The sequence below is a fragment of the Pseudogracilibacillus sp. SE30717A genome (assembly GCF_037071985.1).
Lineage (GTDB): Bacteria > Bacillota > Bacilli > Bacillales > Amphibacillaceae > Pseudogracilibacillus.
In genome coordinates this window covers 115,343-230,685 of sequence record NZ_JAXHDF010000004.1, presented here as the reverse complement: position 1 = coordinate 230,685, position 115,343 = coordinate 115,343, and the positions used below count along the sequence as shown (strand labels likewise).

The following is a 115,343-nucleotide window of genomic DNA, read 5'->3' as shown; positions in this document are numbered from 1 at the left end:
TTTGATTGGTGGAGTGCTTGTTTTTATTTCGCTTACTCTTTTTCCATTTTGGAAGGCACTCTCGTTCTGGTTTATTTTACGCATGCTGGTTGGAATAGGGGATCAAATGATTCATTTTGGTACACAAACATGGATTACGACAACAGTTTCAGCTGCCTCACGTGGAAGAAGAATTGCATTTTATGGTTTATCATTTGCATTAGGTTTTTCAATTGGGCCTTTAATGACGAGGTTGCTCACTGTTAATGAAGCACTTCCTTTTTTATTATCTGCCTTTTTAAGTTTTCTTGTCTGGGCATTGATGTTCTTCGTTAAAAATGAATGGCCTGATCAAAAAGATACTACGATTCAATCAGTAAGCTCTCTAGGCAGATTTGTAACTACGTTAAAAATTTCGTGGGTGGCAATGTTGCCTGGGTTTGGATATGGATTTTTAGAATCAACATTGAATGGTGTGTTTCCGATTTATGGGTTGAGGATTGGTCATGATGTAGGTATGTTATCATTAATTATTCCTTGTTTTGCATTCGGTAGTGTAATTTTACAGTTCCCTTTAGGAGCGCTAAGTGATCGGTTCGGTAGAAAAAATGTACTCCTTATTTCTCTACTGGCTGGAGTTCTAAGTTTTACTGGAGCAGCTCTTCTTGAGGAATCTGTTTTATCCTTATTTGTATTTTTTACACTTTCGGGCATGTTTGTCGGTTCTCTCTTTTCACTTGGCATGTCTTATATGACGGATCTTTTGCCAACCTCATTACTTCCAGCCGGCAATATCATGTATGGGATTTGTTTCAGTATCGGGAGTATATCCGGACCGTTTCTAGGAGGAATTTTTGTTCAACTGTTCCCAAATGTTTCGTTTTTTTACTTTATTCTCATTGTAATATTTGTGATTTTCGGTGCGCTTTATTTTAAAAAAGATGTTGCATTACAGGAGGGGTAGCACTATTTTCATAGTTGTTATGCAAATTGTGTGGTTAACTCCTCCTCCTTGTAGTTATTTCCGGTTTCTTGTGGTTAATTTAGATTTCTCGAAGTCCGGTATGAACTTTAGTAATAAATGCCTATGTAAATCCTGGAATATATAGTACCTAGCAATCACTTTTCAAAAAGACCTTTATTATCAAGCTTTCTTGTTGTAAAATAAGAGTAATATTTTTGCTGGAAATGCAATAGTTTAAGTAATTTTACATAAGGATTTCTATCCTAAAAGGAGGATACATAGTGAGTATATTAAGAAGATTTAGAGATATAATGGCTAGCAATATTAATGCGTTACTTGACAAAGCGGAAGATCCGGAAAAAATGATTGATCAATATTTACGCAATTTACAACGAGACCTTGGTCAAGTGAAAGCTGAAACAGCATCTATTATGGCAGAAGAACAGCGTGCGAAGCGTGAACTTAATGAATGTAAAGCAGATGTTGAAAAAATGCAAAATTATGCAGTAAAAGCATTAGAAGCAGGAAATGAAGATGATGCGCGTAAATTCTTAGAAAGAAAAGCTACTCTTTCTGAAAAAGAAACGCAGTTGCAAACGTCACTTGATCTTGCTGAAGCAAACAGTGTTCAGATGAGACAGATGCATGACAAACTTGTCGGAGATATAAATGAATTAAATGCAAGAAGAACGATGTTAAAAGGAAAAGCGGCAGTTGCCAAAACGCAAAAACGAATGAATGAAGTTAGTTCAACGGTAACAGGTGCAAATGAATCACTATCTAATTTTGATCGACTAGAAGATAAAATCAACAAATCATTAGACGAAGCAAATGCTTTGCGTGAATTAAACCGTGGCGCCGATGATGATATTAAGGATTTGACGGCAAAATATGAAACGAAAGTCGATGTAGAAGATGAATTAGCAGCTCTTAAAGCGCAAATAAATAACAAAGAAGCAGAATAAGCATAGACATATACCGTAGCTTAGGTTACGGTTTTTTCATTTACAAAAGTATTGCTAATTAAAGGGGTGGATACGTATGTTAATTCAGTATAAATGCCCAAGTTGTGGGGCAGATATGGCGTTTGATAGTGACTCCGGAACGCTTGCTTGTGATAGTTGTGGTCGTCAGGAAAATATCGCAGAGTTTCCTAATGATAATATCGTAAATGAATTTTCAGAAGATGAGGCCCAGGAGTATGAATGTGAGAACTGTGGTGCGGTCGTTATTACAGATCAAGATACAACTGCAACATCCTGTAGTTTTTGTGGTTCGGCAGTCGTTCTTGCAGATCGTCTTAGTGGAAAACTTGCTCCTGGAAAGGTTATTCCTTTTAAAATCAGTAAAGACGAAGCGAGAACAGCGTTTAAAAAATGGTGTAAAAATGGTCGCCTAACCCCAGCTGGATTTATGACTGCAGACCGAATTAAGAATATTACAGGAATGTATATTCCCTTTTGGATTTATGATTTAAATACAAGAGTGAAGGTAGAAGCGAGAGGGAAAAAGGTACGTACATATACTAGGGGTGACTATATCTATACAGAGACAAAACATTATGATGTATACCGTGATATTGATCTCTATCATACCCGGGTTCCGGCGGATGCTTCAGCAAAAATGAATGATGAAATTATGGATAAACTGGAACCATATCATTATCAGGATTTAAAAGAATTTAACCCCCCATATTTAGCCGGTTATCTAGCGGAGAAATATAATTACGATGAGAAAGAATTGTATCCAAGGGTGGAAACGAAAATTTCTCCATTCGTACGGTCATATGTAAATTCAACAATTTCCGGTTATTCATCTGTGGAAGGACGAAATGATCAAATTCAAAATAAAAAGTTAAACAGTACATACGTATTATTTCCGGTTTGGATGGTGTATTATGATTTTGAACGTCAAGAACATACATTTGCGATGAATGGACAGACAGGTAAAGTAGTCGGAAAACCTCCAGTTTCTAAGCAAAAGGCAGCTATTTGGTTCGGTGGAATTGCTGCCTCGTCATTTGTAGTAATGAAACTGGCTTCCTTCCTGATTGGAGGCGTGTTATGGTGAAGAAACAGCTTGGTAAAATATTTATTTTATTTCTAATTGCTTTTATCTTCCTATCCACTTTTTTATCTATGGAAGCACAAGCCGACTCTAGCAAACAACGAGTCTTTGACGAAGCAAATCTATTATCGGATACTGAAATTGAAAAAGTAGAAAAATTAGCTGCAAAATATAGCAATAAACGAAATACAGAGTTTATTATCGTAACAGTTGAAGACTCGGAGAAAGATTTGCAAATCTATATGGATGATTTTTATGATGAGCAATATGGAGAAATGGATGAAAATGTAGTGTTGCTTGGACTAAATATGACGGAACGTGATGTCATACTCTCCAGTTATAGCGACATACGTAGAAAGTTAGATCCCGATCGATTAACAATAATCCGAGAAAAAATTACTCCTTCTCTCTCTAATGGCGATTATTTTAATGCCTTTGAATCATTTATTACGCTTTCCGCAAAATATATGCAGTATCGGGAAGGCGTTAATCCAGCTAATCCACTTTTTAATACATGGGTACAACTGGCTATTGGGGTGGGAATTGCTGCTGCAATTGTGTGGGCGATGGCCAGAAGTGTTGAACCTAGAATGACAACGACATCTACAACATATCGAGATATGGATCGGACAAAAATTCTTGGAAAACGTGACCAATATATCCGTACAACAGTAACAAAGCGTCGTAAACCGAAACAGTCCAGTAGTGGTGGTGGAGGTCGTGGCGGCGGAGGTAGCATCGGTCGCACAAGTGGTGGTACGATGAGAAGTAGCAGTAGAGGGAAATTTTAAAATTCTGAATGAAGCAAGGACATTCAATCTGTGAGATATGTAATTTAATAGATGGAGCGTTTTTTGTCAGAACGTACGAAAAAAGAAGGGAGTATTGCAAATGAGTTTTTTTAGAAGTCAGTTAGCGAATGTCATTGAATGGGATGAGTTCCGAGAAGATATGATTTTTTGGAAATGGCCGAATAATGAAATCAAAAAGGGTAGTAAATTGATTATTCGTCCGGGGCAGGATGCGATATTTTTCAATCATGGAAGAATTGAGGGAATTTTTGAAGAAGCAGGAGATTATGAGGTCGATTCAGATATTATTCCGTTTCTTTCAACATTAAAAGGATATAAATTTGGTTTTGCTAGCGGGATGCGGTGCGAAGTTCTATTTGTAAATACGAAACAATTCACGGTGAAATGGGGAACGAAAGGTGCGATTCATTTGCCGACACCCCAGTTACCTGGTGGGATTCCAGTTCGTGCAAATGGAACATTTAATTTTAAGGTGAATGATTATGTTACTTTGATTGATAGTATTGCTGGAATGCGTGACCGATATTTAGTAGAGGATGTAAAAATTAGAATTACTTCTGTGCTTGATCAGTTATTGATGAAATGGATTGGTAGAGAAGGAAAAGACATGTTCAATTTGCAAAACAATGCGAGTGAAATTGCAGATGGAATTAAAGAAGATTTAGATATGCAAATTATTAATGATGGGATGACGATTACAAATTTCTATATAATGGATTTTAATTATCCGAAAGAAATTAGGGAAATGATTAAAAAATCTGCATCTCATCATATGGTTGGCGATGTAAATAAATATCAGACAATTGAGATGACAGATGGGATTAGTTCTGGAAAAATTAAAGGTGGAAGTACGGCTTCTGATATGACTGGTATGATGATGGGAATGAATGTTGCAAATGAAATGATGCGTAATATGAGAGAGTCCACACAAGCCGGACAACAGCCGTCTAATCAGCAACATACTCAACAAAACCAAACGAATGATGCCTCATCTGAAAATAAAAATATCCCTAATTTTTGTCCGAATTGTGGTACGAAAACTAGTGGAGGAAATTTCTGTAGTAATTGTGGGCATAAATTGGTTTAAAATAAATTTAGAATATAGTGAAGGACGTCAACAAGGTAGGAATTAATTAGATCCCTTGTAAGCGTCCTTTGTTTTTATTAGGTGGATGTTAATCATACTCTACTATATGTTTTTTGTTTTTAGGGGAACGAATAATAGTGAAATATTCCCTGATCTATGAAATGACCTTTCTATAGAGAGTGGGCTACATTTTCCCAGATCGTATGATTGTGTAGATCATAAATAAGAACATTAACGTAGCAATCACAAATCCAAATTCTATGACAGGTAATCTAAATAACAAGGTAGTTTGCCCTAAGATGGAAGCGCCAATAATCAGTCCTCCCATTAAGATGCTAAATGAAAGTAAAATGATACTAAAAGATAATCGATTACTAACTCGATCAAGACGCTTTAAAAAGTTGTGTAGTTCATTCATATTAATATCTAAACGAAGTTTACCTTTTTTAATCGTATTCGTAATCTCTTGTATATCTTTCGGTAATTCAGATAAATATTCAATGTTTTCAATAAGTTGGTCCCATGAATGTTGGGCAATATTTTTAGGGTTGAATCGTTTCAAAAGAAGTCTTTTACCGTAAGGTTCGATAGCCTTCATAATACTGAATGTAGGATCTAATTTTTCTATAATACTTTCGAGGGTTAAAATTACTTTACCAAGTATCGTAATATCCGTTGGTATTTCAATTTTATGTTTGTATGCAATAGTAAACACGTCAATAATCACTTTGCCTAGACTAATTTCTTTAAATGGAACATCATAATATTTTGTCTGTAACATGTCGATGTCCCGTTGAAGCGTGGTCATATTGGTGTCCTCATTCAAAACACCCCATTTTGTAAATGTTTTAATTATTCCATTGGTATCTCCTTTTTGAAGATTTATAATAAGGGAAGTAAAATGATATTTTAAGTCATCACTAAGTCGACCAACCATGCCAAAGTCGAGATAAGCAATTCGATTATTTGGCATTATATAAATATTACCTGAATGAGGATCACCATGGAAGAGCCCTTCCTCAAGTATTTGATGAAGCATTGATTGGGCAATACGTTCAGCAAGAAGGGAGAGATCGTATCCATCTTCCTTAAGCTTATCAAAATGATTTACTTTTATCCCGACAATTCGTTCCATTGTAAGTACTTTATTTGTTGTATAATCCCAATATACGGTAGGAATATGAATGGCTTTTGTTTCTCTAAATTGTTTTGCAATCCTTTCGCTGTTTCGACCTTCCATTCTGTAATTAAGTTCGTTATGTAAGGAGTTTGAAAATTCCTCAATCATCTCTTTTAAGTGGTATGTTTTGGCCCATTCCCATCTAGATTCGATCATATTAGCTAAACTTTGTAAAATGTCCAAGTCGATCTCAATGCTTGGCACAATGTCAGGTCGCTGAACTTTAATTGCTACTTCTTTACCAGATAATAGCTTAGCCACATGTACTTGACCAATTGAAGCGGTGGCTAATGGTGTTGTTTCGAATTCTTTGAATAAATGATCCAAGGAGTCTTTCAATTCGTGTTCAATAATATCTTTTACTATTTCAAAGGGAAATGATTGAACATCATCTTGCAGTTTTTCTAGTTCATCTGCTATCTCATCTGGTATGATGTCGCGACGTGTACTCGCAATTTGTCCAAGTTTAATAAAAGTTGGACCGAGTTTTTGCATAGTCTCTCGGAGTTTTATTCCAATATCTTGTAAGTTCATACTACCTTTTTCAGATGAATTAGTGGAAGAAGGACTATTTATTAATCCAATCCGAAACAAAAAATGACTAAATCCATTTTTTAAAAAAGCATTCATAATTTCTTGATATCGCTGTGTGTGTTTTATCTTTTCTTTCAACATATAAAACAACTCCTCTCATAACCCTGCTAAGCATATTCTTACAGATTCCCTTTTTATCAAAAATCAATCATTACTTATTTCGTTTTTAGGAAATATTAGTATAATGAGAGGAGATATGTACGGGAAATGAGGGAAAAAGAGATGAGATACGGGTATATTGGAATCATATGTTTATTATTAATTTTTTCTTTGGGATGTTCGTCAAAAAATGAAAGAAACGAATATACAGAAAAGATAGGAAAGAATTTAAAAGAACCGCCAAGTTTAACAATTGCTATAGGTGAACAAACAATTCGTACAGTTTCTGGAGGCTTTAGTTGGGAGTATGTTTCTGAAAATGGGGAAACAGTACATACGCAGACTGACATTGCAGCCCCACCTGAATTAGTTGATTTTAATGAAGCAACATCCGTCCATGCTGATGCAGAAGTGGGATTATTATTTGACTATCCACCTAATGAATATTCTGTTAAGGTTTGGGATGATGAAAGAGTGATTGCTACTTACGAAGACATAGATTTGTCATTGTTTAAAGGAAACGTCCTTTATGAACTAGAGGGAAAGTGGGAACAAGGTACAGCAAATTACGTATTTGCTTTATTTATTGATTGACATAATGTTATACATAGAAAAAGTTTTTAGATGGATTGATGGAAGCGATTTAATAATTTAAAGGAGTGTTTTCTTTGAATCATGTTTATCAAGCTGGTACCGTTCCTTCTAGACCGACTTTATTAATGTTACATGGTACTGGTGGGACGGAAAAGGATTTAATCCCATTAACAAAAAAGATTGACCCAGAAGCATCTGTACTAAGTGTGCGCGGCAATGTTTCAGAGAACGGCATGTCTCGTTTTTTTAAGCGCATTTCAGAAGGAGTATTTGATGAAGAAGATCTGATCTTTCGCACAAAAGAACTTTATGAATTTTTAGACCAAGCAGCCGAACAATATCATTTTGAGCGGGATAAGATTGTCGCTATCGGATATTCAAATGGAGCGAACATCGCGGCAAGTTTATTATTTCACTATAAGGATGCATTAAAAGGTGCAATTCTTTATCATCCGATGGTGCCAAGACGAGGGATTGATCTTCCTGATTTAACTAGTAAGCAAGTTTTTATTGGGGCTGGAAAAAATGATCCACTTTGTCCACCTGAGGAATCTACAGAATTATTTTCTTTACTAAAGGCTGCAGGTGCTTCGGTTGAATTGCATTGGGAAAACAGCGGACATTATTTAACAGGCGAAGAATTTGGGGCTTCCCGAAGCTGGTATGAGACTAATTTCTAAATAAACGATCCCTACCTTTGTGTAGGGATTCTTGCTTAACGGTTATCATTCCCTAACTAAGTTCAACGTCTTACTCTCTAGGCCCAGTCCAACTTCTTCATCTATTCTTCAATTCTGATTGAAAGCATGAGTGATTATTTCTCCGTTCAAAAATGAACAGATTTTTCATTACCTATCCTCGTTGCGAGTTTGTGCTGCAATCACGATATCTTCAGCCACTGAATCCAACATTTCAATCATTTTTTCCTCTGTAACATATTCAGGAAGTAAACCGTTTGCTACTTGAACCGCGAGACCTGTATGGAATATATCCATTTTTAATATAATATCTTTTAATTCCTCATCGGTAAATCCGTGTAAATTTGGGTCTTGCTTCATTTGCTTGATGGCAAACTCAAAACTTTCTTCATTGTGCTGCATGTGAGGGTTGTTTTTCATAAATAAATCTCGATATAAAACACTATACTCTCTCGCAAATTTTATCCCGCCGATTCCTATATCGCGGAATGGATGTCCTGAATTTTGTTCTAAAACTAACCGCTTCGCAACCTCATTTGTATGATGAATAACTTCTTGAATAAGTTCATCTACTTCATCAAAATTAACATAGATTGGTGCAATTGAGCTGCCAAGTTGTTTTGCTACTTTTCTTATTGTTATTGCATCTAATCCTTCTTTTCTAGCAATTTCAAAAGCAGCATTTATTATATCTTGTTTAGAAAACTTTTTTCGTGGGGCCATCGCGAATTATTCTCCTTTTTTCTGATATATATCAGTAGATACATATTCTATTTCTAGTTAATACGATTGTCAAATTTGAAAAAAATAGTTTACAAACAAAAGTATACCATTTATAATAAATCTATTGATATATATCAAGTGATATACAAAAGGAGAATATGATGAAAAAATTTAAAAGGTTTTGGTTGTTAGTTGTTTTTGTATTATTTATGAATACGAATTCTACAGTAAGTGCGCTTGAACAGAAGGATATGGAGAAAACGATTGATGAATTTATAGAAGAAAAAGTTAACAAAGGAAACATTCCAAATGCAGCGGTTAGTATTGTTTATGATGGAGAAATAATTTTTGAAAAAGGATATGGGTTTGCAGATATAGAATCGGAGATTCCTGTAGATCCCGAAACTTCTCTTTTTAGAATTGGTTCCATTTCTAAATTAATGACATGGACGGCTGTCATGCAATTAGTGGAACAAGGAAAATTAGATTTGGATACGGATGTAAATGAATACATAGATTTTAATATCCCATTATATGGCTCAACTCCAATAACGCTTCGCCATTTATTAACACATACGCCTGGATTTGAAGATTATTCAACCGAAATATTTACATTAAAAGAAAATAATTTGCCCCCACTTACTGAGTATGTTCGTGAATCATTGCCTGAACGTATATTTCCAGCAGGTGAAGTACTTGCCTATTCGAATTATGGAACGGCGCTTGCTGGGTATATTGTGGAACAAGTAAGTGGAATGCCTTATGCAACATATATAGAAGAGAATATTTATAAAAAGTTAGCAATGAATAATAGTACGTTTGACCAGCCTTTACCACAATCATTATCTGAGTATTCAGTAACTCCTTATCGCTTTGTAGATGGAAAATTTAGAGAAGCTGATTTTGAATTTCTCCCTGTACCAGCTGGGGCAATGAGCAGTTCTGCATCAGATATGGCTCACTTTATGATAGCTTATCTTCAAAATGGATACTTTAAAGATGAAAAGATCCTCGAAGAAAAAACGGTTCAAGAAATGTTCAACCAGCAATTCACTCATCACCCCGCTTTGGATGGAATGGCTTTAGGATTTATAGAAGGAACATTTAACGAAAAAAAGGTCTTGTTTCATCATGGAGGCACAATGATGTTTAACTCCTCTCTTTATTTGTTACCAGAGGAGGGTGTAGGAATTTTTATGTCTTATAGTGGTGGAAACCACTTAGTGCATAATGAAGTTTTTCAAGGGTTTATGGATCAGTATTTTCCTATGGAAGAAGAAGTGTTTGCTCCGTCGGAAGAGGGAACAAATGGTAGTTCCGAAAAATTTGCAGGTGAATACCATCAAAACAGGAGAAGTTTAACAACTGTGGATAAATTTATTAGTTTAGTAACAGGAATCATTCAGGTGGAAACGGATAAAGATGGGTATCTATATGCTACACATGCTGGAGAAACGAATCAGTTTTATGAAATTGAGCCAGGAGTTTTTAAGAATAAACGAACGGAGCGCACTCCGGATGCTTACGGAAATTTTAAAACTATTGTTTTTGAGAAGGATAAAAATGGAAATATGATGTTAATGACAGATGGTCCAATGACTTATGCAAAAGCACCTTGGTATGCTAGTAGTGGGTTTACATTTGTAGCGCTTGCTTTAAGTATATTATTGCTAATTGGAACACTTTTAAGTTGGACAATTGTTGCTGTGATTCGAATTCTTCGGAAAAAACAAAAAGAAAAAGACAAAATTACTAAGTCAGCAAAGTTATTAGCAATTGGATATGGAGCACTTAGCCTTCTCTTTTTTGGAAGTATTGCGATAAATGGTGAGATTGATCCAGTTTATCAAATGCCCAAAGATGCTTTCAGTGAATTACCTGAATGGAGTATAATTTTTGATTTTATTCCATACTTAATCATTGCGTTTAGTATTGCATTAACAGTGTTTACAATTATCATTTGGAAAAGAAGATCGTGGCGAGTTTTTGGTCGAATTCATTACTCACTTTATACGAGTACAACATTGTTTTTTGTTTGGTTATTTAGTTACTGGAATCTTTTCTAAGAAAAACTTCTTTTTCCGTTTGTGCGTATAAAAAGGGTGAAATACGAACGTTGAAAAATTAATAGGAAATTAGACGTCAGTCAATCATACGGGGAATGAATAAAAGAAAGGTGCGTTAGTTACTGCGCTTAAATATACATACTCTGAATGAATACGCTTAAGACGAGTTCTTCGCTAGGAAGAATTCGTCTTTTTTATAGAAATGAAAATGTGATAAGACCCTAATAGAATTACTCCGCTTTTAGTACCCCATACATAATAAGACAAACTCCTAAAAGAATGAAAACAAATTTTTGAATGGAGATCTTATCAGCAATTCCAAACAAACCGACAATTGTCGTGAGAATGAAAATAAATGGACCAATTAAAGCCAAGGAACTATTAATAATAATTGCTTTTTCTAGGTCATTAAAGTGAAACATTAAATAAGCCGCAAAAACTTCAATAGAACCTGACAAAACACGGAAAAAAATCATTACAAAAAGAGCCTTTTCTAAGAAAAATAACATGTGAGGTCCTCCTAGTTATTTCTTCTATATACATATGCGTAAAAATGGACAAGTAAGACTAAACATTATCTTTTATAAAACTAGAAATTGCATGAAATTTATGTGAATAGGCAAACTAATAGTGTTTTGAAGAACGAACGATGAAGGGAGAAAGCGCAATGAAGGCTGTCACATATCAAGGAAAACAAAGATTAATCGTTAAAAAAGTAGATTATCCTAAGATTCAAGATTCAGAGGACATTATTGTGAAAATTACATCGACTGCAATTTGTGGATCAGATTTACATTTATATTTAGGGAACTTTCCACTACCAATTGATTACATTATTGGGCATGAGCCGATGGGGATAGTAGAAGAAGTTGGAAAGGACGTAACCCGTGTTAAAAAAGGAGACCGGGTCGTAATTCCGTTTACTGTCGCATGTGGAAGTTGTTTTTATTGTGACAACCAAATGCAAAGTCAATGTGACAATTCAAACCCACACTACGACACGGGAGGATATTTCGGATACTCTGAGAAGTTTGGGGATTTTCCCGGAGGCCAAGCTGAGTATTTACGTGTTCCATTTGGTAATTATACTCCGTTTGTTGTACCAGATGATTGTGAACTTGATGATGAACATTTATTGTTTTTATCAGATGTTTTACCAACAGCATATTGGAGTGTGGAGCATGCAGAGGTAAAGGCAGGAGATACGGTTATTGTGCTTGGTTGTGGCCCGATAGGTCTAATGGTACAAAAATTTGCTTGGCAAAAAGGGGCGGAACGTGTAATTGCTATTGATTATATTGATTATAGATTGAATCATGCCCGAAAAGTGAATAAAACAGAGGTATTTGATTTTACACAAGATAAAGATATGGGAGAAACGTTAAAGGAATTAACGAAAGGCGGGGCAGATGTTGTGATTGATTGTGTCGGGATGGACGGAAAAAAATCTCCACTTGAATTTGTAGAACAAAAATTAAAACTTCAAGGTGGAACCCTTGGTCCAATTCAAATAGCGACAAAAGCAATAAGGAAGTGCGGAATCCTTCAGTTGACAGGGGTTTATGGCGGACTTTATAATATGTTTCCTCTCGGTCCATTTTTTTCAAGAAATATTACGGTTAAAATGGGGCAGGCTCCTGCAAGGGCGTATATGAAAACCCTGTACAATAAAATTGTAAAAGGGGAAATTGATCCGACAGACATCATAACGCACGAACTTCCATTAGTAGAAGCGGAACATGCATATGACATTTTCCATAATAAAAAAGAAAATTGTATAAAAGTTGTGTTAAAACCATAACGTGATGTAGAAAAACTGAATCAAAATGAGGCTAAAGCCTTTTGTCAAGATCCTTCACTCTAGTATACTTAAAATTACTTAAGCAAACATTTCTAGTGGAGGTGACATAAATGGAAGTATTTGCTGCTCTTATACCTATGGTAATTATTTTTGGAATTTATATAGTTATCTTAGGTCTTTGCGCTTGGGTAGTGATCCTATTTTACAAAAAACAAAAAGAACGTAATGAAATTTTAAGTAAAATTGCAGCTGAATTAAAAGCACAGCGTATCGATAGAAAAGTGGAATAAGAGCTATACTCCACACCGGGTACTTTGCATTTATTCGATAAAATTATTACTTTTATAGCATTTGATTGATTTCGATTGGTAGGTTTCTTCCTCTGGGCTAAGTTATGATTTATCATCTGTTATAATGGATTTAATATTTATTCCGGAGGTTTTGAAAAATGTATGAATTAAAAACGAAAGAAACCGATAATAGTATTATTGAATTTATAGAAAATGTTCCAAGTATTAAGAAACGAGAAGATGCTTACAAACTTTTAGATATTTTTACAGAGGTGACAGGTTACGAAGCTAAATTATGGGGACCAAGTATTATTGGATTTGGCAAGTATCATTATAAATATAAATCCGGTCATGAAGGTAATGCACCTCTCGTGGGCTTCTCACCGAGAAAAGCTAAAATAAGTCTATACTTTGCAACATATCCAGAACGAGATAGAGAACTTGAAAAATTCGGTAAACACAGTTCAGGTAAGGCTTGTGTCTATGTTAATAAACTTGAGGATATCGATATAGAGATCTTGAAAGAAATGATTAAACATTCCATAACATTTTTACAAAAACTTTATCCTGAGCAAGAAAAATAAAACGAACCCTGTATTTAATGCAGTGCAAGAAACGAGTGAAAGTGCTGCAAAATGATGAAACGGTTGGGATATAAGTTAGAAAGAGTTATTTAAACATGTATGATTCAAATTATAATAGTCGCTATAGAAATATACTCCGCTTTCACCACTGGCATAAGAGCGACATCTATTCAAGCCGCACTATCGCTTGCTTTCACAGTGTCTCCTTTACCGCCAGCGCTGACAAGCCCCCTGCCCCGGCAAGGGGTATGCAGACGTTGCCCGCAAAGGGCGGTTTTAGTCTGTAATCTTTCGATATTTGTCGCCTTTCAGTGTCTTATCGAGGCTTTTCATCTGGCAGGAGTCTCCGTATATTTCTTTCGCTAACTTGAAAAATTATTTGTGTTTCATATCTACTATTTTGTATTGTCCCAACCTCTTTCTCATTATTATTACTGTCTGTTGGCAACTAGAGGGTAACTTTTCCTTCAGTTTCTTGAGGACTCGAATTAAAAAATTCGTCTCTTAAAATAGAATAGAGGGTGATATCCCAGTGCCTGCCTTTCTTGAAAACTCCTTTACGAATCGTTCCTTCTAAGGACATTCCGCACTTTTCCATCACACGTTGCGAACCGACATTTTCTTTATAACATTTTGCTTCAACACGGATAAGATTCATGTTATTAAATCCGAACGAAATGATTTTTTGTGCTGCTTCTGTTGTAATCCCTTTTCCCCAATAAGCTGGAGCAATAACATACCCAATTTCTGCTAGACGGTCTTCCGGAATCCAGCGCACAAAATCGATCGTCCCAATTAATTTATTATCTTGCTTATGATGTATTCCCCATGGTGCTACATCATAATTTGTATATTGATGGAGAGCAAAGTTAATATAATCCATCGTATCATCCAGTGTTTGATGTGAATTCCAAAAGAGATATTTCGTTACTACAGGATCCGACGCATAAGAAAAAATATCTGGTGCATCTTCTTTTGTGAGCTTTCTTAGAAAGAGTCTATTTGTTTCAAGATTAGGCAGTTCTTTATAAATTTCTTCTACTTTCACATAATCCCCACCTTTAAATAGTTATTCCTATATTACATCATTTCACAAATTATGGAAGGTGTTTTTAACTTTTTAGTAAATTGATTTTACTAAGTAATGAATGTATCATAATTGATAGAAAAGTTTGTCGACTAGAGGAGTTGTCGGAGGATGTTTGATGAAAAATCAAAGGAATTATTGCAAGGCTTACGAGTTTTAGAGTTAGGGACATTAATTGCAGGGCCGTTTGCGGGAAGAATATTTTCTGATTTTGGAGCGGAGGTTATAAAGGTTGAGACACCGAAATCGGGAGATCCAATTAGGCAATGGCGTATGATGCATGAAGATACATCTTTATGGTGGTATGTACAAGCGAGAAATAAAAAATCGATTACGCTAAATTTAAAGGCCGAAGAAGGACAACACATAATTAAGGAACTTGCAAAAGAAACAGATATTATAATTGAAAATTTTCGTCCAGGAAAACTAGAAGAATGGGGGATCGGCTATAAAGATTTAAAAGCGATTAACCCTAAGATAATTATGGTGCGTATTTCTGGTTATGGACAAGATGGACCCTATAGTAAGAAACCGGGATTTGGAAGTGTTGGAGAATCTATTGGCGGAATTCGGTATTTGACAGGATATCCAGATCGGCCGCCAACTCGAGTTGGTATTAGTTTAGGAGATTCGTTGGCTTCATTATATGCTGTTATCAGTTCCATGATGGCAATTTATAATCGGGATGTAGTAGGAACGAATGAAGGACAGTATATTGACGTAGCACTTTACGAAGCTGTTTTCAGTTTAATGGAAAGTATGGTTCCTGAATATGATTATTATAAATTTATCCGTGAACGCTCAGGAAGTTCACTCCCAGGAATTGTTCCGTCGAATACGTATAAATGTAAAGATGGAAAATATATTGTTATTGGCGGAAATGGGGACAGTATTTTTAAGCGATTAATGAAAGCGATCGGCCGTGAAGACGTTGGCGAAGATTCTAATTTTTCCTCAAATGACTTACGAGCAAAACAAGCGGACTTTTTAGACGGTATTATTACAGAATGGACGTTAAAACATCCAATGAAAGGAGCACAAGAAATATTAGATCGTTATGACGTACCGAATGGGCCAATATACAGTATTGAAGACATTATGCAAGATGTTCATTATCAGGCACGTGAAATGATAGAAGAAGTAGAAGTAGAGAATTTAGGCAAACTGAAGATGCCTGGAATTATTCCTAAGTTTTCAGAAACACCTGGAAAAATTAAATGGCCTGGACCAAAGTTGGGTGAGCACAACGATGAAGTTTATAAAGAACTATTGGGCTTTTCAGAAGAAAAGATTGCAGCGCTAAAAAATAAAGAAATTATTTAATTGGGAGGGATAACGGATGAGTTTTATCCATATTCAAGAAGTCATCCCTCGAGATGGTTTCCAAATAGAGAGAAATTTTGTGCCTACTGACAAGAAAATTAACCTAATAAATGAGTTGAGTGATTGCGGCTTATCTAAGATCGAAGTTACATCGTTTGTTTCACCTAAAGCAGTACCTAATTTAAAGGATGCAGAAGAAGTGGTTACATCGATAAAAAGGAATCCTGACGTCACCAATGTAGCATTGATTGCAAATGTAAGAGGGGCCGAGCGGGCAATTGCTGCCCATATTGATGAGATCAATCTCGTTATGTCAGCAAGTGCAACACATAATAAGAAAAATGTAAACAGGACACATGAAGAATCACTTGCTGGATTTAACGAAATAATGAGCAGGGTCCATGGTACTGGAATTAAGGTAAACGGTTCAGTAGCAACAAGTTTTGGATGTCCATTTGAGGGAGAAATAGCGGAAAATGCTGTGCAACATTTTATAGATAAATATATTTCAATGGGGATGGACAGCATTACATTAGCAGATACAACAGGAATGGCGAATCCTGTACAAGTTAAACGGCTTGTCGAAAAAGTCATTGATCAAATTGGAGATGTACCATTAACTCTTCATTTTCATAATACAAGGGGAATGGGGTTAGCAAATGTTGTTGCTGCGATTGAAGCAGGAGCAACCCGATTTGATTCATCATTAGGCGGAATTGGCGGCTGTCCATTTGCACCTGGAGCAACAGGGAATCTTTGTACAGAGGACCTTGTCCATATGTTGCATGAAATGGGCTTAGAGACGAAAGTAAACCTTGATAAATTAATTGAATTATCGAAAGGCTTACCTGAACTCTTAGGAAGAAATGATATACCAGGGCAAATTGTGAAAGCTGGTAAAGTAACTGATCTGCATAAAACATAAAAATTCTATGAATATTTTATGTACTTTCCTTGCGTAATCATTGAACAGGCAGGTCAATGATTACTTTTGGGATAGTTTAATATTTGAGTAAAAAGTAATTACTGTTTAATTGTTGTTTTGGCGGTATTTCAACTGGTTAAATTGTTTCTGCAATTGATCAATTTCAAGTTGCATTTGCTTTAATTCTTGGTTTTGTTTATTGGAATCTTGCTGCTCGTTTGCCATTTGTAAAAGCTGGAGCTCAATGGATGCCGATACTGTTTGCAATGCATCTCCAAATGTAGATAATGCCGAACCTATTAAGGCTAGTTTAGCCGCTAAAACTTCAAGATTTTTTACTTCTTGATTTGAATCATCTTGTTTACTTTCCCTGCTATCCATTTTCATTACTCCTTTTAATTAGATAATGAAATATGTAACTTTCGTAGGGGGCAGATGGTATTTGGTGAAGCAGGATGTACGAATGAATGCTTATCATTATTTTTATAAGATTGACTGAATTCATATTTACCCTTCTTTATCAATGTATTATGGAGATTATCAAAATGAATCTTGTCTTAGAGTAAATAATGGGAAAACAGGTGTGTAAAAGGAGGAATAAATATTGGTTCGCTGGGTTATTTTTTCTGGAGTGGCCTCAGGATTGTTTCTAGGATTGTTCTTTAAAGGGATCGAAATGACTAGCGGTATAAAATTATATACATTGTTATTAAATATTGACTTTTTAACTGAAAGAGTATTCCCAGAGTTGATTGAATTTATTTTTCATTGCTTCGTATCCATTATTCTAGTAGCAGTAGTATTTTTTGTAGTAAAAAGAAAAAAATGGAGAAATATTCAAATTATCTATTTTACTACTGGCATAAACCTGCTTATTGGTGGAATGATTTATCCAATCACCATATTATCAGATCGAACACCAGAATTAACATCTTTTATAGCTATAATTTTATGGTTGATTGGGCATGGACTATATGGGTTTATCTTAGGAGTATTTTTTATCTTTTACAGAAAGAAAACATTAGTTAATGTTTAATGCCTTCTTTTTGCTCTTGCGTCGGTTTTTAAAAGCTATCCAACTCGTTTTTAAGGATGAATATAATCCGACAGCTGCAGCACTATAAAAACCACCCATGAAAATACCTGCCCACAAGTTATGAGGATGACCATAAAAAATGGAAATGCTAAAGCCGAAAATAGATGCTATTGTTGGAAAGTATTGTCTAGGTATAGGGAAAAACTTAAATAATTGTGTTAATATAACGATTAAAGGAACGGCAATGAGACCATCCCAAATATTTGTATGAATTACTGGGAATTCCACCTAAATCATCCTTTCAGTAGCTAATTATTATTATTATTTCCTGGAATTGTTTTATTTATTAACCATTCATATTATGTGTGAAAGAATTCAATTTTTTTAACTTTAAGGTTTACTCGAATGAAATTACTAGTGAGAATGGATACTAGGATCTAAGAAAAGCGTGGGTAAACTCATTTATAGTAGAGCGTAAGGATTTAGTGAAGGACGTAGGAAATTACTGACAGACTACTTTAGATCGATACCTTTCAATACTTCATTTAAATGAAGTATTAATTATAAATACGATCAGGATGAATGGATTATAATCGTATTAGAAATTTATTAAGTGAATAAAAATAAAACAAAGCCCTTTATAAATATAGGGCCTCATTGCATGACATTTAGCTTTTATGTGAAAAAAGTAATTCTCCATCTAACTTTTCATATTTATTCCACGTAACAAGCATAATCACTCCAGTTATAACGAGAAGTGCACTCGTTACGAAAAAGACAGATGAAAAACCGAAATAACCTGCAAGAACACCTCCGAGTACTGGTCCGATTATATTACCGAGAAATCGCAGGCTCGTATTATAGCCAAGTACTTCTCCTTGCATGGAGAGTGGTGCTTCTTGACGGATATAAGCAATTCGAGTCGGGACTATCCCACCAATCGCTATACCTAGTAAGAAACGCAATAGGACAAGCTGCCAAATATTTGTTACAAAAGCTCCAGGAAAATAGACGATACCTGCCATAAATAAGAGAACAATCAATATTTTAATATGGCCGATTTTATCACCATAAATTCCCCAGCGTCTTGCGAATAATAAATTACCGAGTCCTGCAGCTGAAAAAGCAAGCCCAGAAAAGAAGGCAATACTAGTAAGTCCATGGATCTCAGCTACATATAAAGACAGTATCGGCTGTATACTGAAATGTGCTATTTGCACTAATGTTGAAGTTAGCATAACGATGAGCAATACTGGATGCTGAATAATATGCATCATCACTTCTTTACTTGAATATATCTTTTTCTCTACCATATTTGTCACGGTCATTTTCATTTCCTTAATGCCGAATTTTACAATAAAGGCAGAAATAAAAATAGTGACAGATACCCATTTAAACGTTGCACTATAGCCAAATGTGTCGGCTAAAATGCCACCCAATAAAGGACCCATTAAGGTACCGGTAACACTTCCAGTCTGTAGTGTACCTAGTACCTTCCCTGCCATTTCTTTAGGAGTTTGGGTTGAGATAAGAGCTTGTGACATTGGGATAAATCCGGTAAATATACCCGTCACTAATCGCAATAAAAAAAGCTGCCATACCGTTGTGGCAAACCCCATTAATAATACAGAAACCGCAAGAGCAGAAGCTGACATAATTAAAATGTTTTTTCTACCATATTTATCCCCGATTCGTCCCCAAATCGGCGAAAATATAAAAGCAGATACAAATGTAACTGCAAAAATCCAACCTGACCAGCTTTTCACATATGCTGGCGAAAAGTTTCCAAGGGACTCAATATAAAGTGAGATAAAAGGTAGTACCATTGTCATGCTTCCAGCAATGAAAAAGTTCGCAAACCACATAATGACGACATTTCGCTTAACAAGTGATTTTTGATAACTAATTCTATAACACGCTTCTTTCTATCATATTCTTTAACTCTATTATACTTAAAAATGGAAGATAACGACATTTATCTGCTCGGGAGCCTATAGACGGGCGAGATGTAAAATGGAAAATTATCATGGGTAAATCTAATTGTATAAAAAAAGATGGGCTTGAACGATTATATAATTAAAGGTTAAACTACTAATCCTGTGATCGTTTATCTAGTTTGACTGTTTAAGGTTCTTTAAATCCTTTGAGCTTTAACGTTTACTTTTTATATTCTTTAATAATAAGACCATACTGTTTCGACCATTCTGCATAAAAAATGTTTTTAATAGTAGAGTACCCCGCTTTTCTTATTTCCTCTTTCACCCATTTTTCATCTATATTGAGTAAAGATAAACTATTCTTTTCAATTTTTCCTTCATCAACAAGTAAGTATGAGAATGAATCACTATTTGAAGACTCCATAACACTTATTTGTCCGCCAGGTTCTAAAATAGCATATTTGACATCATGGAGAGAAAATATTCCCTGTTGACGTAACATGGATCGCAGTTGTTCTGACTCTATTTTATTTTTCTTTAACTCGTTTATATCCAATTCACCGTTCCGTATAATTATTGAAGGTCTGCCTTTTAATAATGGACGTAATAGATCAACTTTACGTATGCACAAGTCAAATAAGAAGACTAAAATTGCCCATAAAAATGCGGTGTAGAGTACTTCCCAAAATGGAACTTTATCATCATAGATCGATTCCTCTAAAAGTCCTCCTAAGACTAGTAAATAGACAAGATCAATTGGAGTTAATTGCGATAATTCTTTTTTTCCTAGTAAACGTACAACGATTAGTAGAGTAATAAATCCAATAATAATCTTTATAGTAATTGAACTTTCCATTTCTGAGCCTCCTGATAATTAAACTGATTAACTTGTAATTACCCTTTTTAAGCAATAGTTATACTTTTATATATAAAAAAACTTCTACATAAGAAGAGAACTCATGCAGAAGTACAGTTTATTTTCCATGTATTGGCGTATCATTATGATAAAGATTCAGTACGTATCCAGCTGTATTCGAATAGGAATAGCTTTTACGATGTGATTTAAACGGTGTATAATCAAACTCAAAATATTCTTTTTTTCCATTCCCAAACAGGACGTCTTTTTCTTTCTTGTAAATTTCCATATATATTTCCTGGACTCCAAATTCATTTGTTAAATATTTATATGGAAGATTTGGATCGTACACATAAAAGCGAATCAGGTCGGGATCATATTTATCATATTCCATTTTATAAATGGATACGGTATGGCCACCAGACCCATTATTCATACTAGCATAGATAATTTGACCATTTGCAAGTAACTCCTCTACTTGATCAAGGATGCTAATATTCGTTGGGTCATTTGGTTCTGAGCTATGCTTTACTTCATTGGAATAAATCCATTGTGTTTCAAGCATTTTAATAATTGATTGATCGGGTTCGGTAATTTCTCCAGGTTTGATAACGAGATCTGCATCTACAAACTTATCTTTCGCTAGATAGGAAATTTTTTCATCCGAAAAACGATAGGTAAATAGTTCACCAGATTGCAAGAACGGTAAGTGATCTTTTTGATCAGAAAGATCATATTGTAATGCTTCTAAATTCCGGTCATTTAACCAGTTTAGGACAATCGTGCGCCATAGTTCTGGTTTGAACTTGAATGAATCCTCAATTCCTTCTCCATTAAATATATGTTCTGTCACTCTTGAAAAACCTGCACAAACTCCTCCATCTGCAGTTGTTGTTCTCAAATTTCCAAATGGAAAAGCATGAACCTTTAATCGAAAACCAGAATCAATTACTTTATTTGACCATTCGTTTTCTGTTTCAATTTCTTCGTGTTCATAGAGCCATGGCATGGCATATCTTTTTGCAAATTCTGGTGTCCCTTCGACTTTTCCGTAATCAATTATTGCCCGAGCAAACTTCGTAGCTTCCTCATAACCCTCAGGCTTAAAAATTAAATCTAAAGCTGCATACATTTTATCAAGAAAAAATGCATAAAATCTGCTTACTTCTGCATGGGATAATTCAATGATTCCATAATCTGCATCCTCAATCACTTCATCCTCGAAGAATTCATCCGTGAAAAGTCCCACTCTAAACAGGAAAAATTTATGATCGAATCCTAATAATTCACGTGTAAAATCAAATCCCGATAATCTGAAATAATAGTATGTATTTAGCTGTTTAAATGTATCATTTTCAATTATGTAAACGGGATAATTAGAATCGACAGGGACAAAAATAGCATTATCTGTTGCACGCTGTTTTTTTATTTTCTCAAATTTTTCTTTTTCAAAATTAAATTGATAAGCATTGACCTCATCTTTATTAATATCTTCTGGAATTGAAATTTCAACTTCTCCATTATAGTCTTTGATTTGCACCGGCTCGCGGACAGGTTTGTAAAGTTCATCTAGTTCAGAATGATGGAAGGGTTCTATATGTGTATGATATTTGGCATTCAAATCATTTGTATGTAGTGCAATGTCCAATTCCTCGTTTTCAATTGTAAATTCATCAATCGTCTTTGGGTCAAGAGGTTTCGTAGGATCGAGTCCTTCTTGTATTTTTGCATAATCACTAATTCCATCATCGGCTGTTGAAAATTTCTTTGGATCGGTCTGATACGTATGGATTGCATCCCAATCTGAAATACCGTTATTAGATGTGTCTGGAACATAAGGATTCAACCCTGCCTCTAACTTCTCTTCGACGGTCATTTTATCGTCGCTGATCTTCGTATCTAAATGATCTGCTAACATGTGTTCAAAGGTTAATGTTTCATCTTTAGGAAGTTCTTCTAGCAATTTAGCTTGCTGATGATGTTTATATTTTTGATACCCCCAAATACCTCCAACTACAAGCAAGATACAGGAGATAAAAATAATGAAGGTTATAAGAAAGATTTTCCATAAGATTTGTAATGTTTTTTTCAATGTTCTACCTCCTATTAAAAATTATAATTCTACAAAGGACAGTATAAAGTATAAGAAAAAATATATCGACAAGATTTATAAAGATAGTAATTGATCACTATATTCGTGTGAAATTAACATTTATTTTATAGGTATAAAATCCTATTTTTATTAATCTATCTAGTAAATGAGAGCAGGTTTTGGTAAGCTTTTCAAAAAGGAACTATTTACTGTTCGACTTATAGAACAGATTGGTACACCAATGAATGGATATTAATTATATAAGGAGTGAAACATAATGGATGAAAAGAACAACGAAGAAGAAGTGACTACTGAGATTATAGATAGTAGAAATAATGAAGGCGGAAAGAAGTCAACTACTGGATTAGAAGAAAATATTGCGGCAGTTATTTGTTATTTAGGTGCTTTTATCACAGGAATTATCTTTCTATTTCTCGAGCAAAGCAGTAAATTTGTACGCTTCCATGCGATGCAGTCGACGGTTCTATTTTTAGGACTTTGGATAATACAGTTTATTTTAGGATTTATTCCGTTTTTCGGATGGTTCCTAAGCGGACTTATATACTTGGCAGGTATTATTTTATGGGTTGTATTAATGGTTAAATCTTATCAGAAAGAATATTATAAATTACCAGTCGTTGGCGATTTATCGGAGGACTTTTTAGCGAAGTTAAATCCAAAAGATAATGTATAAAATGAAATAAGATTCTGGTCTAAAAAACCGGAATCTTATTGTTTATTTCAATCAAACGCCAATGAGGTATAGGCAGCATTGGTGCCTGCTAACCTTCCAGTTACAAGAGCAGCAGTAATATTATATCCTCCTGTATAACCGTGGATATCTAATATTTCACCACAAAAAAAGACTCTTTTAGTTTGTTTAGATTCCATTGTGTTTGGTACTATTTCCTTCGTAGATACTCCACCACCTGTAACAAATGCTTTTTCAATTGGTAAAGAGCCGTTTACATAGAAGGTAAATCCTTTGATGTTTTCAACAATTAAGGTGATCGTTTCTTTAGATGTGTTACCAGCTTTTAATTCTTCGTCAATACCATTTATTTGATAAATCAGTTGTAGAAACCGTTCTGGTATTACAGTTTCTTCTTTAATGATGTTTTTCAGGGATTTACGTGGTTGTTTATCTTTTATGACCAAGATATTTTGGATTAGTTTTTCTTTTGGTATCCTTGGTAAGATATCTAAACACATTTTCACTTTGGAATGTCCCTTCATTAGTTCCTTTACAACAAATTGTGAACATCTTAATACAGCTGGTCCAGATATCCCAAAGTGTGTAAACACCATATCCATTTGATGAGTAATAATTGTTTTTCCTTTTTGGTTTAGTACGGATAAAGACACATCCCGTAAAGATAAGCCTTGTAATAATTTGTTTTTGATAAAATTTTCCGCAGATGTTAAGGCAACTTCTGTTGGATATAGTTCGGTAATTGTATGTCCCGCTTTTTTCGCCCAAGCATACCCGTCTCCAGTTGACCCCGTATGAGGAACCGATTTACCACCAACTGCAATAACAACCGATTTAGTCGTAATTTTTGTGCCGTTTTTCAATAAGACATCATGTACGTCTTCTGTAAAATGAATAGCGTTTACAGGGGTATTAAGTTTGATCTCTACGTTTAATTCATCAAGTTTACGGATGAGTGTGTCTACAACCGATTTTGCGGAATTTGAGACAGGAAACATGCGACCATGATCTTCCTCTTTAAGTGACACGCCGATCCCTTCAAAATAGTCAATAATATCATAATTATTGAAAACGGAAAATGCACTATAGAGAAACTTTCCATTACCGGGGATGTTTTTAATTACTTCTTCTTGAGGTAGCCGATTTGTCACATTGCAACGTCCGCCACCCGAAATAGCTAATTTTGTACCAAGTTTTTTTCCTTTTTCGATCAGTAATGTTTTTGCTCCATTTTCTGCTGCTGATATGGCAGCCATCAGACCGGATGGACCTCCACCAATTACAACTACGTCATATATCATCTGTGAGTCAGCCTTTCCTTGTTTACTACTTTTCCATTAACATCGTATCATGCAAAATAATATTTTTTTACTTATTTGTTTAGCATTGAATAAAATTCTCTTTTTACGTGGAAAAATAAAGAAAAAAGAAGAAGGAAGCGGAAGATGAACAGAGTGATAAGTATCTTTCTTTGTATCTCGTTATTGAATTTCTCTTTCATTATCGTTGCTGCTGAGGAACAGGAAGAGAAAATAGATGTACAAAACCCTCCAACAATAATGGAATTAGCCTTTTTAAGATCTTTGGGAAATACAATTTTAGAAATTATGGAGAACAATGGAGATAATCAATTATATACAGCTGAAAGAATTGAGAAAATTACAAGAAATGTAAAAAATGATACGTATGATATTCGTTTGCGTGTTGTTGGTTTTCACGGTCCACATAACCCGCCATATAAATTAATCCAGATGACCATTCGAATCCCCGGTAAATATTCAGATTATGACGTAATTTCGTATAAGAAAAAGATTATTTCTCTAGATGAATTTTCTCGTTTAAAATGAAAAATCCGAACTATTAAAAAATAAAGATCTATAGTTCGGATATTTCGATTTTTCCTTTTATTTTTGTCTGGTTGTGTTTATTTACTCGTAACTTTTTTCCAGTTCGTCAATTAATGAGCCAACATAGGCAACTGCTTCTTTAATTGAGTCTGGTCTCGACATATCGACACCAGCTTCTTTAATTAAATCGAGCGGACGTAATGTACCACCTGCTTTTAATACTTCAAGCCAACGCTCGACTATTGGTTGACCTTCTGCTTTAATCTTTTGAGAAACAATCGTAGAAACGGTAAGTCCGGCTGAATACGTGTATGGATAGAGACCCATATAATAATGTGGTTGTCTCATCCACAAAAGTCCGGCACCTTCATCGATATCAGCAGCATCTCCCCAAAAACTTTTAATCGTCGCTTGTTTTTGATCACAAAGTACATCAGCTGTGAGGGGGACACCGGACTCCGCTAAAGAATAAACGCGATTCTGGAATTCTGCTTCAAGCAAATGTGTAATAAAATTATGATAATATGTGCCTAATAATTGATTGATGACCCATCGTTTCATTCGCTTATCTTCCGTTTTTTGCATTAAATACTCTGCAAGTAAAAGCTCATTCATCGTAGATGGCGCTTCAACAAAGTATGTAGATGGATCTGTGTTTACTAAGTTTTGATATTTATTTGCTAAATAAAAATGTCCGGCATGACCAAGCTCATGTGCTAATGTGAATGCACCGCGCATCTTATCTGTCCATGTGAGCAAAATGTATGGGTGAGCTCCATAAGGACTTGCACAAAACGCTCCGGATTGCTTTCCGACATTGTCAGCATAATCAATCCACCGATTTTCAAAAGCACCTCTCATTGCCTCATTATATTCTGGGCCTAAAACTTTCAGTGCTTCTAAAATCATTTCTTTTGCTTCTTCGTATGTTGTTTCGGGATTAAATTCCGGATCAAGTGGAGCTTTTAGATCGGCGAAGCGGACGCGATCTAGTCCGTAATCTTTTTTGAGCAGCTGTGCATATTTGTGCATATGTGGAGCCAGCTCTTTCTGAATGACCTTTAATTGGTTTTCATACATTACTTTTGTTACTTGCTGGGGATGAAGCAACATATCAATAACAGAATCAAAGCCTCTTATTTCTGCCATTTTAACCTGCTTCGTTACTTCGGTTGCATACGTTGCCGCGAACGTGTTTTTATACTTATTCAACGTGCTGACATATGAATCATACGCATTTCTTCTTAACGTCGTATCCGCTGATATTTCGTAGCGATCTTCATATAGTGCTTCAGACATCGGTAGAACATTTCCCTGGTTATCGGTGATCGAATCAAACTCCATATCAGAAGCTTTGCTACGCTCGTAAATCATAAAGGGGGCTTCGTGTACTTCTCCTAATGCAGCTAATGTTTCCTCCGTCTCAGGGTGAAGGGTATAAGGCTTCTTTTCCAGTATATCCGATAGCTTCTTTTTATACGGCAGCAATTCTTTTTCTTTTTCAATATACTGTTCAATAGTGCTAGCTGGTACAGTTAATAATTCTGATTCAAAAAAAGATAATTTCGCATTAATGGTTGCCATAGCAGCGGCATTTTTTGCTGCTCCTGCTTGGGTTTCGGGATTTGCGCCATCAACACTGATTCGAAGGAATGCATACGTTCCTACTTGTATTAAACGTTCTTCGAAAGTCTCAAGTTCTTTTAAAGCGGCAAGAAGTGTAGCGGAACTTTCTCCTAACTTTCCTTTATAAGCAACAATTTTGTCAACATCTTGCAGGATAGATTGGAGTTCATTTTCCCAATTTTCAGGTGACTCAAAAAGATCTTCTAAGTTCCATGTTTGTTCTACTGGTACTTCTTTTCTCTCTTGTCTCATGAAAATCCCCTTTCTATAAATTGTTATTTATTAACAGTGTAAACGAATAGAAACAAAAATAATACTAAACTGTCTATAAAAATGCACACACAACTATAGGCTTCTTCATAAAGTGTACTAATCAAAAGATAGGGGTGAAAGTAGATGGTATTAACACTGGCTCATTGGATTTATTTATTCGGAACTATCTTAATAATTCTTACTATGCTCTTTAAGAAAAATGTAGTCGTTCCAGCAATCAGTGTTACTTTTTTTGTTGCTTTAGCTTACACCGGATCATTTGGAATCGCTTTGCAATCGACCTTCCGTGCAAGTCTCGTTGCGGCAGGTTCGTTATTTGATATATTTCTAATTATCGCAGTGATGACTGCGCTTTTACGTTCATTGAAAGAACTTGGGGCAGATCAAAAAATGATTGTTCCATTTCAAAAGGTAATGGTAAATGGTCATATATCTTTTCTTATATTAGCCGTTATTACGTATGCAATTTCATTATTTTTCTGGCCGACGCCAGCGGTTCCATTAGTAGGTGCTATCCTTATTCCAGCAGCTATAAGAGCAGGGTTACCTTCAGTAGGTGCAGGAGTTGCAATTGCTTTAGCAGGTCAAGGAATGGCTCTTTCATCTGATTATATTATTCAGATTGCACCAACATTAAGTGCAAGTGCTTCTAATTTAAGTGTGAATGTCGTAGCGGATCGAGCATTAGTTTTATCAGTTATTACTGGTGTAATAGCGCTTGTTTTAGCATATATAACTATTCGTAAATTGATTCAATCTCCCGCTGAATCACATTTACATGCTTGGGAAAAAGACAGCACGAATGATTCAAGCAATGTAGAGAAAGAGGAAAATCTACAAACTTCGAAAAGTAATGCAAAAAAAGGAAATTTCTTCGCATTTTTAGTTCCAATTTCATTCTTATTTCTAGTTGGCTTTATGATCTATTCCAAAATAAGTGGTTCCATAGAAATGGAGGGTGGAGAAGGGGCAGCACTTATAGGGGGAGCTGCAATGCTATTGTTAATTGCCGCTTCCATGACAAGCAATATAAAAAACTCATTGGAGCAAGTAAGTAAACATATTATTGGAGGCTTAATTTTTGCTTTTAAAGCAATGGGAATTGTATTGCCGATCGCTGGATTTTTCTTTTTAGGAAATGATGAGACAGCATCTCAAATTCTCAGTGTTTCAGAAAATGCACCTGCATTTCTTTTTGAATTAATTTTAGCTAGTGAACATTTAATTCCTAATAATGGATTTTTAGCGGCATTTGGAATGCTGCTTATTGGGATGATAACTGGATTAGATGGATCCGGTTTTTCTGGATTACCACTGACAGGAGCCCTCGCAGGTCCTCTTGGAACGACAATGGGAGTTGACCCGGCTACCCTTGCTGCAATTGGGCAAATGGGAGCAATCTGGGTTGGTGGCGGAACATTAATTGCTTGGTCTTCCTTAGTTGCAGTGGCTGGATTTGCCAGAGTTCCGGTGATGGATCTAGTCAGAAAATGTTTTTTACCAGTCGTGATTGGCTTGATTGTTTCAACCTTTGTTGCCATTTTATTTTTTTAACATGGAAAATCACTCCGCTTTTGGAGCTCGCTATAAATTGCGGGCTTTTTTTAATTCCTACGTTAAAATATGGTTAATAGTTTTAATCAACTATAGAGAATGGCTACGCTTTCCTTTATAATAAAAATCAACAATTTTATATATAAAATGTGGTGAAAGATAATTGAAAAAAAGATATCTATTATTATTTGTGTGTAGTTATATTCTATTATTCTCGGCATCTATCTTCACTTATAATATAAAACTCTCTCATCCGACTGCAAGCGATTCAGGTCAACTTTTACCTGTTGCAGTAAAAAGTATTTATCCGGCAAAGGGAGAACAGGAACTAAAAATGATAATTAAGAAAGCGAATATTAACGAAGATACTCTTTCTATAGCTGGTATGCAACATAGTCAAGGTGGTCATACCATGTATCCTAATGGAATATTGATTGATATGAAAAGCTTTAATAAAATCTTGAAATTTGACCTACAAAAGAAATTAATTACGGTTCAAAGTGGAGCTACGTGGGAGGATATTCAAGAATATATAAATCCGTATGGTTTATCTTTGAAGGTAGGACAATCTCAAAATATATTCACTGTTGGTGGTTCTATAAGCGTCATCGGACATGGGAGAGATATACGGAACGGTTCCCTAACAGATACGGTTATTTCTTTACGTCTGTTGACACCAGAAGGAGAAGTGATTGAAGTAAGCCGTACAGAAAACGAAGAGTTATTTCCTTATGTAATTGGTGGGTACGGCTTATTCGGTGTGATTGTAGATGTGACTTTACAATTAACAGAGGATGAACTATACGTTCATAATAATGAACAATTAAACTATCAGGAATATGCTACCTACTTTAAAAACGAAGTGTTAGGTAATGAATCAGTAAAAATGCATGTGGGAAGAATTTCTGTCGCACCGGAAACGTTTTTAAGCGAAATGTACATTACTAATTATACACTTGCTCCAAATCAGGCTGATCTTGATCAATATAATACATTAAAGGGGGAGCCAATTATTGCTATACCTAAATTTTTTCTGGGACTTGCTCGATATAGTGAATGGGGAAAAAATATCTTTTGGGATATTCAAAAACAATATAATGAAAAAACAGATCAAAAATTGGAATCTAGAAATAATGTGATGCGTTCGGATTCTGAATTTATGGAATATAATAGTGTTTCTAAGACGGAAATACTTCAAGAATATTTTGTGCCAATTGATAATTTTGAACCCTATATTGACTCACTAAAACGATTACTTGAAGATGAAAAAGATTTTAATTTATTAAATATAACAATACGGTATGTTGGAAAAGATGATCAGGTAGTGATGAACTATGCAACGGATGACATGTTTTCACTCGTTTTACTTATTAATCAAGGAACCACGAAAAAAGATATTGAAGAGACGGGGCAAATTGTTCGGAAAATGATTGATTTGACTTTAGCTCACGATGGTACATACTATTTACCTTATTATCCATATGCAACAAAAGAACAATTATATGCAGCGTACCCGCAAGTAGAAGATTTTTTTCTTAAAAAGAAAATTTTCGATTCAAATGAAAGATTTAGCAATATGTTTTACAAGGAGTATAGTCAATGACATTTAGAACATTTCTTTATTATCAAAGCACAATTGTTATGGCAAGTAGTATGATATTTCCATTTTACATTCTTTTATTAAAAAATGTAGGAAATAACTATGCCCAGTTCGGATGGGCTTACGGAATTTTCGCCTTAACTGCAGCTTTTTGCTACCCTATGATTGGAAAATTGTCTGATAAAATAGGGGACAGGATATTGTTTTTAATTTATTCGTGGTCAATGGCAGTCCTTTTACTGTTGTTTCCACTTGTGTCCACAGTATGGCAAATATATGGATTACAAATATGTATGGGAATTCTTAGCGCTGTACAAAAAAATACTGAAAAGACAGCTCTTGCTCGACAGGTGAAGAAGGAAACAGCGGGTGGAGAGATTGGTAAGTATCATATAAGAATTTCTGTTGCTGCTGCCATTGCTATTATTCTTACAGGATACATTGTAGATTTCTTAACGATTGCAAGTATTTTTTACATAGGTTCATTGATTTATATGGTAAGTTCGGTGATGTTAATGACAAAGAGAGGGGGAAAGGTAAAAGATGTTACAAACAATTAAAGAGCGACGTTCTATTCATTTATTTAAGGAAAAGGAAGTAGAAGAGACCATTCTACGAGAGATTTTTACGTATGCTTCATGGGCGCCGACACATTATATGAAAGAACCTTGGAATATTAAATTATATCAAGAGGAAGGAAAGAAGCCTTTTGTAGAAGCAATTATTCGTAGTTATCAACGACTCGGTATGATAAAATCGTCAGAAGATGAAAAAACAATCAAATCCATTCGATCAATTGAAAATTTTTTACTTCAAATTCCTCATCATGCGTTAATCTATTTACCAATTGAAGAAGATCCTGTTCGTTCTGAAGAGGAATATGCAGCAGTCTGTGCATTTATCCAAAATGCTCAATTAGCAGCATGGGAATTTAAAGTAGGTATGTTATGGACAATCACGCCTTATATGCATGATCCCGAATTTGCACGAGACATAGGGCTCGATTATTATAGAGAAAAAATTGCAGCAGTGTTACAAATCGGGTATCCGGAAAAAATCCCGAAACCTAAAAAAAGAACTGCAATCGCAGAAATGCTGGAAATAATAAAGAATTAAATAAATGCATTAGAAGTTGATTCTCACAATCATTTCCGCTTTTCATGCTTTTATAGTATCATAAAATTAATTAGGGAGAATTTAACAAGAGAGGAGGAGGTGTAGGATGAGTCAAATTGTTAAACCTGAGTCACTCCATATACAAGCATATAATATTTTGAAACAGTCAATTTTAGACGGAGAACGTCAGCCTTCTGAACGTATTGTCGAAGCGAAAGTAGCTGGAATATTAGGGATAAGTAGAGGGCCAGTAAGAGAAGCAATTCGTATGCTCATCCAAGACGGACTCCTCGTATATAATGACGGATTTGTAAAAGTATATGAGCCTACAATTGACGATATTAGGGAAATTTTTCAATGTCGGGAAAGTTTAGAAAGCCTCGCTGTGAAACTAGCTATTAGTAATCTATCTGAAAATGTGATGATTGCATTAGAGGAAAACCTAGCAAAAACGAAGGACGTAGTTGACCAAGGAAAAGCACTAAAGCAACTCGATCAACAGTTTCATACGATTATTATTGAAGCTTCACAGAATAATCATTTAATTCAAATGCTCAATATGATTAAAACAAAAATTCATTATATGAGAAATAGTATGATTGGGGCTACGTTTTATCCTACGTTACTTGAAGAGCATGAACGAATTTATGAGGCGATTGTAAATAGAGACGTAAAAGCAGCAACTAATATGATGAGTGAGCATATACACAGAGGATTAGAAGGAGTTCTTGAGCAAATTAAATAATTATATGATAAAAAAAGCTGGGACATAAATAAAACCATCAATTGAAAGGACGAACAATATGTTAGTTAAACTTCGGAAATATACGTAGACTCCGCGTCGGCTATATTTCCAAAGTTGTAATACATCTAGCATCGTTCGTCTTTTCTTTGATAAAAATACTTTTGTCTCAGTTTCTTTTTTTGATATTCGGTTGACAGTTAACCGTCAACCGAATATACTAAGAGTAAATTCATGGAAATGGATCAAATTTACATATCTTACATAAAAACCATCCATACACACTTATTAATAGTATCCCCATGACACCACTTCAAGATAAAATGTATACGCTTTCATAAAATCTAATTCGCTTACTTTTTCAGGAGGGAAATAAAATGATGGAACAGTTAGAGAAGTCTAAGCTAAGTGAGAAGGGTATTTTTCAGAAGATTGCAAATCATGAGCAGGTTTTATTTTGTAATGATCCGCAGACCGGCTTAAAGGCAATTATTGCAATACATGATACGACATTAGGTCCTGCCCTTGGCGGAACACGGATGTATCCATATGAAACGGTAGATGATGCACTAGATGATGTTTTGAAATTGTCGGAAGGAATGACATACAAATGTGCTGCTGCTGATTTAGATTTTGGTGGTGGAAAAGCAGTAATTATTGGAGATCCGGCTACAGATAAATCTCCAGCATTATTTCGTGCATTTGGTCAATATGTTGACTCTCTTAATGGACGTTTTTATACCGGTACCGATATGGGAACAACAATGGATGATTTTGTGCACGCAATGAAAGAAACAAATTTTATTAATGGAATTCCCGAGGCATATGGTGGTGGGGGTGACACATCTATCCCTACTTCTAAAGGGGTTATTTATGCTCTTGAAGCTACGAATGAATTCTTATTTAACAGTAGAGTATTGTATGGAAAAACGTATGCGATCCAAGGTCTCGGTAAAGTTGGATTTAAAATATGTGAATATTTATTGAAAGAAGGAGCAAATGTCTATGTCACAGATATAAATCCTAATGCTCTAGAGGAAATCCAACTGGTTGGAAAGCAATTACGTAATCAAGTGAAAGTTGTTAGCTCTGATGAGATATATCGTGTAGAAGCAGATATATTTATACCTTGTGCAATGGGAGGAATTATTAACGAAAGAACAGTCCCTCAATTAAAAGTAAAAGCAATTGTTGGCTCTGCAAATAATCAATTAACAGATGAAAATATAATAAATCTGTTAAATGAAAAAGGAATTGTCTATGCACCTGATTATATTGTTAATGCCGGGGGATTAATCTCTGTTGCCGATGAATTGTATGGTTCAAACAAAGAACGAGTATTGTTAAAAACGAAATCTATCTATACTTCTGTATTTGAAATTTATAAACAAGCGGCAGCTGAAAAAATAACGACATTAGAAGCAGCTGCTCGAAAATGTCGACTTATCATGGAAGAACAGCAAAGTCGTAATAATTTTTTCAGTCGGTCCCGTCGTCCAAAATGGAATATTAATTAATAATTTTTTGAAAGGATGAATATGAAGATGAAGGAAAAGTATCCATTAATGCAGATAGTTGATTCATCAGGAAATCTTGTATCCGGACAATATGAGTCTCAACTATCGGAAGAAAAGATAAAAAACTTCTTTTATCATATGACTCGTTTGCGAACGTATGATAGACGTGGAAAAGCATTGCAACGTCAAGGGAGGATTGGGACCTATGTGCCATTTGAAGGACAGGAGGCAGCTCAAGTTGGAAGTGCATTGGCCTTAGATGACAATGATTGGATGTTTCCAACATATCGGGATCATGGTGCTGCATTAGCATTCGGAGGAGATCTTGATCGTCTATTACTCTATTGGAATGGCCGAGTAGAAGGTGCTCTACCTTCACAGACAAAACGAATTTTACCAGCAGCTGTACCAATTGCTACACAACTTCCTCATGCAACTGGAGCGGCTATGGCGGAACAGTATAAAGGATCGAATCAAGCAGCGATAGCCTATTTTGGTGATGGGGCAACATCAGAAGGTGATTTTCATGAAGGGATCAATATTGCGAGTGTTTTTAAAGCCCCAGTTGTCTTTTTTAATCAAAATAATGGGTATGCAATATCGGTTCCAATTGAAAAACAAATGAATTCAGAAACAATTGCGCAAAAAGCAGTTGCATATGGAATTCCAGGCATTCGAGTGGATGGAATGGATGTTTTTGCAGTACATCTAGCTGTGCAAGAAGCACTTGAACGAGCACGTCGAGGAGAGGGGCCAACATTAATTGAAGCAGTGGTCTGCAGATTTGGGCCTCATACAACAGCTGATGATCCGACAAAGTATCGAGACCAAGAAAAAGTTGAAAAAATGCGTGAAGAAATAGATCCAATAGTACGATTAGAAAGGTTAATGAAAAATAAAAACATATGGGATGAGAATTGGGTTAGTCAAATGCAACATGAAGTGGAAGTGGAAGTAAATGACGCGGTCGAGCGCATGGAAAATCATGAAAAGCCTGATCCATCCGTAATGTTTGATTATGTCTTTGAAGATCCAACTTGGTCCATACAGGAACAAAAGGAAGATTTACTCGAAAGGAGTAGATTTTAAATGGTAATGACAGATAATCGGATAAGGGAACAAGAAATGTTCACGACAAATTCTTATACAGTTATTCAAGCTATTAACGATGGGTTAAAAACGATGCTGGCGACTAACAAGAAAGTATTATTACTCGGAGAAGATATAGGAGTAAATGGAGGCGTATTTAGAGCGACGGAAGGATTACAAAATGAATTTGGAGACCATCGGGTAATCGATACGCCTTTAAGTGAAGCAGGATTTGTCGGAACCGCAGTTGGCATGGCGTTAAATGGATTAAGTCCTATTGTGGAAATTCAATTTTTGGGATTTATTTATCCAGCATATGAACAAATTGCCACTCATGTATCACGTATGCGTTCTAGAACGTTAGGAAAGTATCATTTGCCGATGGTAATTCGTGCACCTTATGGAGCAGGAGTTGGTGCGCCGGAAATACATTCGGATAGCGCAGAAGCGTTGTTTACACATATGCCAGGAATAAAAGTAGTTTGTCCATCCAATGCTTACGATGCGAAAGGGTTATTAATTGCGTCAGTCGAAGATCCGGATCCTGTATTGTTTCTTGAGCCAATGCGTTTATATCGGGGGACTCGCCAAGAGGTACCAGCTAATAAATATTCGGTTGAATTAGGCAAGGGAACGTACATTAAAAAGGGAGATGATGTCTCCATTTTTGCTTGGGGAGCAATGGTTCCTGTTGCCGAAAAAGCAGCAATAGACATGAAAAAAGAGGGATACACATGTGAAGTTATCGATTTAAGAACATTATACCCACTCGATAAAGAGATCATTGCAGAATCTGTTCAAAAAACTGGCCGTGCTATTATCGTTCATGAAGCACATGGAACAGGGGGCGTCGGTAGCGAAATAACTTCTATCATTAATGACACCTCTTTTCTCTATTTAAAATCACCAGTTGAACGTGTAACCGGATTTGATGTACCTGTACCTTATTTTGCGATTGAACACGAGTATTTACCAACGCCTGAGCGGGTAAAAAAAGCGATTAAAAAATCTATTGAGTTTTAGGGGGTGAGTGTATTGGAAGTTAAATTTCATGATATTGGAGAAGGAATGACAGAAGGTGAAATAGTAAATTATTTTGTAAAAGTTGGAGATGAAATCGGTATAGATGAACCTTTACTAGAAGTACAGACAGATAAAATGGTTGCTGAAATCCCATCTCCAGTTGCAGGGAAGATTACTGCAATCCACTTTCAGCCAGGAGATACGATTACCGTTGGGGAAACTATTATAGAAATTGATAATGGTAAAAAGAAGACCACAAAAATGCAAAGTGAATCAGAAGGTGAAAAAGCACGCACTGAAAAGCACCCCCCCTTGCCAAAACGATATAATGGGATTTTAGCAGCACCATATACACGTAAACTAGCTCGTGAATTAGGTGTTGAGATTGAAAAGATATCAGGAACAGGGCGAGCAGGGAGAGTGACCGAAGAAGATATATATGCATTTTTAAATAATACGAATCAACGATCAGAAACAGATAGCCAACTATTAGAAGGAAAAGAGAGCGTAAAAAAGGATACCAATACAGAGATACCAATTAAAGTAGATGATGAATCGATTCCATTCCAAGGGATTCGGAAACAAATTGCAAATAATTTAACCCACTCAGTTCGAACAATTCCTCATGTAACTCATTTTGATGAAGCAGATGTAACCAATTTACTGGAATATCGTAAAGAATTAACAAGTATTGGAGAAAATATTTCGATCGTGGCATTCTTCCTAAAGGGATTAGCTATTGCCCTTAAAGAACATCCAGTATTTAACGCGCAACTAAATGAAGAAAAAGAGATTATTAGATTGAATAGATCGTATCATATAGGGCTTGCAACGGATACAAAAGCAGGATTGCTTGTACCTGTTTTACGAAACATCGATTCAAAATCATTACGTCAAATTCATCAAGAAATGAAACAATTAACAGAAAAAGCACAACAAGGAAAATTAACAGCAAAAGAGATGCAAGGTGGAACATTTACAATTAGCAATGTAGGACCATTGGGAGGTACGTTTGCTACCCCAATAATTAACCATCCACAAACAGGTATAATGGCTTTTCATAAAACAAAACGTATACCAGTTGTTCTAGAAGAGGATAGTATTGTAATCCGTTCTATAATGACTATTTCTTTCTCCTTTGATCATCGGGTAGCTGATGGAGCGGATGCTGTACGATTTGTTAATCGTTTTATCGAATTACTAGAGGAGCCCAAAAAACTGTTTCTTGAATTAACGTAGGGATAAAGGGTATATTTGCTACATTTATGAAGTATTTTTATTTATTAATAGTTCTTAATCCATGATATTGAATGAAAATGCTGGCATAATAGAAGGGATATGTACAAAAAAGAAAAAGGAAGTTGAGAATGTTTCGGATTAAAACAGTACAAAACCCTTCATTTACAGAAGCAATAGGCGTCACCGTAGGTATTATTTTCATCATGAGTATAAGCATTATTTTTTTTGAGGCGCCCCCTCATATTCCATTGTTAATTTCGTTACTATTTTTGATTGTATATGGTCTAATAAAAGGTGTTTCCTATAGACAATTAGAAAACGGAATTTCAGAAGGAGCGAGAGCTGGTATAGCTGCAGCACTTCTGTTTTTTTTCATCGGTATTTTAATTGCTTCTTGGATGCTAGGCGGTACCATTCCTACCTTAATTTATGTAGGATTTACATTTGTTACTCCAAAGTTTTATTTGGCAGTTATTTTTTTAGTAACTGCAATTGTTGGAATAAGTGTAGGCAGTTCTCTTACAACGGTAGGAACGATTGGAGTTGCTTTTATAAGCATTTCCAGTGCAATTGATGTGTCACTTGCAATGACTGCTGGAGCTATTGTTTCAGGGGCTTTTTTCGGGGATAAAATGTCTCCGTTATCTGACACAACAAATATGGCATCATCCATTTTACAAGTTGATCTCTTTGATCATATTAAAAATATGGCATGGACGACAGTTCCGGCATTCCTTATAACTATCTTATTATTTGCTGTATTTTCTCCGGATGTATCAGCAAACAGCTTTGCAAATATTGAAAAATTCCAACAAGGGTTACTAGAAACAGGACTTGTAAACTGGTACAGTGGCATCATACCTATCTTCATATTAGTTGTCTTATCTGTAAAAAAAGCGCCTGCCTTATTAGCCTTAGCAGCTGGCTCTGTTAGCGCGATTTTTGTTTCGTTTTTTCATCAAAAATCAACTATTGGAGAAGTAATGGGAATTTTATTTGGTGGCTATCGTTCTCAAACTGGGATTGAAGAAATTGATTCTCTTTTAACACGCGGCGGAATCGAGAGTATGTTTTTTACTATTGGGATTGTATTATTAGCCCTTAGTTTAGGAGGATTATTATTTACTCTTGGAATTGTTCCCCGGTTGTTATCGGCAATCGAACAATCCTTACGTAAAGTCAGTTCTGTTATTTTTGCTTCAGCTTTGACAGCTATCGGTATTAACGTATTGATTGGAGAACAGTATCTTTCCATTTTATTAACTGGTGAGGCATATGTAGGCCAGTATGAAAAAGTAGGTTTGCAACCAATTAATCTAGCGCGTGTCGCCGAAGATGCGGGAACGGTTGTAAATCCGCTCGTTCCTTGGAGTGTATGTGGAGTTTTTATTGCAAGCGTGCTTGACGTATCCGTTTTAGCATATTTACCATTTGCATTTTTTTGCTTATTAAGTCCAATTCTCACTATCTTATTTGGAATGACAGGGAAAACATTAACGTATAAATAAACTCCCAAATCCAATTAATGACTTCGATAAGTACGCAGTTTTAGTCCTAAATATTGCGGGCTAAACTCGAGTTTACATGAATTGTAAATAATAAATCTCCCCTGAAGATTGTGATGTATACTTCAGGGGAGATTTTTATTTTAAATAAACTTTTGGTTTTATTGTAGTCTAACAGGCTTATGCTCACATATTAATACATCGCTCTATGTTCAGGCGGAGGAGTACCATTGTTGTTGATCAGAAGTAATACTTTACCTTGGTCTAATTTTTCTTCGAGTTCTTCCGATTCAAATTGAGAGTATCCCATCTGTTGTAATTTTTCGCGGAGTTCGTCTCCTTTATCACGGAACATATTTCCTACAGCTGTACCTAACCCCTCTTCTTCAATACCAATTGTATTTACATCAGCATTATCAGCCAGACGATTTGTACGATCATCATCATGTGTAAGAACATAGAGGTCTTCTCTATCAATTCCTTGAGCAGTAAGCTCCTGTACTTCTGTCACTAACGCAGTATCATCCATAAATTCTTTAACAGTAGGTTTCAATGAAATTTCCTCCTTCAAGAATTGAACACTCAAAATTCATTAGTTGCAGAATTCTGCTTTTGTAATCAAAAGTCGACTTATGTAAGAAGTACCCCGCTTGTTTAAAATTTAAACAATAAAAATATAAAAAATTTTCCTGTTTTTTTGTGTCCTACTTTATATGAACTTAGTTAATTATTTTTAAGTTTTACAGTTTTCGTTTTACCTTTTCCATGTAAGGCTATACAACAAGTAAAGAAGAAAGGGGATGAAAAACAATGACTGCAGAAATTGTCATTATGAACAAACATGGACTCTCATTAGCGGCAGACAGTGCCATAACAAGTGGACAAGAAGGGGTTAGAAAAGTATATAATTCAGCAAATAAGCTTTTTGCGTTATCGGAACAACATCCAGTAGGTTTGATGGTTTATGGTTCCGCTTCTTTTATGGAGATTCCCTGGGACATTATTCTTAAAACATTCAGTAATGAGTTAGGAAATAAAAAATTCAAGTACTTATCTGATTATATGGATCATTTTTTAGATTTTCTTCAAAAAGAAAAGCGTTTTTACCATGAAGAAGTAGAAGAAATCATTGTATATCGAACGTTTACAACGATTATTAAAGAAATTGTTAAAGAAGTAGAATCTACAATAGAAGAAGATGCAGATGCGAAAATGGAGCAAGAGTACGTTACGAATTGCTTAATAAAATGTGTAAAGAAAAATATTTCTTATTATAAGAAAAAAGACGTTTATCTTCAAATGAACTATGATTCTTTTTTAATGAAGTTTAATAGTACCGTAGAAGAAATTTGTAAAGAGGTAATCCCACATGAAACACCAGAAGAGCTGATGGAAAATTTGTATCGTCTAGCCTATGAAGTGGTAAAGCGAGATTTTTTCAGTGTAGGTAGCAGTGGGTTTGTAATTACTGGGTATGGCGAAAAAGAAATTTTTCCTCGTTTATTGAATTATCGACTTGAAGGATTTGTTTTTGAACAATTAAAATATAAAAAATTAAAAGAGAAAAGAATCAGTTACACGTATGATCAATATGATGGAACTGCATCTATTTCAGCATTTGGGCAAAGTGAAATGGTCGATTCTTTTATTGAAGGAATTGAACCAGATATGGAAGAGGCAATGTTCGGAATATTGGATAAAGTGTTAAAAAGTTATTATGATCAAATGCAACAATTATTAAATATTACCTTAACAAAAGATCAAGTTCAAAAGTTGGAAAAAATGGGTAATACAATATATGAATCAATTTCTGATGCTGTAGAAGAGTACAAAGAAAATAATTACTTACAACCTTTATTAGGAGTTGTTAGATCGCTTCCCGTTCGAGAACTGGCAGAAATGACAGAAACATTAATTAACTTAACATCTTTTAAAAGACGTGTTACACGAGTCACAGAGTCAGTAGGCCCACCTATTGATGTGGCAGTGATTACAAAAGGAGATGGATTTGTTTGGGTAAGACGTAAACAGGTTGTCGATCCAAAATAATTAGGATGAGAGGAGAAAACAAAATGATTAAAGAAAATAACGGTGTAAACAATACAAGTTATTTTAATCTGCCAGAAGAAGAACGTCTAGAGTTAGAATTAGAAAAGAAAGATAAAGAAGAAAAGAGAAAAACAGCAGAGAAAGTAATAAAAAAAGTTAAAGATAAATTTACACAAGAATAACTTTCAAAAACTTGGTGAGAATCAATTGCCAAGTTTTTTTAATTTTTACTCGTAAAACTACTCCAATTAGATAGCTAAATAAAGATAAAAGAAAAATCCAATCGTTTTAGTGTGTTCTTAAAATAGTGTGGAAGAGAGTGACAACCACCAACTTGTTCGATCTAATTTCTATTGGATAATAAAAATATGCACTCAGCTCAAGCCGATTTTCTCCCAGCAGCTAACTAAGTTTTTGTCCTTAGGATTTTTAAAGCAATATTGAAGTGAAGGTATAGAAGTATAGAGGGCTTTCTACGCGAAAATTCCAAATGCTTTTTTATAAAAATATAAAAAAAATGTTTATCTTGTCCTAAACGTGGAATACAACAACTGAAGGCGAAGACATGACGCCTAAATCTTTAAAAAAAGGAGCTGTGTTATATATGGCTAAAAAGAACAGAGGCAAGATGTCAGTCGAAGAAGCAGGTCAAAAAGGTGGAGAAGCAACTGCTCGAAACCATGACCGCGAATTTTATGAAGAAATAGGTAAAAAAGGTGGAGAAGCCACTTCCAAAAATCATGATCGTGAATTCTATGAAGAGATCGGTCAAAAAGGTGGAGAAGCAACTGCTCGAAACCATGACCGCGAATTTTATGAAGAGATTGGTCAAAAAGGTGGGGAAGCCACTTCCAAAAATCATGACCGCGAATTTTATGAAGATATCGGGGAAAAAGGTGGAAATAGAAGAGCTAAACAACGTAAAAATAAATAACTTCCCCAAAGATAGAGACCGAAAGACTTGGTCTCTATCTTTTTTATTTTATTTTCCCAACAGTGCTTTTACCCCAAGAAAGATTAATGCAACTGCAAATACGACCATGACTAGACTGCCGATAATTGTAAAAACACTTGCAATTTCAGCGGTAATTAAAGCAGAAGTTGGTAGATTTGCAAGTGCATAACCAGCTAAAATACATGCCAGATAAAGCAATGCAAGTGGGTTCATTTTCTCCACCTCCTTCTATATTATTATATGAAAATAGGTAATACAAGATTGGATTATTATTATGTAAAGGTAAAAAATAAATCTATACGTATTAAGCAGACAAGATAGGTATATCTTCCACACAAAATAAAAGAATTGGGTGTTCGGTTCTCCTTAATAAAGGGATTGTTACTTAACAGAATGTAAATAGCCAAAGGAATGGCTATTTCTATGTACGAAGAAATATATTTAGTAACATTTATCATAATAGACAAGAAGTTTGCGTATACATTAAATGATTTAATAAGTATGTAAACTTAACGAATATCAATGAGAATTGAACAATTAGTTCAGAATGATTTATTGATCACGGTAAAATTAGTTATGTTATAAAAACCTTATTTTTATATGTTCATACTGGCAATGGGAATCACTTTACTGCAAGATGTGCAATCGAGACAAGAAATGTAAAAACTACAATCATGGAAATAGCCAAAATTGGTTATTTCCATTTTATATATAAAATAAAAAGAGGGGTGTGTTGTCTTGAAAAATCTATTAGAAGGAAAGTATGGTAGGTACGTACTTCCAGCAGTAATTTTACAGTCAGTATTAATGGGAGGTGGTTTTGCTACTGGACGAGAAATTGTAGAGTTTGGAGCAAAGTATGGGGCATTGGGATGGCTTGGCGGTATTGGTATTTTTATAGGTTTTACAATTATGGCTATTCTTATGTTTGAATTTTCAAGAAAATTTCAATTATTCAATTATAGAACTTTATTAAGAGAATTAATTGGACCATTTTGGTTTTTGTTTGATATTGTTTATTTACTCTTAGCCATCTTAATTATTGCTATTATGGCTTCAGCTACCGGAGAAATTCTAAATAGTACGCTCGGTATGAATTACTGGGTAGGAGTTATATTAATCATAGTTATTGTTGGTATACTTAATTTTTACGGAAAAGGACTCATTGAACGCTTTAAAACATTAGGTACATTGTCTTTAATGATTGGTTATGTTATTTTCGCAACGCTAGTTATTGGGACGACGTGGGAAAGTGCACTCGAGGTTCTTCGTTCAGGTGACACAAGCTTTGTGACGGGGAAAGTATCTGTTTTTGCAGTGCTTTGGAGTGGTATTTTATATGTCGGATACAATTTAGCTGTTTATCCAGCCGCCTTATTTAGTATTAAACGTCAACAGTCAATTAAAGATTCAATTATTGCTGGAATTGTAGGCGGGATTTTAATGACTTTCCCGTGGTTCTTAACCTATTTTAGTCTGCTTGGACACTACCCAAAGGAAGAAGTGCTTGGTGCAACTGTGCCTTGGCTCGTTATGTTGGATGGGTTTCCGCTAATTGTAATTATAATATTTGGTGTTGTTGTCGGTTGGACTTTAATCGAAACAGCCTCAGGGATGATTCATGCTTTTGTTGACCGATTAGATTCACAAATTAAGGACATTGCTAATCAAGAGTTAACGGACCTTCAAAAAGGTGGTATCGCTGTAGGAACTTTAATTTTAGCCGTTATTTTAGCACAGGTTGGAATTATAGATTTAATATCAAAAGGATACACAGCAATGGCTTATGCAATGATTGTAGTATTTGCGGTGCCGTTATTAACGATTGGTGTTTATAAAATTTTCTTTAAGAAATAATGAAAATTAGAAATATATTTAGATCGGTGATTGAAGAAGTTCAATTATAAAAAGTATTAAAAAAGGTAGGGAGAAACTGTATAAACAGGATCCCTACCTTCATTATATTTTAGAATTTGAGTGTACTAATTCCAATACTTCGTAAGCGTTTCTCATCTCTCATCAAAAGAGCTTTGTCCACGAGTGTTTCCATTTCTAGCTTGTGTTGTTATTCACTTCTGGCAGATTAGGTAGAAGGGTCCTCATTGAAAACTCGTCTAATCTTAGACCTAATAGAAGAGGAATAGGAAGTGACTCACCAGAAATTTCTCCGTACATCCTTATTTAGCTGTATCAATAATTAATTTGTAAGCTTTACGAATGCAATACCGCGTAAAGCAGCAATGCCTAAGGCATCAGTCAGCAATCCCTTCCTTTTTTAATAATTCTTCAATACTATTCATCGCATCTTCTTCATCATGTCCGTCTGTAATAATAGTAAAAGTTGCGCCTTGGGGAATACCTAAAGACATCACACCCATTATTGACTTAACATTGACTTTTTTGTTTTTGTATTCTAGTTCCACATCGGAGGAAAATCTGCTTGCAACTTGGACTAATTGTGTTGCGGGTCTTGCATGTAACCCTGTTTCTCCTGTAACTGTAAATTGTTTGTTTATCATCTAACATGTTCCTTTCTTATTTTTAATGTATATACGCTATGTATTTAATATTAGTATAACACTATACGTTCTATATTTTTAAGATTACCATATATAAAGTAGGTTATGTAAGTTTTCGCTCTAGGTAGATCACATATCGCGTTAATAAATTAAAAAATAGGATAATTTGTTAATTTGCCCCAAAGAAAAGGAATGAAATTAGATATGCCAGTAAAACGTCTTATCGTACGCTTAACCTTATTTTTGATTCCAGCAATATGTATTATGTTTTGGATTTATGAATTAAAACAAGGAAAAATGCCATATATCGATCAAGTTACAAGAGAGTTTGTCTCTATGGTCGCGAACACTCCGGTTTATACACTTTTCAGATGGGTAACCGAATTAGGATCTAGAACATTTGTGCTTCCTTTTACGTTGATTATGATGGTAGTACTAGGATGGTTAACGAAAAGTGGTATTGTTCCGCTTATTTTTGGTTCTGGAACACTCGGTGCCCAATTATTAAATCGGATGATTAAACAGCTTATTGAAAGAGAACGTCCTAGTATATCAGCAGCATTGAATGCTCAAGGATACAGCTTTCCTTCAGGCCATGCGATGACTTCGATCGTCTGTTATGGATTGCTCGCTTATTTTTTAAGTCAAAGCTATCCAGAAAGGAAAAAAATTATCGTAATCTCATTTGGAATACTAATATTTTTAATTGGGATGAGCCGGTATTTTATTAACGTCCATTATATTACTGATATACTAACAGGATTTTTCTTCGGATATGTTTGGTTACTTTTTGTAATATTTTTGTATAGGAAACTAAAAAATTCTCCTAATTAGTGCTTTTGACCCCGATGAAAAAAAGACTTAAATGCTTTATAATTATATTAATTATTTTGCAATGAAGAGGTGGAGCTACTAATGGCAGAAAAATATACTTTTGCAACGAGGCTTGCTCACTATTTAAGAGCAAGATTTTCTTTTTTATCAATAACAACATGGGAAGAAGATCGCTTGATCAGAGATATTAAACGAATTTGCTCAGACGTTCAGCAAATTAAGACAATCAGAAATGTATATACATGGAGTATAACAGAAGGACTAATTTCAGATAAAGACACATCTCTGAGTAAATATAAACAGCCTATGCAAGCCCTTGAGCAGATCGAGAAAATAAATGAACCTTCTGTCATTATTTTAAAAGATTTTCATGTATTTTTGGGAGGAAACAGTCGACAAACGGACCATGCGATTGTTCGTCGAATCAGAGATTTGGTGTCAATAATTGAAAATGATCCAAATCCGAAGAATATTATCTTTGTTTCCCCACATTTCGAGATTCCTATGGAACTTGAGAAAGACATAATGGTTGTAGAATATGGACTTCCTACGTATAAAGAAATTGAAAAAGTGTTACAACAAATGATTAAATTAAATAAGAACAATCCGCGAATTACGGTTGATTTAACGAAAGAGGAAGAAGAACTTGTGATTAAAGCAGCGCTTGGACTCACAATTCAAGAAGCGGAAAATGCTTTTGCACTCTCCATGGTAATGGATGGCAGGCTTGATATTAACACAGTGGATCATGTATTAAGTGAAAAGCAGCAGATTATTAAGAAAAATGAGCTTTTAGAATATATACCTCAAGATCCTAGTTTAAATGATGTTGGTGGACTGGAAAATATTAAACGATGGCTCCGGAAAAGAAATAATACGTGGATGGGAATGGCAAGTGAGTATGGGCTGCCTGCGCCGAAAGGGTTATTAATTACTGGTGTTCCAGGTTGCGGTAAAAGTCTAATTGCAAAATCAGTTAGTTCTCTTTGGAAATTACCATTGTTAAAACTTGATATGGGAAAAATTTTTAGCGGAATTATTGGTAGTAGTGAAGAGAATATGCGTAAAGCTATTGAAACAGCTGAAGCGATTTCTCCTTCAATTTTATGGATCGATGAAATAGAAAAAGGATTTGCAGGTACAAGCGGAACAGGTGACAGCGGAACTGCTTCACGTATTTTTGCAACGTTTTTAAATTGGATGCAAGATAAAACTGCTCCAGTATTTTTAGTAGCAACAGCGAATGATATTAAGAGACTACCGCCTGAGTTTTTAAGAAAAGGCCGTTTTAATGAAATATTTTTTGTAGATCTTCCAACAGCTTCGGAAAGAAAAGCGATCTTTAAAATACATATTGAAAAACGTCTCGTTTCAGAAAAGGCGAAAAGTGAGTTTCCATTAAATGAAGAAACATATGAACACTTAGCAACCCTTACAGAAGGGTTTATCGGGGCTGAAATAGAACAAGTCGTGATTATAGGTCTTTTTGAAGCATTCGCTGAAGAACGTAGCCTGCAAATAAAAGATCTTGAAAAAGCAATTGAAGAAATGATTCCATTATCGATTACACAAGCAGAAGAAATAAAGAAATTACGTGAATGGGCTAGTGTGAGAGCTGTTACGGCAACTCTTCGAGAAGACCGAAAAGATTACGAGGAAGTATCTGAACAGGATAGAAAACCTATGCCGGCTGATCATGATCTACATGCAGTGCGTGGAGGAAGAATGTTAGATTTCTAGTTTAAGGGAGGATAATTAAGTGAGTTTATCATTAACATTAATACCAATTGCTATAGCTACCACATCCATTGTTTCTTATGCGTTGCAAGGTAAAGTTGAAGAGGGAGCTTATTATAAACTTGATACGAAAATTAAAGATGAAAATATACTTAAAGAAGCTCTTGAAAATCGTGGTAATGTAGTATCTCTTGATGAAAAACAGATTGAATCATCAATTGGTAACGTAGAAATTGTTTTTCAACGCCAAGAAGATGAAACGATTAGTGCCATCTTTCATGAAGATGTAAGTCTAGAAGATGCCGAAGCTTTTTTAAAAAATACGTATGAGGAATATACACGGATTGTACAGCATAATACATATGAAAAATTAATCGAACGTGCCAAAAATGAAGGATTATTACTTGAATCAGAAACCAGGAATGAAGATGATACGCTCGTATTAACGTTTCAAGTAAAGGAGTAAGAAGATGAAGAAAAAAATACGTTTAGAAATAACAGCTGCTGGTGAAATTCGTGCGAAAACAATTGGAATGAATGATGAGGAATGCTTAGATTATGTTGAAATTTTAGAGGAGTTATTAGATGCTGAAACGATTGATTCGACATTTACAGAAGAATTTTTGAGAGCTCAGCAGCATCAGTATCAAGAAGAACAGACAGAAGTGAAACAGCAAACAGAAGTTAAAGGAGAATAAGCTATGAATTCAATTACTCCTTTCGGAAAAAAGTGGGAATGGCGACATTCGCTATGGCTCATTTGGTTATTATTCCCATTCGGATTTTTATCCTATATTAGTATGTTTTATATTGGTGTTCGAGCACGAAAAATGAAATGGATTATTGCGGGATTTATTTATTTGCTTATAGTTGTTCAAGCATTCATTGTAATGGAAGTTTTTCCTGAGGAACATGTAATATATGACTTATCTTTAGGGTTATTAATCTTTGGTTGGATTTCGAATTGTGTACATGCATTTTTAGCTAGAATTGAATATTTAACCTTTCTTGCAAGGCAAATTGCCCCCGATAAAATTAATAAATTACATGGGAAATCGAGGTATAACGATAATATTGCATCACACCAAAAAGTCATAGGTAAGCAAAAGCCGGCACCTTCAAAACACACAATGAAACGAAAAAATACAAATAAGAAACCTAGAAAACAGCCTACATTGATTAATATTAATACAGCAAGTGAATCAAAACTGAAACAATTGCCTTCTGTAGGCCCATTTTTAGCTAAGGAAATTATTATTGTTAGGGAAAAAGTGTTTACATTTACGTCATATACACATTTAATTACTGCGTTAAATGTAAAACCTCACGTCCTTGCAAAAGCAAAACCATATATTGTCTTTTCGGATCAAGAGTTAAGACAAAGATCGAAGGAAAATAACAGTAATAATAAAAATACAACTAGTACAAAGAGTCCACCTACGAAAAAGCAAACTGGAAGAGTTGTTGACTATTAAAGATCGCATTTTTTACGTTTACAGTAAATGAACATGAGTTTACTAAATATAGTTATTCCTAGGGAGAAAACTAAGTCTTGGTATTTCGCACGAAGGGGTCCTCATCCGCAAAGGTAGAGCTATACTCATGGTGTGTCTGCCCAATATAAAGTAGTATTTAAAGAAGTAGAAATTATATGGATTATTAAAAAAACGGTGGAGAAAGAATACCTAAACATACCATATGAGGAGGAATGATATGAAACCAATAACTCCATTCGGAAAGAAATGGGAATTCCGTCATTCCATCTGGTTGATTTGGTTATTGTTTCCATTTGGAATAGCAGCTTACTTTAGTTTTTTTTATATCGCGATACGTACTGGTAAAAAGAAATGGTTGAACGCCGGCATTATTTATTTAATTATCTTCATTCAATTAATTCATATAAGTGCTGAATTTTCAGAAGAGCACTGGATGTTTAGTATTTCGGTAGCTGCTGCATTAATTGGTTGGATTAGCGCAAGTGTCCATGGGTTTTTAGCACGACGAGAATATTTATCCATTATTTCAACGCGGATATTAGAGAAGGAACAGATGAGGGAGATAAAAGAGGCTGAAGCTCAATCAAATGAACATCGGCCAACTGAACATGATTTAGATAAAGAGGAAAATACTACGGTTGAAAAGCAAGATCGTCCTGGAAGGGTTGTTGATTACTAGTGTTCGTTCAATTGCATCGATTTTTACCACTTACTACAGTGGAAGGTCCTGGACGCCGTGCATGTGTCTGGGTGCAGGGTTGTCCAATTCATTGTAAAGGATGTGGCGTTCCATGGACGTGGAATCCGAAAAAAGGTACGAAAGTTTCTGTTGAAACATTATGGAATCAAATATTAGAAAGTAAACAAAAAGAAAATATAGAAGGAATTACATTTCTTGGTGGAGAGCCATTCGAACAAGCGGAGGCATTATCAGAACTTGGCAGGCGTGCTCAACGTGAAGGATTAAGTGTTATGACATTCAGTGGCTATTATAAAGAGCAACTAGAGGAGCTGCAAAAGCCTTTTTGGCAGGAACTTTATCATGTTACAGACTTGTTTATTGATGGACCATTTGAGCAAGATAGATTAGATCATAAACGTCCTTGGGTCGGCTCCACTAATCAACGGTTTCATTTTTTGTCTGACCGGTATAAAGAGTTAGAATCAGAGTTATCAACGGTTCCAGACCGTCTGGAAATTTATTTTAAAAAGGATGGGACAGTTGAAGCTAATGGTATGGTACCGTCCGAAGTTTGGAACAGATTATTTAAAAATATTTAATATATAATGTCAAAAAATCCAATTGAATTGCCACACATAGAAAGTCGTGTCCTGACACCGCCTGCAGCGAATCCACTTAGCGAAAGTAGCGCCTGACTCAGCGAGCGCCGAGTTTACTTAGCGAAAGTCTCTCCTTACTCAGCATGCGGTAAACTCACTCAGTAAAAGTATCGCCTAACTTTGCATGTGACTAATTCACTCAACGATGATAGTTTCATCTATTGTACACTCATTGTTTAGGTTAGGGATGAGTTTATTTTTTTTGGATTTGCGATTTTTTAAAAAATTATACTCCTCTCATAATTTCCATTTCAATCATCCATACTATAAGAACTATACAATAAAAGGTGATGAATGATGGAACAATTTCAAGCTGGTGAAATCGTTTATATGATAATACGGAATCCTCATGCTCAAGATGTGGCACAAGTACAGCAAGCAGCAATCGTAGAAAATCCAGATAATCCAAATGAATTAGCCTTATTCGCTCATGATAATTATTATCCGTTAAGTAATGAATTTGCTTTATTTAAATCTGAGGATGAGGCTGAACAAGCATATAAGGATGCATTCGGTTCCCCAGAAATAGAGGGATTCAATGGTTAAACCGTTTGTTCCTCAACTTGTTTATGTTGAACCAAGAGCGATGGAATATCCGCTTGCTCAAAAATTAGTCTCGAAATTTAAAGATATGGATATTGAGATTCGGGAAACAACTTCTCATAATCAAATTCGAAATTTGCCTGGAGAAAATCATTTTCAAAAGTATCGAATCGCCAAATCCACCTTAGTTATAGGAATTCGAAAAACATTAACATTCGATACGTCTAAACCTTCTGCAGAATATGCAATCCCTTTAGCAACAGGATGCATGGGACACTGTCATTATTGTTATTTACAAACAACGATGGGTTCAAAACCATATATTCGAACGTATGTAAATGTGGATGAAATATTTGAGGCAGCAGAAGGATATATGGAAGAGCGTGCACCAGATACAACCCGATTTGAAGCTTCTTGTACATCAGATATCGTAGGTGTCGATCACTTGACACATAATTTAAAACGAGCAATAGAGTTTTTTGGAAAATCTAAACATGGAAAGCTACGATTTGTAACAAAATTTGCTCATGTTGATCATTTGCTTGACGCGGACCACAAGGGCAAAACTCGATTCCGATTTAGTGTTAACGATGATTATATGATTAAATATTTTGAACCCGGAACCTCAAGACTGAATGAAAGGATTGAAGCAGCGGTCAAAGTTGCAGAAGCAGATTATCCGTTAGGTTTTATTGTGGCTCCAATTTATTTGCATGAAGGGTGGAAAGAAGGTTATAAGGAAATGTTTGAAAAATTAGATGTTTCCTTACCAGCCCATGCGCGTAAAGACTTAACCTTTGAAATGATTCAACATCGATTTACTAAACCAGCAAAGCGAGTTATCCAGGAAAATTATCCAATGACAAAATTGGAACTAGACGAATCCAAACGAAAATGGAAATGGGGCAGGTACGGCATAGGTAAGTATGTATATCATGACGACGAACAAGAGGATATTAAAGATACATTAGGTGGATATATTCATCGTATGTTTCCTGAAGCAAAAATTGAGTATTTTACGTAAAGGCCGTTATGTTCAAATAACGGTTTTTTGCTTTTTATACACCAGATAATCGCATAGGAAATTTTCATTGACTTTTTCTTTATTGCCCTGTAACATAGTACATAATTCATATAAAACAAAGTAGTTAAGTGTGAATTAATTAACTATGATAAAGGGGAAGCATAATGAAAGGCTTTAGGTTATTTTTTATTTTTACACTTTTAACAACATTGTTCCTTACTGCTTGTGGTTCTGATTCTTCAACTAGTGGAGAAGACAAGACGACAATTAAAGTTGGAACTTCACCTGGTCCATATAGCGAATTGTTTATTGATGCAATTGTACCGATCTTAGAAGAAGAAGGATATGAAGTCGAAACAACTGACTTTACGGAACTGCTACAAGCTGACATAGCACTTTCAGAAGGTTCTATTGATTTAAACGTTGATCAGCATACTGCTTACTATACAAATTTTAATGAGGAAAAAGGTGCGAGCTTAACGAAAATCACACCAATACCTACTGTACCTGCAGGTATTTTCCCAGGAAGAAAAGATTCACTAGATGACATTGAAGAAGGCGATGTTATTGGAATTCCAAAAGATCCTTCCAATGCAGCGAGAGCATATGCGGTATTACAAAAAGCGGGTTTAATTACATTGGATGATGATGTGGAATTAGTTAAAGTTACGCAAAATGATATTAAAGAAAATGAATTAAATCTTGATATTCAAGAAATGGATTCAGCGCAAATTCCACGTGCATTAGATGATATTGATTACGGGGTCATCCCGGGAAGTATTGTTTATTCTTCTGGATTAGATGCTTCTTTAAGTTTACTACATGAAGACATTTTAAAAGACTTAGAACTTGTTGCAGTAGTAGATGAAAAAAACAAAGATACCAAATGGGCTCAGGCTGTAAAAGAAGCGTATGAATCAGATGAATTTAAAGCGTATATGGAAGAGCATAATCAGGACGGATACTGGTTTATCCCGGAAGAAATTAGATAATTAAAAAGTAAATTGTCATGGTAAAACAAACATATATAAAACACGGATACAAATCTTTATTGATTTTGTATCCTTTTTTTGTTTTATAGATGTATTGAAACAATCAGAAGTCGTTTTTAGTTTATAAGATGTTTTTGAAAATAGTGAATAATGATGTTAGAATACAAAACAACGTATAGAAAAAATGTGAGCAGATGGCATTATGAGCTTATTCTTCATATGTGTAGGAAAAAACCCATGGAGATCAATATGTTTATTGTAAATGTAAAAATAGTATCTCACTATAATTCATCGTCATTCTTAAAGGAAAGCACTCTTCATGCCGAGGAATTTATTTCGAACTAAAGTTGCTTTAACAGATTTGTAATCGTATTAATGTATGAAAGGAGCGGTTTGACAGGATGGAAAAAAAGATATTCATTGTGAGACATTGTAGAGCACAAGGTCAATCTCCTAAAGCGCAGCTCACTGAAGAAGGTCTCGACCAAGCTATATTATTATCTAGGTTTTTCTTAAATACGAACATTGATCGAATTATTTCTAGCCCTTTTTTACGTGCAATTCAGTCAGTTGAGCCACTAAGTGATGAAAGAAATATAAAAATAGAAATAGAAGAGCGTTTAGCAGAACGTACACTTAGCACAAGGTATTTAACTGATTGGATTGAAAAGCTTGAAGCGACGTTTACTGATCTAGAATTGAAATATGAAGGAGGAGAGTCGAGTAAAGAAGCAATGAGTCGAATAGTAAGTGTTGTAGATGAAGTGTTTAAAAGCACATCTGAAAATACTATCTTAGTTACTCATGGAAATATCATGTCATTATTGCTAAAAAACTATGATAACAATTTTGGTTTTGACTGCTGGAAAAGACTTAGTAATCCTGATGTGTATGTATTAAGTTATTCAAATAATCAAGTTACAATGGAGCGCAAATGGTCTGAAGAATTATAAAAAAGGATTTAAATCGTGCTTGTTGTTAAAAATGATTTCTTTACGATACATATAGCTAGTAAGAAAGAGGCAGGGATAAAAATATTTCACCTAAAAAATTCGAATAATATTTCTGAAGCGGTGGTATATCCGACAGACATTGTTCGTCTTTTAAGTCAATTATTCGGGCTGTATCCCAGACTCTTTCCAATGATAGCTAACCTTCTCTTCTTACTTTACGTGCTAACCAATTACCTAACGATTGAAGTAGTTGCACGAAAATTATTAGTACAACAACGGTAACGAGCATAATAAATGAATCAAATCGTTCGTATCCATAACTGATCGCCAAGTCTCCGATACCTCCGCCGCCGACAGCTCCAGCCATTGCAGTTGCACTAAGTAAACTAATGGTCGCTGTAGTTAAGCTTAATATTAAAGAGCCAAGTGCTTCTGGTAAAAGAAAGTACCATATTGTCTGCATCGGAGTGGCACCCATTGATTCAGCTGCTTCAATAATTCCATCATCCACTTCTAAGATTGAATTCTCCACCAAGCGAGCAATAAAAGGTGCAACATAAATAATTAATGGAACAATTGCTGCCGGGGTACCTATCGAAGTTTGAACAATTAATCGAGTAAAAGGAATAATTGCGACAAGTAAAATAATGAACGGTAAGGATCTGACCATATTAATAACTGGATTCAACATATTAAAGATAAACTTATTTTCTATAATCCCGCCGGGACGTGAGACAACAAGTAAAATCCCCAAAGGAATTCCGACTATTGAACCGATGATTAATGAAAATCCAACCATATAGAATGTATCGACCATCGCTTGTAGGAATTGGTCTAGGGTAACGGTAGTAGAGAACATATTTATACCAACTCCTTCGCGTTAATGTCCATTGATTGTAAAAATGATATAGCTTCATTAATAGAATTGCCGGCTAATTGGATAATCATATGGCCGACTGTATCGTCTTTAATTTCATTCATAGTTGCATAAATGATATTCACTCTCACACCAAACTTCAGAATTAAATCATTGATCACTGTATTTGTCTTATCTGTAAAGTCAATTTTAAATAATTTGCTTCCAGGAATCTCTGGTATTTTTTGTCGGATAGTTTCAGGAAGTTCATCTTGAATGATTGTTCGTACAAAGTTTTTAGTCGAAGCATGCTTAGGATTTCCAAACACATCCAAGACATTTCCTTCTTCGATTACTTTGCCATTTTCCATGACAGCAACTCGATTACATATTTTTTGTATAATGCTCATCTCATGAGTAATGATCATAATTGTTATATTATATTCTTCATTTATCTTCTGCAGTAACTGTAAGATCGAATTGGTTGTTTGTGGATCAAGAGCAGATGTCGCTTCATCACATAAAAGAATAGAGGGATTTGTAGCTAAAGCCCTTGCAATCCCTATCCGCTGTTTCTGTCCACCTGAAAGTTCATTCGGATAACTATCAGCTTTATCCTCTAACCCTACGAACCGAAGAAGTTCCATTACACGTTCCTTAATGACTTTCTTATTTTCCTTAGCTAGAATCAGAGGAATTGCGATATTTTGATAAATTGTTTTGGAGTTTAGTAGATTGAAATGTTGAAAAATCATCCCAATGTTTTTTCTGAGAACTCGTAATTCACTCATTGGATACGTGTTTAAATCATTCCCATCAATAAAAACTTCCCCGGCAGTTGGTTTTTCTAAGAAATTAACAACCCGAATTAATGTACTTTTTCCAGCACCGCTAAAACCGATTACTCCAAAGATATCCCCTTTATTAACTTGTAAACTAACATTGCTTAATGCTTCTGTTTCGGTACCATTTCGTTTATATATTTTTGAAACATTTTTTAATTGAATCACGAAACTTCTCCACACTTTCAAGTAAATTAAACCTATAAAATTACTATACATTGATGAGTAGGGGATTGCAAGAATGAGATTTTGCAGGCAAAATAAAAAATACGAATGAATTAAATCATCAGTATTTTTCTTCAGTACCTATTTGGCTATGAATATCGGCTAATATTTTTTCTAAAGGATGAACGACTCCAAGATCATCTTTATACATAATATGTTTCGGTTCAAAATGTACGGGTGAACTTAATCCTGCAGCAGCTGATACACGAAATAGACCTTTTCGTAATGTGGTGATATAGTTAGCGACGCGATGTTTCTTTTCTTCGACGACAAGAGCTTTTTGTAAATGCGGATCGGTTGTCGCAACACCATTGAACAGCCTCCTAGAAATGATACTGAGTAGAAAAATTTGAATATCTTTTACTATTTTGCCTTGTTAAGTAGTGTTTAAACCATCTAATAAATTCTATTATAAAATAACAGGAAAAAAAGCAGTCTATAAGTACTCGACTGCTTCTCCATTATTTTAATTTAGCCATTCAGCAATAATATCTTCATTTTCTTCTACCCATTGTTTTGCGCCATCAAGTGGGTTCTCGGCATCTGCTACATAACTCATTAATGTTCCGATTTGGTCATCATCCATTTTCCAGTTTTTAAACCATTGATCAACTTCAGTAAAATCTTCTTCAAAACCGATCCGTGTAGCATGGTGAATTTTTTCAGCACCACCGTACACTAATTTTGGATCATCTAAATATTTTAAATCTACCTCTGAAAAAATACGATGAGGACTCCATAACGGTGCTACAATTGGTTCCTGTTTTTCAATTGCTTCTTTAATTTCTGTAATCATTGCAGGCTCAGAACTAGGGAGCAATTCATAATCTAAGTCATATTCGACTAGCAGATCTTCGGTTACTTCCATTGTTCCTGCTCCTGGATCGAATCCAACAATTACACTTTCAAATAAATTGCTGTTTTCATTAAGATCCTCTATACTGTCTACTTCATCTACATATTCAGGAACAACTAGTCCGACTTTTGCTTGATCATACCATGTCTCTTCAGAAAAATGTACCTCATCTTTATACTGTTCAAGATAATTTGCATCCTGTACAGGTAACCATACTTCTAGTCCAACATCTAATTCATCATTTGCTAGCGCTGCCATAATTGTTCCCATATCTAATAAATGGAAGTTAACTTCATAACCTTTTTCTTCTAAAATTACTTTCCACATATTGGTCACAGCGATATTTTCCGCCCAATTGATTTGTCCCATTTCAATCGTCTCTGAATCTGAACTGCTGCTTTCTGCTTTGTCACCGCTGTCTCCACATGCTGTAAGTACAGCTAGTAACATAATAGTTAGAAAAATGGTAATGTTTTTTTTGACAGATAAAAATCTCATAACATCCTCCAATTAGTTATCAACTTCTGAATCTTTAGGTAAGAACTCATAGATTTCACCACTGCGAATACTTTTTACAAGTCGTTTAAGCCAACGATAATATTTTTTAGAATCCTCAAGCAGACGTGCTTTTTTTTCAGCGTCTTCTCGAATAATCGTAGAAATCGTTTGATCTTCGATAACTTGGTTTAATAATAGTTGAGCTTGTTGGATAGCCGCCATATTTGTGTTGGACTCACGTTCCCACATTTGACAGAAATAAGAAATAAATGAATTAAAAAAATCTTTTTCAGCTACATATAAATGTTTTCGAGTTCCGCGCTGAAATACTTTTTTTACCATTTCAATTTCCTGTAGTTTTCTTACACCTGTACTCATACTCGGTTTACTCATACCTAGTTCATCACGCATTTCATCTAGCGTCATTTGTTCTTTAAAATACATCGTGGCATATAATTGACCTGTTGAAGGAGTCACACCATAAAGATCCATCGTTTCTGAAATCGCGCTGATGATTATATTTTCAGCTTCTTCAATAGTCATTATTGCTTCATCATTATGTGAAAGGTTCATTTGTACACCTCAATTGATCGTTTAGTAAATTAAATTTTTTCTTAACATGTTTAATCTTACCTCATATAAGAAAGATGTCAAATGAATTATTTATCTCTTTTGACTTTAATTTTTTTATATGTTAAATTTATTTTGTTCAGAACGTTAAATTTTTTCTTAACAAACTTAACTGAATAAATTAGCAGTATGGGAGAGGAATCATTTGAACATCAAAAAACAATTGATCGATGGTAAATGGCTCTACGCACAATCTGAGCAAACGAGAGAGATTATTAACCCTTTTAATAGAGAGGTGATTGCCAAGGTTACAGAAAGTGGCAAAGCAGATGCAAAGCTAGCAATTGAAGCAGCTAGAAAAGCGTTTGATGATGGAATTTGGCCAACTTTAAGTACGGCAGAACGTGGGGCAATCGTTCGAAAAATTGCAGATTTAATTGAACGTGACCAAGAAGAACTCGCAACATTGGAATCATTGGATACAGGTAAGACATTGGAAGAAAGTCTCTGGGATATGGAAGATATTGCTGGGGTTTTCAGATATTATGCAGATATTGCAGATAAAAATGCTGGAGTAATGATCGATTCTCCGATTCAAAATTCTATCAGTAGAGTAGTGTACGAACCTGTTGGTGTTTGTGCTCAAATTACACCATGGAATTATCCGCTATTGCAGGCATCTTGGAAACTTGCTCCCGCACTTGTTGCCGGAAACACATTAATAATGAAGCCGAGTGAGATCACGCCTCTTACAACAATAAAAGCCTTTGAATTAATGGAAGAGGCCGGTGTGCCAGACGGAGTTGCTAACCTAGTACTTGGACCAGGAAATACGGTAGGAACAGAACTATCAGAGAATGTCTTGGTTGATCTTGTGTCATTTACAGGTGGTCTAGAGACCGGGAAAAAAATAATGCAAGCAGCGAGTAAAAATGTGAAGAAAGTAGCTCTTGAGCTTGGCGGTAAAAATCCCAATATTATTTTTGCAGATGCCGACTTTGATATAGCTGTTGATCAAGCAATGAATGCTGTATTTTTCCATGCAGGACAAATCTGTTCGGCAGGAACAAGAATTATTGTAGAAGATAGCATCCATGATGAATTTGTAGAGGCACTTGTAAAACGAGTCAATAAAATCAAACTCGGTAATGGATTTGATGAAGGAACTGAAATGGGACCATTAATTTCAGAAGAGCATTTACATAAAGTAATTCAGTATGTTGAAAAAGGAATTGAGGAAGGGGCCGTTGTTGTAACAGGGGCGAAACAGCCAAATGATGAATCATTAAAAGACGGTTTTTTCTACTTACCTACTATACTAACAGAATGCACGACTGAGATGTCGGTCGTACAAAATGAAGGATTCGGCCCTGTCATTACAATTGAAAAATTCGCGACAGAAGAAGAAGCCGTAACATTGGCCAATGATTCCATTTATGGTCTATCTGGCGGTGTTTGGACGAATGATCTAGCAAAAGCAGAACGTTGTGTCTCAAAAATGCGTATGGGTACCGTCTGGATAAATGATTTTAATATTTATTTCCCGCATGCACCATGGGGTGGATATAAGCAATCGGGCTTCGGCCGTGAATTAGGACAAACTGGTCTCGAAGAATACCAAGAACAAAAACATATATTTCATAATTTGCAACCTGAAGCAATCAATTGGTTTGGAAAGTAATAGTGAAAATGGGAGGAATAAAAAATGGGCCTAAATATGAAAGTTGAACATATGTATACATTTCAGCAGTTTGAGGTTCCTACTGCAATCAAACATGGAATTGGGGCAATAAAGCATATTGGCGAAGAAGTGAAAAACTTAGGAGTAACAAAAGCATTGCTCGTGACAGATCCGGGAATTTATAATGCAGGAGTCACAAAACCTGTAGAGGATTCTTTAAAAGAAGCCGGGATTGAAGTAGTGCTCTTTAATAAAGTTGAACCAAATCCACCGGTACGTTCTGTTGCAGAAGGTTCGGCATTATATAGAGAAGCAGGGTGTGATGGACTTGTCGCTGTTGGTGGAGGCAGCTCTATGGATACAGCAAAAGCTATTGGTGTTGAGATCGCACACAATGCATCCGTATTGGAGTACGAGGCTGCTGAAGGGAAAAAGCCTCTTGAGCATCGGATTCCACCATTAACTACAATTCCTACAACAGCAGGAACAGGATCTGAAGTGACACAATGGGCCGTTATTACAGATGAAGAGCGAGAATATAAATTTAATACCGGGGGACCATTAATTGCTGCACATCTAACAATTATTGATCCGGAATTGCATATTTCGATGCCACCGCATGTAACAGCAATGACCGGAGTTGATGCGCTTGCTCATGCAATAGAATGTTATACAATGCATTACGCTCAACCAATTACAGATGCAGTAGCTCTACTTGCTATTGAATATGTGGCAAAATACATCCGTCGTGCCTATGCAGATGGTGGTGACGTTGAAGCTCGCTATGGAATGGCACAAGCTGCAATGCTAGCAGGCCTTTCATATGGCAGTGAATCAGCAGGGGCTGCCCATGCTATGTCACAAACACTTGGAGGAATTATCCCTGTAGCTCATGGTCAGTGTGTTGCTGCAATGATGGGACCAGTAATGGAATATAACTGGAAAGGGCATCCGACAAAATTTGCTCGAATTGCTGAAGCGTTAGGTATAAATACATTTGGAATGACTACAGAAGAAGCGGCAAAAGCTGCAGTGAATGAAGTCTATCAACTAGTAGAAGATTTAGATATCCCTAGTCTTGAGGAGCAAGGTGTTTCTCCTGATATGATTGAAAGATTAGCGAAAGAAGCAATGAACGATCCACAAACGGTTGGAAATCCTCGTGATCTAACAGTTAAAGATTATGAGTGGATTTATAAGAGATGCTTTAATTTAGTTCCTAAAACTGTATAAGATTAAAAGAAAGAGAGATTTACTCTGAAAGTTAAGGGCAAGTAACTGTATTTTGAGATTCTTGAAAAATTACTTGCCTTTAATCTCATACATTAAATAATAATCAATTGAGGTTGGGACAAAATAAAATAGTAAACATGAAACACGAACAACAAGTTAGCGAAAGAAATAAACAAAAGACTCCTGCCAGAAGACCACTGAAAAAGTCCACTATTTTCTAACATAAGCAAATCCATTCCCAAAATCCGTGCAAAATTCCGAATGAAAGTGGGGAATGAATGTCGTTTTTCATTCAATTTTAGTTATTAAAGTCGGGAAATTAATTTCTAAAATATGTTTTTTTGCAGCTCCAGAAAAGCCTCGAGACACTAAAAAGGCGACAAATATCGAAAGATTACAGACTAAAACCCGCCCTTTGCGGGCAACGTCTGCATACCCCTTGCCGGGGCAGGCGGCTTATCAGCGAGCAGTGGGTAGTACGGCTTGAATAGATGTCGCTCTTATGCCAGTGGTGAAGGCGGAGTATATTTCTGTAGCGACTATTATAAACGTAATCATTCGTGTTTCAATAACTATTTCTAGGTTATGTCCCAACCTCCTTTTACTTTTTGGCCCTAAATGTAAAAGAAGTATCTAATCTATTAAATAGACCCGTTTAATGAATATGTTATAAAAGCCTTGATTACTTGTTTGAAGATTTTAACGCAAATAGCAGTTTGACGCACAAGCCCGCCAACAGTGCAAGTAATGTGTACAATATTAACCAAAACCAAAGAAGCGAATGTAGTATCGTTAAGTTTGCTATAACAGAAATTGTCGCTACCAAAATTGGCGCTAAATAAATATTTTTAAAGATAAAGTATCCGATTATTCCAATCAAAATTGAAACCACTGGAAAAGCAAACATAACTAGTACAATAAACAGACCTATCTTTATCGTCTCCCTTCACTGTCCAAATTTTTTACAATGGCAGGAATTGAATTTTGTTAAACAAGCAATCCGTTCTGTTCCACAAAATGGACCTATTGAGCAATATAGACGCAACGCATGTTAAGTAATCGTCTCAGATTGATGAAGGCAAGGGCCATTACTTAATTAATAATTCTATCCCGTCTTCATTCTCCTTTACAAGTTTATTTAATAAATCATTAGCCTTCTCATTATACTCAGCTAAGCTCCATTGTTCTACAGGGGCACATTTTCTTACTCCATTAAAAAGCCTAATCGTTCTCAAAATAAATTTAGAAACTAATATTTAAATATTACCGTTAAAACCGGAGCAAGACTCTTTAAAAACATTGAATTTTAATAAGTGGGAAACCGAAAGGATTGTAGTATGTAATTACAATAATTGGCGTGTTAGTAAACAACAATATTTTGTGTAGTAGTAAAAGTGGTCATTTGTAGAACAAAAAAAGGGACAGATATAGCATAAATTAAACTGCCCATCTGTCCTTTATTATTTATTCTTATAATGTCATACATTAAATTAGAGTTAAATGTTATAAATGCTATAAAGAAGTTTCGTGACTTTTAATTATACTTACTGGATCTCTCTTTTTATATCGATACTCCATTTACTTAGAACATAATGGAATAAGTTTTGAAATTTTAATGTGATCCAAGTTAGATCATGATAAACTTATCTTATAAGAAGAGAAAACCTAGTTTCTGGAGGTATGTAATGGATATCGAAAAACTGTTAAAAACAAAACTTGAAGATGGGCAGATAAGTGTAACAGAAACTGAGTTATTTCGTCATAGTCATGATGAATCCGCTCATCCATCTATAACTCCTGACGTTGTTTGTTTTCCCGAGTCAATGAATGATGTCAAAAATATAATGGAAGTAGCCCAAAAAAATCGGGTACCTGTCACCGCCTATGGTGCGGGATCTGGTTTAGAGGGTCAAGTAATACCAGTAAAGAAAGGAATTACGATAAATTTCGAACGAATGAATAGAGTGATCGATTTTTCACCAGAAGATATGATGATAACGGTAGAGCCGGGTATCACAAGACTCCAATTAAATGAACATATAAATCGATTTGGTCTTCAATTTCCAATTGATCCAGGTGCCGATGCAACAATAGGTGGGATGGTTGCAACGAACGCGAGTGGGACTACTGCGGTTAGATATGGTTCCATGCGTGATCAACTATTAGACTTGGAAATTGTGTTGGCAGATGGTCGTGTTATTCATACAGGAACTCGAGCTAAAAAATCTTCCTCTGGATATAATTTGACTGGACTATTTACTGGTTCGGAAGGGACTTTAGGGATCATTACTAAAATTACGCTCAAGTTACATGGAATACCTGAACATATTATCGCTTCCAGATGTACTTTTCCGTCCTTAGAACAATGTGCTGAAGCAGCTTACACTGTCCTTGCAAGCGATATTCCGGTTATGCGAATGGAACTTGTTGATGCCTCGAGTATAAAACAGGTGAATGAATTTGGAGATTATCATTTTCCGATCGCCCACTCATTGTTTTTTGAATTTGCTGGTGCAAAAGCAGCAGTAGAAGCCCAAGCTATCTTAGTAAAAGAATTAATGGAAGATTTAAATAGCGAACATTGGGATGAGGCTACTACAACTCAAGCTAGAAACGAGATTTGGAAAGCTCGACATCAAATGGCATATGCGTTCAGACATCAAAAAGGAAAACGTTTCTTTGGTACGGATATTTGTGTACCGATATCAAAATTGCCAGACCTTGTCCATTTTGCAAGGGAATTATTAGAAAATAGTGGATTAGAAGGCGGAATTTTAGGCCATGTTGGAGACGGAAATTTTCATACCTTGTCTTTGTTTGATGCGGAAAATGAAGAGGAAAGGGAACGGGCTGAACGGATGAATGATGAGCTCGTTTTAAAGGCTATTGAAGTTGGTGGGACATGTACAGGTGAACATGGTGTAGGACTTGGTAAGATGAAATATCAGCGGTTGGAACATGGGGAAGCGGCTGAAGTAATGAAAAGTTTTAAACAACTACTAGATCCTGATAATATTTTAAACCCTGGAAAAATTTTTGATTAAAAATAAAGGCAGATCGTTTGGTTGGGAAAAGTTCCATGATCGAAGTAATTTCTATTAAACTACAGAACAAATTTTTATGCTATTATTCTTTAGTGGCCAAATAAGGGAGGTGTTAATAATCACCTCTTTTAATAAATGGTTTTTGAAACTCCATTTATACATTTTTATGATTCGTATACTTTTATTCAATCATGAAAAGAATGACAAGGGACTTTCATCAAAGCCCCTTTATGCATGCTTATTTACTTTTCTCAATCATTCCATCAATATAGTCATAAATTGTGTCTTTATTACCACTGATTTTTGTTTCACGTTGTTCATCGGCAGCCATTTTGTCTTTCGCACCTTGTAATACTTCTTCAGCTCTATCACGTGGTATACAAACAACACCGTCTACATCACCAACTATTATATCACCTGGATGAACGGATACCCCACCACATGAAATAGGTATATTCGTTTCGCCGGGTCCTGTTTTCCCTCCTGATGAGACAGTCGTTCCTTTAGAGAACACTGGGAAATTTAATGCCTTAATATCCAACAGGTCTCGAATTACTCCATCAACGACAAGGCCGCCAATTTCCAAAGTTTTCATCATACCGACGACGAAATCTCCAGCAATAGCTCGATATGTATCCCCTTTAACATCAACGACAAGGATATCGCCAGCCTTCGCTTCTTTTAGAGATTTTAGAAGCATCAGATTATCACCGACCGGAAGTTTTACCGTATAGGCAGGACCAGCAATTTTATATGCCTCTTTAAGTGGTTTAATTGTCGGATCAATATTATTCATTCCTTTTAATACATCTGAAATGGCGGTAGTTGGAATTCCTTTAAACTGTTGTAGAACATCACTCATTTTATTCCCTCCAATATGATCTTTATTCATAAGATAATTCTATTATACCAAAAACAAAAGTATTGTTATAGTACAGAAGAATCCTACTAATATATTTATCTTTAAAGTGATCATTTATAAAGAAAATATGGTAATCTTAGGATAAAGCTATCCAATGAAGGTTTAAATGATAAATACCATAACAGTTTATTGTTTATTCAAAAAAGTATTGAGCGGGTGAGTGGATGGTAAATGAATTAGTTCAAAAAGCCTTAATGTTAAGGAAAGAAGGTGCGCTTAAAAAATCGAATGTATTATTTTCATTTTTAGTTAAAGAATTTCCAGATGATGCATTTTTAAACTTTCAATGTGCTTGGAGTCATGATGTATTGGGGGAAGAAGCGAATGCAGTTCCATTTTATGAGAAAGCAATCAGATTAGGATTGTCGGAGAAAGAACTTGAGAAGGCTATTGTCGGGTTAGGAAGTACATATCGGACCTTAGGAGAATATGAAAAATCACGAACTGTTTTATTAAAAGGGACAAAATTATTTCCTAATAATAAAGCTATACACGTATTTTATTCCATGACATTATATAATTTAGGTTATTATTCAGAGGCAATGTCTATAGTATTGAATTGTTTAGCAGATACAACATCCAATTCAGATATATTAAGTTATCGAAAAGCGATTAATTTTTATTCTAATAAATTAGATTGCATTTGGGATTAATTATATGAAGGTGATGATTCAAATAGTTAAAGAGGAGCAAGACAATTACTATGATGATGATCCAGAACAAGACAATGATAGTTCACTTTTGCCGATAGACTCTACACCTTATAATGGTAGTTTTATTCGATCGTTTTTTCTAGTTGCAAGAATGTTATTAGGGATGATATTAATCATTTGTTTGCCATTGATTGTGATTCGTTTTTCAGAATCAATTGATGGCTATATAAGGGTAATAGGTTTGTTTTGCATTGCTCATATAGTTTGTAAAATATTTGGTTGGAAAATGGAATAAAGAAGTTATTGAACATGGTAGGATCGTTTATTGTAGATTTTTGATTGGACTAAAAGAAGAATAAATGAACGGTAATATAACATGAAAAAGAGACTGAGATAAAATTATTTTTTAGTAAAGAAAAGATGAACGATACTAAAGGTATGATAGCTTCGGAAATATACTTCGCTTTCCACGGGCACGGCCTCAGCTTCTGTAGCTCCTCGTATCGAGTCGCTACAGGGATCTTCGGACTCGCGCTGTTCCTGTAGGAGTCTACGTATATTTCCTACGCTAAACAAACTTATTGTTCGCCTTTTCTGTTGCTAGTTTTATTTAAGTCCCAGCCAGTTTATTTAGTTACTCATTGGATAAATTTAATACGTCTAATAATTTAAAGAATAAACCAAGAATGATTGCGACCACTGTTGCAAGTCCCATCCCAGTAAGAGCTACCTCTCCAATTTTAATGGTAGCACCACTGATTCCGATCACTAAAACAACACATGTTAAAATTAAGTTTTGTGATTTCGAGTAATCCACTTTCGCTTCTACGAGCATGCGAAGGCCACTAACCGCAATGATTCCAAACAGGAGTAAAGAAATTCCTCCCATTACTGGTGTAGGGATTGATTGGATGAGCGCTGCTAACTTTCCGATGAATGATAAAATAATTGCCATCACTGCTGCAATTCCAATGACCCAAGTTGAATAAACACGTGTTATAGCAAGTACTCCGATATTCTCACCGTACGTTGTGTTGGGTGTAGAACCGAAGAAACTTGAGATAATTGTAGAAACACCATTTCCGATAAAGGAACGATCTAATCCAGGTTCTTTCATTAAATCTTTACGTACAATATTACTTGTTACAAATAAGTGCCCAATATGTTCAGGAATTAATACAAGTGCTGCTGGTAAAATAATAAAAATAGCTGACCAGTCAAATTTCATCGCATAAAGTTGGGGTACGGTAATCCAGCTTGCTTGATCTACAAGATCGAAATTAAGCAGTCCAAAAAAGAATGCAATAATATAACCGGAAATGATTCCTAATAAGATTGGAATAATTTTTAAAAATCCACGCATCGTTACCCAAAATATAATCGTAATTAAAAGAGTAAGTAATGCGACTGTTGCTGATGGGATATCCATCGTCCATGTATCTCCAGCATCAGCCGGTGCAATCCATCCTGCCATTTCCGCTGCAACCGGAACTAATTCTAATCCGATAACTGCAACAATTGCTCCCATTGCAGCTGGTGGGAAGATGACATCAATCCAGCCTGTCCCAGCAAATTTAACGATAACCCCGACGATCGTTAACACAATTCCGACCATCAAAAATCCACCAAGGGCATAGCCGAAACCATCATTGCCATTAAATTTATCTAAAACAACTAATACAGGCGATATGAAAGCAAAACTAGAGCCTAAATAAGCCGGAATTTGTCCTTTTGTAATAAAAAGATATAATATCGTGCCGATCCCGTTCATTAGTAAAATGGTTGCAGGATTGACTCCAAATAAAATTGGTACTAATACAGTTGAACCAAACATTGCGAATAGATGTTGGATCCCTAATGGAATACTCTGCTGCAAAGGTGGTTTTTCATGTACTTGAATCTCTTCATACTTTGCCATTCATAACTCTCCTCTTTCAATTTTCCTTTTGTGAGTAAGCGAGGCATGGCATAAAAATAAAAAAAACACCTTTTTCAAGGTGTTTTACATACTCGTATCCATAATAAGTGCGCATAAATTAATTATATATGCACTTCTCACGTTCACCTTGTTAGCCTCACGGGACTAATTTAAAGGAAAATATTTTATTGTCAGTACTAATTGTCACATAAACTCAAAAAATGTCAATAGATATGGCAGAAATTAAATAATAATTTAGATTATAAGATATGGAATACAATCTTTGTCATTTATTTTGGAATCTTTGTATAATAGAAATGAATCATTGATGGAGATGATAAAGTGAATGCAGAAAATGTTTTGGAGAAATTGAAAAATCGTGTCCCGTCTGTTATGGATCAAAAAAAGTTTAAAAATTATGCTGTATTGTTACCACTTGTGAAAATTGAGAATGAACTTCATTTACTATTTGAAGTACGATCTTTACAGATGCGTAGTCAACCCGGAGATATTTGTTTTCCAGGAGGACGAGTTGATAAAGAAGATGCGAATGAGATGCAATGTGCACTTCGAGAAACATCTGAAGAATTAGGCATAGATCGTTCGATGATACAGCATGTATATCCACTTGATTATCTTGTTACGAATAATAGAGGAATTATTTATCCGTTCGCAGGAGAGATAACTAGCCTAGAGAAAATTAACCTAAATAGAGATGAGGTTGCAGAAGTATTTACTGTTCCTCTTACTCATTTTCTTGAAAATGAACCTAAAATTCACAAAATTAATTTGAAAGTAATCCCGGAAGCAAATTTTCCTTTTGAATTAATTCAGGATGGAAAAAATTATGATTGGCGTACTCGACAGATGGATGAATTATTTTATCTCTATCATGAGAGGGTAATATGGGGATTAACTGCTAAAATAATCGCTCATTTTATAGACGTAATTCGTTCAAATTAACTTAATTGGTGAGGGTGACAAAAATGAAAGTAGAGTTTTATACGAAAGAAAATTGTTCTTTATGTGAAGATGCTTATGCCATTATTATGATGTTTAAAAATATATATTCTTTTGAGTTGGATGAGCGTGATATATATACAAAAGATGAGTGGCTAGAGGAGTATCAGTTATTAATACCAGCGATACGGATTAATGACACATTTTTAACATGTGAAGAAATGACGATCGAAACGATTGAAGCTGCTTTAAAGGAAAATGTAAAAAGGATTTGATTTTTATTATCATTGTGTGATACGATAAGTTTAGTTAGTTTAACAATGATATTTTTTTAGAGCAAGTGGGACAAAATAATAATTAATGGGACGGTATTGACCCGGGAAGTTTCCGCTTTCTAAAAAAGGAGTCTTTTATATGAAAGAGTTAATCCATTTACAAAAGATAATTTACCCCGATCTCTTAGAAATGATGCAAAGCAGGTATTCCGTTTTATATACTATTTTCTTGTTTCAGCCAATTGGCAGAAGGGGAATAGTTGAACATACGAATTTGCCTGAACGATACATTCGCAATGAGATTACCCTGTTACAAAATCAAGGTTTAATTGAATCCACTACAAAGGGAATGCTTATAACAGAAGAAGGAAAGAGTATTATTGATCGTTTACATGTTTTTATTCGAGAAATAACAGGATTAGCTTCTTTAGAAACAGAATTAAAACAAAAGACAGGGGTAAAAAATATTGTAATCGTTGCTGGAGATAGTGATGAAGAACCATATGTAAAACGATCCTTAGGAAAAGCTACCGTGCAATTTTTAAAATCAATTGCTACAAATGATGTATCAATCGCTGTAACCGGAGGTACGACGATGGCTGCAGTGGCAGATGCTATGGTACCTTTTGATGGTATAGAATGCTTGTTCTTACCAGCGCGTGGTGGTGTAGGTGAGGAAGTAGAGAATCAAGCCAATACCATTGTCGCTCAAATGGCAAAAGCAGAACGTGGAGAATACAAATTACTTCATGTGCCTGATCCACTTAGTGAAACATTGTATCAATCAATGGTTAAAGAACCATCGATAATGGAAACATTAAATTTGATAAAACATGCCACAATTGTATTACATGGAATTGGTGAGGCATTGCCGATGGCTGAAAGAAGAAAAACGAGTCCAGAGGTAGTAGATAAACTTAAAGACGAAAAGGCTGTCAGCGAGGCCTTTGGTTATTATTTTAACAAAGAAGGAGCTATCGTCCATAAAGTGAGGACGATTGGGATTCAGTTAGAAGATTTAGCAGGCATTAATCATGTCGTGACGATTGCTGGTGGAACATCTAAAGCACAGGCAATTGCTTCATTTATGAAACAAAATAAAAGTGATGTTCTCATTATAGATGAAGCGGCTGCAAAAGAAATTATTAAGAATCAATTACTTTAAATATATATACATTTAAAATTTTAAGGAGGAAGTCAAATGACTGTAAAAGTAGGTATTAATGGGTTTGGTCGAATTGGTAGAAATATGTTCAGACAAGCATTAAAGAATGATGGTGTTGAGGTAGTTGCGATTAACGATTTAACGGATGCAAATATGCTTGCACACTTATTGAAATATGACTCAGTTCATGGCAGACTGGATGCTGAGGTTAAAGTAGATGGCGAAGACATTGTTATTGACGGCAAGAAAATTCATGTATTCTCTGAACGAGATCCAAAAAATATCGGTTGGAAAGATCATGGAGTTGAAGTTGTAATTGAATCAACTGGTCGTTTCACAAACCGAAAAGATGCAAGTAAACATTTAGAAGCAGGTGCGAAAAAAGTTATTATTTCTGCTCCAGCAAGCGATGATGATTTCACCGTTGTTATGGGGGTAAATGAAGATCAATATGATGCAGACAACCACCATATTATTTCTAACGCATCATGTACAACAAACTGTTTAGCTCCTTTTGCAAAAGTATTAAACGAAAAGTTTGGTATTAAACGTGGATTAATGACTACTGTTCACGCGTATACAAATGACCAGCAAATTTTAGATTTACCACATTCAGATTATCGTCGTGCACGTGCAGCAGCTGAAAATATTATTCCTACGTCAACTGGTGCTGCGAAAGCTGTAGGTAAAGTATTACCAGAATTAAACGGTAAATTAAATGGAATGGCGATCCGTGTACCTGTTCCAGATGGTTCAGTTGTTGATTTAGTTGCGGAATTAGAAAAAGACGTTACTGCAGAAGAAGTTAATCAGGCATTCCGTGAAGCTGCAGAAGGTGAATTGAAAGGCATTCTAGAATATTCTGAAGAACCACTTGTATCAACAGATATCGTTGGTAATCCACATTCTTCTATTGTTGATGCACAATCTACTATGGTATTAGAAGGTTCAATGGTAAAAGTAGTTTCTTGGTATGATAACGAAATGGGCTATTCAGCACGTTGTGTCGATTTAGCTAAATTTTTAAAAGAAAAAGGACTGTAATAGTTAATAGATCAAGGGGGGCGTAACTGCTCCCTTTTGTTTTATCTGTTATACATAGCGCTAGAGAAAGCATTTAAATCGTATACTCTTTTTATAGAAAACTGATAGTTTTTTTACAAACATGCAGAAGATAGTTAATCTCAAGAAAAAATTATGTAAAAAGGGTAGAGTGACGTATAATGGAAAAGGGTATGATACAACGTGAACAATGTAAAGGAGTTATTTACATATGAACAAAAAAACGTTAAAAGATGTCGATGTTAAAGGAAAAAAAATATTTTGCCGAGTGGATTTTAATGTTCCCATGCAAAATGGAGTCGTTACAGATGACACACGAATTAAAGCAGCACTTCCTACCATTCAGTATTTAATGGATCATGGAGCAAAAGTTATTTTGGCTTCCCATTTCGGACGACCAAAAGGAGAAGTAGTGGAAGAACTACGATTAACTCCTGTTGCTGAGAAATTAAGTGAACTATTAGGAAAAAATGTAGCTAAAACAAACACCGTTTTCGGTGAAGAAGTTGACAAAGCGATTGCTACTTTACAAGAAGGCGATGTCCTTCTCCTTGAAAATGTTCGTTTTGAAAAAGGAGAAGAAAAAAATGATCCTGAACTTGGAAAAGCTTTTGCAAATATGGCAGATATATACATAAATGATGCGTTTGGAACTTCACATCGTGCTCATGCTTCAACAGCTGGTGTAGCTGAATATTTACCTGCTGCAGCTGGATTTTTAATGGAAAAAGAGATCGAGGTACTAGGGAAGGCTTTGGCAAATCCTGATCGCCCTTTTACAGCAATTATTGGTGGTTCAAAAGTAAAAGATAAAATAAATGTCATAGATAATTTTTTAGATATAGTTGATAATTTACTCATTGGCGGTGGACTTGCTTGTACTTTCTTAAAAGCAAAAGGGTATGAGATAGGTAATTCATTGTTAGAAGAAGACAAAATTAATCTAGCACAGGAATTTATTCAAAAAGCAGAAGAAAAAGGTGTAAACTTTTATATTCAAGAAGATGCAGTTGTTGCAGATGCATTTAAAGAAGATGCAAATAGCAAAACAGTTGCAGCTAATGACATTCCTGAAGGATGGATGTGTTTAGATATTGGTCCTAAAACAGCCGAAACATACAGGAAAGTCATTTTGGACTCAAAACTAGTCGTATGGAATGGACCTATGGGTGTTTTTGAAATGGAAGCATTTAGTCAGGGGACAAAAGCTGTTGCTGAAGCACTCGCAGATACAGATGGATATACAGTCATCGGTGGAGGAGATTCGGCTGCTGCTGTTGAGCAATTTGGTTTAGCTGAAAAAATGGATCATATTTCAACGGGTGGTGGAGCGTCTCTAGAATTCATGGAAGGAAAAGAACTTCCAGGGATTCATGCGCTTGACGATAAATAATTTACTATTATTTTATAAGGAGTGGATATGATGCGAAAAAAAATAATTGCAGGAAACTGGAAAATGCATAAGACGATAAAGGAAGCGGAACAATTCATAGAAGCCCTAAATGATTTAAAAACGAATCCGAATACGGAAGCGATCGTTTGTGCTCCGTTTGTTTATTTACAATCTTTGGTGGAGAAAACAGAAGGTCTAGAAGTTTCAATTGCTGCTCAGACGATGCATTTTGAAAATGAAGGAGCCTTTACTGGGGAAGTAAGTGCACCAATGTTACGTGATATTGGTGTTTCTCATGTTATTATTGGGCACTCGGAACGACGTCAATATTTTAATGAAACGAATGAATCAGTAAACAAAAAGGTTTTAACTGCTTTTGCCCATAATTTAATTCCTATTATTTGTGTTGGTGAATCTCTACAACAACGTGAAGCGGACGAAACATTAACTCATATTGAAAGTCAAGTGAAGGTAGCCCTATCTGACTTAACGGAAGAGCAAGTTTCTAAAGCGATCATTGCTTATGAGCCGATTTGGGCAATTGGTACAGGAAAAACTGCTTCGAGTGCAGATGCCAATGAAGTGTGTACGCATATTCGTGAAGTAATTAAGAAGTATTTTTCAGAAGATGTTGCGAATAAAGTGACGATTCAATATGGTGGCAGTGTGAAACCGGAAAATATTGAAGAATTATTATCAATGAGTGATATTGATGGCGCACTAGTAGGTGGTGCTAGCTTAGAAGCTGAATCATTTAAGAAGTTAGTGGAAGCAGGGAATAATGCATCATGACAAATTTAGCCGCAATAATTATTTTAGACGGCTTCGGGTGTAGAGCAGAAGAAAAAGGGAATGCTGTTGCTCAAGCAAAGAAGCCGAATTTTGATCGGTATTGGAATACGTATCCGCATAACGAGCTTCATGTAAGTGGTCTATCTGTAGGCTTGCCTGAAGGACAAATGGGGAACTCAGAAGTGGGACATTTGAATATCGGTGCAGGAAGAATTGTATTTCAAAGTTTAACTAGAATTAATAATGCAATTGAATCTGAAGCGTTTTTCAAAAATGAAACGTTTCTTGAAGCTATTCATCAAGCAAAAGATACAAATAATGCACTTCATTTATTTGGTTTACTATCAGATGGAGGAGTTCACAGTCATATTGACCATTTGTTTGCACTGTTAGAACTGGCTAAACGAGAAGGGTTAGAAAAAGTATTCGTACATGCCTTTCTTGATGGAAGGGATGTAGGCCCGCAAACTGCTCTCGAATATATTGAACAGACAGAAAAAAAGCTGGAAGAAATCGGAGTAGGCAAAATAGCTACTGTTTCGGGACGTTATTATGCGATGGACCGGGATAAACGCTGGCAACGTGTTAAGCTAGCTTATGATGCTATTAAGGATGGTAAAGGTCCACGATTTAATAATGCTGAAGCGGTGGTTCATGATTCTTATGAAAAAGAGATCTATGATGAATTTGTCCTTCCATCTGTTATAATGAATGAGGACAAAGAAGCAGTCGGTCCCGTTCAAAACGGAGATTCAATTATATTCTTTAATTTTCGACCAGACCGTGCAATTCAGCTATCAGATAGCTTTGCCAATGAAGATTTTACTGGATTTGACCGCGGAAATCGTAGACTAGATCAGATTAATTTTGTTCAAATGACTAATTTTAGTGATACGATCAATGGTAAAGTAGCATTTGATACAATTAATTTAACGAATACAATTGGAGAAGTTCTTGCGAATAATGGTAAAAAGCAATTGAGAATTGCTGAAACAGAGAAATACCCTCATGTCACGTATTTTATGAGTGGTGGCCGTGAGGAAGAATTTACAGGTGAAAAAAGGCTCTTAATCAATTCACCAAAAGTAGCTACTTATGATTTAAAACCTGAAATGAGTGCCTATGAAGTAACCGATGCATTGTTGAATGAATTGGATAAAGGTGAACTGAATGCAATTATATTAAATTTTGCAAATCCAGACATGGTAGGTCATTCAGGAAAGCTGGAACCAACGATAAAAGCAATTGAAGCAGTTGATGAATGTTTAGGAAAAGTAGTGGATAAAATTATATCACTAGGTGGCGAAGTAATCATTACTGCTGACCATGGAAATTCGGATGAAGTAGTGACGTTAGAAGGTAAGCCAATGACCGCGCATACTACTAATCCAGTACCGGTTATTGTAACAAGGGAAGGAATATCTGTGCGTGATGGTGGAATTTTAGCTGATCTTGCACCAACTATGTTAGATATATTAGGTATTGAACAACCAGCAGAAATGACAGGAAAGACATTGATTAACAAGTAAGTTTGATTAAAAAAGATATTCAATTTGAAGGAGAGATGGCAATGCCTTACATTACGGATGTTTATGCTAGAGAAGTATTAGATTCACGTGGAAACCCAACAATTGAAGTAGAAATTTCGACCGAATCAGGTGCATTTGGTGCAGCTTTAGTTCCAAGTGGAGCTTCGACAGGAGAGCATGAAGCTGTTGAATTAAGAGACGGTGACAAAGATCGTTATTTAGGAAAAGGTGTTTTAAAAGCTGTTGCGAATGTAAATGAAATAATTGCACCAGAATTACTTGGCTTGGATGTAACTCGTCAAAATATTATCGATGCAATCATGATTGAACTTGATGATACAGAAAATAAAAGTAAATTAGGAGCAAATGCAATTTTAGGTGTATCAATGGCAGCAGCTCATGCAGCGGCGTCTCATTTAGATATTCCTTTATACAACTATTTAGGTGGATTTAATGCAAAAGAACTCCCAGTACCGATGATGAATATTTTAAATGGTGGAGAACATGCAGATAATAATGTAGATATTCAAGAATTTATGATCATGCCAGTTGCCGCACCTTCATTTAAAGAAGCAGTTCGTGTTGGTGCAGAAATTTTTCACGCGTTGAAAAAAGTTCTACAAGATAAAGGATTAAATACTGCTGTAGGTGATGAAGGTGGCTTTGCCCCGAATTTATCATCGAATGAAGAAGCACTTCAAACGATTGCTGAAGCAATTGAAGTAGCAGGATACAAAGTCGGTGAAGAAGTTCAGCTTGCTATGGACGTAGCTTCATCTGAATTTTATGAAGATGGAAAATATAATTTAAAAGGTGAAGGTGTAGTCCGTACGTCTGAAGAAATGGTTGATTGGTATGAGAAAATGATCGAGAAATACCCAATTATTTCGATTGAAGATGGACTTGATGAAAATGATTGGGAAGGTCATAAATTGTTGACAGAACGAATTGGTGACCGAGTTCAGTTAGTTGGAGACGATTTATTCGTGACAAACACGAAAAAACTCGCTCAAGGAATTGAACAAGGCGTTGGAAATTCTATCTTAATTAAAGTGAACCAAATCGGTACGTTAACAGAGACCTTTGAAGCAATCGAAATGGCTAAACGAGCAGGATACACAGCTGTTATCTCTCACCGTTCAGGAGAAACAGAAGATGCAACGATCGCAGATATTGCTGTTGCAACAAATGCCGGACAAATTAAAACAGGGGCACCTTCACGTACAGACCGTGTTGCAAAATATAATCAATTAATCCGTATTGAAGACGAACTTGCTGGAATTGGTGAGTACGCTGGTTGGGATGCTTTTTATAATTTAAAAAAATAAATAAGAATAAGGAAATCATCAGTGCATGCTGATGATTTTTTTTATGGGATAATTGCTCCCGATCATGAACTATGAGGATAGTGGTTAAATTAACTTAAGAAATGCCGATATGTTTCACTCGCTGATATATTTCATTAACCGCCGTTACCCTAGCTGGGACCGCCGATAAAAACAAAGTTCCGCTGTTATCCGTCGCAAACCGCCGTTATTTCGGATGGAACCGCCGATATGTTTCCGCTCGCCGATATATTTCATTAACCGCCGTTACCCGGCTGTGACCGCCGATAAAAACAAAGTCCCACCGTTTTTCGTTTCAAACCGCCGATATGCTTCGACTCGCCGATATATTTCATCCCTCGCCGTTACCCCGGCTGTAACCGCCGATAAAAACAAAGTTCCGCCGTTATCCACCGCAAACCGCCGTAATTTCAGGTGGAACCGCTGATATGCTTCGACTCGCCGATATATTTCATCCCTCGCCGTTACCCTGGCTGTAACCGCCGATAAAAACAAATTCCCGCTGTTATCCGAAGCAAAGCGCCATTATTTCAGGTGGAATCGCCGATATATTTCATTAACCCCCGTTAACAAAGCTGTTCCCTTGAGTGGATAAGTTGTTATTAAATTTTCAATTACATGATTAACAGTATTTTCGTGATAAAATCTCGCGTTCTTTGACGAAGTTATCGGCGGCTAGGCATAATTTATCGGCGATTAACAGAATTTATGAGCGGAAGCACCAATTTTAATAGCGGTTATCAAATTATATCGGCGAATGAATAAATCGTATACAAACAATTCATTTAAAAATGTCTTCAAACTCGATTACAATAAACATAAAGTATTCGTTAAAGAAAGGGGCATGAAAATGAACGTATTGGTAGTAGGGGCAAACGGACAAATTGGAAAACAGCTTATTGACTTATTAAAAGAGAGTGAACATACTCCTGTAGCAATGGTACGGAAAAAAGAACAGGCAAATAAGTTTCAACAAGAAGGTGTTAAAGCAGTAGTGGCAGATTTAGAAGGTAGCGTTGAAAAGATAGCAAAAGCTGCTGCCGGCTGTGATGCAGTCGTATTTACTGCAGGGTCTGGAGGTCATACAGGTGCAGACAAAACTTTATTAGTAGATCTCGACGGTGCGGTGAAAACTATCGAGGCTACTGAGCAGGCAGGAATAAAGAGATTTGTTATGGTAAGTGCATTTCGGGCAAATAGCCGAGAGAAATGGAATGAAAAAATCCGTCATTATTATGTTGCTAAACATTATGCTGATAAAGAATTGTTAAGAAGTGGATTAACATATACGATTCTGCGACCAGGCGGTCTGACGAATGATCCAGGCACTGGAAAAGTCTTGATAGGTGAAAACCTATCCGAAAGCGGAACAATTTCGAGAGCTGATGTTGCTAAAATAGTTTTTTCCTGTTTGGATAATGAAAAAACGTTTAACTGTTCATTTGATGTATTAGAAGGGGAAGAAGCTATCGAGAATGCTTTAGAAAGATTATAGTAATATAAAAACTTAATGATATAATTAAGCTATTAACTGAATATAGGAGAAATAGGTGTAATAAAGAAATTATCTTTATTGCTTAAAAGGGAAACCGGTGAAAATCCGGTGCTGTCCCGCAACTGTGTATAGGAGCGATTCGAAATAATCCACTGTTTTCATATTTATGAAGACGGGAAGGATCGAAAAGCGATGATTATGAGCCAGGAGACCTGCCTATTTGATCTCGTACATCAGTTCCTACGGAGGATAGGAGGTGTTGGTAAAAGAGCGCGGTGTTTTTTAAATAAAGACGCCGAGGCTTATTTTGATTTGGATCATACACTTACGAACAACCTTCTTTTATAGGGAGGTTGTTTTTTTGTGGAAAAAGACTATGGAGGTGTTCAAATTGTACGGAACAGTCAATTACTTCATCGAGCGATTGCAGACAACAATAATGAATAGGCTTGTTATAGAAAAGAGTCTTTCATTAGAAGAAGGGTATACAAAATTTAAAAATGATATCCAAAAATTAGATGAAGCAAAAGAAGTGAAAGAGGCTTATTTAGTAAATTTAAACAAAGCATATGAAATCGTAAATGAACGTGTAGGTGGTCGCAAAGAAGATGAACTATTAGGAATGCTTATTTAAATTAGAAATTGGGGATGTCCAAAAAAACAAAAAGGACACCCCCTTTATCATTATTTTGCAGTTTTTTTCGCCGTTGTCGTTTTTTTCTTCGGTTTTGTTTTTTCTTTTTTTGCTTTATCCAAAGAGGCTTGGAGGGCATCCATTAAGTTTGTCACATTATCCGGCTTTTTCTTGTCAGTAACCGGTGTAGTCGTTTCTGTTTTCTTGTTTTCGATAATATCAAGTAAGGAGTCACGGTATTCATCTGTATATTTTTCAGGATCAAAAGCAGTTGTCAGTTGGTCGATTAATAATTTTGCGGTATCAAGCTCTTTTGTCACTATTTCTACTTTTTCCGGTATATTAGGTACATCCTTGATGTTTCTTACTTCATCTGGATAATGAATCGTTTCCACAACAAGTATGTTTTCATAGAAGCGAATGACTGCAAGCTGTTCTTTGGAACGAATCATCATCTTAGCTACCCCTATTTTACCCGTTTCTTCTAAAGCTGTACGTAATAGAGAATAAGCTTTTGAACCACCATCTCCAGGTGATAAATAGTAACTTTTTTCGAAATAAATTGGATCAATTTCTTCTAGTTTAACGAAATCAAGAATTTCGACAGCTTTATCACCTTGTTCTTTTTTTATTGCTTTTAAATCTTCTTCATCTAACATAACGAATTTGTCTTTCGTAATTTCATACGCTTTAACGATTTCTTCTTCTTCTACTTTTCGGTCGCAAACCGGGCATACTTTTTGATATTTAATAGGTGATTGACATTCTTTGTGAAGTTGTCTTAATTTCACATCTTTATTTTCTGTGGCAGCATGCATCTTTACAGGAATATTGACTAGTCCAAAACTTATGGTTCCTTTCCACATGGTATGCATGAAAAGACGCCTCCTTTTCAATTTAGTTTGTGTATGCTTTTGCATTTTTATCCTTTAAAAAGCACAACTTATTACTAAGAACTGAGGAGTGAAAATAAGATGGAATTAATGCAACCTATCCCAACAGCAAAAATAGTCCCGAAAAAAGATTGGATTTATGAAGTGAAATATGATGGTTTCCGTGCGTCTCTATTATGGAGCAAAAATAATATTCAAATTATTAGTAGGAACGATATAGATTTAACTGAAAATTTTCCAGAAATTTTAGCTTATTGTAAGAAAATTGAGCCGATACTTACTGAAAATTTACCTATTCAATTAGATGGAGAATTAGTTGTGTTAAATAATGCGTATCAAGCTAATTTTTCAGCTATACAAAAACGTGGTCGGCTAAAATTAAAAGAGAAAATTGACAAAGTTTCTATCGAGCGACCAGCTACATTTATTGCTTTCGATCTATTACGACAAGGTCAAAAAGATTACCGCCAAACATCCTTAAAAGAAAGAAAAAAACAGTTAGTAAATTTATTTAAAAAGCTAGAAGGAAAAGAGGATATGCCACTTCAAATGATTAAATCATATGAAAACTATGAGGAAATTTCAACCATTGTTTTTTACCATAAAGGTGAGGGCATTGTGGCAAAACGAACCTCAAGTTTATATGTACGTGGGAAAGCACATAGTGATTGGTTAAAAGAAAAAAACTGGCGAAAGATACATGTTTTTCTAACAGCATATGATTTAAAAAATGGTTATTTTCAAACCGGTATTTATAATCATGCGACAACAATTACTATTGGAAAATGTAAACATGGTTTAAGTGAAGAAGAAATGACGTCATTAAAAAAGGTGTTTATGTCAAACGGAGAGAAAGAGGAGCAAAAGGTCAAATTACCTCCAGCAATATGTGCCTCCATTAATACATTAGATTTACATGCAAATGAATTGCGAGAGCCGGAGTTTGCTGAACTACTTCCAACATTCGCACCGGAAGATTGTACGAAAGAAAGGTTGGAATTGGATTTAGCTATGCTGCCTGAAAAAGTAGATATATCAAACGAGGATAAAATTTTCTGGCCAACAAAAAGTCTCACAAAAGGAAATTTACTTGTCTATATACGAGAAATTTATCCATATATTATTCCGTACGTACAAAATCGAGCTCTTACTGTTATTCGCTGTCCGGATGGAATAGAGGAAAAATCTTTTTTTCAAAAAAATTTACCTAGTTATGCGCCTGATTATATTGACTATATGGAAGAAAAGGATAAACGGATTCAAATTTGTAATCAATTAGAGTCGCTTATATGGTTTGCAAATCATAGTGCGATAGAATATCATGTCCCATTTCAAACAATTGATAGCATGTATCCAAATGAAATTGTATTTGATTTGGATCCACCTAGCAGAGAACAGTTTGTTCTCGCAATTAAAGCATCAAAAATGATAAAACAGTTGTTAGACGGACTAGAACTCATTTCATTTATTAAAACTTCGGGAAATAAAGGGCTTCAAATTCATATCCCACTTCCAACTAATCGGTTAAGCTTTGAGCAAACTGCCATTTTCACGGAAACAATCGCAAAAATTGTCGTGAATGCAGCACCTGATCTTTTTACGATAGAACGTTTTAAAAAGAATCGCGGAGGACGTCTCTATATTGACTATGTCCAGCATGGAAAAAACAAAACGATTATCGCCCCTTATTCTCCTCGTAAAACAGAAGACGCAACTGTTGCAACACCATTATATTGGGAAGAAGTTTCTAAAAATTTAGAGCCGAACCAATTTACGATACAAAATGTTGTTGAACGAGTTAAAACATTGGGATGTCCTTGGATCTTTCATTTTGAAGCGGCAAGGGAACAAACGTTAACGAAAACACTCGATTTAATTCGGTCAAATTGACAGAAGAGAGAGAATATACTTTCAAAAAAAGTAAAACACTTTATAATACTATTAAAAAGGGGGGCGAAAAGATGGAATTTGATGTTATTGTCATTGGAGCAGGACTCGCTGGACTCGTAGCGACTACGGAAATTGCACAGAACGGGAAAAAAGTATTGTTACTTGATCAAGAAGGTGAACAGTCATTAGGAGGTCAAGCATGGTGGTCGTTCGGAGGACTATTTTTAGTAGATTCACCTGAGCAAAGACGTATGGGGATAAAAGACTCTAAAGAATTAGCTTGGCAAGATTGGCTTGGTAGTGCTGAATTTGATCGATTAGAAGATGAAGATTTTTGGGGACTAAGATGGGCCGAGGCGTATGTTGATTTTGCAACATATGAAAAACGTGATTGGTTATATAAAAAAGGAGTTCGTATTTTCCCAGTGGTCGGTTGGGCTGAGCGAGGTGGGTATTTAGCAGAAGGTCACGGAAATTCTGTACCACGTTTTCATATAACTTGGGGGACTGGACCAGGCATTGTGGCGCCATTTGTAAAATCACTCCATCAACAAATAGAGGCAGGATCCGTTACATATTTACCTCGTCATCGTGTGGATGAATTAATCGTAAAAAATAATTCCATTTCAGGAGTTACTGGAGCTATATTAGAGCAGACTTCTATCAGAAGGGGAGAAGAGAGTTCACGAAAAGAAATTGGCGATTTTTCGTATGAAGCACAAGCGGTCATTATTTGTAGTGGTGGAATTGGGGCAAACTTTGAATTGATTCGTAAAAACTGGCCCGAGCGATTAGGAAAAGCGCCAGAAAAAATGCTTTCAGGTGTTCCAAAGCATGTGGATGGACGTATGCTTGAAATTACGGAAAGAACCGGAGGTCGTATCGTCAATCGTGACCGAATGTGGCATTATACTGAAGGGATAAAAAATTGGAGTCCAATATGGGAAAGGCATGGCATTCGTATCCTTCCCGGTCCTTCTTCCATGTGGTTTGATGCAGAAGGAAATCGATTCCCAGTACCCAACCTACCAGGTTTTGATACATTAGGTACGCTAAAGACGATACTAGACACTGGGTACGATTATTCGTGGTTTGTTTTGACGCAAAAAATTATTGAAAAAGAATTTGCTTTATCAGGTTCAGAACAGAACCCAGATTTAACAGAGAAAAGTATAAGAAAAGTTTTGCAACGTATATTACCTGGGGCACCAAGCCCAGTACAAGCATTTCTTGATTACGGAGAAGACTTCATTGTAGCGGATTCGATTGATAATTTAGTGATTAAAATGAATGAGCTGGTAGGCGAAAAGAGAATTGATATTGAAAAAATGCGCAAGCAAGTAGAAGCAAGGGACCGGGCAATGGAGAATAAATTTACGAAAGATCTACAATTAACTACAATGCATGGCGCAAGACATTATATTGGTGATAAACTAATTCGGACTGTAAAACCTCATCGATTACTAGATTCCAGGAATGGTCCACTTATTGCTGTACGTTTAAATATTTTAAGTCGGAAAACATTGGGTGGATTACAAACCGATTTAGCTGCTAGAGTCCTAGATTTTCAAGGTAAGCCAATCGATGGGTTACATGCTGCAGGTGAAGTATCTGGGTTTGGCGGTGGAGGTGTACATGGGTATCGATCCTTGGAAGGTACGTTTTTAGGTGGCTGTTTATTCAGTGGAAAGGTTGCAGCATCATCCGTTATAGAGAAACTGAGATAGCTTAATATTTTTTTTAGTTTACGATAAAAGTATTTTATCATATAGAAATCCGAACTAGGATTCAAATTTTAAATTTGAATTAGTTCGGATTTTTCATTTGTCTGTTTACTCAGCGTTGAAGAAAAAACGACTCAGCATTAACTGCTCACCACTCAGCATCAATCAGCTGCCTTGTAATTTACAGCAACATGTTACATCACTTCAAGTTTGATGCCATTTACTCATTCTAATTTATTATTACAATTTTAGAGCAATCTTAAAAGTTCATACAATTTTAGGGATGAGCACCGTCTATTTTTAAATAAACACGACATATAACGGAATATGAAATGTAAAACTTTTACTATACGATTACTTTAAGAAAAAAGTACAGGAGGAAAAAATATGTCAAATGTTAAACAAGTTTTTCAAGAAATTAATGATGCATTAAGTAGAGATCCGAAGTATGCAGAAGGGGTTAATGCTGTTTATCAGTTCAATTTAACGGATGAAGACCCTGGAATATATCAACTTATATTAAAAAATGAGCATCGTTCTACCGCTGAGGGAGAAAAAGAACAAGCGGATTGTACGCTCCATATGAAAGCAGAAGATTTTGTACAAATGGCGGAAGGAAAATTAAATGGAACGCAAGCTTTTATGAGTGGAAAATTAAAAATTAAAGGAAATATGGGGTTAGCATTAAAATTGCAAAGTATATTGGCAACTTATAATAAAGAGAAGAGTAAGTAAGGAGGTTTCTAATGATCTCATTTGAGCCAACTGACGAAGAAAAAGCTTTTACAGAGGTGGCATACAAATTCGGTGGGGAAGATATACGACGTTCTGCACGTGAAAATGAGCAAAAAGGTTTTGTCCATCATGAATTGATCGACCAGGTTAACCATTTAGGATTTTTAACAATGGAGGAACCAGAAAGTTTAGACGGGATGCAATTACCACTAATTTCACAAGTACAGATTTTAGAAGCATTATGTTACGGAGATTTAGGAACAGTCCAAGGCTTTCCAGGATTAGGGGATGGTGCATCAGTACTTCGCGTTATAGGTGATCAACAGATACATGAGGAGCAAAGACACTTCGTGAAAGAAAATAGTTGTACGATAGCTTTTGCTGAAGAAGTTGCTGAAGAGATGGCACAAAGTCGCTTAAAATTAACTAAATCAAATAATGCCTACATGCTGCATGGAAAATCTGAACCAGTACGGTTGGGGAATATAGCGACTCATCTAATAATCGGTATCAAAGATGATGCCGGAGAAACCATACTCTTTTGGTTAGATAAAAGCCGTAACAAATGGGAAGTTGAAACATGCGATAATCGTTTAGGATTACGAGAGGCAAATATTGCTAATTTATCTTTTGATGAAGCAAGTTTTTCAGAAAATCAAATCATCGCAAAAGGGAATAATGCAGAAAAAATCTTGCAGCTAGCATATACAAGAATTTATATATTACAAGCGGCAAAGCAGTTAGGACTTATGGTGGCTGCGTTAGATTATGCAACAGAATATACAGCGACCCGAAAGGCATTTCAGCAACCGCTCGCCAAATTTCAAGGGGTATCTTTTAGAATTGCTCAAATGGTAATGGAAATAAAAATGGTAAGAAACCACATATGGCAAGCAGCAAAGGCTACAGATGATAGTCATTCAAATGCAGAAGGTTATGCATTAAGCACTATGTTTGCTGCACATAAGGGTATCCGTTTTGTAACTGATTCTGCTGTGCAATTGTTAGGCGGCCATGGATATGTACAAGAATATCCTGTGGAGAAATGGATGAGAGATGCACAAGCCCAAGTAATCTTATATGGAAGAGAAAGAGAATTCCTAACACGTCGTGGTGACCAAATTTTAGCAGAGACTGAGAAAAAGGTGATGTCATGATATCGTTTGAATTATCCGAACAGCAACATCAAATTAGAGAAATGACCCATTGGTTTGCAGAAAACGAAATCCGACCCATTTCTTTAGAAGCAGATAGGCTCGGCTATGTGCCTGAAGATTGGTTAGAAAAAGTAAACCAATTCGGAATTCAACTTAATACCTCATCTATTAGTAATAGTAAAAATGAGAGCGGTAACAAGAAGGGTGTACGCGAAGGGAATCGAATGGCAGTCATCGCAACCGAAGAGCTTGCTTGGGGTGACCCAGCAATTGCTTTATCCTTACCTGGTGCAGGACTTGGAGGCCCTCCTATTCAAAGTAGTGGGACACAAGAACAAAAAGAAAGGTTTCTGACGATCTTTAAAAATGATAAACCAAGATGGGGCGCATATGCACTGACAGAACCAGAAGCAGGTTCTGACGCTTCCAATATTCAAACAATAGCTACAAAAGTGGATGGCGGTTATTTAATTAACGGGCAGAAGATCTTTATAACAAATGGAGGGCGTGCTTCATGGGTTGTCGTATTTGCAACAGTTGATCCTGCGTTAGGAAGGGCTGGACAAAGAGCTTTTGTCATTGAAAAGGGCACACCTGGTTTTACGTGTTCTCGATTGGTTGAAAAAATGGGTTTACGAGCAAATGAAACGGCAGAGTTATTATTTGAAGACTGCTTTGTACCAATTGACAACTTGCTTGGCGGTGAAGAAATGTATGAAAAGAAAAATTCTAAACGATCTGGTTTTCAAACAGCGATGCAAACTTTTGATTCAACAAGACCAATTGTAGCATCGATGGCGATAGGGATAGCGAGAGCGGCCTATGAATATACGTTGGAAATTGTCCAACAAGGCTTTCCGGTAAGTGGTAAATATCACCAAATGGCAGCTGAAATGTTTGCCGAAATGGAAGGCATGATTAATGCAGCCCGTTTAGTTACATGGGAGGCAGCGTGGAAAGCAGATCAAGGTATTCCGAATGCGAAGGAAGCTGCAATATGTAAAGCAGTAGCTGGAAAAATGGCACTTGATGTATGTGCTAAAAGCTTAGAATTATTAGGTCCTATAGGGTTAGAAGGTCATATTGTAGAAAAATTATTTCGTGATGTGAAAGTGTTTGATTTGTTCGAAGGGACGAATGAAATTCAGCATCTAGTCATTGCAAGACGTCAATATGAACCATATGGAATCAGAGTTTAGGAGGTAATAGAAATGATTTATGAGCTCATCCAATTGAAACATCATTCAAAAGGAGTGACTTGGATAATTATTGATAACCCTCCTGTTAATGCGATAGGAGAACAACTGATGCAAGAACTAGAAGCAGCTCTTGATGATTTAAATAGTAATCCATCAGTTCGAGTCATTGTAGTAACTTCTAATCATCCAAAAATTTTTTTAGCAGGTGCTGATTTAAAAGGAATGATGACTACAACAGGTGAAATGAATGATGAAGCTGATCCGATTGCACGACAAAGCGCAAGAATGCAAGCCTGTTTTCATAAATTTGGCGAGATTCCTAAACCGGTTATTGCCGCAATTAATGGTTATGCATTAGGTGGTGGATGTGAATTAGCTTTAGCTTGTGATTTCCGAATTATGAGTGGCGGGCAAATTGGATTGACTGAATTATCTCTAGGTATCATTCCTGGTGCAGGTGGAACACAGCGAATGACTCATATTCTAGGAAGAGCAAGAGCAATGGAATTAATTTTTACTGCCAAAAAATTGACTGCCGAAGAAGCGTATGAAATTGGTTTAATTACGCAAGTTGCCGAAGACTTAGAAAAAGAAACGACCATGTTTGCTGAACGATTGGCAGAAGGAGCGATTCATTCTATGGGACTTGCGAAACAAGCGATCAACGCAGCTGAAAAACCAATAGAGGAAGGATTGAATTTTGAAGCAAAGGCATTTTCAAAAGCATTCACAACAGAAGAACCTGGTATAGGATTACTGGCATTTTTTCAAAAAGAAAAGGCCCAATTTTATCCGAATACATAATTTAAGTATTTAAAAAGGTGGGATTAAATGTCTTCTTGGGACAACTTGCTAGAAGGAAAAGTTGCCCTCGTAACAGGCGCTTCACGAGGGATTGGACGTGCAGACGCGCTTGCATTAGCTAAAGCAGGTGCAGATGTTGTCGTCACTGACATTTTATTGGAATCGGATGAAAAGAGTGAAGCAGAAGCTGAGAGATTTGGACCGATGGCACAAGTAATGCAAAGTACAAATGTCATGTATGCAAACAAAACGGAGAAACAGATTACAGATATGGGAAGAAGATCTATGGCAATAAAAATGGATGTTACAAATAAAGAGCAAGTAGAGAATGTTGTTCAACGCGTTATAGATCAGTTTGGAAAAATAGATATTTTAATTAATAATGCTGGTACACTTGATCATGTTTCACAACTTGGATATCAAAATGATGAATTTTGGGAGCGAGATTTACGTGTTAATTTAACAGGTGCCTTTCATTGTACGAAGGCTGTTTGGCCATATATGAAAGCCCAAAAACGCGGTTCTATTATAAATATGTCCTCTGTAGCAGGTACGTTAGGTGGGTTTGGGCAAGCAAGTTATGCAACAACAAAAGGTGGATTATTAAGCTTTACCAAGAGCATGGCACTAGAAGGGGCAAGGTATAACATAAATGTAAATGCCATCGTTCCCGGAATTATTGATACTGAAGCGTTTAACCTTGGCAATCCTGAAATGAATGAGCGTATGATTAATCGAACTGCATTTAAAAGACCGGGAAAACCGGAAGATATCGCTAATGCGATTACCTTTTTGGTATCTGATAAGGCAAATTATATTACTGGTGTCGAATTAAATGTTTCAGGAGGGATTGAACTATTTACTTTTTGAAGAGAGGAGATTTGAATGAGTGAAGTTGTTATCATTGATGCTGTTCGAACAGCAATAGGTAAAAAAGAAGGAGCATTAACCAACATACATCCTGTTGACTTACTCGTTCCAATTTTACGGCAGTTAGTGGACAGAAATAATGTTTCAGAAAGGGATATTGAAGATATAGTAACAGGTTGTGCAACAATGACTAATGAACAGGGAGGAAATGTTGGAAGGCTAGCAACCCTTGCTGCTGGTTTCCCAGTAGAGGTTCCGGCATATTCGATTAATCGCTTATGTGGTTCAAGTCAACAAGCGATTCATAATGCTTGTCAAGCAATACTAGCAAATGATGCTACTATTGTTATTGCTTGTGGAGTTGAAAGCATGTCACGTGTTCCAATGGGAAGTGATATCGGGAGCTTTAGCGACACATTAATGAATAAACATACAATTGTTCCACAAGGGTTCTCAGCTGAACTAATTGCAAGTGAGTGGAATCTTACAAGATATGAGCTGGATGAATATGCTTATCATAGTCATCAAAGAGCTATCGAGGCAATTGATAAAGGATATTTCGAAAGAGAAATTATCCCTATTGATATAGAGGAAGATAGACAGTTTGTAACAGATGAAGGTGTCCGAAGAGAGACAACACTAGAAAAACTTCACCAATTGAATGCTTCTTTCCAACCAGAATCGGGTGTTGTAACTGCCGGAAATTCTAGTCAAATAAGTGATGGTGCTGCTGGTATATTGCTTATGTCACACAAAAAAGCTAGACAACTATCAATTAAACCAAGAGCTAGAGTCATTGCAAGAGCAGTCGTAGGAGCAGATCCATTAATGAATTTAACTGGAGTAATACCAGCGACAAAAAAAGTGTTACAAAAAGCTGGATTAACACTGGAACAAATGGATGTCATCGAAATCAATGAAGCTTTTGCATCCGTAGTAAAGGCGTGGGAAAAGGAATTCAAACCAGATATGGATAAAGTAAACCCCCGAGGAGGAGCAATTGCATTAGGGCATCCTTTAGGAGCAAGTGGTGCACGCATTGCGACTACATTACTTCATACATTAGAAGACACTGAAGGTAGGTTTGGTTTGCAAGTGATGTGTATCGGATTTGGGATGGCAACAGCAACAATCATTGAGCGGTTATAATCATCATTATTTAAATAACTTAAGTTTGTAAATGGAGAGGGTGTTCAACGTGAAACCAAATAATATTTTGGAAATGCTTCATCGAACAGTAGAACGCTTTCATAATAAAGATGCATTTATTTGGAAGGAAAATGGAAATTATACACGGATGACATATGGGGTGTTTTGGGAAAAAATTCATCATCTTGCATCCGGATTATTGCATATCGGCGTTAAAAAAGACGATAAAGTGGCAATTATTTCAAATAGTAATCCGATGTGGGGGATTTCAGATTTTGCTTTAGCCAGTATCGGAGCAGTGAGTGTTCCAATATATCCGACGATACCTACGGAACAAGTAGAGTATATTTTAAACAATACAGATGTAACAACAGCCATAGTGGAAGATGAAGAACAGGTAGAAAAGTTGGCAAATGGGAATTGTGAATTAAACAATATCATCATTATGTATCCGAGAGGAGATTTTTATCCATCTGACAATTATTATGCCTTTTCTACGGTAGAAACCTTAGGAAAAGAACATTCTATTGATCATTGGGAAAGATACTGGTCCCATCTAGATCGAGAAGATTTACTTACTATAATTAATACTTCTGGCACAACAGGTAAACCGAAAGGAGCGATGTTGACCCATGGGAATATACTAGCTAATATTGAGGGTGTTCAGTTTTGGCTAGTAGAATTATTGCCGGAAGATGTCACACTTTCTTATTTACCGATCTCACATGTTTTCGAACGGTTGGCAGGTCATTTTTTACCGTTATCAGTTGGGACTTCAATTGGTTATGCTGAGAGTATCACAACTATACCACAAAATCTAAAGGAAATTCGTCCAACAGTTTTCACAAGTGTCCCACGATTATTTGAAAAAGTATATACTCAAGTTCAAGAAGAGATAAAGAATAGTTCTGCTTTAAAAAGAAAAATTTTTAATTGGGCGGTAGCAGTGGGTGAAGAAAAGTATAACTATTATGTTAATGCAAGCATGGAGCAATTCATGTCCCAAGATTATTTACCGAAGAACTTTTATCGCAAATGGAAACGAGCAGATAAGTTAGTCTTTCAAAAAATTAAAGAACAACTTGGTGGCCGAATTCGTGGATTGGTGTCAGGAGGTGGCACGTTAAATCCTGAAATAGCCAAATTCTTTTGGGCACTTGATATTCCGATATTAGAAGGATATGGTTTAACGGAGACTTCCCCTATAATTACAGCAAATCCAATGATTCGAGGTAAAGTAGGAACAGTAGGAAAAGTATTGCCAAATTTAGAAGTGAAAATTGCCGATGATGGGGAAGTTTTAGTTCGCGGACCAAGCATTACGAAAGGGTATTATAATAATCCCGAGGAAACAAAAGAATCATTTGAAGGTGATTGGTTTAAAACGGGGGATGTTGGTGAATTGGATTCAACAGGCTATCTGAAGATCATCGATCGTAAAAAACGGTTACTTGTCTTATCTACTGGTATGAACGTTGCCCCTCAGCCAATTGAAAATGCAATTAATGAGAGTGCTTACATTAGCCAATCTCTTGTCATTGGAGATAACAGGAAATATGTCCTCTGTTTAATCAATCCCGAATATGAAAGCCTTATTCCTTGGGCAAAACAAAATGGAATTACAGCATCAACCAAAGAAGAGTTGAGTCAACACTCAAAAGTAAAGCAAATGTTGGAAAAAGAAGTGAGAAAATTAACGGGAAAATTCACCAATTACGCACAACCAAAAAAAGTGATTGTCATAGGAGAAGAGTGGACAATTGATGGTGGAGAATTAACTCCGAAGTTATCACTTAAAACAAACATTATTGAAGAGAGATATAAAACTTTGATTGAAAATATATACGGGGAGGAGAGAAAGGAGGAAATGGAGGTAGGATGATCGCTTTATTCGAGCAATTTAATGTCCTATTTAAAAGGAAAAGAGGGGCTCAAAGCCTCTCATCCTTATAATATTTTAACATGCATTTAAAACTTCTCAATTACTATTCTTCAGATGACCCCTTTTCGAATGGCGCGAGCAACTGCTTCTGTACGATTTTTTGCTTCCATTTTCTGCATTATAGCAGTAATATAATCACGGACCGTATACTCACTTAAGTGAAGCTTAACCGCCGCTCCTGTCGTTGATTCCCCTTCCGCCATCAATTCTAATACTTCGATTTCTCTAGGAGAAAAATGAGGTGTTTTATTTAATGAATGTATACTCCTATGAAACTTTCCAAGTACCTCTCCAGCACTTTGGCCAAACTTAATCAGTGCTGTATACGTTTCCTGTGATATTGTAAATTCTGAATTAGCTCCTTGGTCTAAGATTGCAGCTCCAATTAGTTGGTTATTTGATGGGGTGAAAATCGGTGCGACGACTAAGGATTTTAATTCGAATTGATCGATATATTGTTTTGGAAATCCATCCCTTGCATTAGCAATATAAAGAGGTTGTAAATATTTCATACCATTTCCAAATAATCGTAAAAGTTCTAGACCATTATTTATAAGTGGTAAATTTTTTATGTTTTCTGTGATTTCTCGAATAGCATCACGGTCGTGACGATGGCCAGATAAACCAAATCCTATTTCATCATTTAATGAATATGAAAATAATCCACAACGTTCAAAAGGTAAATAATTTACAAACCCTTCAGTAATAATATCAACTGCATCATTAAAGGTCCTTGCACGAATAATTGATTCATTAAACATGATTACTGAATCTTTCCATTGTTGTTCTTGTCGAGTAATTTTCAATGTTTTTTTCCCACTTTGAAAAAGCTGTAAAGCATATGTTATTAACGGTAGAACATGTTCCATATGTTCTTTTGATGTACAGAACAAAAGTGTCATATTTTCGAAAGGAATTGGCAAAATCATTTTCTTATTTGATCGAGCAATATGTTCCATTAATAACTCAATCATTGCATAAATGGATTCTGCTTCCATGGAGATATTCGTTGGAAGTGATCTCGGTTTTTTACTAAACCAACGATTGACTTGAAGAGTCTCATCTTTTGTCGTAATAACAGCAATCCAATCAATTGGTAGTTGATGTGAACTTACAAGATGTTGCAGGAAGGCATCAATGGAAAATGGATCTGCCGATTTATGTGAAAGAATATATTCGCTAATTTTATTAAAAACATATTGAATAGATTGATAATCGGTATGAGTATATGTAGCATTTAAATTTATGGCTCGATGGATAGAACTTTCTAATAATGAAATGATAAATTGATTCAAATGACTTTCACCAATTTCTTCATTCCAAGTACTTTTTAAATTAACTAATAAAGATTCTTGGTCATAATCCGATTGAAACAGTATACGTGAAAATATGTTAATTGATTTCCTTGTAATGATTGCAGATTTTTTCCCAGACTTTTTAAAATAATTATACATTTGCTCCCATTCATTGTTTATTGATTCTTCATATTCTTTGACTAATTCTAAACCCTTATGAAATAAAGTATGCATATGAAGTTCTAAAGATAAGGACATTCAAATATCTCCCTTCAATTACTTATTTCATGTAAGAACACATTGACAATATCACTATCGATAAACATCGTGAAAAATGTAAACATATTTCCCCCCTCCACATACATAATTATTCAGCTTAAATAATTTATAATTTTCAGAATCATATAAAAGTAGGGATACATCTGGAAAATTTGTCTTAAAATACGATAATTTTCGGAATTGGTAATTATATGTAAAAGATTTAAAGTAAAAACAAGTAGAAAATCTGTAGTAAAACGGACCGCTTCTTGGTTGTCCTATTCTAGTACAGATAATATAGCAAAAAATGTAAGGGTTTTCAAGAGCATTTCGTCCTGCAGATCAAGGAATAATGGGAGGGGGATATGAACTGCGGTTTAAATACAAGTTATTTTTATAATTTTAATGGGGGAGGAGATTTTTATTAATAAATTATTTTTGAAGTTATTTGTAATAATGTCTATTGTAATGATGATGTTTATGTACAATGGAGGAATAAAGACAGTCGATGCAGCAGAAGCAACTGGATCATTTAATTATCTATGTGTTGCTAACACGTCGATAGCAGGAAAAATTGATATTAATATGAAGGTGAATCCAAGTATATCAATACCTGATTTTGTGGAACCAAATGGAGAGTTTACTATTGAAGATATATTAACATCTATTGAAATTGATTTGACTGGAAATTTAGATGGACTAAGAGGCTTAATCAATCCGTTTAATGGACATGTTAATCACTTTAATCTAGTAGCCAACGGTCAATCGATAAATATCGTTGGTCAATCTGGTGTGAAAATTCCCGAAACACCGCATAATCCTGGGGATAGCCATATACCATTTACAGTAGCAGGTATTGATTCCAAGTTTACAGCAGGAGAAGAGGATACCGAGATTCATGTAGGAGAAATTGAGGCAGTGATCAATGCGAAACTTGGTGCTCTTCCTATTAATTTAACTGTTGATTGCGCGCCACCAAGTGAAACATTACTAGCGACAGTATCTGTAGAGGCCGCTGATGAAGTCGCACCAGTAATTACATTAAATGGTGATAATCCAATGGAATTAGAGGTTGGAGAGGAGTATGTAGAACCTGGTGCAACAGCTGAAGATGATGTCGATGGAAATGTAACTGATTCTATTGTAATTAGTGGAGAAGTGAATACGGATTTACCAGGAAAATATGAGGTAGTCTATACTGTTACAGATGCAGCTGGAAATGTAGCAACGGAGACAAGAATCGTACATGTAGTTGAAACGGAGGAACCAGGAGATGGAAACGGCGAAGGCCCTGGAGACGGAGATAATGCCACTGAAGAAGCACTTAAGGCTGTAAATGACGCAAAAAGTGGATTCGCTGTGGGCTGCTCTAGAAAACGAAGCCCTCACTCTAAATCTTTCAGCTGTCAAAAATTATAATACATACAGGAAAACGAAATTAGCTGAACGAATATTTGAGAAACGTACAGAAGCGGGGGAAGAAGGGTTTGCTACTGTTGATGCCGTTCAAACAGCTGTGAATCATTCGAATTTTGAGTTGTTTATCAATCCGTTTAGACCGAAAGATCTTGTTGAACCTGCGTTTAATGCTGTGAATAATGCTGAAAGTATTGAAGAGATGCAAGCTGCTTTAGAGAATGAAAATCTTGGTCTTAACCTTGATGATTATAATGCATTATCCCAAGACAAGAAAGCAGAAATAGCAGCACTGGTGCTAGATAATCGTCCTGAAAGTAAGGAAGGTTATCCTCTTCCAAGAGATATTCAGGATGCTTTAAATCAAGCTGTGGAAGAAATTAATGCTGAAGAACCAGAAAAACCGGGTGGTAATTGGTTAACAGGAGAGGGAGCGCCTCAACCAACCCAAGGAAATCAAGGTGATCTTTATTTAGATACAGATACATTTGATATCTATAAGAAAATAGACGAGGATTGGCAATTAATCGGTAACTTGAAGGGCGAAGAAGGTCAAGACGGTGATGATGGACAAGATGGTGTAGGTGGTGCGACTTGGTTAGTAGGTGAAGGAGCACCAGATGTAAATGTTGGCAATAACGGTGACTTGTACCTAGATACCGTTTCTGGAGATATCTATGTAAAAACTAACGGAGATTGGGAACAAGTAGGAAACTTACAAGGACCACCAGGTCAAGATGGCGAAGATGGCAAAGACGGCACGGATGGCAAAGATGGTGAAGATGGAAAAGACGGTACGGATGGCAAAGATGGCGAAGACGGAAAAGACGGTACGGATGGCAAAGATGGCGAAGACGGAAAAGACGGCACGGATGGTAAAGATGGCAAAGACGGCACAAATGGTAAAGATAGCGAAGACGGAAAAGACGGCACAAATGGTAAAGATAGCACAGACGATAAGAGCAATGGTGATGATAAGGGTACTAAGGTTGGAAACAAAGGGAATGTTCCGACTGGGAGTTCTAAAGAAGGATCTTCAGGTAGTGGATCAATCCTACCGAAAACAGCTACTAGCAATCCATTACTTCTTACTCTAGGTGTTATTCTACTACTTGTTGGTGGAACAATAGCGTTTACTTGGAAGAAGATAAGAAACTAGGTTGTAACAAATCACGACTTTTACAGGTTTAGCCATCGGTACTAGGTGATTAAACAACAGTGAAAACTAATGAAATAGTTTTCACTGTTTTTCTTTTTGAAAATACAATTGGATTTTAACTTTGGATAACTTCTTTTAATATTGAGAGTTATGCCTAACTCGTTCAAGTAGAGTAATAGTGTTAATAATGCAATTTTAATTCGGTGGGACAAAAGATAGGCTACCGGCCATGAGGAGGTATTTACCGAGGGGGAGCACTAATAATAAATGAATTTAGGAAAATAAAAATTCAAATCCATATAAAAGTAGGGAGTAAAGTAAATACATTGGTTCAATACACTAGTTTTTTAGGAATTGGTAGGAATAGGCAAAACATATAAAGTAATATGCAAGCAGTTTTTATAGGCCGATTAGTTTTAATTTGGCATTTACGTCACACTTAGTGAAAGCACACTCATGGAAAATGATATTTACAGAAGGGAGTTGTTAAAAAGAGTTTTTTTAAAAGTATTGAAAGTTGAGGAGGAGCTAAAATTAGAAAAAAATTAAAAAAAGTAATTGTATTTATGTCAATTCTTGTCATGGCATTTTTTTATCAGGCAACATGGAAAAGTGTTAGTGCTGCAGAAGTGACCGAATCATTTGATTATACGTGTATTGCAAACACTTCAATTGCGGGGAAAATTGATATTGATATGAAAGTTACACCTAAAATATCTATCCCCGAATCAGTAGAACCAAATAAAGAGTTTCAATTAAAAAATATTGTGACAGATATTGCTATTGATCTTACAGGAAACTTAGATGCACTTAGAGGTTTAATCAATCCATTTAATGGACATGTTAATCATTTCAATATAGAAGCTAATGGACAAACCGTAAATGTTGTTGGCAGTGGTGGAGTGAAAATTCCAGAAACACCACACAATGCAGGAGATAATCACGTTCCTTTTAAAGTATCTGGTGTTAACTCTAGCTTTACGGCAGGAGAAGAAGATATAAATATAAATGTTGGAGAAATTGAAGCAGTTATAAATGCAAAACTAGGAGCTATGCCTGTAGATTTGGAAGTTATTTGTACTCCAAATAATGAAACACTTCTTGCTACAGTTACTGTAGAAGAATCTACGGAACCAGGGGATGGCGACGATAACCAAGGCGGCGACGATAACCAAGGTGGCGACGATAACCAAGGCGGCGACGATAACCAAGGCGGCGACGATAACCAAGGTGGCGACGATAACCAAGGCGGCGACGATAACCAAGGCGGCGACGATAACCAAGGCGGCGACGATAACCAAGGTGGCGACGATAACCAAGGTGGCGACGATAACCAAGGTGGCGACGATAACCAAGGCGGCGACGATAACCAAGGTGGCGACGATAACCATGGTGGCGATGATAACCAAGGTGGCGACGATAACCAAGGTGGCGACGATAACCAAGGTGGCGACGATAACCAAGGTGGCGACGATAACCAAGGCGGTGACGATAACCAAGGTGGCGACGATAACCAAGGTGGCGACGATAACCAAGGCGGTGACAATAACCAAGGCACAGATGATGATAAAAAAGGAAATGGCGTTGTTTTAAAAGGAACAGATAAAAATGGAACTTCAAGCGGTGGCGGCAAATTGCTGCCGAAAACAGCGACTAATCTGCCTTTACTCATTACTTTAGGTGCTATTCTTTCAGTAATGGGTGGAGTAACATTATTGATTCGTAAAAAATTGGTGAACGATTAAAATTAGTTAGCAGAAAAAACAGTGAACGTTTTACAACGGTTTTCACTGTTTTTTTATTAAAATTCTAAATAGGCCTACCTTTAAATGAGCATTTTTTTGAAACGTTTTTTCGTGAGTATATTTTGTTTTATATAGGGCTCTTTATAATAAAAAAGATTTGTAAAGAAAGCTAGGCTATAAGATTACAAAGGCATTCTATGGTAACTGATATAGGGATCGTAAAGTCACCTGCAGAAAACTTACCCCACATAAAGTAGCGGTTTAATGAATTTTTATAACCAATCATCCTACATTTTTAGGGATTGGTAAAAGCATTTGATAAGTATATGATAAAGAATAAAATAAAAATCAACTTAAATTATGTAAGCGTTTTCGGAATGGGAGGAATAGAGTAACGAAAGGAAGTGATAAAACTTACTGATTAATCCTGGCTATCCGATTAAATCGATCAGGAAGATAAAGGGGGAAGTTTCTTGAATACATCTCAATATATTATCACGGAGTTTAAAAGATTACTAAATAAAAAGTCTATATTACTCTCTGTCCTTATAATTATGTTAGTACCTTTGGTGTATGCACTTATCATGCTCTCACCTAAATGGGGACCATATGATAACTTGAATAATTTACCAGTCGCTGTTGTTAATAGTGATGAAGGTGCAGTAAAAGATGGCGAACAAATAAATGTTGGAAATGAGTTAGTCGAAAACCTAAAAAGCAATCAGGAGTTAGGATGGGATTTCGTTACAAAAGAAGAGGCACAGCGTGGTATGGACGGAATGAAGTACTTTATGATGATCGAAGTACCACCAAATTTTAGTGCAAATGCATTAACGGTTCTCGACGAAACCCCACAAAGACCTGAATTAAAATTTATTCAAAATGAAGGGCTCCATTTCATGGCGGCTCAAGTAACGAATAAAGCTGTTGAAACATTAAAAACTCAATTATCGACTCAAGTAACAGAAACATATGTTGAGAATGTATTTTCTCAACTTGGTGATGTTGCAGATGGATTTAACGAGGCACATAATGGATCAGAGCAGATTAATGATGGAGCAGGTCAATTAAAAGATGGTTCAGATGAAATCCTTACTTCTCTTACAGATAAATCCGCCGATATAAGCCGATTGGCTGATGGTGCAGCGGAATTAAATTCAGGAACAGGAGAATTAAAAAACTCATTAATTATAAAACAACCAGATATATCGAAGCTTGCTAATGGATCATTAGAGCTTAATGCTGGTACTGGTGAATTGTTAAGTAATTTGCAAACTAAATCAGGTGATATTGGAAAATTAGCGGCCGGTGCAAAAGAAGTTAATAATGGAACAGGATTATTGCTGACTACTTTGGAAGAAAAAGCTTCGGATATCAAAAGTTTATCTGAAGGTGCTGTTGAGCTAGAAGCTGGTGCAAAGGAGCTAAAAGCAGGATCAGAGCAATTACTTGAGGGAGCGAAAACTGCAAAGAATGGAAGTGCACAACTAAAAGCAGGACTGGATGAACAATTAGTTCCTGGTAGTGAAACATTAGCTGCTGGAGTTCTTGAAGCACAACAAGGAGTTAACGCAACAATTGAGTCGATGGGAAATCTATTTGAGAGCCTTTCATTTTTATCCACATTAGATAAAGAGCATCCAATGTACGACGGGATATTGGCAACCGTATTAGAGCAGTTAGAGCAAAGTTTAAGTGAGTCCCCTCAAAAGCAAGAAGATTTTCAAAAACTTGTTGATGGAGCGAATCAATTAAAAAATGGTCTAAAAGAAGGCAGTGATTTTAATAATGGACTTACTGCGTTAAATAGTGGACTTGAAACTCTTGTTGAAGGGCAAGAACAATTAACAGCAGGAACTAGTGATCTTGCAAAAGGTGCTAACCAGATAGCGAATGGAAATAAAACAGTGAAATCAGGTTGGGATTCATTAGCTGAAAATGTAGCTGTATTACATAATGGAACAACCCAAATAGCAGATGGAAACCAAACCATAGAAAGTGGTTGGCAAGCATTAACAGAAGGGGCCACGCAACTACACGATGGGTCTACTCAAATTGCTGGAGGAAATCAAACCGTAGAAAGTGGTTGGCAGACATTATCAGCGGGTGCAACCCAACTTCATGATGGATCAACACAGATAGCGGATGGAAATAAGACAGTTGAAGAAGGTTGGGAAGCTCTTACAGATGGTGTTTCACAAGTTGATGATGGGTTAGATAAATTGGTAAGTGGAAGCGGAGAATTAGCGGAAGGTTTATCAGAAGGTGTAGAAAAAACGAGTAGTTTGAATCCTACAGATTCTAATATGATAATGTTCGCTGATCCTGTAGTATTAGACGGGGAAGTTATTAATAGTTTCCCATTTTATCGAGACTCAAATGCACCGTATATTTTAACATTAGCACTTTTTGTTGGGATATTGACTATGTCATTTGTAGTACCTTATAGAAATACAGCAATTGTTCCGACATCAGGATTTGCATGGTTTACTGGGAAAGTAACTCAACTTTCTATTCTGGCGATTGCACAAGCAATCATTATTTCCTTATTTTCATTGCTCGTTTTAAAGATTGATGTGCAAAGCAGTATTTTATTCATTATATTTTCCATTTTGGTAAGTTTAACATTCTTAATGATCGTTTTATTTTTAATTGCTTTAGCCGGAAATATAGGACGCTTTGTTGCTTTAGCATTTGTAGTATTACAATTATCAACAACAGGATCCGATTTACCAATTCATATGTTACCGGAAGGATTACGTCAACTAAGTGTTTTTTTACCATTTACTTATTCGTTGGATGGGTACAGTCATATTATAACACTTGGTAGTATTTCTAAAATTTGGGCAAATGCAGGTGTCTTACTCATTTACTTTGTCATTTTTGCAGCCTTATCACTTGTTGTATTTTTAATTAGACATCGTAACGAAAAAAATCGTAAAGAGTTTTCTGGGGAAATTGAGGAAGGTATTGTTTAAATTTTGTGTAAGGAGTGGCAAGTTAAAACTTGCCATTCTTTTTCTACCTATGGTAAAGTATATGTTAGGTAATTGTTCGTTGAGAAAGGATGTTGTGTGATGGCAACCGTTGTGAATATTTTACTAGTAATTAATGCAATTATTATGATAACATTTATCGTATTACAGTCCGGTACAAGTGCTGGTCTATCAGGTGCAATTTCCGGAGGAGCGGAACAGCTTTTTGGAAAACAGAAAGCACGTGGCTTAGATTTGGTACTCCATCGTGGGACCGTAATTACTGGAACATTATTTTTTATATTAGCTTTTATAAGTGCCTATATTTTATAATAAAAAGACGCTCCCTTATTACAATATTGTGATAAGGGTTTTTAAATGTTTAGAATGAGAAATATTGAATATGAAGGGGAGCCAACAAAGATGAAAATTAAAAAACCAGAACCCTTTACGTTTGAGGCAGGCCCTCGGGCGGTATTGCTATTGCATGGCTTTACAGGACATACTGCAGATGTTCGAATGTTAGGCAGATTTTTAGAGAAAAAAGGATATACGAGTCATGCGCCAATATATCGTGGACATGGTGAATCACCTGAGGAATTAATCCTGACAACACCTAGTGAGTGGTGGGAAGATGTACAGAAGGCATATGATCACTTGGTCGACTTAGGCTATGAAGAAATTGCCGTTGCTGGATTGTCGATGGGTGGGGCTCTTGGATTAAAATTAGCAAGTTGTAAAAAAATAAAAGCAGTCATACCAATGTGTACTCCGATGTTTTTTGATAATAAAACTCAGCTTACTAATGGTTTTCAGAGCTTTGCTAAACAATATAAACAATTTGAACGAAAAGATGAAGCTGTCATTGAAGAGGAAACAAGACTGTTAATGGAAAATTCAACAGATATGTTTAAACAAATTGGCAGGTTCATTAAAGAAGTAAGTAAAGAAGTAGACTTAATTTATGCCCCAACAATGGTTGTTCAAGCAGGAAACGATCAAATGATTAATCCAGACAGCGCAACATATATATATGAACATATTGCAACAGACGAAAAACAGATAAAGTGGTTTGAGGAATCAGGACATGTTATTACATTAGATAAAGAGAAGGATAGGCTCCACGAAGACATTTATATGTTTTTAGAGTCTCTAAATTGGGATTCGGTATAACAAGAGGAATTTTCCCTTGTTATACCAACATTACATAGATCGCTTTGCACCACTTTTTTAAAAAATAATAAACTTTTTCATCAACTTTTATTTTGTATAATTTTATTTTATCTATCCTTTTTCAATTGAGTAGATGCTATTCTTGTATTGTTGCTAAGATTCGATATAAACGCTGAATAGGCGTTATTTTTATTTAAAAAAGGAAATTCTCCTCCATTTGTCTAATTGTAGTAAGAGGAGGGCTTTGAAAATGAATCCAATTTCTCTAAACAAACGGTCCAGAATGAAAATACTTTTAAGAAAGGTTGGTTTTAAATTTGGAATTCAAGGACTTCACTGTAGCACAGGTAAGAATAGCTAGACCTACTGATAAATTTGAAGAAATCATTGAATTTTATCAAAATGGATTAGGACTTAAACAAATTGAACAATTTAAAGGTGATAAGGGTTATGAAGGAGTCATATTTGGATTGCCAGATGTTGACTATCATTTAGAATTCACTCGCCATATCGATGGTAGTCCTTGCCCTGCTCCAACTAAAGATAATCTCTTAGTATTTTATATAACTAATAAAAATGAAATCAATAAAGTATCAGAGCGGTTAAGGAAAATGGGGTATAGCGAGGTTGAACCGGAAAATGAATACTGGAAGGATCAAGGGATTACAATTGAAGATCCCGACGGTTGGCGAAGAGTATTAATGAATAGGTCATATGCCCAATAGAAATTGACGCGGGTTTAAGCGGAGAGAGAATAAATAAAAGGTATTTTTAATTATATTAGCAAGTTTTTTCACACCCCATATTTAGGGGTGATTTTTTATAATAAAAACCCGTTGTAGAAGCGATTTTTAATTTATTTACGACCTACCCACGTATTATTTTAGCTTCAACTTTGCCCAAAAGTACCCCGAAATCTGCTCTTTTTAATGCACTTTCATGCGTTGTCGAATAGATTGTGAATTGTAATAAACATTGTTATTATAATATTTATAGTGATTTTGTACATTGTTTTGCGTATAAGGTTTATTAGAGTCTTTAAATTGGGAACAATAAATGAATGAGCTATTCTTTAATGCTTACAATACATATAATGAAGAAGGAAGAAGGTGAAACGATGAGTGAGAATTTACAAGATCAAATTTTAAATTATTTTAAAGAAAGTGGAACACGCCCTTTATCTGTGAGTGAATTAGAAGAGATTTTTGGCATGAGTCAAGTGGACGAATTTAAACAGCTTGTAAAAACATTAAATGAACTAGAATATACAGGGCAACTTGTTCGAACGAGAAAGGATCGTTTTGGGCTTCCTGAAAAAATGAACTTAATTCGCGGGAAAATTGAAATGAATAAAAAAGGATTCGCTTTTTTAATTCCAGACGATGAAAACGAACAAGATATTTATATCCATTCATCCGATTTACTTTCCGCAATGAACAATGATATAGTGATCGTCCGAATCGAGAAAAAAGGTGCTCGTGAAAACCGCCCCGAGGGTGTCGTTATTCGTGTGTTAGAAAGAGCGAACACTCAAGTTGTTGGTACATTTGAAGATAGTCATGGATTTGGGTTTGTCATTCCAGATGACAAACGTATTCCAAGCGATATATTTATCCCCAAGAACAGAACAAAAGGAGCTGTGACAGGGCATAAAGTAATCGTTGATATATCGAAATATCCTGAAGGACGAAAAAGTGCGGAAGGTGAAGTTATTCAAATACTTGGACATAAAAACGATCCGGGTATAGATATTATTTCGATTATCTATAAAAATGGAATTAAGATGGATTTTCCAGACACTGTATTGGAACAAGCTGCCAAAACGCCAGAGACAATTCAAGATGTAGATTTAAAAGGACGTCGTGATCTACGAGATGAAATAATTGTGACAATTGATGGAGCAGATGCCAAAGACTTGGATGATGCCGTTCGAGTTGAGCAATTAGAAAACGGGAACTATCTTTTAGGAGTTTATATTGCGGATGTGACCCATTATGTAAAAGAAAACTCGCCGATTGATAAAGAAGCGCATGAACGCGGAACAAGCGTTTATTTAGTTGACCGTGTTATTCCGATGATCCCTCACCGTTTATCGAACGGAATATGTTCTTTAAATCGAGGACAGGATCGTTTAACAATAGGCTGTGAAATGGAAGTAAATCGAAACGGACAGGTTGTCAGCCATGAAATATTCCAAGCAGTCATTCGAACTACAGAGCGAATGACATATAAAGATGTCAATAAGATTTTAGCGGAAAAGGATGAAGAAACGAGGAAAAAATTTGAGCCACTTGTCCCCAATTTTGAACGAATGGAAGAACTTGCATCTATCTTACGTCATAAGCGGATGAAGCGTGGGGCCATTGATTTTGATTTTAAGGAAGCTCAAGTTTTAGTTGACGAAGAAGGAAAAGCAGTTGATGTTGTTATTCGGGAACGGTCCACAGGTGAACGTTTAATTGAGGAGTTTATGCTTTGTGCGAACGAAACAGTAGCTGAACATTTTCATTGGCTAGATGTCCCATTTATCCACCGAATTCACGAATCGCCAGATGAAGCAAAGTTGGAACACTTTTTTGAGTTTCTTGCAGGTCTTGGCTATGTTGTGAAAGGAACAGCTAATGATATTCATCCACTCGAACTTCAGAAAGTATTAGAACGCGTTAAAGGTGAAAAAGAGGAAATGGTTATTTCCAAATTGATGTTAAGATCGATGAAGCAAGCAAAATATGACCCAAACAGTATTGGTCATTTCGGTTTATCAACTGAGTTTTACACCCATTTCACATCACCAATCCGTCGTTATCCAGATTTAATGGTCCATCGTTTAATACGAACGTATTTATTGCATGGCGATTTATCCGATAAGACATTGAAAAAATGGAAAAAGTTATTGCCGGATATTGCTAAACATACATCTGAAATGGAAAGAGCTGCAGTTGATACGGAACGCGAAGTGGATGATTTGAAAAAAGCCGAATATATGTCTGATAAAATTGGCGAAGAGTTTACAGGAATCATTAGCTCTGTGACAAGCTTCGGTTTATTTGTTGAATTGGAAAACACAGTAGAAGGCCTTGTCCATGTAAGTTATATGACAGATGATTATTATCATTATTCAGATCGACATCATGCATTAATTGGTGAGATGACAGGAAAAGTATATCGAATTGGTGAAGAAGTAAATATAAAAGTAATGAATGTAAATATGGATGAACATGTAGTTGATTTTGTGTTAGTGTAAAGATAGAAGACATAGACAGGGGGAATTAATATGTCTAAACAATACGATAAACCAATTGCACAAAACCGAAAAGCTTCCCATGACTATTTTATTGAAGATACGTATGAAGCAGGTCTTGTGTTAAAAGGAACTGAAATTAAATCAATCCGAGCTGGGCGAGTAAGTTTAAAAGATTCACATATCCGCATTATTGATGGAGAAGCACAATTAATTAATATGCATATCGCTCCGTATGAACAAGGAAATCGATTCAACCATGATCCGACTCGTACAAGGAAAATACTGTTACATCGACACGAAATCGATAAATTATTCGGGTTGACTCAGCAAAAAGGGTACGCAATTGTTCCACTGCGTTTGTACATTAAAAATGGCTTTGCAAAATTATTAATTGGTCTTGGAAGAGGGAAAAAGCTTTACGATAAGCGTGAAGACCTTAAACAGAAACAGATGAAACGCGACATTGATCGAGCGATGAAAGAAATAGATCGTTAAATTAGTGTTGTTAAGCTGGGTTTCGCTTCTACGTGATCGACCGAGCAAACCAGGAAAAATTTGGCGGAATGTAACTATATAAGTTTACAAAAATTAACATCTTGCAAAAATATTTGAGTATGTTATAATGAATAATGCACTCGAAAAAGAGGAGTGCAAAGCTCAAGTGCCGACGAGCCCTTATTACATGGGGACGTTTCGGATTCGACAGGGGTAGGTTGAGCTTAAGTCGCACGTCGAGGTTACGGCTCGTAAAACGTTAAACGCCTATAACTGGCAAAGAAGAAAATTACTCTTTAGCAGCTGCATAAGCTTGTTAAAGGACTCTAACCGTTATTTCCCGTGTAACGGGTAAAGAGTCTCAACTTTAGCGGGATAAACGTTCATCCTCCGTCTGTGGATAGAGCGTTGAAACCAATCAGACTAGCTACTTGGAAGCCTGTTGGTAGGCTGAAAAGTTAGCGAATGATAATATACCAACTAAGCGTGTAGAAGCTTAAGTGGCAATATCCTTGGACGTGGGTTCGATTAGTAATATAGTCGCCTTTTGTAGCAATACAGAAGTGAAAATTCGGCTTTATCGGTGAAACCTAAGTTGTTTTTAAACAATAAGGCAATACCGAGTGGTATGAGGAGTAATCCTACAGCCATGTATCGACTTATAGGCTGCCCAATACAGGTAGTACTAGGATGCAAAATGCTATTTACAAGAGAATAAATCTATATTTTGCATAAGACGCCGAAGGACCTACTACTAAGTAGGTTCAAGATATAGTCAGTGCCATTACGAAAGTATGGAAGGACATGTCCCACCGTCTCCACCAATAAATAAATGTTGGTGGTTTTTTTATTGCTAAAAATTATAATTGAAAGAATCTATCTTCAAATTCAACTTTCTTTTTATATAATATTTTCGTGTATTTTCCATTACGAGGAGTTAGAGAATTATAATTCTGTAATATCCATTTTGCTCTTCTTCTTTTTTTATTCACCCTCAAAAAATCAGAAATCCTTAAAGATATAAAATACTTCTTTTTTCTATTTAAAATATAATGTATATGAATCTTTATGTCTAGCTGGATTATAATTTTTCTTTGTATAAATATCTCCACCCGCTATATTTTGTATGTAAAGTAACATTTCTTTATCATTGGAAGATATAGAGATACAAGGTCTTCTATTTTGTAATCTTGTTAATGTAATTATCCTTCACCATCTATAATTCCGGCAATATATTCTGCTTCCTAAACTTCCATTTCCATACCACTTCCTTATCTTATGAGTAGCTAAATTTTGTATAGTGTAATCTATTTAAAGAATTAAGTCTATTTATCTTATATAATTATTCACTTTTATTACAATAAAATCCAACACGCTAAGATAGTATTGATTTTGAATTTAAGTTCAAATAATGAAAACATTTAAAAACTTCAACCATAATTTTCTTAAAATGAAAGCTATACTTAAAAATACTTTACGAAAACGTTTACTTGAATTTCATTTCACAAAAAAAACCAAGAGAATTTATAATCCCTTGGGTATGCTGTTTTACTTAATTCGGTAAATTCTTTACGCTCCTCAATATCTCTTTTGTTCGTTCAATAACCATTATTCAATACTTTCAGCTATTTGGCATATGCAGATTCCCGTACTAAAGGTAGATCGTTTTTTTGCATAATCATTCTTCTTTTTAAAATATAGTTAGTAGCTAGGTAAAGGTCAATAATGTAATAAATAAGATCGGGATTTTTAAAGCTAATATATCCGCTTTAAAATCAATGTCCCACAAATTTGTATTGAGATAATAAGGTGCCAAGTGGAACAGATTGGTCGTATTTTTGGAAGGACTGGTCATAACCGATTTTTTAATCTTGTTCATTAATGAATTACCAAATTATTTCGAACATATTGTGACATTGTTTATTTCTGCATAGTTTCTTGATAATCATTGGTTATTCTACTATGGAAGTAAATTTATTAAAAGTAGGTGAATATTTAGTTGGAACAAGTTAACCTTTTCTTGGCATTTAGTGCAGGGTTTTTATCATTTCTTTCACCTTGTGCATTGCCTTTATATCCAGCTTTTCTTTCCTATCTAACAGGAATGACGGTAAATGAATTAAAAGAAGAAGGCGGCATTTTAAGAAAAGAAGCATTTATACATACCATCCTATTCTTATTAGGATTTTCAATTATATTTTTAGCGCTTGGTTTAACAACTTCCTTCATAGGGTCATTCTTCATGGCTTATCAAGGATTACTTAGACAATTGGGTGCGGTATTATTAGTATTTTTTGGTTTAATCTTGACTGGTGTACTTCGTTTCAATTTTTTACTTTTTGATAAAAAAATTCAGTTTCAAAAAAGACCGACTGGCTATTTAGGATCCATATTAATTGGGTTAGGGTTTGCTGCAGGTTGGACGCCTTGTACTGGACCTATACTTGCAGGAGTAATGGCTCTTGGAGTTGCTAATCCAAGCATGGGGCTATTTTATATGTCATTTTATGTGTTAGGATTTTCGATACCTTTTTTAATCATGACTTTCTTTATTGATAAAATGACATTTTTAAAGAAACATGGTAATCGATTTATGATATTTGGTGGGATTTTAATGATTGTAATGGGAGTACTTTTATATTTTGATTGGATGAGAATTATTATTGCATTGTTAATCCCGTTGTTTGGTGGATTCACTGGATTTTAACAAGTTGAACAGTGAGTGTATAAATAGAAAAGTGAATAAAGGAGTGATCCGTGTGCGTATCGAAAAAGCCAAGGAGAAGAAAAAAAGTAAAATACGGAATCGTTTAATTTTCAGAACGATTATTTTACTGGTGTTAGTAGCGGCAGTTGTGTTTGCACTCATCACAAATGCTGAAAAGGATAACACAATATATGGAGTTGGTGATAAAGCACCTGATTTTGAATTAAAGCAAATTAATAAGAATAATGAATTAGAATCAATCCGGCTTAGTGACCTGGAAGGAAAAGGGGTTATGCTGAATTTTTGGGCTACTTATTGTAAACCGTGTGAAAAGGAAATGCCTTATATGCAAGAGTTATATCCGCAATATAATGATAAAGGAATAGAGATTGTAGCGGTGAGTTTAGATGCTACCGAAGCAGTTATTCATCAATTCATTGAAAAATATAATCTCACATTTCCAATTCCACATGATAACAAAAATCAAGTAAGTGACCTATATAAAATTGGTCCTATCCCAACCACTTATTTTATTAGCCCAGAGGGAGAAATTATAGAAAAAATTGAGGGTGCACTAACATTAGAACGTTTGGAAGAATATTTCAAACAAATTCAACCTAGACAATGAAAGATAAAAATTGAGAGGGATTTATATGAAGAAAATCAAATGTGAATGTGGACATATCAACCCTGAAGGTACAGTTCTTTGTGAAGCATGCGGAAAACCGATAGAAGAAAATCAACATATTGACGGAAACGATAAATCTAAATTATTAAATATGCGTTATGATGGCAGTGCAAGACGTTCACTGACATATAACAGGTCAATAATTGATAAAATATGGAGTTTTTTCTCTTCCGTCAAGGTTGGTGTTTGGCTTATCGTAATAACTTTAGTTGCATCATCCTTGGGAACTATTTTTCCACAGGAAATGTATATTCCAGCTGAGGCAGAAAATCGTAATCCAGCTTTTTTCTATGAGGATTGGTATGGATTGCTTGGAAAAATTTATTACCAACTAGGATTTCATGAATTATATAGTTCCTGGTGGTATATGATACTTATTTCCTTAATTGGAATATCACTAGTTATATGTAGTATTGATAGAGTCGTTCCCCTCCACCGAGCATTAAAAATGCAAAAGCCAAAACGACATGAAACTTTTTTAAATAGGCAGCGATTGTTCAGTGGATCTAAAAATGTTTCAAGTAAAGAAAAACAACAACTAATTGAAAATTTGAAAAAACAGCGTTACAAAGTTAGAAATGAAGATGGTCATATTTTGGCTGAGAAAGGCAGATTTTCTCGTTGGGGTCCTTATGTTAATCATATTGGTTTAATAATTATATTAATTGCCGCTTTGCTTCGAATGACACCATTATTATTTTTGGATGAATATGTATGGGTAAGAGAAGGACAACAGATTGTAATTCCGGGAACCGACGGCGAGTATTATATCGAAAATAAAGAGTTTATATTAGAAGCGTATGATGATAATGATGAACGTTTTAAAGATGCAATAGCAAGAATGGGTGGAAATGTAGCGAGTAACTATCAGACAAACTTAATCATTTATAAAAATGTTGATGCATCTATTCCCGGTGCAGAACCGAAGCTTGAAAAAGTAGTCGAAGACAAAGTTTTTATGAATAACCCATTAAAGTTCGATGGATACACATTATATCAATCTGGATATCAACAAAATGAATTCTCCACTATGTCCTTTATAATACATGAAACTGATGATCCCGAGGAAAAAGCAATTGACACTTTTACAGTAGATTTATCAGAACCTGAAACCGAATATGAACTTGATAGTGGTTTTCGAGTTGTTATTGATAAGTACTATCCAGATTATGTTCTTGAAGATGGTGAACCAAGATCAGAAACCAAATTCCCACGAAACCCAGCATATGTATTCTTTATTTACCCTCCAAATTCCAAAAGTCCTGAAATTAGTTTCATTGGAATCGGTAAAAATATCGATGCTACTGGTGAAAACAAATATAAATTAGGAATTTCTGATTTTGAAATGCATGACGTGAGTGGAATGACTTTACGAAGAGACTATACGTTACCATTATTCGGCTTAGGAGCTTTCATTTTCATGATTGGTGTGGTTCAGGGAATGTACTGGCAACATCGGAGAATATGGATTCATCCAAAAGAAAATGAAATGTTACTAGCAGCACATACAAATAAAAACTGGTATGGCATTAAGAAAGATATAGAAAAAATTATTTCAGGTACGAATATCGAAATGGTAGTCGACCAACAAGAATTGAACGAACTAGATAAAAAACAAGGAGGTTAATTAATCATGAATAATTTAGTTAATATTAGCAGTACGATGCTGTATACGGCATTTGCACTCTATTCTATAGCGACTATCATATTTGGTGTTAGTATAAAAGATAAAAATAAACAAAAGAAAAAAGGAAAAACGGGAACTATAGCAATATCCTTAACCATTATTGGGCTTATTGCACAATTGGCCTATTTTATTACACGATGGATTGCAAGCGGACATGCCCCAGTTGGAAATATGTTTGAGTTTATGACTTTTTTAGGGATGAGTCTCGTTCTAGCGTTCATTATCATTTATTTTATTTATCGATTAAATATTCTTGGATTATTTGCGTTGCCAATTGCATTAATTATTATAGCCTATGCGAGTATGTTTCCAACAGAAATTTCACCATTAGTGCCATCATTACAAAGTCCATGGCTCTATATCCATGTAACAACAGTTTCATTATCACAAGGGATTTTGGGAGTTAGTTTTGTTGCAGGGCTTATATACTTAATAAGGCAAATTGATCAAACAAAACGTAGCAAGAAGAACGTGTGGTTGGAACTAGTTTTGTTTTTTATGATTGCTTGTATAGGGTTTATTCTTTCAACAGTGACATTTAATATATTAGATTATAAGTCAACTTTTGAATATCCTTCAGGAAATAGAACATTAACTGTAGAATATACATTGCCTGCGATAGCTGGACCTCAGGAAGGTGTATTGATCACTGAAGATGCTCAAGACGCTTGGTTCGAAGCACCTGGTTGGTTACAAGGTAGGAATGCAGCTAAAAAGTTTAATACACTTATTTGGTCATTTGGAACCGGGCTTATCCTATACGGACTAATTCGGTTAATTTTAAGAAAAAGAATTGGTGCAGCAATACAACCATTACTAAAAAATATTAAACCAGATCTTGTTGACGAAATAACTTATAGGGCCGTAGCCATTGGATTTCCTGTATTTACATTGGGGGGATTAATTTTCGCTTCCATCTGGGCACAAATTGCCTGGGATCGTTTTTGGGGCTGGGACCCAAAAGAAGTATGGGCACTTGTGACATGGTTTTTCTACGCAGCATTTTTACATTTGCGACTATCACGCGGTTGGCATGGAGAAAAATCCTCATGGCTAGCAGTTGGAGGATTTGCAATTATTATGTTTAACCTTATTGTTGTTAATTTGGTGATAGCAGGTTTACACTCTTATGCATAATTTTTTGGGATTCCTGTGGGTAAAGGTTAGCGTATTTAATAAAAGAAGAGCCGATTACAATAATCAGTAATCGGTTTTTCTTTTATCGGATTGCTAAATTTCTAGCCTAGAACTGTGGGGGGACAGATTTAAATCTTTTGATACTTTTAGTTATTAATTTTGGCAAAAAAACTGTGATTTCCCATTTAATATGCATACTTTCTCGATAAACCAAAGCTATAATTAATATAAATCAATAATATAAGAAGGTTTTTAAATGCATATGATGCCTGGTTATGGTTCGTTTTTTCAATGATTTTGGATTGATTAATTAGTCTTAGGATTATTTTTAATAACAACTATTATAAATGATGGTAATAAAAAAACCGCTACAAATAAGTTTTTATACATTTGGAGGATAGAAATATATGAAAAATAAAGTAATGATTTTCTTAACAGTAATTGTAGGAATATTAGTTGTAGGTTGCAATAACCAAGATGATAAAGCTTTTGAAGTCCCTTTTGATGGCACTATGGATCATGTGCATGGACTTGGTTACGCTGGAAATGATGATGGATTATATTTTGCTTCACATACCGGACTGAAAATTTACCGTGATGGTAATTGGTTCGAAACATCAAAGAACTTTAATGATTATATGGGATTTGCTGCGGTTGATAAGGGGTTTTATTCATCAGGTCATCCTGGGACAGATACTAACCTACCAAATCCTATTGGTTTACAACGGAGTTTTAACGGTGGAAAGACATTAGAAAAGATTGATTTTGAAGGCGAAAGTGATTTTCACGTAATGGCAGTTGGTTACAATAGTCATGATGTTATTTTGCTTAATGAACAGAAAAACTCTAAGCTTGGAGTCGGTATTTATCTTAGTGAGGATAGCGGAGATTCGTGGACAGAAGTAACTGCATCGGGATTAGATGGCGACATCCTTTCCTTCAGTATCCATCCTTCTAACTCAGAATATATTGCTGCTGCTACAAACAGCGGTGTGTATTTATCTAGTAATAAAGGAGAATATTTCACTCTGATCTCAAAAAGAGGAGCAGTTGGTAGTGCTGTGTTCTTTAATGAAGAAAATTTATATTTTGCTAGTTATGATACAAATCCAATTTTTGAAAAATATAAAATAGATAATGATGAAACAGAAAAAATGAACTTGCCAGAGTTATACGATGATGGGCCAGTATTCATTACTCAAAACCCAAAGGATACAAAACAGCTTGCAATCTATACAATTAAAGGACAAGCTTATGTATCAAGTGATTATTCGGAAACATGGGAACAAATATTATTTGATAACGGGATTCAATAATAAAATTATTTATTGTGAGTTGAATTTTTATGTTTGATTTGTTTAACCAAATTAGTAGTACATTAATTGGTCCAATAATGGATATTGCATATGGTTTGGAACATCTACCATTATTATTTGCTTTTTTTCTTGGTATTGTAGGAGCTGTTGCGCCATGTCAGCTTACCAGTAACATTAGTGCGATTACGATTTATGGTAATAAATCATTAATTGATAAAGTTCCATGGTTACACGTATTGTTATTTATTTTGGGAAAGGTTGTTGTTTATTCTGTATTAGGTATTGTAATTTGGCTATTAGGTAAAGAAGTATATAGCACACTATCACATATCATGCCTATTATACGTAAAGCGATAGGACCATTACTAATCATCATAGGGTTATTTATGATTGGGTTATTTCAATGGAAGAAAACATGGCGTATTTTTAATTTACCAACAAAGGCATTTAAAGATAGCTATTTAGGTAGTTTTTTGATGGGTGTAAGCTTCACGTTAGCCTTTTGTCCAACGATGTTCGTGTTATTCCTATTAACATTGATGCCGATTGTGTTGATTACTTCGTATGGGGTAGTCCTTCCAGCAATGTTTGGAATTGGTACGTCTCTTCCACTTTTGATTGTTATATTTTTAATTTGGTATTTTGGTGCAAGTGGTGCAATATTAAAAAGAAGTAGAAAAATAGGAGCTGTCACCCAAAAGATGGCTGGTGTGTTACTTCTGATTATTGGTATATTGGATACACTTACTTATTGGTTATAGAGGTGTACTATGTTTAATAAATTATCATTTAAAATTGGATTATTATTCTTTGTGTTTATTCTAATCATCGAAACCTTTTTATTTTTTATTTTATACGCAAATCTAGCAAATGACCGTATTGAAGAAGTTATGAATAGTTTATTAGCACGAGGTAATACACATCGTGATGTTTTGGAAGATCATTTTGATCAACCAACATTAGAGCATGTAGGAATTATGGAATCAGCATCTGAATTTATCGTCATCATCACAGATGAATATGGAGATATTATTATTTCGTCTGACCCAGTAGAAGATGACATGATGGATGTAGTAAAATATGTTAATAACGATGAAATACCTACAGAAGGTAAAATCGTTGATGATCAGTGGAATGAAGGGAAGTATATCGCAACAGATAGTCCGATTACAATAAACGGCGAACATAAGGGGCATGTGTTTATGTTTGCAAAGACAAGTTATGTAATAAAAACTGTTGATAAGCTTAGTAACCAGTTTTTAATTGCTAGCCTCGTTACTGTTGTATTAACTATTGTAACAATATTTATTTTATCCAGATTTATCGCTCATCCTTTAATAAAAATGAAAGAAGCAACAGAACAATTAAGTAAAGGTAAACATAATGTTGAGCTTCATACAGAACGGAAAGATGAATTAGGTGAATTAGCCAATTCTATTTCAAAATTATCAAAGGACTTAAAAGAATTGAAGATGGCCAGAAATGAATTTTTAGCAAGTGTCGCGCACGAGCTTCGGACGCCATTAACATATATCAAAGGATATGCTGATATCATTAATCGACCAGATACATCTGAAGAAGAAATTAAAGAATATGTTAATATAATTCGAGAAGAGACAGAACAATTGACGATATTAATTAAAAACCTATTTCAGCTAGCTAAAATAGATCATAATAATTTTCTAATTAGACGCGAACGTGTGGAAATATGTGAATTTCTACAAAATATAGTTGAACGTATCCGACCAGCATTGGCAGAGAAAGAAGTATTGCTTTATGTCAATTGCTCTAAAGTAGCGGCTTTGATTGATCCGGAACGGTTTCAACAAGTTTTAATAAATGTTTTAGATAATGCAAAAAAACATTCTTACGAAGGTTCAAAGATTTTAATAAAGGTGGAACAGACTGACCAGCATATAATTATTACAACTATTGATGAAGGGGAAGGAATTCCTGAACAAGACCTCCCATATATATTTGACCGATTATACCGTGTGGAAAAATCACGTTCAAGAAAAAGTGGTGGTGCTGGGCTAGGTTTGGCAATTACGAAAGAAATTGTTGAATTCCATGGCGGTAGCATTGAAGTAGAAAGCAAACTAGGAGAGGGCACAAGTGTCATTATCACGTTAGCAAGGGATGATCAAAATGAATAAAGTTCTTATTGTTGATGATGAGAAACGAATGTTAGATTTAATTGCATTATACTTACGTCCACATAATTATGTTTGTCAAAAAGCACAAGGGGCTAATGAAGCATTATCATATATAGAGGACGAAACAATTGACATTGTTTTGCTGGATATAATGATGCCTCAGATGGATGGATGGAAATTATGTCAGGAAATTAGACGTGTTTCCGATGTTCCCATTATTATGTTAACTGCACGTGACCAACGTGAGGATATTATAAAAGGGTTGCGATTAGGCGCTGACGACTATATTACTAAGCCATTTAATGAAGACGAATTATTAGCTAGAATGGCAGCTATATTACGTAGAAGAGCGCCAAAGGTTCATGTTGAAGTTAATAGTTTGCTGTGGAACAAGGAAAAATTCGAATTAATTTATAAAAATGTTCCAATTAAATTAACGCCTAAAGAATTTATTATGATTGGTCATTTTATGAAAAACCCGAATCAAGTGTTTGCAAGGGAACAATTGATAAATTTGATTTGGGGATTTGATTCGGAAACGGAAGGCAGGACGGTTGATTCTCATGTGCGGAATATGAGGGATAAAATTCGTCAAGCAGGGTTTCCAATTGACGATCACTTTAAAACAGTATGGGGTGTTGGTTATAAGTGGGTGAATTAATAACCGATCGTTCGATGAGGGGTTATTTAATGACCCAGTGGAATTAACCGAACTACAACTAACATCGGCAGAAAGAGTAGAGATTGTAGGTAACTTTTATAAAATCAAAGAGAATGTAGAAATTAGTTTGATTATGGATGATAAGACAAATTAAGATAGAGTATGTTGAGTATTCTATAATCAAAAAACAAGAAGAGTCTGAGTCAGGTCTCTTCTTGTTTTTGATTTATTTATTTGATAATTCGTTTTCAGTTACCCATTTATGATTAGTCACTTTTTCTCCACCATTAGTAGGAGTGTAATCAATCATATATACTGTAGTTTTTTCAGCAGAATCGATTACAGCGGTTGCACCATCCATCCCTTTCATATGATCCGCCAGTATGGTAACTTCTGATCCAGGTTCAAGTGGCTCATTATCAGCTTGCGCAATTTCTTCTTGAATAACCCATTTATGATTTTCAACTCTTTCTCCTCCATTTGTTGGAGTGTAGGAAACAGCATAGGCAATAGTTTCATAAGCTCCTACAATTGTAGCCACAGCGCCCTCCATTCCCTCCATATGATCCGTCTGGATGATTGCTTCACTTCCTATTGGATAAGTAGGGTTTTCTGCTTCTTTTAAAACTGAAGGAACTTCTCCAGAACTCGTGTGATCCATACTTGAGTCTGATTTTGTCTCTGCATTATCATTTGTACCAGAATCTATTACAGTGTCAGAGTCGTTTTCCGAATTCCTGTCTTCAGTGTCACCTGAACATGCGGATAATACAATTATTGAGGCTAGAGAAATTATTACTATATAAGACTTTTTCAACTTCATTTTTATAACCCTTTCTTATAAGAATTTTTCAATTACCAATGAGAGAGTAAACGTATTGTTTTCTTAGACAAATCCTAGTTTAATATTTCTAAGAAAATGAAATTATATTAATATTGGGCAATTTGGTCATTAATTTCATAGGTTAAGCAATCTGTTTGCAAGCCTCTGCACATCTAAAGCAAGCTTCTGCACAACGTTGACAATGATCATGTTGATGTTTTTCACATTCTTTCCCACAGGCTTCGCAAATAGTTGTACAAACTGCTGCTAATTCAGCAATAAATGGAGTATCCCTTGTAATGGCTTGTTCTAAAAAACCACAGATATCCGCACACTCTCTATCTAATCGAATGCATTCAGCCATCATCTTTATGTCTTCTTCTTTCAAACATGCATTATAACAATAATTGCATGCTGTCATACATTCATGCAAGATTTGAAGCAGTTCTTGATGTTTTTCATATGACATAAAAAATACCTCCCTATTTTGATCTTTTTGGTTTCACTATATTAATTTCCCAGTGCTTTTGAATATAAACAGAAAATATGAAACTTGATTGAAAATGCATACTTATTGATAATAAAAAATAGTCTGAATTATAACGTTCTACTAGATAAATTCTCGATAGATTAGTTATGGTATTAAGTTTAGTAAAAACTATTTAATGCAGCCATTAAATTTTCATTGCATTTATATCGTATTATACGATATAATCGTCATAGTCGATGTATTGGAGGGATATTATATGATGGATGAAATAAATAGATACTTTTCTGATATTTACTTTGAACTTCACCCTATACACCAAGAAGTCATCTCTCACCAAAGTGTCCGTATATTACAAATGGTACATAAAAAGCAGTTTGTAATGATTAGGGATATTGCAGAGCATTTATCTATATCACATAATACTGCATCGGAACACGCGAAAAAGTTAGTAAGTAATGGGTGGCTATATAAAGAGAGAGATGATAAAGATCAACGTAAGGTTTATTTACATCTAACGGAACTTGGT

At 35.5% G+C, this 115,343-nt stretch carries 110 protein-coding genes, 1 other RNA gene and 1 riboswitch (2 of these 112 running past the window's edge); of the genes, 84 read left to right on the top strand and 27 right to left on the bottom strand.

Annotation, left to right across the window (positions count from 1 at the left end):
* The 5 genes from SPD48_RS08115 to SPD48_RS08095 form a co-directional block, all read left to right on the top strand.
* A protein-coding gene (locus SPD48_RS08115) for an MFS transporter (RefSeq protein WP_336257589.1) crosses the window boundary here: on the top strand, positions 1-943 show its 3' portion. It extends 221 nt beyond the left edge of the window; 943 of the gene's 1,164 nt are visible here — the last part of the coding sequence; its start codon lies beyond the left edge, outside the window; it ends in the stop codon at positions 941-943.
* A 281-nt stretch (positions 944-1,224) separates the two neighbouring features.
* Positions 1,225-1,908, top strand: coding sequence for a PspA/IM30 family protein (locus tag SPD48_RS08110; protein WP_336257588.1), 684 nt, complete (start codon positions 1,225-1,227; stop codon positions 1,906-1,908).
* 76 nt (positions 1,909-1,984) lie between these two features.
* Complete coding sequence (locus tag SPD48_RS08105; protein ID WP_336257587.1) at positions 1,985-3,013, top strand: TFIIB-type zinc ribbon-containing protein; 1,029 nt, start codon at positions 1,985-1,987, stop codon at positions 3,011-3,013.
* Entirely contained in the window at positions 3,007-3,801 is a 795-nt protein-coding gene (locus SPD48_RS08100) for a TPM domain-containing protein (RefSeq protein ID WP_336257586.1), read from the top strand. Before SPD48_RS08105 ends, SPD48_RS08100 begins: the two co-directional genes overlap by 7 nt.
* Before the next feature lie 100 nt (positions 3,802-3,901).
* Positions 3,902-4,909: an SPFH domain-containing protein gene (locus SPD48_RS08095; RefSeq protein WP_336257585.1), complete on the top strand. Its 1,008-nt coding sequence runs from the start codon at positions 3,902-3,904 to the stop codon at positions 4,907-4,909.
* 184 nt (positions 4,910-5,093) lie between these two features.
* On the opposite strand, the gene SPD48_RS08090 is transcribed toward SPD48_RS08095, so the two are convergent.
* Positions 5,094-6,764 carry an ABC1 kinase family protein gene (locus SPD48_RS08090; protein ID WP_336257584.1) on the bottom strand — a complete coding sequence of 557 codons (1,671 nt, stop codon included), beginning with the start codon at positions 6,762-6,764 and terminating at the stop codon, positions 5,094-5,096.
* Between the two features lie 141 nt (positions 6,765-6,905).
* On the opposite strand from SPD48_RS08090, the gene SPD48_RS08085 reads away from it, so the two are divergent.
* Both SPD48_RS08085 and SPD48_RS08080 read left to right on the top strand, forming a co-directional pair.
* The gene (locus SPD48_RS08085) at positions 6,906-7,376 is read left to right on the top strand and encodes a hypothetical protein (RefSeq protein ID WP_336257583.1); all 471 of its coding nucleotides are present in this window, start codon (positions 6,906-6,908) and stop codon (positions 7,374-7,376) included.
* 74 nt (positions 7,377-7,450) lie between these two features.
* Entirely contained in the window at positions 7,451-8,056 is a 606-nt protein-coding gene (locus SPD48_RS08080) for an alpha/beta hydrolase (protein ID WP_336257582.1), read from the top strand.
* A 168-nt stretch (positions 8,057-8,224) separates the two neighbouring features.
* Here the strand turns inward: SPD48_RS08080 and SPD48_RS08075 are convergent, their stop codons facing one another.
* On the bottom strand, positions 8,225-8,797 hold the full coding sequence (locus SPD48_RS08075; protein WP_336257581.1) for a TetR/AcrR family transcriptional regulator: 573 nt from the start codon (positions 8,795-8,797) through the stop codon (positions 8,225-8,227).
* A 161-nt stretch (positions 8,798-8,958) separates the two neighbouring features.
* Between SPD48_RS08075 and SPD48_RS08070 the strand changes: the two genes are divergently transcribed.
* Positions 8,959-10,863, top strand: a complete 1,905-nt coding sequence (locus SPD48_RS08070; RefSeq protein ID WP_336257580.1) for a serine hydrolase domain-containing protein — start codon at positions 8,959-8,961, stop codon at positions 10,861-10,863.
* A gap of 230 nt (positions 10,864-11,093) precedes the next feature.
* On the opposite strand, the gene SPD48_RS08065 is transcribed toward SPD48_RS08070, so the two are convergent.
* On the bottom strand, positions 11,094-11,372 hold the full coding sequence (locus tag SPD48_RS08065; protein WP_336257579.1) for a YqhV family protein: 279 nt from the start codon (positions 11,370-11,372) through the stop codon (positions 11,094-11,096).
* Positions 11,373-11,530: 158 nt separating this feature from the next.
* Between SPD48_RS08065 and SPD48_RS08060 the strand changes: the two genes are divergently transcribed.
* The 3 genes from SPD48_RS08060 (at position 11,531) to SPD48_RS08050 (ending at position 13,538) form a co-directional block, all read left to right on the top strand.
* Positions 11,531-12,664, top strand: a complete 1,134-nt coding sequence (locus SPD48_RS08060) for a zinc-dependent alcohol dehydrogenase (RefSeq protein WP_336257578.1) — start codon at positions 11,531-11,533, stop codon at positions 12,662-12,664.
* A 110-nt stretch (positions 12,665-12,774) separates the two neighbouring features.
* Complete coding sequence (locus SPD48_RS08055) at positions 12,775-12,954, top strand: hypothetical protein (RefSeq protein ID WP_336257577.1); 180 nt, start codon at positions 12,775-12,777, stop codon at positions 12,952-12,954.
* A gap of 158 nt (positions 12,955-13,112) precedes the next feature.
* A complete protein-coding gene (locus SPD48_RS08050; protein WP_336257576.1) occupies positions 13,113-13,538 on the top strand; it encodes a DUF1801 domain-containing protein in 426 nt (141 codons plus the stop codon).
* A gap of 448 nt (positions 13,539-13,986) precedes the next feature.
* Here the strand turns inward: SPD48_RS08050 and SPD48_RS08045 are convergent, their stop codons facing one another.
* Positions 13,987-14,586: a GNAT family N-acetyltransferase gene (locus SPD48_RS08045; protein WP_336257575.1), complete on the bottom strand. Its 600-nt coding sequence runs from the start codon at positions 14,584-14,586 to the stop codon at positions 13,987-13,989.
* Between the two features lie 150 nt (positions 14,587-14,736).
* On the opposite strand from SPD48_RS08045, the gene SPD48_RS08040 reads away from it, so the two are divergent.
* Together SPD48_RS08040 and SPD48_RS08035 are read left to right on the top strand one after the other, a co-directional pair.
* Positions 14,737-15,948 (top strand): CaiB/BaiF CoA transferase family protein, encoded by a 1,212-nt coding sequence (locus SPD48_RS08040; RefSeq protein WP_336257574.1) that lies wholly within the window; start codon positions 14,737-14,739, stop codon positions 15,946-15,948.
* A gap of 16 nt (positions 15,949-15,964) precedes the next feature.
* Positions 15,965-16,873, top strand: coding sequence for a hydroxymethylglutaryl-CoA lyase (locus SPD48_RS08035; protein WP_336257573.1), 909 nt, complete (start codon positions 15,965-15,967; stop codon positions 16,871-16,873).
* A 105-nt stretch (positions 16,874-16,978) separates the two neighbouring features.
* Here SPD48_RS08035 and SPD48_RS08030 read toward each other — a convergent pair whose 3' ends face one another.
* Positions 16,979-17,254 carry a translation initiation factor 2 gene (locus SPD48_RS08030; RefSeq protein ID WP_336257572.1) on the bottom strand — a complete coding sequence of 92 codons (276 nt, stop codon included), beginning with the start codon at positions 17,252-17,254 and terminating at the stop codon, positions 16,979-16,981.
* Between the two features lie 223 nt (positions 17,255-17,477).
* On the opposite strand from SPD48_RS08030, the gene SPD48_RS08025 reads away from it, so the two are divergent.
* A complete protein-coding gene (locus SPD48_RS08025; protein WP_336257571.1) occupies positions 17,478-17,909 on the top strand; it encodes a hypothetical protein in 432 nt (143 codons plus the stop codon).
* On the opposite strand, the gene SPD48_RS08020 is transcribed toward SPD48_RS08025, so the two are convergent.
* The 4 genes from SPD48_RS08020 to SPD48_RS08005 all read right to left on the bottom strand — a co-directional run bounded on the left by SPD48_RS08020 (position 17,895) and on the right by SPD48_RS08005 (position 22,794).
* Positions 17,895-18,197 (bottom strand): hypothetical protein, encoded by a 303-nt coding sequence (locus tag SPD48_RS08020; protein WP_336257570.1) that lies wholly within the window; start codon positions 18,195-18,197, stop codon positions 17,895-17,897. The two genes, SPD48_RS08025 and SPD48_RS08020, sit on opposite strands and share 15 nt — an antisense overlap.
* Positions 18,198-18,577: 380 nt before the next feature.
* The gene (locus SPD48_RS08015; RefSeq protein ID WP_336257569.1) at positions 18,578-19,774 is read right to left on the bottom strand and encodes an MFS transporter; all 1,197 of its coding nucleotides are present in this window, start codon (positions 19,772-19,774) and stop codon (positions 18,578-18,580) included.
* A 292-nt stretch (positions 19,775-20,066) separates the two neighbouring features.
* Positions 20,067-20,702: a DUF421 domain-containing protein gene (locus SPD48_RS08010; RefSeq protein ID WP_336257568.1), complete on the bottom strand. Its 636-nt coding sequence runs from the start codon at positions 20,700-20,702 to the stop codon at positions 20,067-20,069.
* A 118-nt stretch (positions 20,703-20,820) separates the two neighbouring features.
* Entirely contained in the window at positions 20,821-22,794 is a 1,974-nt protein-coding gene (locus SPD48_RS08005; protein WP_336257567.1) for a hypothetical protein, read from the bottom strand.
* A gap of 277 nt (positions 22,795-23,071) precedes the next feature.
* On the opposite strand from SPD48_RS08005, the gene SPD48_RS08000 reads away from it, so the two are divergent.
* On the top strand, positions 23,072-23,488 hold the full coding sequence (locus tag SPD48_RS08000) for a DUF4870 domain-containing protein (RefSeq protein WP_336257566.1): 417 nt from the start codon (positions 23,072-23,074) through the stop codon (positions 23,486-23,488).
* 47 nt (positions 23,489-23,535) lie between these two features.
* Here the strand turns inward: SPD48_RS08000 and SPD48_RS07995 are convergent, their stop codons facing one another.
* The gene (locus tag SPD48_RS07995) at positions 23,536-24,807 is read right to left on the bottom strand and encodes an NAD(P)/FAD-dependent oxidoreductase (RefSeq protein ID WP_336257565.1); all 1,272 of its coding nucleotides are present in this window, start codon (positions 24,805-24,807) and stop codon (positions 23,536-23,538) included.
* A 144-nt stretch (positions 24,808-24,951) separates the two neighbouring features.
* Between SPD48_RS07995 and SPD48_RS07990 the strand changes: the two genes are divergently transcribed.
* Positions 24,952-25,353, top strand: coding sequence for a hypothetical protein (locus tag SPD48_RS07990; protein WP_336257564.1), 402 nt, complete (start codon positions 24,952-24,954; stop codon positions 25,351-25,353).
* A gap of 81 nt (positions 25,354-25,434) precedes the next feature.
* On the opposite strand, the gene pepF is transcribed toward SPD48_RS07990, so the two are convergent.
* A complete protein-coding gene (pepF, locus tag SPD48_RS07985; protein WP_336257563.1) occupies positions 25,435-27,231 on the bottom strand; it encodes an oligoendopeptidase F in 1,797 nt (598 codons plus the stop codon).
* 144 nt (positions 27,232-27,375) lie between these two features.
* On the opposite strand from pepF, the gene SPD48_RS07980 reads away from it, so the two are divergent.
* From SPD48_RS07980 to nhaC, 10 genes are all read left to right on the top strand, one after another.
* On the top strand, positions 27,376-28,806 hold the full coding sequence (locus tag SPD48_RS07980; protein WP_336257562.1) for a hypothetical protein: 1,431 nt from the start codon (positions 27,376-27,378) through the stop codon (positions 28,804-28,806).
* A gap of 163 nt (positions 28,807-28,969) precedes the next feature.
* Complete coding sequence (locus tag SPD48_RS07975; protein WP_336257561.1) at positions 28,970-30,409, top strand: FAD-binding oxidoreductase; 1,440 nt, start codon at positions 28,970-28,972, stop codon at positions 30,407-30,409.
* A complete protein-coding gene (locus SPD48_RS07970; protein WP_336257560.1) occupies positions 30,406-30,966 on the top strand; it encodes an MFS transporter in 561 nt (186 codons plus the stop codon). Before SPD48_RS07975 ends, SPD48_RS07970 begins: the two co-directional genes overlap by 4 nt.
* A complete protein-coding gene (locus SPD48_RS07965; RefSeq protein ID WP_336257559.1) occupies positions 30,950-31,522 on the top strand; it encodes a nitroreductase family protein in 573 nt (190 codons plus the stop codon). Before SPD48_RS07970 ends, SPD48_RS07965 begins: the two co-directional genes overlap by 17 nt.
* 106 nt (positions 31,523-31,628) lie before the next feature.
* The gene (locus SPD48_RS07960; protein ID WP_336257558.1) at positions 31,629-32,267 is read left to right on the top strand and encodes a GntR family transcriptional regulator; all 639 of its coding nucleotides are present in this window, start codon (positions 31,629-31,631) and stop codon (positions 32,265-32,267) included.
* A gap of 377 nt (positions 32,268-32,644) precedes the next feature.
* Positions 32,645-33,781, top strand: coding sequence for a Glu/Leu/Phe/Val dehydrogenase dimerization domain-containing protein (locus tag SPD48_RS07955; protein ID WP_442962134.1), 1,137 nt, complete (start codon positions 32,645-32,647; stop codon positions 33,779-33,781).
* Positions 33,782-33,808: 27 nt separating this feature from the next.
* Positions 33,809-34,870 carry a pyruvate dehydrogenase (acetyl-transferring) E1 component subunit alpha gene (gene pdhA / locus SPD48_RS07950; protein WP_336257556.1) on the top strand — a complete coding sequence of 354 codons (1,062 nt, stop codon included), beginning with the start codon at positions 33,809-33,811 and terminating at the stop codon, positions 34,868-34,870.
* Positions 34,871-34,876: 6 nt separating this feature from the next.
* Complete coding sequence (locus tag SPD48_RS07945) at positions 34,877-35,893, top strand: alpha-ketoacid dehydrogenase subunit beta (protein ID WP_336257721.1); 1,017 nt, start codon at positions 34,877-34,879, stop codon at positions 35,891-35,893.
* Positions 35,894-35,905: 12 nt separating this feature from the next.
* Positions 35,906-37,132: a dihydrolipoamide acetyltransferase family protein gene (locus SPD48_RS07940; RefSeq protein WP_336257555.1), complete on the top strand. Its 1,227-nt coding sequence runs from the start codon at positions 35,906-35,908 to the stop codon at positions 37,130-37,132.
* A gap of 128 nt (positions 37,133-37,260) precedes the next feature.
* A complete protein-coding gene (gene nhaC / locus SPD48_RS07935; protein WP_336257554.1) occupies positions 37,261-38,640 on the top strand; it encodes a Na+/H+ antiporter NhaC in 1,380 nt (459 codons plus the stop codon).
* A 190-nt stretch (positions 38,641-38,830) separates the two neighbouring features.
* On the opposite strand, the gene SPD48_RS07930 is transcribed toward nhaC, so the two are convergent.
* Positions 38,831-39,190 (bottom strand): general stress protein, encoded by a 360-nt coding sequence (locus tag SPD48_RS07930; RefSeq protein WP_336257553.1) that lies wholly within the window; start codon positions 39,188-39,190, stop codon positions 38,831-38,833.
* Between the two features lie 257 nt (positions 39,191-39,447).
* On the opposite strand from SPD48_RS07930, the gene SPD48_RS07925 reads away from it, so the two are divergent.
* The 3 genes from SPD48_RS07925 (at position 39,448) to SPD48_RS07915 (ending at position 41,620) form a co-directional block, all read left to right on the top strand.
* Positions 39,448-40,686 (top strand): hypothetical protein, encoded by a 1,239-nt coding sequence (locus SPD48_RS07925; protein ID WP_336257552.1) that lies wholly within the window; start codon positions 39,448-39,450, stop codon positions 40,684-40,686.
* Between the two features lie 23 nt (positions 40,687-40,709).
* Positions 40,710-40,868, top strand: a complete 159-nt coding sequence (locus SPD48_RS07920; protein ID WP_336257551.1) for a hypothetical protein — start codon at positions 40,710-40,712, stop codon at positions 40,866-40,868.
* 422 nt (positions 40,869-41,290) lie between these two features.
* A complete protein-coding gene (locus tag SPD48_RS07915; RefSeq protein ID WP_336257720.1) occupies positions 41,291-41,620 on the top strand; it encodes a general stress protein in 330 nt (109 codons plus the stop codon).
* Between the two features lie 48 nt (positions 41,621-41,668).
* Here SPD48_RS07915 and SPD48_RS07910 read toward each other — a convergent pair whose 3' ends face one another.
* Positions 41,669-41,854 (bottom strand): hypothetical protein, encoded by a 186-nt coding sequence (locus SPD48_RS07910; protein WP_336257550.1) that lies wholly within the window; start codon positions 41,852-41,854, stop codon positions 41,669-41,671.
* Between the two features lie 525 nt (positions 41,855-42,379).
* Here SPD48_RS07910 and SPD48_RS07905 point away from each other — a divergent pair.
* Positions 42,380-43,498, top strand: a complete 1,119-nt coding sequence (locus SPD48_RS07905; RefSeq protein WP_336257549.1) for a YkvI family membrane protein — start codon at positions 42,380-42,382, stop codon at positions 43,496-43,498.
* 395 nt (positions 43,499-43,893) lie between these two features.
* Here SPD48_RS07905 and SPD48_RS07900 read toward each other — a convergent pair whose 3' ends face one another.
* Positions 43,894-44,160, bottom strand: a complete 267-nt coding sequence (locus SPD48_RS07900; protein ID WP_336257548.1) for a phosphocarrier protein HPr — start codon at positions 44,158-44,160, stop codon at positions 43,894-43,896.
* A 174-nt stretch (positions 44,161-44,334) separates the two neighbouring features.
* Between SPD48_RS07900 and SPD48_RS07895 the strand changes: the two genes are divergently transcribed.
* From SPD48_RS07895 to SPD48_RS07845, 11 genes are all read left to right on the top strand, one after another.
* The gene (locus SPD48_RS07895) at positions 44,335-44,994 is read left to right on the top strand and encodes a phosphatase PAP2 family protein (RefSeq protein WP_336257547.1); all 660 of its coding nucleotides are present in this window, start codon (positions 44,335-44,337) and stop codon (positions 44,992-44,994) included.
* An 81-nt stretch (positions 44,995-45,075) separates the two neighbouring features.
* On the top strand, positions 45,076-46,734 hold the full coding sequence (locus SPD48_RS07890; RefSeq protein WP_336257546.1) for an AAA family ATPase: 1,659 nt from the start codon (positions 45,076-45,078) through the stop codon (positions 46,732-46,734).
* A gap of 19 nt (positions 46,735-46,753) precedes the next feature.
* Positions 46,754-47,197, top strand: a complete 444-nt coding sequence (locus SPD48_RS07885; RefSeq protein ID WP_336257545.1) for a hypothetical protein — start codon at positions 46,754-46,756, stop codon at positions 47,195-47,197.
* 4 nt (positions 47,198-47,201) lie between these two features.
* Positions 47,202-47,429: a DUF2997 domain-containing protein gene (locus SPD48_RS07880; protein ID WP_336257544.1), complete on the top strand. Its 228-nt coding sequence runs from the start codon at positions 47,202-47,204 to the stop codon at positions 47,427-47,429.
* A 3-nt stretch (positions 47,430-47,432) separates the two neighbouring features.
* Positions 47,433-48,206, top strand: coding sequence for a ComEA family DNA-binding protein (locus SPD48_RS07875; protein WP_336257543.1), 774 nt, complete (start codon positions 47,433-47,435; stop codon positions 48,204-48,206).
* Between the two features lie 238 nt (positions 48,207-48,444).
* Positions 48,445-48,906, top strand: coding sequence for a hypothetical protein (locus SPD48_RS07870; RefSeq protein ID WP_336257542.1), 462 nt, complete (start codon positions 48,445-48,447; stop codon positions 48,904-48,906).
* Positions 48,906-49,508 (top strand): 4Fe-4S single cluster domain-containing protein, encoded by a 603-nt coding sequence (locus SPD48_RS07865; RefSeq protein ID WP_336257541.1) that lies wholly within the window; start codon positions 48,906-48,908, stop codon positions 49,506-49,508. The genes SPD48_RS07870 and SPD48_RS07865 overlap by 1 nt, the downstream gene beginning before the upstream one ends.
* Positions 49,509-49,865: 357 nt before the next feature.
* Complete coding sequence (locus SPD48_RS07860; RefSeq protein ID WP_336257540.1) at positions 49,866-50,114, top strand: transcriptional regulator SplA domain-containing protein; 249 nt, start codon at positions 49,866-49,868, stop codon at positions 50,112-50,114.
* Positions 50,107-51,135 (top strand): spore photoproduct lyase, encoded by a 1,029-nt coding sequence (gene splB, locus SPD48_RS07855; RefSeq protein ID WP_336257539.1) that lies wholly within the window; start codon positions 50,107-50,109, stop codon positions 51,133-51,135. The genes SPD48_RS07860 and splB overlap by 8 nt, the downstream gene beginning before the upstream one ends.
* 164 nt (positions 51,136-51,299) lie before the next feature.
* On the top strand, positions 51,300-52,127 hold the full coding sequence (locus SPD48_RS07850; protein WP_336257538.1) for a MetQ/NlpA family ABC transporter substrate-binding protein: 828 nt from the start codon (positions 51,300-51,302) through the stop codon (positions 52,125-52,127).
* Between the two features lie 401 nt (positions 52,128-52,528).
* Positions 52,529-53,080 carry a histidine phosphatase family protein gene (locus SPD48_RS07845; RefSeq protein WP_336257537.1) on the top strand — a complete coding sequence of 184 codons (552 nt, stop codon included), beginning with the start codon at positions 52,529-52,531 and terminating at the stop codon, positions 53,078-53,080.
* A gap of 196 nt (positions 53,081-53,276) precedes the next feature.
* Here the strand turns inward: SPD48_RS07845 and SPD48_RS07840 are convergent, their stop codons facing one another.
* From SPD48_RS07840 to cudC, 5 genes are all read right to left on the bottom strand, one after another.
* On the bottom strand, positions 53,277-53,939 hold the full coding sequence (locus SPD48_RS07840; RefSeq protein ID WP_336257536.1) for a methionine ABC transporter permease: 663 nt from the start codon (positions 53,937-53,939) through the stop codon (positions 53,277-53,279).
* Between the two features lie 2 nt (positions 53,940-53,941).
* On the bottom strand, positions 53,942-54,946 hold the full coding sequence (locus SPD48_RS07835) for a methionine ABC transporter ATP-binding protein (protein ID WP_336257535.1): 1,005 nt from the start codon (positions 54,944-54,946) through the stop codon (positions 53,942-53,944).
* 118 nt (positions 54,947-55,064) lie between these two features.
* Positions 55,065-55,322: a glutamate synthase-related protein gene (locus SPD48_RS07830; RefSeq protein ID WP_442962133.1), complete on the bottom strand. Its 258-nt coding sequence runs from the start codon at positions 55,320-55,322 to the stop codon at positions 55,065-55,067.
* A gap of 147 nt (positions 55,323-55,469) precedes the next feature.
* Entirely contained in the window at positions 55,470-56,357 is an 888-nt protein-coding gene (locus tag SPD48_RS07825; protein WP_336257534.1) for a glycine betaine ABC transporter substrate-binding protein, read from the bottom strand.
* Between the two features lie 12 nt (positions 56,358-56,369).
* Positions 56,370-56,930 carry a choline uptake/conversion transcriptional regulator CudC gene (cudC, locus tag SPD48_RS07820; RefSeq protein ID WP_336257533.1) on the bottom strand — a complete coding sequence of 187 codons (561 nt, stop codon included), beginning with the start codon at positions 56,928-56,930 and terminating at the stop codon, positions 56,370-56,372.
* Positions 56,931-57,132: 202 nt separating this feature from the next.
* On the opposite strand from cudC, the gene betB reads away from it, so the two are divergent.
* On the top strand, positions 57,133-58,608 hold the full coding sequence (gene betB, locus SPD48_RS07815; RefSeq protein ID WP_336257532.1) for a betaine-aldehyde dehydrogenase: 1,476 nt from the start codon (positions 57,133-57,135) through the stop codon (positions 58,606-58,608).
* Between the two features lie 24 nt (positions 58,609-58,632).
* Positions 58,633-59,841: an iron-containing alcohol dehydrogenase gene (locus SPD48_RS07810; protein ID WP_336257531.1), complete on the top strand. Its 1,209-nt coding sequence runs from the start codon at positions 58,633-58,635 to the stop codon at positions 59,839-59,841.
* 682 nt (positions 59,842-60,523) lie between these two features.
* Here SPD48_RS07810 and SPD48_RS19935 read toward each other — a convergent pair.
* Complete coding sequence (locus SPD48_RS19935) at positions 60,524-60,748, bottom strand: DUF2651 family protein (protein WP_442962128.1); 225 nt, start codon at positions 60,746-60,748, stop codon at positions 60,524-60,526.
* Between the two features lie 778 nt (positions 60,749-61,526).
* On the opposite strand from SPD48_RS19935, the gene SPD48_RS07805 reads away from it, so the two are divergent.
* Entirely contained in the window at positions 61,527-62,885 is a 1,359-nt protein-coding gene (locus SPD48_RS07805) for an FAD-binding oxidoreductase (protein WP_336257530.1), read from the top strand.
* Positions 62,886-63,123: 238 nt separating this feature from the next.
* Here the strand turns inward: SPD48_RS07805 and SPD48_RS07800 are convergent, their stop codons facing one another.
* Positions 63,124-63,747, bottom strand: a complete 624-nt coding sequence (locus tag SPD48_RS07800) for an RraA family protein (RefSeq protein ID WP_336257529.1) — start codon at positions 63,745-63,747, stop codon at positions 63,124-63,126.
* Positions 63,748-63,971: 224 nt separating this feature from the next.
* Here SPD48_RS07800 and SPD48_RS07795 point away from each other — a divergent pair, with 224 nt between their 5' ends.
* Positions 63,972-64,460 carry a tetratricopeptide repeat protein gene (locus SPD48_RS07795; protein WP_336257528.1) on the top strand — a complete coding sequence of 163 codons (489 nt, stop codon included), beginning with the start codon at positions 63,972-63,974 and terminating at the stop codon, positions 64,458-64,460.
* 4 nt (positions 64,461-64,464) lie between these two features.
* A complete protein-coding gene (locus tag SPD48_RS07790; RefSeq protein ID WP_336257527.1) occupies positions 64,465-64,755 on the top strand; it encodes a hypothetical protein in 291 nt (96 codons plus the stop codon).
* A 339-nt stretch (positions 64,756-65,094) separates the two neighbouring features.
* Here the strand turns inward: SPD48_RS07790 and uraA are convergent, their stop codons facing one another.
* Complete coding sequence (gene uraA, locus SPD48_RS07785; protein WP_336257526.1) at positions 65,095-66,378, bottom strand: uracil permease; 1,284 nt, start codon at positions 66,376-66,378, stop codon at positions 65,095-65,097.
* 342 nt (positions 66,379-66,720) lie between these two features.
* Here uraA and SPD48_RS07780 point away from each other — a divergent pair, with 342 nt between their 5' ends.
* From SPD48_RS07780 to eno, 8 genes are all read left to right on the top strand, one after another.
* A complete protein-coding gene (locus SPD48_RS07780) occupies positions 66,721-67,341 on the top strand; it encodes an NUDIX hydrolase (RefSeq protein ID WP_336257525.1) in 621 nt (206 codons plus the stop codon).
* 23 nt (positions 67,342-67,364) lie between these two features.
* Positions 67,365-67,613, top strand: a complete 249-nt coding sequence (locus SPD48_RS07775) for a glutaredoxin family protein (protein WP_336257524.1) — start codon at positions 67,365-67,367, stop codon at positions 67,611-67,613.
* A 139-nt stretch (positions 67,614-67,752) separates the two neighbouring features.
* Positions 67,753-68,778: a sugar-binding transcriptional regulator gene (locus tag SPD48_RS07770; protein WP_336257523.1), complete on the top strand. Its 1,026-nt coding sequence runs from the start codon at positions 67,753-67,755 to the stop codon at positions 68,776-68,778.
* 36 nt (positions 68,779-68,814) lie between these two features.
* Positions 68,815-69,822, top strand: coding sequence for a type I glyceraldehyde-3-phosphate dehydrogenase (gap, locus tag SPD48_RS07765; protein WP_336257522.1), 1,008 nt, complete (start codon positions 68,815-68,817; stop codon positions 69,820-69,822).
* Between the two features lie 229 nt (positions 69,823-70,051).
* Entirely contained in the window at positions 70,052-71,233 is a 1,182-nt protein-coding gene (locus SPD48_RS07760) for a phosphoglycerate kinase (RefSeq protein ID WP_336257521.1), read from the top strand.
* A gap of 30 nt (positions 71,234-71,263) precedes the next feature.
* A complete protein-coding gene (gene tpiA, locus SPD48_RS07755) occupies positions 71,264-72,025 on the top strand; it encodes a triose-phosphate isomerase (RefSeq protein ID WP_336257520.1) in 762 nt (253 codons plus the stop codon).
* Positions 72,022-73,554 carry a 2,3-bisphosphoglycerate-independent phosphoglycerate mutase gene (gene gpmI / locus SPD48_RS07750; protein WP_336257519.1) on the top strand — a complete coding sequence of 511 codons (1,533 nt, stop codon included), beginning with the start codon at positions 72,022-72,024 and terminating at the stop codon, positions 73,552-73,554. The genes tpiA and gpmI overlap by 4 nt, the downstream gene beginning before the upstream one ends.
* Positions 73,555-73,595: 41 nt before the next feature.
* On the top strand, positions 73,596-74,882 hold the full coding sequence (gene eno, locus SPD48_RS07745; protein WP_336257518.1) for a phosphopyruvate hydratase: 1,287 nt from the start codon (positions 73,596-73,598) through the stop codon (positions 74,880-74,882).
* 264 nt (positions 74,883-75,146) lie between these two features.
* Here the strand turns inward: eno and SPD48_RS07740 are convergent, their stop codons facing one another.
* Positions 75,147-75,293 carry a hypothetical protein gene (locus SPD48_RS07740; RefSeq protein WP_336257517.1) on the bottom strand — a complete coding sequence of 49 codons (147 nt, stop codon included), beginning with the start codon at positions 75,291-75,293 and terminating at the stop codon, positions 75,147-75,149.
* A gap of 457 nt (positions 75,294-75,750) precedes the next feature.
* On the opposite strand from SPD48_RS07740, the gene SPD48_RS07735 reads away from it, so the two are divergent.
* Both SPD48_RS07735 and SPD48_RS07730 read left to right on the top strand, forming a co-directional pair.
* A complete protein-coding gene (locus tag SPD48_RS07735) occupies positions 75,751-76,395 on the top strand; it encodes an SDR family oxidoreductase (protein ID WP_336257516.1) in 645 nt (214 codons plus the stop codon).
* A gap of 36 nt (positions 76,396-76,431) precedes the next feature.
* A riboswitch (cobalamin riboswitch) is annotated at positions 76,432-76,629 on the top strand.
* Positions 76,630-76,756: 127 nt separating this feature from the next.
* The gene (locus tag SPD48_RS07730; protein ID WP_336257515.1) at positions 76,757-77,029 is read left to right on the top strand and encodes a hypothetical protein; all 273 of its coding nucleotides are present in this window, start codon (positions 76,757-76,759) and stop codon (positions 77,027-77,029) included.
* 50 nt (positions 77,030-77,079) lie between these two features.
* Here SPD48_RS07730 and ku read toward each other — a convergent pair whose 3' ends face one another.
* Positions 77,080-77,904 (bottom strand): non-homologous end joining protein Ku, encoded by an 825-nt coding sequence (gene ku, locus SPD48_RS07725; RefSeq protein ID WP_336257514.1) that lies wholly within the window; start codon positions 77,902-77,904, stop codon positions 77,080-77,082.
* 99 nt (positions 77,905-78,003) lie between these two features.
* On the opposite strand from ku, the gene ligD reads away from it, so the two are divergent.
* The 9 genes from ligD to SPD48_RS07680 all read left to right on the top strand — a co-directional run bounded on the left by ligD (position 78,004) and on the right by SPD48_RS07680 (position 89,332).
* On the top strand, positions 78,004-79,812 hold the full coding sequence (gene ligD, locus SPD48_RS07720; RefSeq protein WP_336257513.1) for a DNA ligase D: 1,809 nt from the start codon (positions 78,004-78,006) through the stop codon (positions 79,810-79,812).
* Between the two features lie 71 nt (positions 79,813-79,883).
* Positions 79,884-81,539, top strand: a complete 1,656-nt coding sequence (locus tag SPD48_RS07715) for an FAD-binding dehydrogenase (protein WP_336257512.1) — start codon at positions 79,884-79,886, stop codon at positions 81,537-81,539.
* Between the two features lie 384 nt (positions 81,540-81,923).
* On the top strand, positions 81,924-82,271 hold the full coding sequence (locus SPD48_RS07710; protein ID WP_336257511.1) for an SCP2 sterol-binding domain-containing protein: 348 nt from the start codon (positions 81,924-81,926) through the stop codon (positions 82,269-82,271).
* 11 nt (positions 82,272-82,282) lie between these two features.
* Positions 82,283-83,428: an acyl-CoA dehydrogenase family protein gene (locus SPD48_RS07705; RefSeq protein ID WP_336257510.1), complete on the top strand. Its 1,146-nt coding sequence runs from the start codon at positions 82,283-82,285 to the stop codon at positions 83,426-83,428.
* Positions 83,425-84,627: an acyl-CoA dehydrogenase family protein gene (locus SPD48_RS07700; protein ID WP_336257509.1), complete on the top strand. Its 1,203-nt coding sequence runs from the start codon at positions 83,425-83,427 to the stop codon at positions 84,625-84,627. Before SPD48_RS07705 ends, SPD48_RS07700 begins: the two co-directional genes overlap by 4 nt.
* 12 nt (positions 84,628-84,639) lie before the next feature.
* The gene (locus SPD48_RS07695) at positions 84,640-85,431 is read left to right on the top strand and encodes an enoyl-CoA hydratase/isomerase family protein (RefSeq protein WP_336257508.1); all 792 of its coding nucleotides are present in this window, start codon (positions 84,640-84,642) and stop codon (positions 85,429-85,431) included.
* Positions 85,432-85,458: 27 nt separating this feature from the next.
* Positions 85,459-86,301, top strand: coding sequence for an SDR family NAD(P)-dependent oxidoreductase (locus SPD48_RS07690; RefSeq protein WP_336257507.1), 843 nt, complete (start codon positions 85,459-85,461; stop codon positions 86,299-86,301).
* A 15-nt stretch (positions 86,302-86,316) separates the two neighbouring features.
* A complete protein-coding gene (locus SPD48_RS07685) occupies positions 86,317-87,450 on the top strand; it encodes a thiolase family protein (RefSeq protein WP_336257506.1) in 1,134 nt (377 codons plus the stop codon).
* A gap of 49 nt (positions 87,451-87,499) precedes the next feature.
* The gene (locus tag SPD48_RS07680) at positions 87,500-89,332 is read left to right on the top strand and encodes an AMP-dependent synthetase/ligase (RefSeq protein ID WP_336257505.1); all 1,833 of its coding nucleotides are present in this window, start codon (positions 87,500-87,502) and stop codon (positions 89,330-89,332) included.
* Positions 89,333-89,442: 110 nt separating this feature from the next.
* Here SPD48_RS07680 and SPD48_RS07675 read toward each other — a convergent pair whose 3' ends face one another.
* On the bottom strand, positions 89,443-90,945 hold the full coding sequence (locus tag SPD48_RS07675; RefSeq protein ID WP_336257504.1) for a response regulator transcription factor: 1,503 nt from the start codon (positions 90,943-90,945) through the stop codon (positions 89,443-89,445).
* A gap of 456 nt (positions 90,946-91,401) precedes the next feature.
* Here SPD48_RS07675 and SPD48_RS07670 point away from each other — a divergent pair, with 456 nt between their 5' ends.
* The 18 genes from SPD48_RS07670 (at position 91,402) to SPD48_RS07585 (ending at position 113,504) form a co-directional block, all read left to right on the top strand.
* Positions 91,402-92,364, top strand: coding sequence for a DUF5011 domain-containing protein (locus SPD48_RS07670; protein ID WP_336257503.1), 963 nt, complete (start codon positions 91,402-91,404; stop codon positions 92,362-92,364).
* Positions 92,282-93,520: an LPXTG cell wall anchor domain-containing protein gene (locus SPD48_RS07665; RefSeq protein WP_336257502.1), complete on the top strand. Its 1,239-nt coding sequence runs from the start codon at positions 92,282-92,284 to the stop codon at positions 93,518-93,520. Before SPD48_RS07670 ends, SPD48_RS07665 begins: the two co-directional genes overlap by 83 nt.
* Before the next feature lie 566 nt (positions 93,521-94,086).
* Entirely contained in the window at positions 94,087-95,265 is a 1,179-nt protein-coding gene (locus SPD48_RS07660) for a hypothetical protein (RefSeq protein WP_336257501.1), read from the top strand.
* A 473-nt stretch (positions 95,266-95,738) separates the two neighbouring features.
* The gene (locus SPD48_RS07655) at positions 95,739-98,243 is read left to right on the top strand and encodes a YhgE/Pip domain-containing protein (RefSeq protein WP_336257500.1); all 2,505 of its coding nucleotides are present in this window, start codon (positions 95,739-95,741) and stop codon (positions 98,241-98,243) included.
* A 99-nt stretch (positions 98,244-98,342) separates the two neighbouring features.
* On the top strand, positions 98,343-98,573 hold the full coding sequence (gene secG / locus SPD48_RS07650) for a preprotein translocase subunit SecG (RefSeq protein ID WP_336257499.1): 231 nt from the start codon (positions 98,343-98,345) through the stop codon (positions 98,571-98,573).
* A 90-nt stretch (positions 98,574-98,663) separates the two neighbouring features.
* Positions 98,664-99,413, top strand: a complete 750-nt coding sequence (locus tag SPD48_RS07645) for an alpha/beta hydrolase (RefSeq protein WP_336257498.1) — start codon at positions 98,664-98,666, stop codon at positions 99,411-99,413.
* Positions 99,414-99,730: 317 nt separating this feature from the next.
* Positions 99,731-100,138 (top strand): VOC family protein, encoded by a 408-nt coding sequence (locus tag SPD48_RS07640; protein WP_336257497.1) that lies wholly within the window; start codon positions 99,731-99,733, stop codon positions 100,136-100,138.
* A 392-nt stretch (positions 100,139-100,530) separates the two neighbouring features.
* A complete protein-coding gene (gene rnr / locus SPD48_RS07635) occupies positions 100,531-102,657 on the top strand; it encodes a ribonuclease R (RefSeq protein WP_336257496.1) in 2,127 nt (708 codons plus the stop codon).
* Positions 102,658-102,687: 30 nt separating this feature from the next.
* A complete protein-coding gene (gene smpB, locus SPD48_RS07630; protein ID WP_336257495.1) occupies positions 102,688-103,152 on the top strand; it encodes an SsrA-binding protein SmpB in 465 nt (154 codons plus the stop codon).
* Positions 103,153-103,349: 197 nt separating this feature from the next.
* Positions 103,350-103,683, top strand: a transfer-messenger RNA (tmRNA) gene (ssrA, locus tag SPD48_RS07625).
* A 1,468-nt stretch (positions 103,684-105,151) separates the two neighbouring features.
* Positions 105,152-105,859, top strand: a complete 708-nt coding sequence (locus tag SPD48_RS07620; protein ID WP_336257494.1) for a cytochrome c biogenesis CcdA family protein — start codon at positions 105,152-105,154, stop codon at positions 105,857-105,859.
* Between the two features lie 52 nt (positions 105,860-105,911).
* Positions 105,912-106,487 (top strand): thiol-disulfide oxidoreductase ResA, encoded by a 576-nt coding sequence (resA, locus tag SPD48_RS07615; RefSeq protein WP_336257493.1) that lies wholly within the window; start codon positions 105,912-105,914, stop codon positions 106,485-106,487.
* A 25-nt stretch (positions 106,488-106,512) separates the two neighbouring features.
* Entirely contained in the window at positions 106,513-108,174 is a 1,662-nt protein-coding gene (resB, locus tag SPD48_RS07610) for a cytochrome c biogenesis protein ResB (protein ID WP_336257492.1), read from the top strand.
* Between the two features lie 6 nt (positions 108,175-108,180).
* Positions 108,181-109,371 carry a c-type cytochrome biogenesis protein CcsB gene (gene ccsB, locus SPD48_RS07605; protein WP_336257491.1) on the top strand — a complete coding sequence of 397 codons (1,191 nt, stop codon included), beginning with the start codon at positions 108,181-108,183 and terminating at the stop codon, positions 109,369-109,371.
* Between the two features lie 407 nt (positions 109,372-109,778).
* Positions 109,779-110,687 carry a F510_1955 family glycosylhydrolase gene (locus tag SPD48_RS07600; protein WP_336257490.1) on the top strand — a complete coding sequence of 303 codons (909 nt, stop codon included), beginning with the start codon at positions 109,779-109,781 and terminating at the stop codon, positions 110,685-110,687.
* A 29-nt stretch (positions 110,688-110,716) separates the two neighbouring features.
* Positions 110,717-111,448, top strand: coding sequence for a cytochrome c biogenesis CcdA family protein (locus SPD48_RS07595; RefSeq protein ID WP_336257489.1), 732 nt, complete (start codon positions 110,717-110,719; stop codon positions 111,446-111,448).
* A gap of 9 nt (positions 111,449-111,457) precedes the next feature.
* Positions 111,458-112,843 (top strand): sensor histidine kinase, encoded by a 1,386-nt coding sequence (locus SPD48_RS07590; RefSeq protein ID WP_336257488.1) that lies wholly within the window; start codon positions 111,458-111,460, stop codon positions 112,841-112,843.
* Positions 112,836-113,504 (top strand): response regulator transcription factor, encoded by a 669-nt coding sequence (locus tag SPD48_RS07585; RefSeq protein WP_336257487.1) that lies wholly within the window; start codon positions 112,836-112,838, stop codon positions 113,502-113,504. Before SPD48_RS07590 ends, SPD48_RS07585 begins: the two co-directional genes overlap by 8 nt.
* A gap of 226 nt (positions 113,505-113,730) precedes the next feature.
* Here SPD48_RS07585 and SPD48_RS07580 read toward each other — a convergent pair whose 3' ends face one another.
* Together SPD48_RS07580 and SPD48_RS07575 are read right to left on the bottom strand one after the other, a co-directional pair.
* Complete coding sequence (locus SPD48_RS07580; RefSeq protein ID WP_336257486.1) at positions 113,731-114,327, bottom strand: YdhK family protein; 597 nt, start codon at positions 114,325-114,327, stop codon at positions 113,731-113,733.
* A gap of 142 nt (positions 114,328-114,469) precedes the next feature.
* Positions 114,470-114,796, bottom strand: coding sequence for a four-helix bundle copper-binding protein (locus SPD48_RS07575; protein ID WP_336257485.1), 327 nt, complete (start codon positions 114,794-114,796; stop codon positions 114,470-114,472).
* Between the two features lie 277 nt (positions 114,797-115,073).
* On the opposite strand from SPD48_RS07575, the gene SPD48_RS07570 reads away from it, so the two are divergent.
* Positions 115,074-115,343, top strand: partial view of a MarR family winged helix-turn-helix transcriptional regulator gene (locus SPD48_RS07570; RefSeq protein ID WP_336257484.1) — the 5' portion only. 129 nt of this gene lie beyond the right edge of the window; only the first 270 of its 399 coding nucleotides appear in the window; it begins with the start codon at positions 115,074-115,076; the stop codon falls past the right edge of the window.

What these genes read in the sequence shown, in the direction of transcription:
- SPD48_RS07705 (WP_336257510.1), top strand. Translation starts at nt 82,283, where the DNA reads ATGATCTCATTTGAGCCAACTGACGAAGAAAAAGCTTTTACAGAGGTG.
- SPD48_RS07980 (WP_336257562.1), top strand. Translation starts at nt 27,376, where the DNA reads ATGGTATTAACACTGGCTCATTGGATTTATTTATTCGGAACTATCTTA.
- SPD48_RS07870 (WP_336257542.1), top strand. Translation starts at nt 48,445, where the DNA reads ATGAAACCAATAACTCCATTCGGAAAGAAATGGGAATTCCGTCATTCC.
- pepF (WP_336257563.1), bottom strand. Translation starts at nt 27,231, where the DNA reads ATGAGACAAGAGAGAAAAGAAGTACCAGTAGAACAAACATGGAACTTA.
- nhaC (WP_336257554.1), top strand. Translation starts at nt 37,261, where the DNA reads ATGTTTCGGATTAAAACAGTACAAAACCCTTCATTTACAGAAGCAATA.
- cudC (WP_336257533.1), bottom strand. Translation starts at nt 56,930, where the DNA reads ATGAACCTTTCACATAATGATGAAGCAATAATGACTATTGAAGAAGCT.
- SPD48_RS08085 (WP_336257583.1), top strand. Translation starts at nt 6,906, where the DNA reads ATGAGATACGGGTATATTGGAATCATATGTTTATTATTAATTTTTTCT.
- splB (WP_336257539.1), top strand. Translation starts at nt 50,107, where the DNA reads ATGGTTAAACCGTTTGTTCCTCAACTTGTTTATGTTGAACCAAGAGCG.
- SPD48_RS07845 (WP_336257537.1), top strand. Translation starts at nt 52,529, where the DNA reads ATGGAAAAAAAGATATTCATTGTGAGACATTGTAGAGCACAAGGTCAA.
- SPD48_RS07825 (WP_336257534.1), bottom strand. Translation starts at nt 56,357, where the DNA reads ATGAGATTTTTATCTGTCAAAAAAAACATTACCATTTTTCTAACTATT.
- SPD48_RS07840 (WP_336257536.1), bottom strand. Translation starts at nt 53,939, where the DNA reads ATGTTCTCTACTACCGTTACCCTAGACCAATTCCTACAAGCGATGGTC.
- SPD48_RS07690 (WP_336257507.1), top strand. Translation starts at nt 85,459, where the DNA reads ATGTCTTCTTGGGACAACTTGCTAGAAGGAAAAGTTGCCCTCGTAACA.
- SPD48_RS07955 (WP_442962134.1), top strand. Translation starts at nt 32,645, where the DNA reads ATGGAACAGTTAGAGAAGTCTAAGCTAAGTGAGAAGGGTATTTTTCAG.
- gpmI (WP_336257519.1), top strand. Translation starts at nt 72,022, where the DNA reads ATGACAAATTTAGCCGCAATAATTATTTTAGACGGCTTCGGGTGTAGA.
- SPD48_RS08015 (WP_336257569.1), bottom strand. Translation starts at nt 19,774, where the DNA reads ATGTGGTTTGCGAACTTTTTCATTGCTGGAAGCATGACAATGGTACTA.
- SPD48_RS07575 (WP_336257485.1), bottom strand. Translation starts at nt 114,796, where the DNA reads ATGTCATATGAAAAACATCAAGAACTGCTTCAAATCTTGCATGAATGT.
- SPD48_RS07990 (WP_336257564.1), top strand. Translation starts at nt 24,952, where the DNA reads ATGAACAGAGTGATAAGTATCTTTCTTTGTATCTCGTTATTGAATTTC.
- SPD48_RS07700 (WP_336257509.1), top strand. Translation starts at nt 83,425, where the DNA reads ATGATATCGTTTGAATTATCCGAACAGCAACATCAAATTAGAGAAATG.
- SPD48_RS07900 (WP_336257548.1), bottom strand. Translation starts at nt 44,160, where the DNA reads ATGATAAACAAACAATTTACAGTTACAGGAGAAACAGGGTTACATGCA.
- SPD48_RS08050 (WP_336257576.1), top strand. Translation starts at nt 13,113, where the DNA reads ATGTATGAATTAAAAACGAAAGAAACCGATAATAGTATTATTGAATTT.
- SPD48_RS07970 (WP_336257560.1), top strand. Translation starts at nt 30,406, where the DNA reads ATGACATTTAGAACATTTCTTTATTATCAAAGCACAATTGTTATGGCA.
- SPD48_RS07810 (WP_336257531.1), top strand. Translation starts at nt 58,633, where the DNA reads ATGGGCCTAAATATGAAAGTTGAACATATGTATACATTTCAGCAGTTT.
- SPD48_RS07795 (WP_336257528.1), top strand. Translation starts at nt 63,972, where the DNA reads ATGGTAAATGAATTAGTTCAAAAAGCCTTAATGTTAAGGAAAGAAGGT.
- SPD48_RS07580 (WP_336257486.1), bottom strand. Translation starts at nt 114,327, where the DNA reads ATGAAGTTGAAAAAGTCTTATATAGTAATAATTTCTCTAGCCTCAATA.
- resB (WP_336257492.1), top strand. Translation starts at nt 106,513, where the DNA reads ATGAAGAAAATCAAATGTGAATGTGGACATATCAACCCTGAAGGTACA.
- SPD48_RS07860 (WP_336257540.1), top strand. Translation starts at nt 49,866, where the DNA reads ATGGAACAATTTCAAGCTGGTGAAATCGTTTATATGATAATACGGAAT.
- smpB (WP_336257495.1), top strand. Translation starts at nt 102,688, where the DNA reads ATGTCTAAACAATACGATAAACCAATTGCACAAAACCGAAAAGCTTCC.
- SPD48_RS07915 (WP_336257720.1), top strand. Translation starts at nt 41,291, where the DNA reads ATGGCTAAAAAGAACAGAGGCAAGATGTCAGTCGAAGAAGCAGGTCAA.
- SPD48_RS07995 (WP_336257565.1), bottom strand. Translation starts at nt 24,807, where the DNA reads ATGATATATGACGTAGTTGTAATTGGTGGAGGTCCATCCGGTCTGATG.
- SPD48_RS07775 (WP_336257524.1), top strand. Translation starts at nt 67,365, where the DNA reads ATGAAAGTAGAGTTTTATACGAAAGAAAATTGTTCTTTATGTGAAGAT.
- SPD48_RS07675 (WP_336257504.1), bottom strand. Translation starts at nt 90,945, where the DNA reads ATGTCCTTATCTTTAGAACTTCATATGCATACTTTATTTCATAAGGGT.
- SPD48_RS07790 (WP_336257527.1), top strand. Translation starts at nt 64,465, where the DNA reads ATGAAGGTGATGATTCAAATAGTTAAAGAGGAGCAAGACAATTACTAT.
- SPD48_RS08095 (WP_336257585.1), top strand. Translation starts at nt 3,902, where the DNA reads ATGAGTTTTTTTAGAAGTCAGTTAGCGAATGTCATTGAATGGGATGAG.
- SPD48_RS08070 (WP_336257580.1), top strand. Translation starts at nt 8,959, where the DNA reads ATGAAAAAATTTAAAAGGTTTTGGTTGTTAGTTGTTTTTGTATTATTT.
- SPD48_RS07945 (WP_336257721.1), top strand. Translation starts at nt 34,877, where the DNA reads ATGACAGATAATCGGATAAGGGAACAAGAAATGTTCACGACAAATTCT.
- SPD48_RS08035 (WP_336257573.1), top strand. Translation starts at nt 15,965, where the DNA reads ATGAGTTTTATCCATATTCAAGAAGTCATCCCTCGAGATGGTTTCCAA.
- SPD48_RS08000 (WP_336257566.1), top strand. Translation starts at nt 23,072, where the DNA reads ATGGATGAAAAGAACAACGAAGAAGAAGTGACTACTGAGATTATAGAT.
- SPD48_RS07805 (WP_336257530.1), top strand. Translation starts at nt 61,527, where the DNA reads ATGGATATCGAAAAACTGTTAAAAACAAAACTTGAAGATGGGCAGATA.
- SPD48_RS07670 (WP_336257503.1), top strand. Translation starts at nt 91,402, where the DNA reads ATGTCTATTGTAATGATGATGTTTATGTACAATGGAGGAATAAAGACA.
- SPD48_RS07715 (WP_336257512.1), top strand. Translation starts at nt 79,884, where the DNA reads ATGGAATTTGATGTTATTGTCATTGGAGCAGGACTCGCTGGACTCGTA.
- SPD48_RS07890 (WP_336257546.1), top strand. Translation starts at nt 45,076, where the DNA reads ATGGCAGAAAAATATACTTTTGCAACGAGGCTTGCTCACTATTTAAGA.
- SPD48_RS08075 (WP_336257581.1), bottom strand. Translation starts at nt 8,797, where the DNA reads ATGGCCCCACGAAAAAAGTTTTCTAAACAAGATATAATAAATGCTGCT.
- SPD48_RS08040 (WP_336257574.1), top strand. Translation starts at nt 14,737, where the DNA reads ATGTTTGATGAAAAATCAAAGGAATTATTGCAAGGCTTACGAGTTTTA.
- uraA (WP_336257526.1), bottom strand. Translation starts at nt 66,378, where the DNA reads ATGGCAAAGTATGAAGAGATTCAAGTACATGAAAAACCACCTTTGCAG.
- ku (WP_336257514.1), bottom strand. Translation starts at nt 77,904, where the DNA reads ATGCATACCATGTGGAAAGGAACCATAAGTTTTGGACTAGTCAATATT.
- SPD48_RS08060 (WP_336257578.1), top strand. Translation starts at nt 11,531, where the DNA reads ATGAAGGCTGTCACATATCAAGGAAAACAAAGATTAATCGTTAAAAAA.
- SPD48_RS07645 (WP_336257498.1), top strand. Translation starts at nt 98,664, where the DNA reads ATGAAAATTAAAAAACCAGAACCCTTTACGTTTGAGGCAGGCCCTCGG.
- SPD48_RS07760 (WP_336257521.1), top strand. Translation starts at nt 70,052, where the DNA reads ATGAACAAAAAAACGTTAAAAGATGTCGATGTTAAAGGAAAAAAAATA.
- SPD48_RS08100 (WP_336257586.1), top strand. Translation starts at nt 3,007, where the DNA reads ATGGTGAAGAAACAGCTTGGTAAAATATTTATTTTATTTCTAATTGCT.
- SPD48_RS07685 (WP_336257506.1), top strand. Translation starts at nt 86,317, where the DNA reads ATGAGTGAAGTTGTTATCATTGATGCTGTTCGAACAGCAATAGGTAAA.
- SPD48_RS07850 (WP_336257538.1), top strand. Translation starts at nt 51,300, where the DNA reads ATGAAAGGCTTTAGGTTATTTTTTATTTTTACACTTTTAACAACATTG.
- SPD48_RS07660 (WP_336257501.1), top strand. Translation starts at nt 94,087, where the DNA reads ATGTCAATTCTTGTCATGGCATTTTTTTATCAGGCAACATGGAAAAGT.
- SPD48_RS08055 (WP_336257577.1), top strand. Translation starts at nt 12,775, where the DNA reads ATGGAAGTATTTGCTGCTCTTATACCTATGGTAATTATTTTTGGAATT.
- SPD48_RS07925 (WP_336257552.1), top strand. Translation starts at nt 39,448, where the DNA reads ATGACTGCAGAAATTGTCATTATGAACAAACATGGACTCTCATTAGCG.
- pdhA (WP_336257556.1), top strand. Translation starts at nt 33,809, where the DNA reads ATGAAGGAAAAGTATCCATTAATGCAGATAGTTGATTCATCAGGAAAT.
- gap (WP_336257522.1), top strand. Translation starts at nt 68,815, where the DNA reads ATGACTGTAAAAGTAGGTATTAATGGGTTTGGTCGAATTGGTAGAAAT.
- eno (WP_336257518.1), top strand. Translation starts at nt 73,596, where the DNA reads ATGCCTTACATTACGGATGTTTATGCTAGAGAAGTATTAGATTCACGT.
- secG (WP_336257499.1), top strand. Translation starts at nt 98,343, where the DNA reads ATGGCAACCGTTGTGAATATTTTACTAGTAATTAATGCAATTATTATG.
- SPD48_RS08030 (WP_336257572.1), bottom strand. Translation starts at nt 17,254, where the DNA reads ATGGATAGCAGGGAAAGTAAACAAGATGATTCAAATCAAGAAGTAAAA.
- SPD48_RS07880 (WP_336257544.1), top strand. Translation starts at nt 47,202, where the DNA reads ATGAAGAAAAAAATACGTTTAGAAATAACAGCTGCTGGTGAAATTCGT.
- SPD48_RS07735 (WP_336257516.1), top strand. Translation starts at nt 75,751, where the DNA reads ATGAACGTATTGGTAGTAGGGGCAAACGGACAAATTGGAAAACAGCTT.
- ligD (WP_336257513.1), top strand. Translation starts at nt 78,004, where the DNA reads ATGGAATTAATGCAACCTATCCCAACAGCAAAAATAGTCCCGAAAAAA.
- tpiA (WP_336257520.1), top strand. Translation starts at nt 71,264, where the DNA reads ATGCGAAAAAAAATAATTGCAGGAAACTGGAAAATGCATAAGACGATA.
- SPD48_RS07585 (WP_336257487.1), top strand. Translation starts at nt 112,836, where the DNA reads ATGAATAAAGTTCTTATTGTTGATGATGAGAAACGAATGTTAGATTTA.
- SPD48_RS07695 (WP_336257508.1), top strand. Translation starts at nt 84,640, where the DNA reads ATGATTTATGAGCTCATCCAATTGAAACATCATTCAAAAGGAGTGACT.
- SPD48_RS08065 (WP_336257579.1), bottom strand. Translation starts at nt 11,372, where the DNA reads ATGTTATTTTTCTTAGAAAAGGCTCTTTTTGTAATGATTTTTTTCCGT.
- SPD48_RS07910 (WP_336257550.1), bottom strand. Translation starts at nt 41,854, where the DNA reads ATGAACCCACTTGCATTGCTTTATCTGGCATGTATTTTAGCTGGTTAT.
- SPD48_RS07920 (WP_336257551.1), top strand. Translation starts at nt 40,710, where the DNA reads ATGATTAAAGAAAATAACGGTGTAAACAATACAAGTTATTTTAATCTG.
- SPD48_RS07665 (WP_336257502.1), top strand. Translation starts at nt 92,282, where the DNA reads ATGACGCAAAAAGTGGATTCGCTGTGGGCTGCTCTAGAAAACGAAGCC.
- SPD48_RS07770 (WP_336257523.1), top strand. Translation starts at nt 67,753, where the DNA reads ATGAAAGAGTTAATCCATTTACAAAAGATAATTTACCCCGATCTCTTA.
- SPD48_RS07595 (WP_336257489.1), top strand. Translation starts at nt 110,717, where the DNA reads ATGTTTGATTTGTTTAACCAAATTAGTAGTACATTAATTGGTCCAATA.
- SPD48_RS08010 (WP_336257568.1), bottom strand. Translation starts at nt 20,702, where the DNA reads ATGGAAAGTTCAATTACTATAAAGATTATTATTGGATTTATTACTCTA.
- SPD48_RS07710 (WP_336257511.1), top strand. Translation starts at nt 81,924, where the DNA reads ATGTCAAATGTTAAACAAGTTTTTCAAGAAATTAATGATGCATTAAGT.
- SPD48_RS08105 (WP_336257587.1), top strand. Translation starts at nt 1,985, where the DNA reads ATGTTAATTCAGTATAAATGCCCAAGTTGTGGGGCAGATATGGCGTTT.
- SPD48_RS07965 (WP_336257559.1), top strand. Translation starts at nt 30,950, where the DNA reads ATGTTACAAACAATTAAAGAGCGACGTTCTATTCATTTATTTAAGGAA.
- SPD48_RS08090 (WP_336257584.1), bottom strand. Translation starts at nt 6,764, where the DNA reads ATGTTGAAAGAAAAGATAAAACACACACAGCGATATCAAGAAATTATG.
- SPD48_RS19935 (WP_442962128.1), bottom strand. Translation starts at nt 60,748, where the DNA reads ATGTTTGCTTTTCCAGTGGTTTCAATTTTGATTGGAATAATCGGATAC.
- SPD48_RS07960 (WP_336257558.1), top strand. Translation starts at nt 31,629, where the DNA reads ATGAGTCAAATTGTTAAACCTGAGTCACTCCATATACAAGCATATAAT.
- SPD48_RS07600 (WP_336257490.1), top strand. Translation starts at nt 109,779, where the DNA reads ATGAAAAATAAAGTAATGATTTTCTTAACAGTAATTGTAGGAATATTA.
- SPD48_RS07875 (WP_336257543.1), top strand. Translation starts at nt 47,433, where the DNA reads ATGAATTCAATTACTCCTTTCGGAAAAAAGTGGGAATGGCGACATTCG.
- ccsB (WP_336257491.1), top strand. Translation starts at nt 108,181, where the DNA reads ATGAATAATTTAGTTAATATTAGCAGTACGATGCTGTATACGGCATTT.
- SPD48_RS07590 (WP_336257488.1), top strand. Translation starts at nt 111,458, where the DNA reads ATGTTTAATAAATTATCATTTAAAATTGGATTATTATTCTTTGTGTTT.
- SPD48_RS07800 (WP_336257529.1), bottom strand. Translation starts at nt 63,747, where the DNA reads ATGAGTGATGTTCTACAACAGTTTAAAGGAATTCCAACTACCGCCATT.
- rnr (WP_336257496.1), top strand. Translation starts at nt 100,531, where the DNA reads ATGAGTGAGAATTTACAAGATCAAATTTTAAATTATTTTAAAGAAAGT.